The sequence below is a fragment of the Pseudomonas sp. UBA6753 genome, assembly GCF_002453565.1.
GTDB lineage: Bacteria > Pseudomonadota > Gammaproteobacteria > Pseudomonadales > Pseudomonadaceae > Aquipseudomonas > Aquipseudomonas putida_Z.
The window spans coordinates 1-97,789 of record NZ_DKHD01000058.1 but is presented as its reverse complement, the minus strand read 5'-3'; the positions used below and the strand labels follow the sequence as shown (position 1 = coordinate 97,789).

Genomic DNA, 97,789 nt, shown 5'->3' with positions numbered 1-97,789 from the left:
CTTTGCGGCCCTATCGCCGGCAAGCCAGCTCCCACAGGTACAGCGTTGCTCTCGAGGTGTCGCTGTACCTGTGGGAGCGGCCTTGTGTCGCGAAAGGGCCGCAAAGCGGCCCCCGGGACTCTTACTCCGCCAGTTCGACCAGCACCGTCCCTTCGCTGACCATATCCCCTTCCTGGCAGAACAACGCCTTCACTGTGCCGCCATGCGGCGCGCGAATGCTGTGCTCCATCTTCATGGCCTCGAGCACTACCAGCGCCGTACCTGCTTCCACCACCTGCCCAGGCTCCACCAGCACCCGCACGATGCTGCCGTTCATGGGCGCGCCCAGGCCGCCCTGGTGGCTGTGGCTGGCCTCGGCCTCGGCAATCGGGTCGAAGGCTTCGATGGCATGCATCTCGCCATCCCACTGCAAGTACAACGTGCCACCGCGGCGGATCGCCAGATGCTGGCGTCGCACACCCGCCTGGTCATGCACCAACTGCTCGCCCACCAGTTGCCAGGTAGACGCAGCGCTGCGCTCCAAGGCAACTGCCTGGTCCTGCCCGCCACTCGCCAGGTGCAGGCTGCTGCGCGCCGGCAGGCCCAGGCGCAAGCCGTTGCGTTCGGCCCACGGTGAACTGCGGTCGTCCTCCCGCTGATGTGCGGCCTGGCCCTGCAACCAGGCCTCGGCCGCGGCTTCCCAGAAGCCTGTCGGCAGCGCTTGAGGCGCGGGCAGCAGAACCTCCTGGTGACGCGGAATGAAGCCAGTATCCAACTCCGCTGCAGCAAACGCCGGGTGGGCGAGAATGCGCCGCAGGAAGGCGATGTTGGTCTTCAACCCGCCAATGGCAAACTCGTCGAGCATGGCCAGCAAGCGCAGGCGCGCCTGCTCGCGGTCTTCGCCCCAGGCGATCAGCTTGCCCAGCATCGGGTCGTAGAACGGCGACACCACATCACCTTCGCTGACCCCGCTGTCCACCCGTCGCCCTTCGCCGGCTGCCGACTCGCGGTACAGCGCCAGCTTGCCGGTCGCGGGCAGGAATTCGTTGGCCGGGTCCTCGGCATACAGGCGCACTTCGATGGCATGGCCGATCAGCGGCACCTGTTCCTGGGTGATCGGCAGGGCCTCGCCGCAGGCCACGCGAATCTGCCAGGCCACCAGGTCGAGCCCGGTAATTGCCTCGGTGACCGGGTGCTCCACCTGCAGGCGGGTGTTCATCTCCATGAAGAAGAACTCGCCACGGGCATCGAGCAGAAACTCCACGGTGCCGGCGCCCACGTAGCCGATGGCCTGGGCCGCGCGTACCGCCGCTTCACCCATGGCCCGGCGCAATTCGGCCGACAGGCCTGGCGCAGGGGCTTCTTCCACCACCTTCTGGTGACGGCGCTGGATCGAACAGTCACGCTCGTTGAGGTACAGGCAGTTGCCGTGCTGGTCGGCGAATACCTGGATTTCCACATGGCGCGGCTTGAGCACGTACTTTTCCACCAGCATGCGCGCATCGCCGAACGACGACTGCGCCTCACGCTGGGCCGAGGCCAGGGCGTCGGCCAGCTGGCTTTCTTCTTCGACCACTTTCATGCCCTTGCCACCGCCGCCGGCGCTGGCCTTGAGCAGCACCGGGTAGCCGATGCGTTCGGCGGCGGCACGGAAGGTGTCCAGGTCCTGGGCTTCGCCGTGGTAGCCCGGCACCAGTGGCACGCCAGCGGCTTCCATCAGTGCCTTGGCCGCCGACTTGCTGCCCATGGCGTCGATGGCGCTGGCCGGTGGGCCGAGGAAGATCAACCCGGCCTCTTCGATGGCACGGGCGAACCCTGCATTCTCGGACAGGAAGCCATAGCCCGGGTGGATGGCCTGGGCGCCGCTGGCCTTGGCTGCGGCCAGCAGCTTGTCGATCAGCAGGTAGCTTTCGGCAGCCTTGGTGCCGCCGAGGTCGACGCGGATATCGGCTTCGCGGCTGTGCCGGGCATCACGGTCGGTGGCGCTGTGCACGGCCACGGTAGTCAGGCCCATGGCCTTGGCGGTGCGCATCACCCGGCAGGCGATTTCGCCGCGGTTGGCGACCAGCAGGGTGGTCAAAGCGGGGCGGCTCATGGGCGCGGCTCCTTCTTGTCGTCGGTTTGCCAGGCGGGGCGGCGTTTTTCCAGGAAGGCGCGCAGGCCCTCCTGGCCTTCGGCGCTGACGCGGATGCGGGCGATGGTGTTTTCGCAGTAGCGGCGCAGGGCCGGGCTGAGTTCGCCGTCGTCCACCTCACGCAGCAGGTCCTTGGTCGCGCGTAGCGCTTGCGGGCTGTTTTGCAGCAGGTTGCTCACCCAGGCTTCGACCTGGGCGTCCAGTTCGCTGGCCGGGTAGACCTCGGCCAGCAGGCCCAGCTCGCGGGCCCGCACGCCGCTGAAACGCTCGGCGGTGAGGGCATAGCGGCGCGCGGCACGCTCGCCGATGGCCTTGACCACGAACGGGCTGATCACTGCCGGGGCCAGGCCGATGCGCACTTCCGACAGGCACAGCTGAGCGTCTTCGGCACCGATGGCCATGTCGCAGCAACTGATCAGGCCCAGCGCGCCGCCAAAGGCCGCGCCTTGCACCACGGCCAGGGTCGGCGCCTTGAGGCGGTGCAGAGCGTACATAAGCTCGCCCAGCTCGCGGGCATCATCCAGGTTGGTGTTGAAGTCCAGCTGCGCCGACTGCTGCATCCAGGCCAGATCGGCGCCGGCGCTGAAGTGCCGGCCGCGGCCGCGCAGCAGCACGAAGCGCAGGCTGGTGTCCTCGGCCAACTGGTCGAGGGCGACGATCAGCTCGCGGATCATCAAGGCGTTGAAGGCGTTGTTCTTGTCCTCGCGGCTCAGCCACAGGGTGGCGAAGCCGCGCGGGTCGCGGATCACTTCGAGGGTGCTGAAATCGCTCATGGGTCACATCCGGAAAATGCCGAAGCGGCTCTGTTCGATCGGTGCGTTCAGCGCGGCGGACAACGCCAGGCCGAGCACGTCGCGGGTCTGTGCCGGGTCGATGACACCGTCGTCCCACAGGCGGGCGCTGGAGTAGTAGGGGTGGCCCTGGTGCTCGTACTGGTCGAGGATCGGCTGCTTCAGCCGGGCTTCGTCTTCGGCGCTGAACGGGTGGCCACTGCGCTCGCTCTGTTCGCGCTTGACCTGGGCCAGCACGCCGGCGGCCTGTTCGGCCCCCATCACGCCAATCCGCGCGTTGGGCCACATCCACAGGAAGCGCGGGTCGTAGGCACGGCCGCACATGCCGTAGTTGCCGGCGCCAAAGCTGCCGCCAATGATCACCGTGAACTTCGGCACCTGGGCGCAGGCCACGGCAGTGACCAGCTTGGCGCCGTGCTTGGCGATGCCGCCTTCTTCGTACTTTTTGCCCACCATGAAGCCGGTGATGTTCTGCAGGAACAGCAGCGGGATGCCGCGCTGGCAGGCCAGTTCGATGAAGTGCGCGCCTTTTTGTGCGGCCTCGGCGAACAGGATGCCGTTGTTGGCGAGGATCGCCACCGGGTAGCCGTGCAGGTGGGCGAAGCCGCACACCAGGGTGGTACCGAACAGCGCCTTGAACTCGTCGAACACCGAGCCGTCGACCAGGCGCGCGATCACCTCGCGCACGTCGAACGGTTGCTTGGCATCGGCCGGCACCACGCCATACAGCTCATCGGCGGCATACAGCGGTGCCACCGGAGCCAGGCGCTGCAGCTTGCCCAGCTTGTGCCAGTTGAGGTTGGCCACGCTGCGTCGGGCCAGGGCCAGGGCGTGTTCGTCGTTGTCGGCATAGTGGTCGGCCACGCCGCTGGTGCGGCAGTGCACATCGGCGCCGCCGAGGTCTTCGGCGCTCACCACTTCACCGGTGGCGGCCTTTACCAAGGGGGGGCCGGCGAGGAAGATGGTCGCCTGCTGGCGCACCATGATCGCTTCGTCGGCCATCGCGGGCACGTACGCACCGCCGGCGGTGCACGAGCCCATCACCACGGCAATCTGCGGAATGCCCAGTGCGCTCATGTTGGCCTGGTTGAAGAAGATCCGTCCGAAGTGTTCGCGGTCGGGGAACACTTCGTCCTGGCGTGGCAGGTTGGCGCCGCCGGAGTCCACCAGGTAGATGCACGGCAGGCGGTTCTGCATGGCGATGGTCTGCGCACGCAGGTGTTTCTTCACCGTCAGCGGGTAGTAGGAACCGCCTTTGACCGTGGCGTCGTTGGCCACGATCATGCATTCCACGCCTTCGACGCGGCCGATGCCGGCGATCACGCCCGCAGCGGGTACGTCTTCGCCATATACCTCATGGGCAGCCAGCTGGCCGATTTCGAGGAACGGCGAGCCCGGGTCCAGCAGGCGGTCGATACGCTCGCGCGGCAGCAGCTTGCCACGCGAAGTGTGCCGCTCCTGGGCCTTGGGCCCACCGCCCTGGGCCACCTGGGCGAGCAGGCCGCGCAGGGCCTGGACCTGTTCGAGCATGGCCGCGCTGTTGCCGGCGAACTCCGCCGAACGCGGGTTGATCTGGGTGTGCAAGGTAGCCATGTGCGCCCGTCCCCTTGTGCTCAGCGGGTTTCGTTGAACAGTTCGCGGCCGATCAGCATCCGGCGGATTTCGCTGGTGCCGGCACCGATCTCGTACAGCTTGGCGTCGCGCAGCAGGCGGCCTGCCGGGAATTCGTTGATATAGCCATTGCCGCCGAGAATCTGGATCGCCTCCAGGGCCATTTGCGTGGCGCGCTCGGCGGTGTACAGGATCACCCCGGCGGCGTCCTTGCGGGTGGTCTCGCCACGGTCGCAGGCCTGGGCCACGGCATACAGGTAGGCGCGGCTGGCGTTGAGCTGGGTGTACATGTCGGCGATCTTGCCCTGGATCAGCTGGAACTCGCCGATGCTCTGGCCGAACTGCTTGCGGTCGTGAATGTAGGGCACCACCAGGTCCATGCAGCTTTGCATGATGCCGGTCGGGCCGCCGGACAGCACCACGCGCTCGTAGTCCAGGCCGCTCATCAGCACGCGCACGCCACCGTTGAGCTGGCCGAGGATGTTTTCTTCCGGCACTTCGACGCCGTCGAAGAACAGCTCGCAGGTGTTGGAACCACGCATGCCCAGCTTGTCGAACTTGTTGCTGCGGCTGAAGCCTTTCCAGTCACGCTCGACGATGAACGCGGTGATGCCGTGCGCGCCCTTGTCCAGGTCGGTCTTGGCATAGATCACGTAGGTGTTGGCGTCCGGGCCGTTGGTGATCCAGGTCTTGCTGCCGTTGAGCACGTAGTGGTCGCCGCGCTTTTCCGCGCGCAGCTTCATCGACACCACGTCGGAACCGGCGTTGGGCTCGCTCATGGCCAGGGCGCCGATGTGCTCGCCGCTGATCAGCTTGGGCAGGTACTTGAGCTTCTGCTCGTGGCTGCCGTTGCGGTTGATCTGGTTGACGCAGAGATTGGAGTGGGCACCGTAGGACAGGGCCACCGAGGCCGAGCCACGGCTGATTTCTTCCATCGACACCACGTGGGCCAGGTAGCCCAGGCCGGCGCCGCCGTATTCTTCCGGCACGGTGATGCCCAGCAGGCCCATGTCGCCGAACTTGCGCCACATGTCGGCCGGGAACAGGTTGTCGTGGTCGATTTGCGCGGCGCGCGGGGCCAGTTCGGCGGCGACGAAGGTGCGCACCTGGTCGCGGAGCATGTCGATGGTTTCGCCCAGGGCGAAGTTCAGGGTGGGGTAATGCATGCTGGGGGCACCTTCTTGTTCTTGAAATATGGGAAACACCTGGCTCAAGCATTTGGCGCCGGACCCTGTGGGAGCGGGCTTGCCCGCGAATGCGTCAGCAGGACCACCGTCATTGCCTGAGTGATCGCATTCGCGGGCACGCCCGCTCCCACAGGGTTCGGCGTCATGCCTGAGGGATGGTGTCGTTCATCACCTTTACGTTAACGTAAACCTGCATGCGCTCACTGTCAATCGACTCATCACCTTTACGTAAACGTAAATCTGCGCCAGAGTATTCCCGCTTGCTTCAGTCGTGCCCAGAACAACCACAAGAAGGGACACCCATGAGTCAACCAAGCTATACCCGCGGTCGCCAGAACCAAGCCTTGCTGACCCAGACCATCGGCCAGGCCTTTGACGCCACCGTGGCCCGTTGTGCCGACAGCGAGGCCCTGGTGTCGCGCCATCAGGGCCTGCGCTACAGCTGGCGGCAGTTGGCCGAGCAGGTCGAGGTGCATGCTCGTGCCCTGATGGCCCTGGGCGTGAACACCGGCGATCGGGTCGGCATCTGGTCGCCCAACTGCGCCCAGTGGTGCATCCTGCAGCTGGCCAGCGCCAAGGTTGGCGCGATTCTGGTCAACATCAACCCGGCCTACCGCGTGGGCGAGCTGGAATACGTGCTGCGCCAGTCCGGTTGCCGCTGGCTGGTGTGTGCCGATGCCTTCAAGACGTCCGACTACCACGCCATGGTTCAGGAACTGGCGCCGGAGCTGGCCAGCGCCACCCCCGGTGAAATGGCCAGTGAACGCCTGCCCGACCTGCGTGGTGTGGTCAGCCTGGCCGCCAACCCGCCGGCAGGCTTCCTGCCTTGGCAAGCGCTGGCCGAGCGGGCAGGGCAGACCTCCGTCGAGGCTTACGCGAAGCGCCAGCAAAGCCTGCAGTTCGACCAGCCGGTGAACATCCAGTACACCTCCGGCACCACCGGCGCACCGAAGGGCGCCACGCTCAGCCACTACAACATCCTCAACAACGGCTTCATGGTCGGCGAAAGCCTGGGCCTGACCGCACGTGACCGCATGGTGATCCCGGTGCCGCTTTACCACTGCTTCGGCATGGTCATGGCCAACCTCGGTTGCATCACCCACGGCAGCACCATGATCTACCCCAACGACGCCTTCGACGCCGAGCTCACCCTGCGCGCCGTGGCCGAAGAGCGCGCGAGCATTCTCTATGGCGTGCCAACCATGTTCATCGCCATGCTCGACCACCCCGCGCGCGCGCAAATGGACCTGTCGACCCTGCGCAGCGGCATCATGGCCGGCGCCACCTGCCCGATCGAGGTAATGCGCCGGGTCATCGATCAGATGCACATGGCCGAAGTGCAGATTGCCTACGGCATGACCGAAACCAGCCCGGTGTCGCTGCAGACCGGCCCGGACGACGACCTGGAGCTGCGCGTGACCACCGTCGGCCGCACCCAGCCGCAGCTGGAGAACAAGCTGGTGGACGCAGACGGCTGTATCGTCCCGCGCGGCGAGATCGGCGAGCTGTGCACCCGCGGCTACAGCGTGATGCTCGGCTACTGGGACAACCCCCAGGCCACGGCAGATGCCATCGACCCGGCCGGCTGGATGCATTCGGGCGACCTGGCGGTGATGGATGAGCACGGCTACGTGCGCATTGTCGGGCGCAACAAGGACATGATCATTCGCGGCGGCGAGAACATCTACCCGCGTGAACTGGAAGAGTTCTTCTACACCCACCCGGCGGTGGCTGATGCGCAGGTGATCGGCATCCCGTGCAGCCGTTATGGCGAGGAAATCGTCGCCTGGATCAAGCTGCACCCGGGGCACAGTGCCACGGTCGAGGAACTGCAGGGCTGGTGCAAGGCGCGCATTGCACACTTCAAGGTGCCGCGGCATATCCGCTTTGTCGACGAGTACCCGATGACGGTGACCGGCAAGGTGCAGAAGTTCCGCATGCGGGAGATCAGTGTGGCGGAGATCTCGGCGGTTACTGCTGGTTGATGCATTGGCTGTTCCGGCCCTTTCGCGGGCACGCCCGCTCCCACAGGTACTTCACTGCCCTCGGGCTCTGTGGAATACCTGTGGGAGCGGGCGCGCCCGCGAAGAGGCCGGCCCTGCCAGCACAAGATCCTGGTCTCCCACAGGTACTTCACTGCCCTCGGGCTCTGTGGAATACCTGTGGGAGCGGGCGTGCCCGCGAAGAGGCCGGCCCCGCCAGCACAAGATCCTGGTCTACCCTTAAGCCTTCACCGGTGGCTCCTGGCTCGGCGGGTCGCCCACTGTCGGCGGCACGGTCGGCTTGATCGGCAGCTCGTCCGGGTCTTCCTCCGGCACGGGCGGCGGCAGGCTCGGGTCGTCGATGTTGGGATCGGGAGTCTCCGGTGGAATGGGAATGTTCATGGCCTGACCTCGCTTGGGTAATTGAAGAGGTGCTGCAGGCTTCGACCCCTGGCAGCTGCCGTTCGCTCAATTTTTTTGAACCCCACGCCTGTGCCCGGCTCTGAACCCTTACCGCCACCAGCCTGAGGGAGCAAGGTCCGATGTCACGAAACGAGCCCTTCGAAAGCGTGCCCATGGCCAACGATCACCCGGACCAGGCCATCAGCCTGTCCCAGGCGCTGCTGGCGCCGCGCATCGTGATCGAAGACACCCAACCCGTGCTCGAAGCCGGCACCTTCGCCGCCAAGGCCATCAGCGGCCAACCGGTGGCGGTCAGCAGCAAGGTCTACAGCGATGGCCACGACCGCCTGGCCGTGATGCTCAACTGGCGCCAGGCCCACAGCCGGCGCTGGCATTGCATACCCATGCACTCGCCGGGCAACGACCTGTGGCTGGCCGAGTTCACCCCCACCGAACTGGGCCCGCACCTGTTCAGCATCGAGGCCTGGATCGACCCGTTCGCCACCTATTGCCACGACCTGGAGAAGAAGTACCACGCCGGTGTCGAGGTTCGGCTGGAGCTGGAGGAAGGCCGATTGATGCTGGGCAAGGGCATCGAGCTGTGCAACGGTGCCCTGCGCGAGGAGCTCCAGGCCTTGCAGCAGCGCCTGCCCACACTGAATGCCGACGATCAGGTGGCGCTGTTTCTCGACCCCGCCACCGCCCGCCTGATGAGCGATGCCGAGCACCGCAGCTACCTGGTCCGCAGCCGTGAGTTCCCCGTCGATGTCGACCGCCCGGCCGCGCAGTTCGCCAGCTGGTACGAGCTGTTCCCGCGCTCGATCACCGACAGCCCCGAGCGCCACGGCACCTTCAACGATGTGCACGAGCGCCTGCCGATGATCCGCGACATGGGCTTCGACGTGCTGTACTTCCCGCCCATCCACCCCATCGGCATGCAGCACCGCAAGGGCCGCAACAACGCCCTCACGGCAGAGCCCGGCGACCCGGGCAGCCCGTATGCCATCGGCAGCGCGGAAGGCGGCCACGAGGCAATTCACCCACAACTGGGCAGCCGTGACGACTTCCGTCGTCTGGTAGCCGCAGCGGCCGAGCATGGCCTGGAAATCGCCCTCGACTTCGCCATCCAGTGCTCCCAGGACCACCCCTGGCTCAAGGAGCACCCCGGCTGGTTCAGCTGGCGACCGGACGGCACCATCCGCTATGCCGAGAACCCACCGAAGAAGTACCAGGACATCGTCAACGTCGATTTCTATGCGCCCGAGGCCGTGCCCTCGTTGTGGCTGGCCCTGCGCGACGTGGTGCTCGGCTGGGTCGAGGAGGGGGTGAAAACCTTCCGCGTCGACAACCCGCACACCAAGCCACTGCCGTTCTGGCAATGGCTGATCGCCAATGTGCGCAGCCAGCACCCCGAGGTCATCTTCCTCGCCGAAGCCTTCACCAAGCCGGCGATGATGGCCCGCCTGGGCAAGGTCGGGTACGCGCAGAGCTATACCTACTTCACCTGGCGCAACCACAAACAGGAACTGCGCGAGTACTTCGAGCAGCTCAACCAGCCGCCATGGAGCCAGTGCTACCGGCCCAACTTCTTCGTCAACACGCCCGACATCAACCCGTACTTCCTGCACACCTCCGGCCGTGCCGGCTTCCTCATCCGCGCGGCGCTGGCCACCATGGGTTCGGGGCTGTGGGGCATGTACTCGGGCTTCGAACTGTGCGAAGGCACACCGCTGCCGGGCAAGGAGGAATACCTGGATTCGGAGAAGTACGAAATCCGCCCACGCGATTTCAGCCAGCCCGGCAACATCATTGCCGAGATCGCCCAGCTCAACCGTATCCGCCGGCAAAACCGCGCCTTGCAGACCCACCTGGGCGTGGCGTTCTTCAACTGCTGGAACGACAACATCCTGTACTTCGCCAAGCGCACGCCCGAGCGCGACAACTACATCCTGGTGGCAATCAGCCTCGACCCGCACAACGCCCAGGAGGCGCATTTCGAGCTGCCGCTGTGGGAGCTGGGGCTGGATGACAACGCCGAAACCCATGGTGAAGACCTGATGAATGGCCACCGCTGGTCGTGGTACGGCAAGACCCAATGGATGCGCATCGAACCCTGGCATCTGCCGTTCGGTATCTGGCGCATCGAAAAGGCCCGTTAGTCAGGTACACGCCATCCCCTGTGGGAGCGGGTTTACCCGCGAAGCAGGCGCCGCGGAGCATGGCACCGGCTTCGCCGGTGTTCGCGGGCACGCCCGCTCCCACAGGGGTCGTGTCAAGTCAGTTGCTTGTGCATTGGGGCCAGAGCAACCAGGAATTGAAAGGAGTCGCACATGGCCAAGCGTTCCCGCCCGGCAGCCTTCATCGACGACCCGCTGTGGTACAAGGACGCCGTCATCTACCAGCTGCACATCAAGTCGTTCTTCGATTCGAACAACGACGGCATCGGCGATTTCGCCGGCCTGATCAGCAAGCTCGACTACATTGCCGAGCTGGGCGTCAACACCCTGTGGCTGCTGCCGTTCTATCCCTCGCCACGCCGCGACGACGGCTACGACATCGCCGAATACAAGGCCGTGCACCCCGACTACGGCAACCTGGCCGATGCCCGCCGCTTCATCGCCGAGGCGCACAAACGCGGCCTGCGGGTGATCACCGAGCTGGTCATCAACCACACCAGCGACCAGCATCCCTGGTTCCAGCGCGCCCGCCATGCCAAGCGCGGCAGCAAGGCACGGGACTTCTACGTGTGGTCGGATGACGACCAGAAGTACGACGGCACGCGCATCATTTTCCTCGACACCGAGAAGTCCAACTGGACCTGGGACCCGGTCGCCGGCCAGTACTTCTGGCACCGCTTCTATTCGCACCAGCCCGACCTCAACTTCGACAACCCGCAAGTGCTCAAGGCTGTGATCGGGGTGATGCGCTTCTGGCTGGACCTGGGTGTCGATGGCCTGCGCCTGGACGCCATCCCCTACCTGATCGAGCGCGACGGCACCAACAACGAGAACCTTGCCGAAACCCACGACGTGCTCAAGGCGATCCGCGCCGAAATCGACGCCAACTACCCCGACCGCATGCTGCTGGCCGAGGCCAACCAATGGCCCGAGGACACCCGCCCGTACTTTGGCGAAGGCGAGGGCGACGAATGCCACATGGCCTTCCACTTTCCGTTGATGCCGCGCATGTACATGGCCCTGGCCATGGAAGACCGCTTCCCGATCACCGACATCCTGCGCCAGACCCCGGAAATCCCCGCCAACTGCCAATGGGCGATCTTCCTGCGCAACCACGATGAGCTGACCCTGGAAATGGTCACCGACCGCGAGCGCGACTACCTGTGGAACTACTACGCCGAAGACCGCCGCGCCCGTATCAACCTGGGCATCCGCCGCCGCCTGGCGCCGTTGCTGCAGCGTGACCGGCGGCGCATCGAACTGCTCACCAGCCTGCTGCTGTCGATGCCCGGCACGCCCACCCTGTACTACGGCGACGAACTGGGCATGGGCGACAACATCTACCTGGGCGACCGCGATGGTGTGCGCACGCCCATGCAATGGTCGCCGGACCGCAACGGTGGTTTCTCCCGCGCCGACCCGCAGCGCCTGGTGCTGCCGCCGATCATGGACCCGCTGTACGGCTACCAGACCGTCAACGTCGAAGCCCAGGCCAACGACCCGCACTCGCTGCTGAACTGGACCCGGCGCATGCTGGCGGTGCGCAAGCAGCAGAAGGCCTTCGGCCGCGGCAGCCTGCGCACCCTCACGCCGAACAACCGGCGCATCCTTGCCTACTTGCGCGAGTACACCGACGCCGATGGCAACACCGAAGTCATCCTGTGCGTGGCCAATGTTTCCCGCGCCGCCCAGGCGGCTGAACTGGAATTGTCACAATACGCCGACAAAGTACCGGTGGAGATGCTCGGCGGCAGCGCCTTCCCGCCAATCGGGCAACTGCCGTTCCTGCTGACCTTGCCACCCTACGCCTTCTACTGGTTCCTGCTGGCCAGCCACGATCGCATGCCCAGCTGGCACATCCAGGCCACCGAGGGGTTACCCGAATTGACCACACTGGTATTGCGCAAACGCCTGGAAGAACTGCTGGAGGCCCCCTCCAGCGATACCCTGCAAAGCGCCATCCTGCCGCAGTACCTGCCCAAGCGGCGCTGGTTCGCCGGCAAGGAAGGGCCGATCGACCAGGTGCGCCTGTGCTACGGCGTGCGTTTCGGCACGTCGACCACACCGGTGCTGCTTAGTGAAATCGAAGTGCTCAGCGACGGTGTGGCCAACCGCTATCAACTGCCGTTCGGCCTGCTGCCCGAAGAGCAGATCAACAGCGCACTGCCGCAACAGCTGGCCCTGTCACGGGTGCGCCGTGCCCATCAGGTTGGCCTGATCACCGATGCCTTCGTCCTCGAGCCATTCATCCGCGCGGTGCTGCGTGCCTGTGAGGGCGGCATGCATCTGCCTTGTGGCAACGGCGAGGGCGAGCTGCGCTTCGAAAGCACGCAGCAGTTGGCGGGCCTGGCGTTGAACGATGAAAGCAGCGTGCGCTACCTCAGCGCCGAGCAGTCCAACAGCTCGGTGGTGATCGGCGACCAGGTGGTGCTCAAGCTGATCCGCCGGGTCAACCCGGGTGTGCACCCAGAGCTGGAAATGAGTGCCTACCTGACCGCCGCAGGCTTTGCCAACATTTCGCCGCTGCTGGCCTGGGTCAGCCGGGTGGATGAGCAGGGGGCGCCACACCTGCTGATGATCGCCCAAGGCTACCTGAGCAACCAGGGCGACGCCTGGGCCTGGACCCAGAACACCCTGGAGCGGGCCATCCGCGACCAGATGGAGCCTTCCAGCCTCGACGCCGATGCGCACACCGATGCACTGGCCGAACTCACCGGTTTTGCCGCCTTGCTCGGCCAGCGCCTGGGCGAGATGCACCTGCTGCTGGCCGCACCAACCAATGACGAGGCCTTCCAGCCGCGCCCGAGCGATGCCGACGACAGCGAACGCTGGAGTGCACAGATCAGTGCCGAACTCACCCATGCCCTCGACCTGCTGGCCCAGCACCGCGACAGCCTCGACAGCGAAAGCCAGGCGCTGGTCGACGACTTGCAGCAACAGCGCGACGGCCTGGCCCAGCACATCGCCAACCTGACCCGCCAGGCCCAGGGCGGCCTGCTGATGCGCGTGCACGGCGACCTGCACCTGGGCCAGGTGCTGGTGGTGCAGGGCGACGCCTACCTCATCGATTTCGAAGGTGAACCGGCCCGGCCGCTGCAAGAGCGTCGGGCAAAACACAGCCCGTACAAAGATGTCAGCGGCGTGCTGCGATCCTTCGACTATGCTGCTGCCATGATCTTGCGCAGCGCGTCTGCGGTCGACCTTTCCGACCCGGCGCGCCAAGCCCGGCAACGGGTTGCCAGGCAGTACCTGCACCAATCGCGGCATGCCTTTGTCGAAGCCTATGGCCTGGCCACCGCGGCCATGCCTCACGCCTGGCAACAGGCCGAGGGCGAGCGCGCCGCACTGGAGCTGTTCTGCCTGGAAAAAGCTGCCTACGAAATCACATACGAAGCCGAGAACCGTCCGAGCTGGCTGGCCGTGCCTTTGCATGGCCTGCATGGACTGATCAGTACCTGGGGAGAGTCATAGATGAATGCAACCACGCGTGAAAACGGCGGCCTTCGGCAACGGGACCTCGACGCCCTGGCCCGCGCCGAGCACGCCGATCCATTTGCGGTACTCGGCCCCCATGGCGACGGCGCGGGCGGGCAGGTGGTCCGCGCCTTCCTGCCCACTGCCCTGAATGTGCGCATCCTGGCCCGGCATGACGGGCGCGTCCTCGCCGAAATGGAGCAGGGCAGCCTGCCGGGGCTGTTCACCGCGCACCTCGATGAGGCACACCCGTACCTGCTGCAGATCGGCTGGGCCGGTGGCGAGCAGATTACCGAAGACCCCTACAGCTTCGGCCCGCAACTGGGCGACATGGACCTGTACCTGTTTGCCGAAGGCAACCACCGCGACCTGTCCGGGCGCTTCGGCGCCCAGCCTATCCAGGTCGATGGTGTCGACGGCGTGTGTTTCTCGGTGTGGGCGCCGAACGCGCGGCGGGTGTCGGTGGTGGGTGACTTCAACAACTGGGATGGCCGCCGCCACCCCATGCGCCTGCGCCACAGCGCCGGGGTGTGGGAGCTGTTCGTGCCGCGCCTGGGCGTGGGCGAAACCTACAAGTTCGAGGTGCTGGGCAAGGACGGCATACTGCCCCTGAAGGCCGACCCGCTGGCGCGTGCCACCGAACTGCCGCCAAGCACCGCCTCCAAGGTAGCGGGGGCGCTCAGCCACGACTGGCAAGACCACGACTGGATGGCGCAACGCGCGCAGCGCCATGCCTACAGCGCGCCGCTGTCGATCTACGAGCTGCACCCGGGGTCGTGGCGCTGCGAGCTGGACGAGGCGGGCGAGGTGGGGCGCTATTACAACTGGCGCGAGCTGGCCGAGCGCCTGGTGCCGTACGTTCAGGAGCTGGGCTTTACCCATATCGAACTACTGCCGATCATGGAGCACCCGTTCGGCGGCTCATGGGGCTACCAGCCGCTGTCGCTGTTCGCGCCCACCTCGCGCTACGGCAGCGCCGAGGACTTCGCCGCCTTCATTGACGCCTGCCACCAGGGCGGCATTGGCGTGCTGCTCGACTGGGTGCCAGCGCATTTCCCCACCGATGAACACGGCCTGGCGCGTTTCGACGGCACCGCCCTGTACGAATACGACAACCCCCTGGAGGGCTACCACCAGGACTGGAACACGCTGATCTACAACCTTGGCCGCAACGAAGTGCGCGGCTTCATGATGGCCTCGGCGCTGCACTGGCTGAAGCACTTCCACATCGATGGCCTGCGTGTCGATGCAGTGGCCTCGATGCTGTACCGCGACTATTCGCGCAAGGCCGGCGAATGGGTGCCCAACCGCCACGGCGGGCGCGAGAACCTGGAGGCCATCGACTTCATCCGCCACCTCAACGGCGTGGCGGCCCATGAGGCCCCGGGCGCGCTGATCATCGCCGAGGAGTCCACCGCCTGGCCCGGCGTCAGCCAGCCGACCCAACAGGGCGGCCTGGGCTTTGCCTACAAGTGGAACATGGGCTGGATGCACGACACCTTGCATTACATCCAGAACGACCCGGTGCACCGCACCTATCACCACAATGAGATGAGCTTCGGGCTGATCTATGCCTATTCCGAGCACTTCATCCTGCCCATCTCCCACGACGAAGTGGTGCACGGCAAGCATTCGCTGATCGACAAGATGCCCGGCGACCGCTGGCAGAAGTTCGCCAACCTGCGTGCCTACCTCACCTTCATGTGGGCGCATCCGGGCAAGAAGCTGCTGTTCATGGGCTGCGAATTCGGCCAGTGGCGCGAGTGGGACCACGATGGCGAGCTGGACTGGTACCTGCTGCAGTACCCTGAGCACCAGGGCGTACAGCGCCTGGTCGGCGACCTCAACCGCCTGTACCGCGAGGTGCCGGCGTTGCATGAGCAGGATTGCCAGCCACAGGGGTTCCAGTGGCTGATTGGTGACGATGCGCAGAACAGCGTGTATGCCTGGCTGCGCTGGAGCAGCAGTGGCGAGCCGGTGCTGGTGGTGGCCAACTTCACCCCGGTGCCGCGCGAGGGGTATCGCATTGGCGTGCCGTTCGGCGAACGCTGGCAGGAGCTGTTGAACAGTGACGCAGAGCTGTATGCCGGCTCCAATGTCGGCAACCTGGGGGTGGTGGAGAGTGACCAGATAGCCAGCCATGGGCAGCCGCAGTCGCTGGCCCTGAACCTGCCGCCGCTGGGTGTGCTGGTGTTGAAACCGGCCTGAGGTTGTGGCGTCGCCCGGCAGGAGCAACAGCCTCCTGCCGGATGCGATGGCGCTGGGGTTCACTCACGCAGTTTGGTTGTGAATCGTTCCTTGAAAGACCGTCCTTTGTATTCCATCCGCACCTCGAAGGTTTCTCGGCCATCGGACATGTGGTGGTCTTCAAGGTGATCATTCTCGAACTTGCCATCACCACCGACATGCGCCACTCCTGGCCACGAACCACCGGCAGCGAACACCTCGATATTGGCGCCTGGCGGGGTAGCTTGCCCGCTCAGACGGATCTTGCCGTTCGCTTGTCGCTGCGCGACAAGCTCCGTCACCGTTGGGTATTCGACCACCTGGAACGTCTTGAGGGTATCGGGCTTGCCTTCGATCCGGGCCTTGAGCAGATGCTCGCCGTCCTCCAGATACTCAGCTGTCAAATGGTCGTTGACGAACTGCAGGTGCTGGTCGACCGTGGCAATCAAGGGGAGGTTTCCGGGCCGGTCCAGAACCTGAATATGTTTCCCTTGCGGGCTGGCGTGGCCATCGACGAACAACAGGTCGTGCGGCAGGTCGTGCGATGGTAGCCAGAAACCCCAGAGGTCCAGGAGCTTGTCGTCATTGTTGCCGCCAAAGACAGGTATGGTGGCGAGATCCCTGCCGGGCTTTGGCAGGTTGAGCGCAGCAATGGCTGCAAGAGTGCCGGCGTCCGGGCGCAGGCCCCACCTCTTGAAATAGTCCGTCAGGTCGTACCCTGACGCTTTGCTCGCTTCGACCTGGAACAGTTTCTTCCGGCCAGCTTCGGTTCCGGGGTCGGCTTGCGCACGGACGCTCTGTTCGAGTCGGTGGTAGAACTGGTCACCCAGGCCGTCGATATTGCGCAGTTGCTCGAACATGACGAGCATGACTGCGTTTTCAGTCTTGCTGCGGTTATCGAAATCGCGGTCTGCGTCAGGCGCCGCCAGGTGCACAAGCGCCTTGTCCCAATGGCCAGGGCCCGGTTGTTCAGGCGACGTCCAGCCATTGTTGCGTAAAGCGGCCAAGGTATACACGTTGACCGTGACCTCACCGAGGCTGGGCCCATTCCATGTCCAGATCGGTGATTGGCGTAGATGGCCTAGTTCATGCCAGATTCCCCAACTGCTTCTGACAGTCGCCGGGGTGAACATTCCCGAATCGGGAAAGGGCAGCATGGCCCGATAGTCGCTGGCGGAAGGATTGATCCCCGAACGCGACTCAACGACCATGGGTCTTAGTGGGCTGGGTCTGTTGCGAGGATGCACGCTATCCAGCCCAGAGATAGCATCCTGGCCTTTTCTGATACCTTGCTCATAGATATCCAGCAGCACTTGCCCGTCCGGGTTGGCCTGCCTGGCACTTTGCAGCGAACCCACGACCAGAACGTGCTGGCTCGACAGCAAGGCATAGGGGATGGCCGAGTTGGCAAGCATGAACTGCCAGTCAGCTTGCTGGGTCGAGTTGGCGATGAAATAGGGTATCGGTTGCGCTGCCGCGCCAAGCCTGACCTGGATGTCTGGAGCCTTCTGGTCGATCGAATCGGTAACGTGGCGCACCCAAATCAACCCGCCGCGCACCGAAAACACGGTATTGGCCCCTTCCTTCAACGTAAAGCGCGACGGCATGGGTTCATTTTGCTCGGTCTTCCACGGATGGACCAGTGATGCGGTGCCGACCATCAACTCGGTTTTCGCGTTGCCTGTCGTTCCGTTTACATCGATGGTCAGGTCAGTGAGGGGCGTCACGTAAAACCCTGTGGGCTGCCAGTCCGCCCAGAGCATGTTCTGTTTCAGACGGTTATGCTCGGAGGTGTCCGTGGGCAGCGCCGAAACAGTAAAGTTGCGGGGTTGCGGATACCTTTCGGGCATTGTCTGGGTGTAAGAAGGATTACGCGGCAATACCGCCGGTGACCACAGGGCAGTCCGCGCAGCTGTCGGGGTGCAGGTTGCTAGCACGACCTTGCTGCCCTGATAGTCCAGGCAACGCTCCTCGCTGCTGTAACTGTTCTGCAAACGTACGTGCCCGGCAGCGCCATCCCTGAGGAGCCACAGTGATTCAGCCCTGGAGACATCACACGGCCCCATTCGGGCTTGCCAACCCACATTGATCAGGCACTGCTCGGCACCTTCGGCAGTCTTCTGGCCATTGACCAGCAAGATGGCTTCATCATGCTGGCGCGTAGACCAGCTGGCGGATAAGTCGCCGTTCGTGCAATTGCCCATTTCAAGTTCAGTCCCGTCACGTGTCGAGCGCAGGCAGTTGGCGGGGTTACCCTCATCTGCCAGGTACTTGTTCTTGATGAAAGGCGCATCGTGCGGTGTCGCTTTGGCGTAGGCGTGGGTAGCGCAAAACGGCAGACATAGCACTGCCATGCCTGCCGCAAGCAATGACATTAGAGCTGCTCGGTTTCGGCAAGTGCCGCCGATGGCTGATACGATGGACATACCTGTTTCCCTGTCATGGACATGGCCTGCCACCGTTCACGTTCGAGCGGCCTGTGCAAGCCTTGCTCATGATCTTGCGTGTTGCTGCAAAACCGGCACAACTGACAGAATTAACAGGTAGTCATCGTTCAAGCGGGCAGCCTGCTGCGCTCGACTGCGCCGCCTACCACCGCATCCGCACCCCAAGGCTGCCAATCAACCCGTTCAGATCATTGTCGTCGACGTCACTGCTGTAATCGGCACTGACAAACAGCGCTACCGAGGGCGTCACCCGCGCCACCAGCCCCAACCCCAGTTCCACCGTGGTCGAGTAGCGCGAGCTGGAGATCTTGTCGACCTGGTCCAGCTTCACCTCATCGGCATTGCTGAAGTCATACCACACGTTGGTCCGCACATAGGGTTCGATCGGCATGCCGCGTACTTCATAACGCCCGGACAGCCTGGCGCCGACCCGGCCGCTCCAGCTCGGCTGGCTGTCGAAGGCCTGCAAGGTCTCTTCCTGCGCCCGGCTGCCGGGGAAGAACTGCTGGTTGATCAACTGCGCCTGCGGTTCGATCACCCAGCCGCCACCCAGGCCGATGGGGATGCCGCCTTCCAGCGAGAAGGTCATCGCGTGGCCGCTGTCGTCCAGTCGCTGGCCGTTCTCGCCACGGCCATTGACGTCGATGCGCGAACCCATGGCCACGGCATCCAGGTGCCAGCCCTGTTCATGGGTCATGCTCCAGTAAACCCCCAGGCTTTCACCGCTGAGGTTCACGGCGTTGCGTTGCTTGTCGCCCAACAGCCGGCGCATGCCGTTGAAGCTGGTCTGCAGGTTGTTTTGCCCCACGAAGATCCCCGCGCGGTGCACATTGCCCGCTGCTGTTTCACGCACGAACAGGTCCGGGCCGATCGTCAGTTGCTGGCTGGGTGCCTCCAGCTGGTCCGGGGGCTGCGCGCCACCGCGCGTGGTGGTGGGGAAGAACTGCGCCCACTGGCTGGCGACCAGGTCCGGTGCAGCCTGCCCATGGCGCTCGCTCATCTTTTGCGAGAACGCATTCAAGGTACCGATACTCAAGCCACTGGCGCTGACCGGGTCGAGCGACAGCTGTGGTACTGCCGGTTGCTGCAGGAAACCGGGCGAGGCCGGGTCGTCCTGCAGTTCATACGCGATAGTTTCCACCGGGGTTGCCAGAAGCAGCGACGTGGAAACCGCGTAGAAAATGCTGTCGAAGCGCAAGAGGTTCGAGGTGCTTTTCATGGCGGATCTCCTTTGTTTTTGTGTTACAGCCCTAGGACCTGGCCTGTTGTCACGAGCTGTACGGCAAAAACAGTGGGCGACCCAAACCAGCACGCCAGGCTTTCGCCAGCGCGCACGAAGGCGCGAGCTAGAGGCCCGGCGCGAGATCTTTACTGCTTGATATGTTCAGCTAAGGAGAGGCCGCCGCTTGCGTCAAGAAAGTGTGAAGGAAGTGTTCAGGATCCGTGGTTTTGTTCAACGTGTTGAATCCTTTGATAAATCTGCGATGTATAGCGGGGTTCGCTATTTGTCGTGGCGTGGCTATGAAGAATGATTGCTAAGCCTGACTTCGACCGACAACGGCAGGTGGTCCGACAGGTGCGACCAAGGTTTGTGCCCCAGAATCCGAGGTCCATGGCTTTCGGCGTTGCGCAGGTAGACACGGTCAAGGCGCAACAGCGGCAGCCGCGCAGGATAGGTGCGGGCCAGATGCCCATGGTGGCGCTCGAAGGCCTCGTGCAGGTCACGCTGCAGGCCCAGGGTGCGGTTGCCGTGGGATTTCCAGTCGTTGAAATCGCCGGCGATGATCACCGGGGCCTCGACGGGCAAGGACTCGAGCAGCTTGCGCAGCAGTTGCAATTGTTTCTGGCGATGGCTTTCCAGTAACGACAGGTGCACGCAGATGGCATGCACCTGATGCTGGCCGGGCACGTCGAGGATGCAGTGCAGCAGGCCACGTCGTTCGGGGCCGGTGATCGACACGTCGAGGTTGCGATGTTCGATGATCGGGTATTTGGACAGCAGCGCGTTGCCGTGGTGGCCGTCGGGGTAGACCGCGTTGCGGCCGTAGGCGAAGTCGCTCCACATGCTGTCGGCGAGGAACTCGTACTGAGAAGTCTGCGGCCAGCCGGGGTAGCGCGCGGCGTGGCGGTCGTGGCTGCCGAGCACTTCCTGGAGGAAGACGATGTCGGCCTGGGTGCTGCGCACCGCCTCGCGCAGTTCCGGCAGGATGAAGCGCCGGTTGAAGGCGGTGAAGCCCTTGTGGGTATTCACCGTCAGCACCTGCAGCCGCTTCACGGCCGGGGCCTGGTTGACACTGGCGAAACCTTTACTGCCGGCTTCGGGGTTCACGGTTACTCCTCAATGGCGGGTGCATGGGTGTTGTATGTCCCGGCCCTATCGCCGGCAAGCCGGCTCCCACACTTAACGCACAGGCCCGTCGGCCAGCGGATTACCTGTGGGAGCTGGCTTGCCGGCGATGAGGCCAGTACAGGCAACCGATACACAATGGGACCGACGATGGTCCCCCGGGGTTCACTCCTCATCGCGCTGCAACACCATCAGCAGCAACGATCGCCCCTTCACCTCAAAGGTGCTGTCGAACTGCAGATGCTGCCCCTTGCGCAGCTCTGGCCGGTCGGTATCGACCAGGCAGCTCCAGTAATCCCCCTCGGGCACGGTCGGCAACTCGAACGGAACGATGTCATGGTGGGCATTGACGATCAGCAACACGGTGGCCTCGGCGCCTGGCCTGGCAATGCCGCTGACCTGGGCACGGCCATCGATCAGCATGCCCAGGCAACGCCCGTGCGGGTCTTCCCATTGCTCCACGCTCATCTCGTTGCCATCCGGTGCCAGCCAGGTCACGTCCTTGACGCCGATCGCCTCATTGTAGTCGCCCACCAGAAAGCGCGAGCGGCGCAGTACCGGGTAGGCCAGGCGCAGGCGGGTCAGGCGCTTGACGAAAGCCAGCAGCTCTTTGCCCTCCTGGTCCAGGTCCCAGTTCACCCAGCCGATCTCGCTGTCCTGGCAATAGGCATTGTTGTTGCCGTGCTGGGTGCGGCTGAACTCGTCACCAGCGACGATCATCGGCGTGCCCTGGGCCAGCAGCAGGGTTGCGAAATAGTTGCGCATCTGGCGCATGCGCAGGGCATTCACGGCCGGGTCGTCGGTTGGCCCCTCGACACCGCAGTTCCACGACAGGTTGTTATCGGTGCCGTCCTGGTTGTTCTCGTCGTTGTCTTCGTTGTGCTTGTGGTTGTACGACACCAGGTCGCGCAAGGTGAAACCGTCGTGGGCGGTGACGAAGTTGACCGAGGCATAGGGGCGCCGGCCACGGTTGTTGAACATGTCCCCCGACGCGGTCATGCGCGAGGCAAAGTCGGCCAGTTGGCCTTCGTCGCCTTTCCAGAAGGCGCGCACGGTGTCGCGGAAGCGGTCGTTCCACTCTGCCCAGCCCGGGGCGAAGTTGCCCACCTGGTAGCCGCCCGGGCCGCAGTCCCAGGGCTCGGCAATCAGCTTCACCTGGCTCAGCATCGGGTCCTGGCGGCAGGCGACGAGGAAACCGTGGCGTTCGCTGTAGCCGTCGTGGTAGCGGCCAAGGATGGTTGCCAGGTCGAAGCGGAAGCCGTCCACGTGCATTTCACCGGCCCAGTAGCGCAGCGAGTCGGTGACCAGCTGCAGCACGCAAGGGTGGCTCAGGTCCAGGGTGTTGCCGGTGCCGGAATCGTTGATGTAGTAACGCTTGTCGTCCGGCATCAGGCGGTAGTAGGAGGCGTTGTCGATACCGCGCATCGACAGCGTCGGGCCGCGCTCGTTGCCTTCGGCGGTGTGGTTGTAGACCACGTCGAGGATCACCTCCAGCCCGGCGTCGTGCAGGTGCGCGACCATTTCCTTGAATTCGGCGATCTTGCCGCTGGCCAGGTAGCGCGGGTGGGGGGCGAAGAAGGCGATGCTGTTGTAGCCCCAGTAGTTGTTCAGGCCCTTGTCCAGCAGGTGCTGGTCATTGACGAAGGCGTGAATCGGCAGCAGCTCGATGCTGGAAACGCCCAGCTCCTTGATGTGCTTGAGCAACTCGTCATTGGCCAGGCCGGCGAAGGTGCCGCGCAGTTCTTCCGGCACCGCCGGGTGGCGCATGCTGATGCCACGGGTGTGGGCCTCGTAGATGATCGTGCGCTCCCAGGGGATCAGCACGCGCTGGTCGCGGCCCCAGGTGAAGGCAGGGTCGATCACCTTGCACTTGGGCACGAACGGCGCGCTGTCGCGCTCGTCGAACGACAGGTCGCCGTCGGGGTGGCCGATGGTGTAGCCGAACAGTGCTTCGGACCATTGCAGGCTGCCGACCAGTTGCTTGGCATACGGGTCGATCAGCAGTTTGTTGGGGTTGAAGCGGTGGCCGTTCTCCGGCTCGTACGGGCCGTGCACGCGGTAGCCGTAGACCAGCCCTGGGTGCGCGTCGGGCAGGTAGCCGTGGTAGATCTCGTCGGTGTATTCGGGTAGCTCGATGCGTTCGATTTCGTGCTCGCCGGTGGAGTCGAACAGGCACAGCTCGACCTTGGTGGCGTTGGCCGAGAACAGGGCAAAGTTGACCCCAAGGCCATCCCAGGTGGCGCCGAGGGGGAAGGGCAGGCCTTCGCGGATACGCGACGGGGCGACGGAGCGGGTTTTCTTCGGGGTGCGGGGGCTCATGGCGGTCCTCTAGTGGCCGTGGTGGAGGGAGCTATGCAGTCCTGCACCGGCCTCTTCGCGGGCTTGCCCGCTCCCACAGGTACGGGGCCAGACTCAGGCCTGGGTGGGAGCGGGCAAGCCCGCGAAGAGGCCGGTACAGGCTCAACCGGCAGCCGGCTTTTTCACCGCCCGGGGTTTCTTCACAGCCACGGCCTTCTCAACCGGTTCAGCGGCTACCTTAGGCTTGGCCGGCGCCCGCTTGCGCGGCGCCGCCTTGGGTGCCAGCGCCTCGGCTTCGGCCAGCTTGCGCGCCATGTCCCAATGGCGTTCTTCCTGGCCGGCGGGCTTACCCTCAGATTCCCAGATCTGGTAGGCAAATTCGCGGATACGCTTTTCATCAACACTCATCATGACGCTCCTGATGCTCAAGATTGTTGTATCAGCAGGTTGACCGGAAACTCCGCCAGCACGGCGCTCAACATCAGCTCCTTGGAAGAGCTGACCGCAGCACTGGGGAAAAGTCCCGTCGAGTTGGCAGGCGACAAGGCAAACGGCAGGCTTACCCGGGTGTCGTCCCAGTTCTGTGCCGGGATCAGGGGTGTCGGTGCACCTGCCAGCAGGGTACTGGCCAGGCGTGGCGCGATGATGACGGCCCGTTCGCCTTCGCCAAGGCGGGCGAACGCCACCACCTTGTCGGCATGCCGGCCATGCACGGTCAGCGGCAGGTAGGCGCCACGGCGGAACAGCTCGGCATGGGCCTGGCGGCAGTCCAGCACCCGGGCGATCAGCGCCTGCTTGAGGCGGCCGTCGCGCCAGTGTTCCAGCAGCTCGGCTACCGGCGTTGCATCGTCCAGGGTGCGACGCCGGCAAGCGTAGTCCACGGCGCGGCGGTTATCCGGGTCGACCAGGCTGAAATCCCAGTATTCGTTGCCCTGGTACAGGTCCGGCACGCCCGGCGTGGTCATGCGCAGCAGGGCCTGGACCAGGCCGTTGAGGGCACCGGGGCAGGCCAGCAGATGGGCGGCATCGGCCAGCGATTTGCGCAGCTGCTGGTTCTCGCCGTCCAGCAGCAGGCCGTCGATGTAGCCGGCACAGGCGTTTTCATATGCTTCGTTCGGCGCGCTCCAGCTGCTGCGCAGCTTTGCCTCGCGCAGGGCCTTCTGCTGCCACTGGCGGATGCGTTCGGCGTACTGTTGCAGGGCGTTGTCATCGTGCAGGTCGAGGTCCAGCGGCCAACTGCCAAGCAAGGTCTGCAACAGCATCAGCTCGTCGCCGGGGCTGGGCGCCGGGCCGTCATCCAGTTGCGTGCGCAACGGCGTGGCCAGCTCGCGCCAGTGTTCCATGCGGCTGGCCAGCCACGGGCCGCGCTCGCTGAGCACGGCCAGGCGCGCACGGGTGTCTTCGCCGCGCTTGTGGTCATGGGTGGCGCTGGCCAGCAGGTTGTCGGGGAAGTCACGCAGGCGCCGCTGGGCCTCGTTGTGGAAGTGCTCGAGCGGGGCGCTGAAACGCTCGGCATCGAAGCCCACATCGTTGCGCGACAGCAGCCGCGCGCTGCGGTAGAACGCGGTGTCTTCCACGGCCTTGGCGGCACTGGGCGCGGTCAGTTGCTGAAAGCGCACGCAGGCGTGGCGCAGCTGCTTGCGTGCCCGGCCTGCTGGCAGGCTGCGCCAGGCTTGCCCGCCCAACCATTGTTGCAGGTGCTCAAGAAGCGGCCAGTCGGCTTCGCCCAGGTCCTGCCGGGCATTGGCCAGGGCCTGCTGGAAAAACCCTTCGTCTTCTGCCGGGCGCCCGCAGGCACTGAAGTAGGTGCGGTACACCGGGTAATGCGCCACCAGTGCCTGCAAGGCACGGCGGATCGCGCCCAGGGTCAGGTCGCGGGTCATCAGGTCGTTGCGCGCCACCTGCAACAGCGCCTGGGCCACCGACTCGCAGTCGCCGGCCAGGCTGGCATTGAGAACCAGGTGGCGGGCCTGACGCACTTCTTCGGGGAAGTCGGGGCGTTCGCTCACACTGGCCCACAGCTCGGTCAGGGCTGCTTCGCCCGCCGGGTCGTGCTGCAGCAGCGAAACCTGGTTCATGAATTCATAGCCGGTAGTGCCGTCGGTAAGCCAGTCGCGGTGCAGGTGCTCGTTGGCGCCGAGGATCTTCTCCACGTAGATCGGGAAATGCTCCAGGGCAGCGTTCAACGGCCGCCGTGCCAGCAGGCCATCGACCCGCCGGCGCAGCTTGCGGCAGTAACCGCGCGGGTCGGCCAGGCCGTCGATATGGTCGATGCGCAGGCCGTCCACCAGGCCGCGCTCGATCAGTTCGAACAGCTTGGCGTGGGTGGCCTCGAACACCACCGCGCGTTCCACCCGCAGGCCGCCCAGCTCGTTGATGTCGAAGAAGCGCCGCCAGTTGATGTCGTCGGCGGCGGTACGCCAGCTGGCCAGGCGGTAGGTCTGGCGCTCCAGCAGCAGGTGCAGGCGCTTGAAGCCATTCTCGCTACGGCTGTCGAAAGCCACCAGGGCCGATTCGAGGTCGGCGCCTTCACCTGCCAGGCGCGCCAGTTCGGCTTGCAGGGGCAGGGCGTCGGCCAGCGGCGTGGCCGATGCGTTCAACGCGGTGAAGCGTTCGGCCAAGGCCTTGAGCGCCGGCTCCGGGCTGAGGGCGAGAATCCAGCCATAGTCGACCGGGCAGATCGGGAAGCGGTGTTGGTAGTGGGCGACCTGCAGCAGCCCATGGTGCTTGTCGAACTCAAGCGGTATCTCGCCATTTTTCAGCGCCACGCCATAGTCGCTGGCGAGGAACGGCAACAGCAGCTGACCGGCCAGCAGCGGGTCGCTGGAGTGCCACTGGATGTCGAAGAATTCTGCATAGGGGCTGCGCCGGCCCCAGGCCAGCAGGCTCTGCCACCAGGGGTTGTCGGCACCGCCCACGGCCATGTGGTTGGACACCGTGTCGAGGATCAGCCCCATGCCGTGCTGGCGCAGGGCGGCGACCAGCCGTTCCAGCGCCGCTTCGCCGCCCAGCTCGGGGTTGACGCAGGTCGGGTCGACCACGTCGTAGCCGTGGCGCGACCCGGCGCGGGCCTTGAGGATGGGCGAGGCATACAGGTGGCTGATACCCAACTGGGCGAAGTACGGCACCAGCGGCACGGCGTGATCGAGAGTGAAATCACTGTGAAACTGCAGGCGCAGGGTCGAGGTCAGCGCTTTCATCGGTCACGCTCCCAGGCCTGTTCGCGAGCCTGGGCCAGGAGCTCCAGGCGCCGCGCGGCGTCTTCGTCGTCGAGCAGTTCACGTACCGGCCGGGCGAAGCGCCGGCGCCAGTTGGGGTGGCCGGCGGTGGTACCGGGCAGGTTGGGTTGCTCGTCGCAGCCCAGCAGGTCTTCCAGCGGCACCAGTACCAGCGGTGCGCGGGTGTGGCCAACGTAGCGAATGGCGGCGTCGATCAGCGCGTCGTTGTTCGGCAGCGTGCCGTAGTTGGCCTCCAGGGTGCGGCGCAGGCCATCGTGCTCCTTCTGCCGCTCGTGGCGCCAGTGCAGTTCGGTGGCAGCATCGATCAGTTGCAGGCGGTGGCTCCAGTCGATGTCGCGGTTTTCCAGCCAGCCGGCCAGCGGCGCCAGGTCGTGGGTGCCGGTGGTGGCCAGGGCGTTGTCCGGCCAGTCGAGAATCGGCTTGAAATGGCCGGGCTGGGTCTGCTCGAAGGGCAGCACACGCATGCCCAGCACGGCCTTGGCCGCCAGTTGCTCGCGCAGGCCGTCCGGCACGGTGCCCAGGTCTTCGCCGAGGATGATTGCCTGGTGGCGCACCGACTCCAGCGCCAGCAGGCGCAGCAGGTCGTCCAGCGGGTAGTTGAGGTAGGCGCCTTCGCTGGGCTTGGCCCCCTGCGGGATCAGCCACAGCCGGCGCAGGCCCATGACATGGTCGATGCGCAGGCCGCCGGCGTGGGCGAGGTTGGCCCGCAGCATTTCGATGAAAGCGCGGTAGCCGTTGCGCTTGAGGCCTTCGGGCGAGAAGGCGCAGATGCCCCAGTCCTGGCCAGCACGGTTGAGGATGTCGGGCGGTGCACCCACCTTCAGGCCTGCCAGCAGCTCGTCCTGGCGGCTCCAGGCCTGGCTGCCGGCACCGTCGGCGCCCACCGCCAGGTCAGCGATCAGCCCGACCGCCATGCCGTTGCCGCGCGCTGCTTCCTGGGCGCGTTGCAGGCCCCGTTCGGTCAGCCATTGGCAAAAGGCATGGAACTCGACCTTGGCCGGGTAGGCATTGGCGAAGGCCTCCACTTCCGGGTGGTACGGGTCGTGCCAGGCCTTGGGCCAGTGGCGCCAGTCGGCGCCCAGGCCATGCTCCACGGCCTGGGCCTGCAGCACCTCGAAGCGGCAATGGTGCTCCAGGGCCTGGCCACCGGCTTCGCGGAAGCTGTCGAAATCCTTGCGCAGCGGGTGGTCGCCCTGGCTGAAGCCCTGGTACAGGGCTTCGAGCAGGCGCAGGCGGGCGCTGGCGGCACGCGGCCAGTCAACCAGCGGGCCTTGCTCCAGGTCTTCCAGCTGTTGCTCCAGGCCGCAGGCTTCGATGGCCACGCGCACCTCCCGCTCGCCCAGCAGCGCGGCAGGGCTGGCGTAAAGGGTGTTGAGCAACAGGCGGCTGGAGGGCGAGTAGGGGCTGTAGTGCGTCTGGTCGATGGCCGACAGGGCGTGGATCGGGCTGATGGCCAAGGCATCGGCACCGCGCTCGGCGGCCGCGCGGGCCAGTTGTTCCAGGGCCAGGCAGTCGCCGTAGCCGCCATCGCCGGGGCGGCGCAAGCTGTACAGCTGCACCGCCAGGCCCCAGCAGCGCGGTGGCGGCTGCTGCACGCGGTCTTCAAGGCTGTGGCAGCGTGGCGGGGCCACGGCCACGGTGAAGCGGCGGCTGTCGATTTCCACCTGGTGGTAGCCGATGGGCAGCGCACCGGGCAGGCGGGCCTGGTCGTCAAGGCTGAGGGTGAGGGCGCTGTGGTCCTCCAGGGTGCAATGCGCGACGCTGGCGGCGCTGAAGTAGCGCGCCAGTGCCAGCGGCTGGCCGAGGTCGGCGGTCAGCAGCGGCGGCAGGTGCTCGCTGTCTTCGGCAGCGTCCACGGCGCGCAGGCTGGCGGCAATGGCGGCGTCATCGCTGGCCGGGTGGCCAAGGCCTTCAAGGATGTTGCGCAGTACCTCGTCGCTGACACGCTGGGGCCGGGCATTGGCGTCGATCCAGTCGCGGCTCAGCCCGACGCGGGTCGCCAGGCGGTGCAGGGCGGTTTCGCTCATGGGCGCTCCAGGGCAGGGGGAAGCAGGCTGACCACGCAGCTGTAGGCGGCCAGGTGGGTATCGGGGTGCCGGGTGTCGCTGCTGTCGAACAGGCGGTTGGCCGGCGCGGGCAACTCGACCTCCTGCGGGGTGGCGGCCAGGTTCAGGTCGATGCGCAGGGTGGTGCCGTTGCCCAGGCACCAGCGTGCGGTCAGGGCCTTGTCGCCGTGTACTTCGGCGCCCAGCGCGCGGCTGCCGGGCAGGTGCGGGATCACATGGAGGCGGCGCAGTTCGAGCAGGTGCTGGTACAGGCCGTGCCAGCCGGCGATCACTTCCTTGCCTTGCGGGCGGGAGGCCTCGAAGGTCTGTTCGGCATTGGGGTCGGGGATGCGCTGGCGCTGCTCGGGGTCGGCGAAGGCGGCGAAATGGGCGAACTCGCCGCGCCGGCCTTCGCGCACGGCGTCGGCCAGCTGGTCATGGAAATCGGTGAAGAACAGGAACGGCCGGCAGCTGCCATCGTCATCGCCCATGAACAGCAGCGGGATCATCGGTGCCAGCAGCAACAGCCCGGTGGCCGCCCGTAGCGCCTGCGGTGGGCACAGGCGGGTCAGGCGCTCGCCCAGGGCACGGTTGCCGACCTGGTCATGGTTCTGCAGAAACAGCACGAAGGCGCTGGGCGGCAGGTGCGCGCTGGGCTCGCCGCGGGGCGTGCCATGGCGGTTGGCCTGGCCCTGGAACACGAAACCTTCGGCAAGGCAGCGGGCCAGCTGGTCGATGGGGCGCTGCTGGTAGTCGGCGTAGTAGCCTTCGGTTTCACCGGTCAGCAGCACATGCAGGGCATTGTGGCCGTCGTCGTTCCACTGGGCGTCGAAGCCTTGCTCCAGCAGGAAGGCCTGGTTGTGCTCGTTCTCCAGTACCAGCCATACGTGGCGGCCGGGTTCCACCGCAGCACGCACCCTTTGCGCCAGCTCGACCAGGAAGTCGGGCTGGTCGATGGCGTGCACGGCATCCAGGCGCAGGCCATCAAAGCGGTAGTCGCACAACCACATCAGGGCGTTCTGGATGAAGTACTCGCGCACCTGCGGGCGACGGAAGTCGATGGCTGCGCCCCAGGGGGTCTGCCGGTCTTCGCGGAAGAACGGGCTGGCGTACTGGTGCAGGTAATTGCCGTCGGGGCCGAAATGGTTGTACACCACATCGACCAGCACCATCAGCCCGTGGCCATGTGCCTGGTCGACCAGCGCACACAGCTGCTCGGGGCTGCCATAGGTGTTTTGCGGCGCATAGGGCAGCACGCCGTCGTAACCCCAGTTGCGCTCGCCAGGGAACTGCCCCAGCGGCATCAGCTCGACGGCGCTGATGCCCAGCTCGGCCAGGCGCGGCAGTTGCCGGGCGACCCCGACGTAGCCGTCGAGCAGGCCGACATGCAGCTCCTGGATGACCGCTTCGTGCCAAGGCCGGCCTTGCCAGGGGCGCTGCCAGGCATAGCTGGCCACATCCACCACCTGGCTCGGCCCCTGCACGCCATCGGGCTGGTAGCGCGAGGCCGGGTCGGCCACCTGCAGTGCACCATCGATACGGTAGTGGTAACGGTCACCGGCCTGGCACGGGGCCACACCGGTGAACCAGCCATCATCGTCGGGCAACAGCTCGATGGCCGGCTGCTGCTCCAGTTCCACGCTCACGCTGCGCGCATCCGGGGCCCAGAGGGCGAAGCGCGCCGACGTGGCGTCCAGCAGGTGTGCGCCATGTCTGTGCATCTTCGATTCCCCGTTCAGTAGTGGCTGTGCTGTGCCTGCTTGACCAGGTCTTCGTACAGGCGTGCGTAGGGTTCCACGGCCTGGCACCAGTTGAACGGTTGGGTCATCGACAGGCAGCGCATGGCGTTCAGCAGGTCCTTCTTGCCGTATACATAGAAGGCGCGGCTGAGTGCCTGGCGATAGCTCTCGACGGTGGACTCGTTGAACAGGAAACCGGTGACGCCGCACTCGATGGTGTCGGCCAGGCCGCCAGTGTTGCGCGCTACCGGCAGCGAGCCGAAGCGCTGCGCGTACATCTGGCTGAGGCCGCATGGCTCGTAGCGTGACGGCATCAGCAGGAAGTCGCTGCCGGCGAACATGCGCCGGGCATCGGTCTCGTTGAAGCCAATGCGTACGCCGATACGGCCCGGGTGGCGTAGCGCCAGTTCGCGCATGGCCTGCTCTTCTTCCGGCTCGCCACGGCCGATGATCGCGATCTGCCCGCCTTGCTCGACGATGTAGTCGGCCACACCCAGGGTCAGGTCCAGGCCTTTCTGGTAGACCAGGCGCGAAACCACGGCGAACAGCGGGCCTTCGGAGGGCTGCAGTTTGAACAGCTCGCGCACTTCCTGGGCATTGCGCGCCTTGCCTTCCCAGTCGTTGATGCTGAAGTTGTGCTGCAGGTGCTTGTCGGTGGCCGAGTCCCAGCTTTCGTCAATGCCGTTGGGAATGCCCCCGAGCAGGCCTTGTTGGGCCTTGCTGGCGAGGAAGCCGTCCAGGCCGCAGCCGAATTCCGGGGTGGTGATTTCCCGGGCATAGGTGGCGCTGACCGTGGTGATGTGGCTGGCGTAGGCCAGGCCGGCCTTGAGGAACGACAGCTTGCCGTAGAACTCCATGCCTTCCTGCTGCATGGCGTGCTCGGGGATTGCCAGTTCCGGGCTGCAACCGCGGCTGTACACGCCCTGGTAGGCCAGGTTGTGGATGGTGAACAGGGTTGGCGTACTCAGCCCGCGCCAGTGCATGTAGGCCGGAGCCAGGCCGGCGGGCCAGTCGTGGGCGTGCACCACTTCGGGCTTCCAGTGGATCCTGCCTTCGCCGGCGGCGATTTCGGCGGCGGCCAGGCCCAGGCGGGCGAAGCGGATGTGGTTGTCGGGCCAGTCGCGGCCGTTGTTGGCGCCATAGGGGGTGCCGTCGCGCTGGTACAGCTCGGGGCAGATCAGCACATAGATGACCAGGCCGTCGGCCATGTCCATGCGCCCGATCTTGCACGGCGGCAGGGCGGCGTGGCCACCCAGTTCACCGACGATGTGGATGGGGTTGTCGCTTTCCATCACCTGGCGGTAGCCGGGGATCAGCACCCGCACATCGTGCAGGTGCGCCAGGGCACGGGGCAGGGCTGCAGACACATCGCCCAAGCCACCGGTTTTCACCAGGTCGGCGATTTCCGAGGTCACGAACAAAATCTTGCGCTTGTTGCGGTTGTGCTGGCGCTGGGCGCCGGGTGCCTTGCCTGTCGTGGCGAAGTCCGGGGTGAGCGGTTCGCGGTTGTCCGGGTTGAATGAATCTACGTGAGGCTCGACAGCGGCACTGATCATACTTCTCTCCGTCCCTATGCTTGGCCGGGTGCTGGCACCCGTGGCGATGTTTCGTGTTGGTTCTCTCTGATTCTGGATTCTGCGTAGTGCGTTCCATGCCCCAGGGTCGTGCGCGCAGGCACGGCGCGATCGGCATTCCGGCCGAAGGCGATTGGGCTGGTGGGGTGTGTGGGCCGAGGCTGGGAAGTCCCTTTGCGTTTGGCCTACTTAGTTCCTGACCTGCCCGCGTTCCGGAAAGTTCGACTTTTTTTCGTCACTCTTCCGTTGAGCAAATGGCGGGCCGAAACCCGAGTGTAGGAGAGAAAGAGATAAAAATGTGACCCGCTGGTCACTATTGTTACGCCGCGGAGTAGACGCAAACGTTGGCGGTTGTGACCGGATGTGAATGCAGGGGCTGGAGCGGTGGATGGGGGGCAGACGGCATGCCCCATTTTCTGCCAGTCATGCACCTTTTTGGTTCGCTTGAGGGGTGCCAAGTTCATCGCCCTCCAACAGAATGGTGCATTTCGGAATCCAAGTGATTTCAGGGTGAATGAAAGGGGCTGTTTCGCGAACTTTTCAGTAACTATATTTATTATTTTCCTGGCTTGAATTTCTGGTGTTTCAGTGAGCGGACTTGCGCGCGAAAAAGCTTGTAAGTTTATGCTTTAGGAAATTTCCTACGAAATCGTCAATGCATGAAACCCATCGTTCCTGTCATGGCGGGGCGGTACGGTTTAAGTTGCTCTTCAGTCACTGCCTCATCCTCACTGTCGTCATCGGTCAAGTCCGCCAATGCCACGGATCTAGCCGGCTTGAACGTTGGCGACGGGCAATTTTCATTCGACGTACTCATCTTGAAGAAAGCCAGGATGTGGTTGTTTTTTCGCCGGTAAACATGATGGCGGGTAGAGCAACTCATGAAACAGTCGGACTTTCGTTTCGGATTTCAGGCGCTCGCCGGGCGCACGGAGTTCGAAGTGGTTTCATTCAAGCTGGAAGAAGCTATCAGCCAGCCATTTGTGCTGAGCCTTGAACTTGTCAGCTACGACAGTGATGTCGACTTCGGCCAGGTGCTCGACAAGCCTGCGCTATTCACCCTTTATTGCGCAGACCGGCCACTGCGTCATGTGCATGGCTTGGTCAGTGCCTTCAGCCAAGGTGAAACCGGCTTCTGTCGCACGCGCTACCACGCTGTGGTCGAGCCGCAACTGGCCCGTGCCCGCTTGCGTTCGAACTGGCGCATCTTCCAGCAGAAAACCGTGCCGCAGATTCTTGAACTGATGTTCAAGCGTCAGGGCATTGCCCGGTTTGAGCTCAATAGCAGCGCCGATCACCAGGTGCGTGAGTTTTGTGTCCAGGCGGGGGAAACCGACCTTGACTTCATCCATCGCCTTGCCGCTGAAGAGGGCTTCGTCTACCGCTTTGCACACTGCGCCAGGCACCACACGCTGATCGTTACCGATCGCCTGCTATCGCTTGGGTTGCTCAGCCGGGGCACGCTAAAGCCCGTAGATGATGAGGCGCTTTGGCTGGATGAAGATGATCTCGGCCCCGACAAGGTGCTGTACCACGCCAGTAGCGGTGGCGACCAGGCTCGTGCTTGCCTGCGGCGTTTGCGCTACTGCGAGCAGGTGCGTACTGCGCAGCAGGTGCAGCGCGACTACACCTTCACCAACCCGGCCTATCGCCAGGAGCACAAGGCTCAGGCCAGCGGAATCACGCACCAGTCGCTGGACTACGAGTTTTTTGATTACCCGGGCCGCTACAAGCGCGATGCGGTCGGCAAGCCCTTCACTGAGACGCGGCTAACGGCCCTGCGCCATGACGCCCGCCTGGCCGAAGTACAAGGCGATGACGTGCGCCTGCAGCCAGGCCTGAGCTTCACCCTCGTCGGCCACCCGCGCGAAGACCTCAATGTGCACTGGCGCATGATCAGCCTGTGCCACGAAGGTACGCAGTTCACCAGCCTGCAGGAAGAAGCCGCCGGCGCCGAACAAGGTACCCGCTATGTGAACGATGCGCTGCTGGTGCAAGGCATGGCCGAATGGCGCCCGGCCCCCTTGGCCAAGCCGCGCATCGATGGCCCGCACATGGCCACCGTGGTCGGGCCGCCGGGCGAAGAGATTTTTTGCGACCAGTGGGGGCGGGTCAAGGTCAGCTTCCCCTGGGACCGTGAAAGCAGCAACAACGAATTCAGTTCCTGCTGGGTGCGGGTGTCGCAAGGCTGGGCCGGTGGCAGTTGGGGTTCAATGGCCATTCCGCGTATTGGCCAGGATGTGATTGTTCACTACGTCAATGGCGACCCTGACCAGCCGATGATCACCGGGCGCACCTACTGCGGTGACCAGCTGCCGCCTTACGACCTGCCCGAACACAAGACCCGCATGACCATCAAGAGCCAGACCCATAAAGGCGATGGCTTCAATGAGTTGCGCTTCGAGGACGAACTGGGGCACCAGGAAGTATTCATTCATGCCGAGCGCGACCAGAAAACGTCGTGAAACACAACGAAACCACGCTCATCGGCAATGACCGTAGCGAGCGCGTCGAGCATGACGAAGTGGTGCACATAGGTGGCAACCGCAGTGTCAAGGTCGGCGCCAGCAAGAGCGAAACGGTCGCCCTTGGCAAGGTCGAAAGCATAGGCCTGGGCAAGTCGTTGGCCGTTGGCGGGGCGTTGAGCGTGATGGTTGGCCTCGAGGCCAGCGAGCAGGTCGCGCAGGACAAGCGTGTGCAGGTCGGCGGGCAACTGCGGGTCGATGCCAATGACGATGTGTCGATCACCAGCCATCACGGCCATGTGCACATCGATAGCCGAACGTCGCTGACCCTGAGTTGCGGCGGGGCGTTCATCAAGCTGGGTGATGGCCGCATCGAAATCGGTTGCCCCGAGCCACTGCTTTTGCATGCCATCGCCCAGGTAAAGGCGCCTGCACGTTACGGCGAGCCGCCTGCACCGTCGCAGGAGGAAATCGAGTTTCGCCTGGTGCATGCCGACGGTACGCCGATTGCGGGCACGGCCTACGTAGCGACGTTGTCCGATGGCACCCAGCGCCAGGGTATGGTCGACCAGAACGGCTATGCCCGCCTGGCTGGCGTTACCCCCGGTTGTAGCGCCCAGGTGCGCTACGAGGTTGGCCAAGGTTCGCTGCAGCTGACGACCGCAACCGAGCCGGATGCTGCCCTGCAGGCATTGCTTGCCGGCTGTACCTCGGCAGGTGGCCAGCCATGAACTCTGCTGCTGACTGGCTGGATGAAGCGGTGGAAAGGGTGGCAGGTGGCTTTGGCTGGCTGCGTGACCTGGTGCTGGGCGAGTTTGCCGAGGAACGGCCACTGAGCGTGGTCATTGCCGACATGCTGCTGTCGTTGGTGCCTGGGGTGGTGATCGTGCTTAGTGCCCGTGACCTGGCCGCAGTGTGCCTGCGCCTGGGTAAGCGCTACACGGCGAATGGCAGCCAGGCAACGGCGCAGCCGCCACAGTGGCAGGAGTGGGTGCTGCTGGTCGCCTGCCTGATTACCTTGATCGCGCCGATCATCGGTGCCGTGGTGGGGGCGGTGGGTACGCCCGTGGGCTCGGTGGCAGGTGCATTGGTCAGCCAGGAAGCGGCAGCGTTTCTGCGAGGTTTGTGCCTGCTACTTATCCGTGAAAGCCAGATCATCTTGCGGACCGTGGTTGCGTTTCTTGGCAAGTTCACCCGCGGCAGCGTGGAGTTCTGGCTGCGCCAGGTCAGGTTCACGAGCTATGAAAAGGATTTGCTGGCCTATCTGAACCAGTTCTTGACCAAGGTCATGGCTGCAACGGCAAAGCTTCGCAGCTACCTGGGCAACTGGCCCTTCAACCAGGCGGCCTCGCACCTGTTGGTGCGGCTGCAGGCCATGGAAGCGCAGTTCTACGCGGTGCAGGTGCATGCAGTGCGGGAAATCCCACAGGCGCTGATGCAACTCGACGCCAGGTTGGCCAAGGTGCTGGAACAGGCCAGCGATCTGCCCGCGCAGGTTGCGCAGGCCGGGGTGCATGCGCCTAAGCCGGTGCCCATGGCGATGAGTGGTGGGCGGGTGACTTCTGGCATTGGCATGCGTCCGCGTTACCTCGAGCGCCCCGAGGGTGCGCTCGGCCCGCCAGTGCCCACCTCTGCGGCTGCCGCCACGCATGGCGCCAATGTGCACGTGTTCGATCATTCGACGGCGACCCGGGCGCAGAAGGGCATTTATGGGGAGGTGGTCAGTGATCAGTACATGCTCGGCAAAGGCCATGAGAACCTGCTGTCGGCCGCTCGTGGGCCTCGCAGCCTGCAAATGAAACCCACCGGGCGCGGGCTGGATGGCGTCTATCGTAATGCCCATCCACCGCCGCCGTTCATCATTACCGAGACCAAGTATCGAACGGGGGGCGCGTTTTCGCCGGGTAGTTTGCCGGTTACAAAGGGGAGTAAGGGGTTTCCGAGTGCCAGGCAGATGAGTGATGCGTGGATTGTCCCCAGATTACAAAGCGTGTTGGGACGTAAGGAGGGAGATGCGATTCGAGAAGCGGGGTACGAGCGGTGGCTAATAGTAGTAAACGAAAACGGGGTCGTATCGAGTGTGACTAAGCTCGATGGGAATGCAAGTGCCATTGTTGATACTGTTCGCTAGAGGGATGTCATGGCGCATTTTGATCTGGTTAAAAGAGAGCCGCTTCTTCAAGAGAAGTTTTATCTTGACGATGTGTCGTATTTGAAAGAGAAGTACTTTGAGCGGAGTGCTGAGGAATTTTTGGCTAGGTCTTGGCCAGACTACGTTAATGTGGAGGGATTAAGTTGGGGGTGGTGCTTTCAGTCACTTGAGCTATTGATTGAATTGTATTCAGGGGGGGAGCCAATAGAGTCCCTCCGGCCCTATGCTGAACACGTGTTTTCCCAGTTTCAACGTCACAAGCAAGCTTATCCGAGTTTCAGCTTGAAACTGTGGGAGCCGGATGCCTATCAGTACACACTCTGGCTTCTATCGTTTGCAGTGCTGTTCAACAAGCCCGGGCGCATCAGGCAAATCGCAGGTTTTTTGAGTGAAGACCCAGATGACGGTGAGGACATCCTGTTGCGGCAACTGTTTTCCCGTGTGGGGGTGACGATTCCCGGGAGTACGTTGATTCATGAGCGCCCCTATCATGAATTGCTCAATGCCGTAACTACCGAGAAGGATGAGCAGCAACAGGCAGTGCGTAGTTACCTGAAGCAGTGGTATCGCGGCATGCGCAACTGTTATTGGCATGACCGGCACAAGGCACGAAGCGATGCGGGTTTCTTTGGCTATTGGGCCTTTGAGGCAGGATTGGTCACTGTGTTGTGGGGCGTCGACGATACGCCCTATAGAGATCTTCCTTTCTACCCGAAGGATTTGGTAGACGATGCTCGCAAGCGTCAAGTTATCAAAAGCTTCCCTGAACAACTGCAAAGCGCGCCGTATTCGGATGCGCTTGCCAGGTCGGGCGAAATTTGCCCGCGCACGGGCGTGTGGGTATGTGATGAATGGGCGGTGGGGCCTCAGACATTCATGCAAGGCGTAGAGATGCCGAGCGAAAATGGGCGCTCGCTGGTTTGGCGCTTGGTGAAAGGCTTATAGCGTGCGGGAGGGCCAATGGGCCAGTTCGACAGCATCAAGCGCGACCCGTGGATGGTCGAGCAGCATTACCTGGCTTCGACCCGTGAAAAAGAGCAGGAATTCGCCGACCCTGACGCCCAGGCATTGCTGAGCGGGCCAGCCGAGCACAGGCACCACTACCGTGGCCTTAGCCGTGACTGGGCCCACATGGCACTGGAGCTGGCAGTGCAGCGGTATTCCGGTGGCGAGCCGATGGAACTGGTAGAGGCCTATGCAGACTATGCGTTCGCCCAGTTCGCCCGGCATTTTTCGGCGTACCCGGCATCCAGCGAGCAGTTGCGCCCTTGGGTATCGGATGAATACCGGCTTGCCTTGTGGCTGCTGTCGCTGGCGGTGCTGTGCGGTTACCCCGAGCGTGTCGACCAGGTACTGGGCTGGCTGAACCAGGACGACGAGCGCAGCCCCGACCTGCTGCTGCATCGCCTGTTCCAGCGGCTGGGCAAGGCCTACCCTGGCACCTCATTGCTTCACCCCGAACCTTATGGCGCCTTGCTGGAGAGCCTCGACCTGAAAGGGCCCGCGCAGCATGACGCGCTCATGCACTATCTCGGGCAGTGGTACGCCAATGCGCACGTTTGCTACTGGCACGAGCGCCACACCCGGGCACAGAGTGACCACTTGGGTTACTGGGCCTTCGAGGCCGCACTGGTGGCGTTTTTATGGTCTGTGCAGGGTGATGGCCTGAAAAGCGCTCCTCACTTTTACCCGCAGGCGCTCATCGAAAGGGCGCATTACCGACGCCTGGGCAAGCAGTTCCGCGACCCGGAAACCGCCAGGCGCGAGGATGCCCCAGGCTGGCCTTCCGGCACGCCTTGCCCATGGCCCGGGTACTACGTCTGCGTCGAGCGCATGGTGGGCGAGCAGGTGTTCATGCACCAGGCACCTTTCCCTGAGATCGATGGCCAGGTCGTGCACTGGCGGCTGTCGAGAACGTTCTGATTGGCGCTGCCGGCATGCGTGCCTGGCGCCTCACATGATTCGGGAGTGGCAACAATGCCCGCCATCGTTCTGCTGGGTCACCCTCACCACTGCCCATTGTGCGGCCCGACCAGCATCAGCAGCGGCTCCAGTCTGTTCTTCGTCAACGGCAGGGCAGCCGCCAGGGTTGGCGACAGGCTCGGGTGTGGGGCGGTGATTACCAGCGGCTCGGCACTGATGATGGATGGTGGGCAGCCGCTTGCCAGGGTCGGCGATGCCACCAGTCATGGCGGTACCCTGGAAAATGGCGATAATAGCTGGCTGCTCGATTGAGCGATGTGGGAGCAGTTCAGCTCCCACAGGGACGGGGCAACTTCAGAGGCTGACGGCCTTGCCGTCTGTGCGTGCTTGCGCCAGCAGCAGGTTCAATTGGGCGACCTGCTGGCGCAGCTGGTCACGTTCGTCCTTCAGTTTACGCAGCTCATCACGGCGCACGGAGACATAGAGGGTCTGGGTTGGGGTTGCAGGCATCAAGGTACCCATGAGCACACCTCGCGGTTTTGGCTGGTGACAAGTTAAAGCGTAGACGCTTCAGGCGGGCGCATTTTGAATTCTTTCGCAGGTCTTGGGAACTTTTTTGTTTATCGTTGTCTCGCCGTTCGTCGCTGAACCCTCGATCGGTTCGCTGGACTAATCTGAAAAGCTGGATTGTGTTGTCATTTATTTCGAAAGGGGAGCATCGGCTCATGCAACTGGGAATCATCGGGCTGGGCCGCATGGGCGGCAATATCGCAAGGCGCCTGATGCGCGCCGGCCACCGTACGGTGGTGCATGACCGTAACCGCGAGGCCATCGACGGCCTGGAAGGCGAGGGCGCCCAAGGCGCGCACGACCTCGGTGCGCTGGTACAGAAGCTGAAAGCACCGCGTGCGGTGTGGGTCATGCTGCCCGCCGGCGAGCCCACCGAGCAGACCATTGCTCAACTGGCCGAGCTGCTGGAGCCGGGCGATGCGATCATCGACGGCGGCAACACCTTCTACAAGGATGATGTGCGCCGCGCCGCCGAGCTGGCCAAGCGCGGGCTGCATTACCTGGACGTCGGCACCTCGGGCGGCGTGTGGGGCCTGGACCGTGGCTACTGCATGATGATCGGTGGCGAAAAGGACGTGTTCGAGCGCCTGGAGCCTCTGTTCAAGGCGCTGGCCCCGGGCGTGGGTGACATCCCGCGTACCCATGGCCGCAGCGGCGAGCACCAGCGTGCCGAACACGGCTACATCCACGCCGGCCCACCCGGTGCCGGGCACTACGTGAAAATGGTGCACAACGGCATCGAATACGGCCTGATGCAGGCCTATGCCGAAGGTTTCGACCTGCTGCGCAGCAAGGGCGGCAACGAACTGCCGGAAGACCAGCGTTTCGACCTGAACGTGGCCGAAATCGCCGAAGTGTGGCGGCGTGGCAGCGTGGTCACCTCGTGGCTGCTCGACCTCACCGCCGATGCGCTGGTGGCCGACCCGCAGCTGTCGCAGTTCAGTGGCTCGGTGTCCGACAGTGGCGAGGGCCGCTGGACCATCGACGCCGCCGTCGAGCAGGCGGTGCCGGTACCGGTGCTGTCCAGCGCGCTGTTCGCCCGCTTTCGCTCGCGCCAGCAGCAAGGCACCTATGGTGACAAGATTCTCTCGGCCATGCGCCTGGGCTTCGGTGGCCACGTCGAGAAAAAAGCCGAATGACCAAACAGAGCATTCCGGCTGCTCCGCCATGCACCCTGTTCCTGTTCGGCGCCAATGGCGACCTGGTCAAGCGCCTGCTGATGCCGGCGCTTTACAACCTCAGCCGTGACGGTCTGCTGGACCGTAACTTGCGTATCGTCGGTGTCGACCACAACCCGGCCACTGCCGAGGAATTCGCCGAGCGCCTGCATGCGTTCATGGTCGAGCGTGACAAAGGTGGCGAGGGCACGGCCAAGTGCCTGGATGAGAAGCTCTGGGCACGCCTGGCCAAGCGCCTGGATTACCAGACCGGCGATTTCCTCGACCCGGCCACCTACCAGGCCCTCGCCAAGCGCATCGACACAACCCGCCACGGCAACGCCATCTTCTACCTGGCGACCTCGCCGCGCTTCTTCCCCGAAGTGGCGCAGCGCCTGGGGCAGGCCGGGCTGCTCGACGAATCGGCCGGCGGCTTTCGCCGCGTCGTGGTGGAAAAGCCCTTCGGCACCGACCTGGCCAGCGCCGAGGCGCTCAACGCCTGCCTGCTGAAGGTGATGGGCGAGCGGCAGATCTACCGCATCGACCATTACCTGGGCAAAGAGACGGTGCAGAACATCCTGGTCAGCCGGTTCTCCAACGGCTTGTTCGAATCGTTCTGGAACAACCACTACATCGACCATGTGCAGATCACCGCCGCGGAAACCGTCGGCGTCGAGACCCGTGGTGCGTTCTATGACAGCACCGGGGCGTTGCGCGACATGGTGCCCAACCACCTGTTCCAGTTGCTGGCGATGGTGGCCATGGAACCCCCGGCCGCGTTCGCCGCCGATGCCGTGCGCAGCGAAAAGGCCAAGGTGGTCGGCGCCATCCGCCCATGGTCGGCGAAGATGGCCCTGAAAAACTCCGTGCGTGGCCAGTACAGTGCCGGCAAACAGGGGCGCAAGCAGTTGCCTGGCTACCGCCACGAGGCCAACGTCGCGGTGGATAGCCAGACCGAGACCTATGTGGCGCTGAAGGTGATGATCGACAACTGGCGCTGGGCCGGCGTGCCGTTCTACCTGCGCACTGGCAAGCGCATGAGCGTGCGTGATACCGAAATCGCCATCTGCTTCAAGCCGGCGCCTTATGCGCAGTTCCGCGAGTCGGAGCTGGAGCGGCCCAAGCCCAATTACCTGAAGATCCAGATCCAGCCCAACGAAGGCATGTGGTTCGACCTGCAGGCCAAGCGCCCCGGGCCGGAGCTGGTGATGGAGAACGTCGAGCTGGGCTTTGCCTACAAGGACTTCTTCAAGATGACCCCGGCGACCGGCTACGAGACGCTGATCTACGACTGCCTGACCGGTGACCAGACCCTGTTCCAGCGGGCTGACAACATCGAGAACGGCTGGCGCGCGGTACAGCCGTTCCTCGATGCCTGGGCCCAGGGCGGCGAGGTGCATGAGTACCCGGCCGGTGAAGACGGGCCCGAGGCCGGCAATGAATTGCTGGTGCGGGACAAGCGCGAGTGGCATCGGTTGGGGTGAGTTTTTTGTAGAGCCTGTGCCGGCCCTTTCGCGGGCACGCCCGCTCCCACAGGTATTGCACCGCCTTCACGGGCTGTGGTGCACCTGTGGGAGCGGGCATGCCCGCGAAGAGGCCGTCACAGGCAAACACACAAAGGAGCCCCAATGCCTGCCCACATCGAAGACTATGCCCTGCTGGGCAACTGCCGCAGCGCCGCCCTGGTCAGCCGCGATGGCTCGCTCGACTGGCTGTGCCTGCCACGCTTCGACGCCCCCGCGGTATTCGCCGCACTGCTGGGCAACGAGGAAAACGGCCGCTGGCGCCTGGCCCCCTGCGACCCGGTCGAACACAGCAGCCGCCAATACCTGGACGACACCCTGGTGCTGGAAACCACCTGGGTCACCGCCACCGGCCGCGCCCGCGTGCTCGACTTCATGCCGCTGGGCGAGGTTAACGCGCTGGTGCGCATCGTCGAGGGCCTCGCTGGCGAAACCAACTTCGAAATGGACCTGATCATGCGCTTCGACTACGGCCGCAGCGTGCCCTGGGTGGAACGGCTCGACCCGCTGACCCTCAGCGCCGTCGCCGGCCCCGACCGGCTGATCCTGTGCAGCACCGTCCCCCCGCATGCCCGCGACCAGCACACCGTCGCGCGCTTTCGCGTTGGTGCGGGTGAACGCCAGGTGTTCAGCCTGCGCCACCAGCCCTCGCACCTGCCGGTGCAGCCCGGCTGTGATAGCGATGAAGCGCTGACGCAGACCATCGACCAATGGCAGGCCTTCGCCGCCCGCTGCCCACAGGTGGGCCCATACTCCGCCCTGGTGCGCCGCTCGCTGCTGACCCTCAAGGCCATGACCTACGCGCCCACCGGCGGCATCGTTGCCGCCGTCACCACCTCACTGCCCGAGCGCATCGGCCACGAGCGCAACTGGGACTACCGCTTCTGTTGGCTGCGCGACGCGACCATGACCCTGCTGGCCTTCATGAACCTCGGCTACTTCGACGAAGCCCAGGCCTGGCGCGAGTGGCTATTGCGCTCGGTGGCCGGCAACCCCGAGCAGATGCAGATCATGTATGGCCTGGCCGGTGAGCGCGACCTGCAGGAATACACCTTGCCGTGGCTGGCCGGTTACGAGCACTCGCAACCGGTGCGGGTGGGCAATGCAGCGTCAGCGCAGATGCAGCTGGACATCTACGGCGAACTCGCCGATGCCATGACCCAGGCAATCAAGGGCGGCTTGCCCCGCCACCCGCGCAGCGCCGCCATCGCCCGCTCGATCCTGCCTTACGTAGAGCGCATCTGGCGCCAGCCGGACGAGGGCATCTGGGAGGTGCGTGGCGGCCGGCGGCAGTTCGTGCACTCCAAGGTCATGGCCTGGGTGGCCTTCGACCGTGCCGCTGGGCTGGCCGACACCACCGAGGAAGGCCGCGAGCGCGGCCAGCATTACCGCCAGGTGGCTGACGAGATTCGTCGTGAAGTGTGCGCGCAGGGCCTGGACCCCAGCGGCCGCTTTTTCGTCCAGGCCTATGGCTCGACCGAGATGGACGCCAGTTTGTTGCACATTGCCCTGACCGGCTTCCTGCCGGCGGATGACCCACGCTTCTTGCGCACGCTCGAACAGGTCGAACAGCGCCTGCTGAAAAACGGCCTGCTGCTGCGCTATGACAGTGACCGCTGCAGCGACGGCCTGACGCCCGGGGAGGGCACCTTCCTGGTGTGTTCCTTCTGGCTGGCCGACGTGTATGTATTGCTGGGCCGCCAGGCACAAGCGCAGGCACTGTACGAACGCCTGACCGGCCTGTGCAACGACCTTGGCCTGCTGGCCGAACAGTATGACCCGGCGGGCCAGCGCATGCTTGGCAACTTCCCCCAGGCGTTCAGCCATATCGGCATCATCAACACCGCACTGAACCTGCACCGCGCACAGTGCCCGGTGCGTGATCGGGCGAGTTGCGGATAGAGCCGCATCCTTCGGTAATTAATGTGTGACGCATTGCGTCACACATGATACTTTGCTTCGTGTGATGCATGGGGTCACACTTGGCTCGTCTCCCAAATGGACACGGCGAGCTACCCATGATCATCAGTTTTCGACACAAGGGACTGCGAATTTTTCATGAAACGGGCAACACCCGAGGGATCCAGGTCTCTCACGCAAAGCGCTTGAAGCGGCAACTCCAGTTTCTTGATTGCGCCATGTCTGCGCAAGATTTGAGCGTTCCAAGCTGGCAGTTGCATCCGCTCAAAGGGGAGTTATCGGACTTCTGGTCAGTCAGTGTCTCTGGTAACTGGCGGCTGATCTTTCGCTTCGTGGGTTCGGATGTCGAACTGGTCGATTACCTTGATTACCACTGAATAGGAGAGCTGAGCATGCCTTTGCACAATCCGCCACATCCAGGCGAAACCTTGCGTGAAGATGTTCTGCCCGCGTTAGGTCTGACGGTGAAAGCCTTCGCATCGCATCTTGGGTTCTCTCGAGAAGCGCTTTCGCGGGTATTGCATGGTCGCGCGGCGATGTCTCCAGACTTGGCAATACGCCTGGAGATGGCTGGAATCAGCACCGCCCGGTTGTGGTTGGCCATTCAGGCTGATTACGATATCTGGCAGGCGCGTCACCGACAGCAACCTGTGATTACCCGGTTGTTTCAGGCCGCCTGATGTAAAAGTGTGAAACGACCGGGGTAGACTAGGGCAAACCCCTTCGGCACGGAGCACACATGGGCATTTGCGGTACTGATCGGCAGATCGACAACATCGAGTTCAATTTCATCTACCCAGACGGTTATGAGCTGGCGGTGTGGACGGCGCAAGCCTGATGGCCAACCACAAGATCGAAATCCGCCGGCGCAATATCGAGAAGATTCTGCAGGCGGCGGAAAAGGTGTTCGCCGAGAAGGGCTACGGCGCCACCTCGATGGGTGATATCGCTGAGCAGGCCGAGTTGCCGCGTTCCAACCTGCATTATTACTTCAGCACCAAGGACGACCTGTTCCGCGCGGTGCTGCAGGACCTGCTGGATGTGTGGAAGCAGGACGCGCTGTGCTTCGAGAACTTCGACGACCCGCGCGTGGTGCTGACCAGTTACATCCGGGCGAAGATGGGCCACTCGCGCTCGCGGCCGCTGGGCTCGAAGATCTGGGCCGAAGAGATGCTGCATGGGGCGCCAGTGCTGGGGGTGAACCTGGATGAAAGCCTGGTGCCCTGGGCCAAGTTGAAGGAAGCCAAGATCCGCCGCTGGGTGGAGGAGGGGCGCATCCTGCCGGTGGAGCCGTCGGCGCTTTTGTACATGATCTGGGCCTCGACCCAGCACTATGCCGACTTTGGTTACCAGGTGACGTTACTCAATGGCGGGGAGGCGTTGTCGGACATGGCCTTTGAAAATGCCGTGCAGACGGTGACCAGCGTGATCTTGCGGGGGATCGGGCTGGAGCCTTGAGGCCGGTGTACGTGGAGCGATTGGGGCCGCTTTGCGGCCCTTCGCGGGCACGCCCGCTCCCACAGGTGTTTCGCTGCCCTCCCAAACGGCGCGATCCCTGTAGGAGCGGGCGTGCCCGCGAAGGGCTGCAAGGCAGCCCCAATTGCCTCAACTGGCCTCGCGGTAGGGATTACGCGGGTCCTGCGTCCAGTTCAGGTACGGCTTGCCGGTATCCTGAGCCACCATCTCGATGCAGTTCTCCACCGGACAGGTGATCTGGCACAGATTGCAGCCCACGCATTCCTCCTCAATCACGCTGTAGGCATGCGTGCCATCTGCATTCAGCGTACTGGCAATCGCCTGGTGCGAAGTATCCTCGCAGGCAATGTGGCAGCGCCCGCAGCCAATGCATGCTTGCTGGTCGATGTGCGCCACCGACTTGTAGTTCATGTCCAGGTACTTCCAGTCGGTGGTATGCCCCACCGCCTGGCCGCGGAACGCCTCGATGTTGCGGTGCCCGTGCTGGTCCATCCAACGCGCCAGGCCGTCCTTCATGTCCTCGACGATGCGGAAGCCGTGCAGCATCGCCGCCGTGCACACTTGCACGGCGCCACTGCCCAGGGCCATGAACTCGGCTGCGTCACGCCAGCTGCCGATTCCGCCAATGCCGCAGATCGGCAAGCCGCGCGTTTGCGGGTCGCGGGCGATTTCCGCCACCATGTTCAGGGCAATCGGTTTCACCGCCGAACCGCAGTAGCCGCCATGGGTGCTCTGGTCGCCAACGATGGGGTGGGCGACCATGCGGTCGAGGTCGACGCTGGTGATCGAGTTGATGGTATTGATCAGCGACACTGCATCGGCCCCACCACGGTGCGCGGCGCGCGCCGACTGGCGGATGTCGGTGATGTTCGGCGTGAGTTTGACGATCACCGGCAGCGAGCAGTACGTCTTGCACCAGCGGGTGACCATTTCCACGTACTCCGGCACCTGGCCAACCGCCGCACCCATGCCGCGCTCCGGCATGCCGTGCGGGCAGCCGAAGTTCAGTTCGATGCCATCGGCCCCGGTGGCTTCCACCAGCGGCAGGATGAACTTCCACGAGTCTTCCACGCACGGCACCATCAGCGACACGATCAGCGCGCGGTCGGGCCAGTCCTTCTTCACCTGGGTGATTTCGCGCAGGTTGATGTCCAGCGAGCGGTCGGTGATCAGCTCGATGTTGTTGATGCCTTGCACCTGGCGGTTGGGGCCGTAATGCGCCGAGTAGCGCGACGACACGTTGACTGCCGCCGGGTCTTCGCCCAGGGTTTTCCACACTACGCCACCCCAGCCGGCCTCGAAGGCGCGGACCACGTTGTAGGCCTTGTCGGTTGGCGGTGCGGAGGCCAGCCAGAAGGGGTTGGGTGCCTTGATGCCGGCAAATTCGATGGACAGGTCGGCCATTTACGCAGCCTCCACGTTGAGCATGAGTTGGGCATGGATGGCTTCGGCGGCCAGCTTGCCGTGTTGCACCGCCTGGACGGTAAGGTCCTGGCCCAGGGCGGTGCAGTCGCCGCCGGCATATACGCCAGGCAGGCTAGTTTGCATCCTTTCGTCGACGCGGATGCGCTCGCCTTCGCGAGCCAGTTGCGCGGCTACCGGGTCGCCGAGGCTGGCGTCGTCGAAGCGTTGGCCGATGGCCTTGAAGATGGCATCGGCGGCCAGTTCGAAGGTTTCGCCGGTGTCGCGCAGGCGGCCGTCTGCCAGCTCGGTGCGGGCAAAGCGCATGCCGCGCACCTGGCCGCTGTCGTTCAGCAGCACGGCATCGGGGCGGGCCCAGGTATGCAGGCGCACCTGGTTGGCCTTGGCGATGTCCTGCTCGTGGCCGGTGGCACCCATGTCGGCATGGCCACGGCGGTACACCAGGTTGACGTCACGGGCACCCAGGCGGCTCATCTGCACGGCCATGTCGATGGCGGTGTTGCCGGCGCCGATCACCAGGCAGCGGTCGGCCAGGGGCAGCTGGCTCAGGTCGTCGGCCTGGCGCAGTTCGCGGATGTATGCGGTGGCGGCGAGCAGGCCGGGGGCCTCTTCATCCGGAAGGCCGAGCTGGCGCACGGCATTCAGGCCGAGGCCGAGGAACACTGCGTCGTACTGATCGCGCAGTTCGCCCAGGCCGAGGTTGCTGCCCAGGCGCTGGCCATGGCGGATCTCGATGCCGCCGATGCCGAGCAGGAATTCCACTTCACGCTGGGCGTAGTCGTCCACCAGCTTGTAGCGGGCGATGCCGTACTCGTTGAGGCCACCGGCCTTGTCGCTGGCCTCGAACACCACCACATCATGCCCGTGCATGGCCAGGCGGTGGGCGCACGACAGCCCGGCGGGGCCGGCACCCACTACGGCGATGCGCTTGCCAGTGGCCGGCGAACGCTGGAACGGGTGCTCGGTGAACTGGGCGTTGTCCAGGGCATAGCGCTGCAGCTGGCCGATCAGCACCGGTGCACATTCCTGCGCGTTGTTGCGCACGCACGCTTGCTGGCAAAGGATTTCGGTGGGGCAGACGCGGGCGCAACTGCCGCCGAGGATGTTGGCCGAGAGGATGCGCTCGGCGGCGCCTTGTAGGTTTTCGTCGCTGATGCGGTGGATGAACGACGGGATGTCGATGTCGCTGGGGCAAGCGTTGACGCAGGGGGCGTCATAGCAATACAGACAGCGTGCGCTTTCGACGGCGGCCTGGCGGGCGGTGAGGGGTGGGGCCAGGTCGCTGAAGCGCTCGGCCAGCTGGTCGGCGCCGGCCCGTGGGCGCGGCAAGTGGTTCAGGGCATCGATCACGGTTGTAGCCTCTCTTTTTATATGGGGCTTGGAATGGGGGCGCGGTGCGCCCCAATCGCCGGCAAGCCAGCTCCCACAGGTACAGTGTTGTCCGTGAGAGCAATGCCATCCCTGCAAGAGCTGGTGCCATCAGGAGGCCCATGCCCTTGAGAGCTGGTTCCATCAGGAGAGCCATGCCCTTGAGAGCAGCACTATTCCTGTGGGAGCTGGCTTGCCGGCGATGGGCTGCGCAGCAGCCCCAATGGCTTCAGCGCTGCACGGGCGTCGGCCGCTGCACTTCGGCCCTGCGCCCCAGCACCTCGTACACCGACGGATACGCCGGCCGTTCCACATACCGGCCCGCGCCTTTTTTCGCACGCAGGTCGCCATCGGCCCAGAGCACCTTGCCCTGGCTGATGGTGTGGCTGGGGATGCCGCGCACGGTACGGCCTTCGAAGATGTTGAAGTCCACCTTCTGGTGGTGGGTCCTGGCCGAAATGGTGCGCGTGCCTTGCGGGTCCCACAGCACCAGGTCGGCGTCGGCACCAACGCGAATGGCACCTTTGCGCGGGAACAGGTTGAAGATTTTCGCGGTGTTGGTGGAGGTCAGCGCGACGAACTCATGCATCGACAGGCGCCCGCTGTTCACCCCGGCATCCCACAGCACCGCCATGCGGTCCTCGATGCCGGCAGTGCCGTTGGGGATACGGCTGAAGTCGTCGCGGCCCATGGCTTTCTGCTCGGCGCAGAAGCAGCAATGGTCGGTGGCGGTGGTGTGCAGGTTGCCCGACTGCAGCCCGCGCCACAGCGCCTCCTGGTGTTCACGCGGGCGGAACGGTGGGCTCATCACGTAGCCTGCGGCGGTGGCCCAGTCCGGGTCGCGGTAGACGCTGTCATCCAGCAGTAGATGGCCTGGCAGCACTTCGCCGTACACCGGCTGGCCCTTGCCCCTGGCATAGGCGATTTCGTCCAGCGCTTCGCGGCTGGAAACATGCACCAGGTACAGTGGCGTGCCCAGGGTCTCGGCAATGCGGATGGCGCGGCTGGCCGCCTCGCCCTCGACCTGGGACGGGCGTGACAGCGGGTGGGCTTCCGGCCCGGTCAGGCCCTGGGCCAGCAGTTTTTTCTGCAGGTGGTACACCAGTTCGCCGTTCTCGGCATGCACGGTGGGCACCGCACCCAGTTGCAGGCAGCGTTCGAAGCTGGCCACCAGGGTGTCGTCGGCGGCCATGATCGCATTCTTGTAGGCCATGAAGTGCTTGAAGCTGTTCACCCCATGTTTGGCCACCAGTTCGCCCATTTCTTCGGCCACCTGCTCGCTCCACCAGGTGATGGCGACATGGAAGCCGTAGTCGCTGGCGCTTTTCTGCGCCCAGCCGCGCCAGGTGTGGAAGGCATCCAGCAACGACTGCTGCGGGTTGGGGATGACGAAGTCGATGATCGAGGTGGTGCCACCGGCCAGGCCCGCGGCGGTGCCGCTGAAGAAGTCCTCGCTGGCCACGGTGCCCATGAACGGCAGCTGCATGTGGGTATGCGGGTCGATGCCGCCGGGCATCAGGTACTGGCCGCTGCCGTCGAGGATCTCGCAGTCGGTGGGCGGTTCGAGGTTTTGCCCGATGGCGCGGATCAGGCCATCGGCACACAGGACATCGGCGGGGTAACTCTCTTCGTGGGTGACCACGGTGGCGCCACGGATCAACAGGGACATGCCGTTTTCCTCGCAGGCTGACCGGTCTGGGCCGGTTCTTGGAATTGTCTGGGTGCAGGGCGTGCAGGGCGGTTAATCCTGTCAGACCTGACAAGATTGGAGGCTAGATGCAGATACGGCATTCAGCAAGAAAATTTTCCCATTAATTTTGTGGTTTTTAACTCATTGAAATTAAGGAAATTATTTATTTTGCAGTGCTGACTACGGGGCTTTTTGAAACTTTGACTGACTTGACAAGATGAAAATCTGGTCGAGATTTTCAAGCACATAAAGCGTGTGTACTCCGGCCATCGCATCAACCCGATGGGCAAACAACTACAAGAAAATCTGGAGAAGGCCCCATGCAGCAGAGCAGATCGGAAGTGGTCGAGCAGGATGGCCTGTTCGAGCTGTCCGAGGGCAGCGATGTCCTCGACAGCCCGCGCTACAACCACGACATCGCCCCGACCAAGGTGCACCAGCGCACCTGGAACAAATGGCATATCACCGCCCTGTGGGTGGGCATGTCCATCTGCGTGCCCACCTACACCCTCGGCGGCGTGCTCACCGCCTACTTCGGCCTCAGCGTGGGCGAGGCCCTGCTGGCGATTTTGCTGGCCAACCTGATCGTGCTGATCCCGCTCACCCTCAACGCCTTCCCTGGCACCAAGTACGGCATTCCGTTCCCGGTGCTGCTGCGTTCGTCGTTCGGCATCCTTGGCTCCAACGTGCCATGCCTGATCCGGGCAGTGGTCGCCTGTGGCTGGTTCGGCATCCAGACCATGTTCGGCGGCCTGGCCATCCACCTGTTCCTCGGCTCGGTGTTCGACGGCTGGAAAGCTTTGGGCGGCACCGGCGAGGTGATCGGCTTCATGATCTTCTGGTGCCTGAACCTGTGGGTGGTGCTGCGCGGCGCCGAGTCGATCAAGTGGCTCGAAACGCTTTCGGCACCGCTGCTGGTGGCGGTCGGCGTCGGCCTGCTGTTCTGGGCCTTGCCGCACATGTCGATGACCGAACTGCTGGCCCAGCCGCCCAAGCGCCCGGAAGGGGCGAACATGCTCGGCTACTTCTGCGCCGGGCTTACCGCCATGGTCGGTTTCTGGGCCACGCTGTCGCTGAACATCCCCGACTTCAGCCGCTACGCCCGCAGTCAGAAGGACCAGATTCTCGGGCAGATCTTCGGCTTGCCGCTGACCATGTTCCTGTTCGCCGCGCTGGGCGTTGTGCTCACCGCTGCTTCGGCATCGCTGGTTGGCGAGACCGTGTCCGACCCGGTCAGCCTGATCGGCAAGATCCACAGCCCGTTCTGGGTGGCCCTGGCCATGGCGTTGATCGTGATCGCCACGCTGTCGACCAACACCGCAGCGAACATCGTGTCGCCGACCAACGATTTCCAGAACATCGCCCCACGCCTGATCGGGCGCAGCCGCGCGGTGTGGCTGACCGGCTTCATCGGCCTGGCGCTGATGGGCCATGAGCTGCTGAAGAAGCTGGGCTGGATCGTCTCCGACCTGAGCCTGGAGAGCGTGTACTCCAACTGGCTGCTGGGCTATTCCAGCCTGCTGGGGCCGATCGCCGGGATCATGGTGGTGGACTACTTCCTGATCCGTCGGCAGAAGCTGGACCTGGCCGGGTTGTACCGCGACGACGTGTACCCGGCGTGGAACTGGGCCGGTTTTGCCGCCTTTGCGTTGCCGGTCGCGCTGACCGTGATGGCCATTGGCAACAGCAGTTTCAGCTGGTTCTACGACTACGGCTGGTTCACCGGTTCGCTGCTGGGCGGGGCGCTGTATTACCTCTTCGCCGGCGTGGTCGCGCGCAGCCCGGCGCGGGTGGCCAAGCCCTTACCGTGAGACCGCGTTGGCTCCTTCGCGGGCTCGCCCGCTCCCACAGGTACTGCACGGTTTTCCAGACCTGTGGTGATCCTGTGGGAGCGGGCATGCCCGCGAAGAGGCCGGCACAGACAACAAAAAGCCTGAAGGAGAAACCCGTGACCCCAGTCAAAGAGATCCTGAAGACCACCGCCCACCACATCGACAGCACCCGCCTGTGGCAGTCCCTGATGGACCTGGCCCGCCTCGGTGCCACCGCCAAGGGCGGCGTGTGCCGCCTGGCCCTGACCGACCTCGACCGCCAGGCCCGCGACCTGTTCGTGCAGTGGAGCGAGGCCGCCGGATGCACGGTCAGCGTCGACGCTGTCGGCAACATCTTCGCCCGTCGCCCGGGGCGTAACCCCAAGCTGCCCCCGGTGATGACCGGCAGCCATATCGACACCCAGCCCACCGGTGGCAAGTTCGACGGCTGCTTCGGGGTGATGGCTGGGCTGGAGGTGCTCCGCACCCTCAACGACCTGGGCATCGAAACCGAAGCACCGCTGGAAGTGGTGGTGTGGACCAACGAGGAAGGTTCGCGCTTTGCGCCGTGCATGATGGGTTCCGGGGTGTTCGCCGGCAAGTTCACCCTGGAGGAAACCCTGGCCAAGCGCGACGCCCAGGGTGTCAGCGTTGGCGAGGCGTTGAACGCCATCGGCTACGCCGGCCCGCGCGCCGTATCAGGCCACCCGGTGGGGGCCTATTTCGAAGCGCATATCGAGCAGGGCCCGATCCTCGAAGATCAGGCCAAGACCATCGGCGTGGTGCTGGGCGCGCTAGGTCAGAAGTGGTTCGATCTGACCCTGCGCGGTGTCGAGGCCCATGCCGGCCCTACGCCCATGCACCTGCGCAAGGACGCCCTGGTCGGCGCGGCGGCGGTGGTGGAGGCAGTCAACCGCACCGCCCTCGGCCACCAGCCCCATGCCTGTGGCACGGTGGGTTGCCTGCAGGCCTACCCGGGCTCGCGCAACGTGATCCCGGGCGAAGTGCGCATGACCCTGGATTTCCGTCATCTGGAGGGTGAGCAGCTGAATGCGATGATTGCCGATGTGCGCGCGGTGATCGAGGCGACCTGTGCCAGGCATGGCCTGAGCCACGAACTGGTACCCACAGCCGATTTCCCGGCGTTGTACTTCGACCAAGGGTGTGTCGATGCCGTGCGCGAATCGGCGCAGGCGCTGGGCCTGCCGCATATGGATATCGTCAGCGGCGCGGGGCACGACGCGATCTTCCTGGCCGAACTGGGGCCGGCGGGGATGATTTTCGTGCCGTGCGAGAACGGTATCAGCCATAACGAGATCGAGAACGCCACGCCCGAGGACCTGGCCGCGGGCTGCGCGGTGTTGCTGCGCGCGATGCTGGCGGCGTCGGAGGCGATTGCCAGTGGGCGATTGGCGGCCTGAGCAGAGATAGAAGGCGCCTGCGCCGGCCCTATCGCCGGCAAGCCAGCTCCCACAGGTACTGCATATGCCCCAAAGGCCAGTTCCCATAGGTACTGCATATTCCCCACAGGTACTGCGTATGCCTCTGGGTCAGTTCCCACAGGATGCACTGGCCCTGAGGCATGTGCAGTACCTGTGGGAGCTGGCTTGCCGGCGATTAGGCCGGAACAGGCAATGAGAGGCTCGCCAGAAACGCCGCAATCTGCCGTTCACCTCGCAAATGCACCACCGGCACCTGCGGCCCTGTGGCCTGGCGGCTCGCCTCTATCCCCGGCCGATACCCCCGGTCGAACGTCCATACGAATTTCAAAAAGGTCAGAAACGCCCGGTCCAGCCGCTCGGTACATCCTGCCGGCAGGTCCGGTCGGGGCTTGTTCAGCACGCTGCGCAGGATCACCCGCTTGAGGCAGGTCAGTCTCGGCGTATCCAGCCAGATGACCAGGTCGGCCCGCGGCAGACGCAGGTCGAACGTGCGGCGGGCATAATTGCCCTCGCATACCCAAGCCTCCCCAGCCACCGCATCGCGCACGCGGGTACGGAAGGTCTCGGCATCCGGCTCGACCCAGCCGGTCTCCCAGAACAACGTATCGAGGTGCACCACCGGCACGCCCAAGCATGCGCCTATCTGCCGGGCCAGGGTCGATTTGCCACTGCCGGCGTTGCCCAGAATCACGATGCGTTGCATGGCCAAGTCCTTTTGGAAAACCGGCCATGCTAAATCATCCGGCCGGTTCGAGACAGCCATCGCGCCCGATGTGATAGCGCTGCAGGTCCTGCGCCAGGGTCAGCTGCCCGCTGTAGTGGGCGAGGGCTTCGTCGCGCACGTTGTCGATGCTCGGGCTGCGCCGTGGGTCGTTCTGGTAGCGGGCGCTGAAATGCGTCAGCACCAGGTTGCGCACGCCCGCAGTTTCGGCAAAGCGCGCCACCGCAGCCGCGGTGCTGTGGCCGAAGGTTACCCCCGTGCGCTCGACCACCGCCTGGGTGAACGTGGCCTCGTGCACCAGCACGTCCGCGCCCTTGGCGACGTCGGCCAACAGCTCGGGGTTGTCGTTGTCGCCGCACACGATCACCCGCCGTGGCGGGCGCGAAGGGCGCAAGTAATCACAGCCGTGCAGCCGCTGCCCGCCATGCTGCACCGTCAAGCCCTTGGCCAGCTCGCCCCACAGCGGGCCGCGGGGGATGCCGTCGGCTTCCAGGCGCGGTATGTCCAGGCGCGGTTCGGGGTTGAGCTCGGTGAACACGAAGCCGACGCTCGGCACCCGGTGCGAAAGCTGCACGCTGGTCACCTGCAGGGCGTCACTGCTCCATTCCACCAGCTCTTCCACGGCCAGCAGGCGCAGTTCGAACGGCAGGAAGGTATCGCTGGCCACCAGCCCCTGGCGCACCCAGTCGTGCAGGGCGGCGGGCAGGACAAGGTCCAGTGGCTGGGTGCGCCCGCTCATGCCGGCGCTGGCCAGCAGGCCCGGCAGGCCGAAGCAATGGTCGCCGTGCACGTGGGTGATGAAGATGGCCCGCAAGTCGCGGATCGACAGCGGCGTATGCAGCAGCCGGTGCTGGGTGCCTTCGCCACAGTCGACCAGGTACCAGTGGCTGCCACTGGCTTCGATCACTGCGGTGGCGCTGACGTTGCGTGCCTTGGTCGGCACGCCGGCGGAGGTGCCCAGGAACAGCAAATCCATGGTCTGGCTCCTTGTTTCAGTCCAGCAGTGACGTCAGCACCAGCGGGCGGATGGGTGTCGGACGGATAAGGGGTGCAGGTAGCGGCGTGGTACTCAACGGGCTCGTTCCTTCGAGGTAGTAAGGGCGCACACCTTAGCCGGATTGCCGCATGTCGTCGATGGCCCGCCAGGTGTTGCCTACTCGGCCTGCCGCCAGATCAGCTTGCTGGTGTCATAGCCTTGCTCCCGGGCGATCGTCAGCAGTTGTTCGCGCAGCTGGTCGGTGACCGCGGGCGTGCGCGAAAGCAGCCACAGGTATTCGCGGTTCGGGTGGCCGACCAAGGCTACGCGGTAGTCCTGGTCGTGGTACAGCACCCAGTACTCGCCCTTGGTCAGGCCGGGCGCGAGGCGGCTGAACCAGTTGTCGAAGCGCACCCAGAGTTTGTCGGTGCTGCCCGGTTGCTGGGCTTCGGCGATGCCCTTGGCCTGGTTCCACTGGCCGTCCTTTTCCTGGCAGCGGTTGGTCACGTCGAGGCGGCCGTCCTCTCGCAGGCCATAGTGCGCTTCGGACTGCACGCAGTTGCGCTGGAAGAACATCGGCAGCCGCGCGAGTTCGTACCAGGTGCCCTGGTAACGTTGCAGGTCGACCTGCTGGGTGCGCGGCGGCGCCGGGTGATCGTTGCCGGCGCAGCCGAGCAAGGCCAAGGTTATGCAGGAAAGCAGCAACGTGGTGCGTAGCGCCATGGTGAACCTCCTTGATACGGACGGGGCTTACTTGGGTTTCGATGCGAACGAGAGGCAAAAGTTGTACAGGATTATGCCTTTCAGAACGAACCGGTCTGCACTTCGCCTGCACGCACGTAACGGGCGATGACCACGCCCTCCTCGGCGTAGGGCACGATCCAGCCGCCGTTGGTGAAGCCGCCGCTGGTGCCTTCCTGCGGGCCACCGGGGTGGCTGGGGGCATGGGATAGTCGAATGGCTGGCGGCAGAATCGACAGGGCCTTGTGCTGTGTCTGCACTGGCCCTATCGCCGGCAAGCCAGCTCCCACAGGTACACCACAGTCCTTGAGTTCAGCGTAAAACCTGTGGGAGCTGGCTTGCCGGCGATAGGGCCGGTACAAGCTACATCACAGCCAGTAGGTCACCGCCCACCACCCCAGCCCACCCATCACTACGGTATAGGGCAAGGCCATCCACACCATTCGCCCATACGACAGCCGGATCAGCGGCGCAATCGCTGAAGTCAGCAGGAACAGGAACGCCGCCTGCCCATTCGGCGTCGCCACGCTCGGCAGGTTGGTGCCGGTGTTGATCGCCACCGCCAGCGTTTCGAAATGCTCGCGGCTCATGCTGCCATTGAGGAACGCCTGCTTCACCTCGGTGATGTAGATGGTGGCAACGAACACGTTGTCGCTGATCGCCGACAGCACGCCGTTGGCCAGGTACAGCATGCCCGGTTGCTGCTCGGCCGGCAGCGCCAGCACCCAGGCAATCAACGGGCTGAACAGTTGCTGCTGATGAATCACCGCCACCACGGCGAAGAACACCACCAGCAATGCAGTGAACGGCATGGCGTCCTGGAAGGCACGGCCCAGGCGGTGTTCGTCGGTAATGCCGGTGAATGCCGTGATCAGCACGATCACCATCAGGCCGATCAGGCCGACCTCGGCAACGTGCAACCCCAGGCAGACGATCAGGATCAGTGCGGCGAACCCTTGCACCCACAGCGCGATGCGCTGGGCAGTGGTGCGTGCTGCATCGTCCTCGGCGGCGTAGGCGGCCAGTACCTGACGCACCGGCTCGGGCATCAACGTGCCGTAGCCGAACAGGCGCAGCTTCTCCAGCAGCACGCAGGTCAGCAGGCCGGCGCCCAGCACCGGCAGCGACACCGGTGCCACTTTCAGGAAGAAATCGGCGAAGTGCCAGCCCATCTCATGGCCGATCAGCAGGTTCTGCGGCTCGCCCACCAGCGTGCACACGCCGCCCAGGGCGGTACCCACCGCGCCATGCATCAGCAGGCTGCGCAGGAAGGCGCGGAACTGGTCGAGGTCTTCACGGTGCAACTGTGCGACCTGCTGGTCGCTGTCCAGCGCACTGTCTTCGCGCGGGTTGGCCCCGGAGGCGACGCGGTGGTACACCGCATAGAAACCGACCGCGGCGCTGATGATCACGGCGGTCACGGTCAGCGCATCGAGAAACGCCGAGAGGAATGCCGACAGCACGCAGAACAGCAACGCCAGGATCGCCTTCGAACGCACCCCCAGCAGGATGCGCGAAAACAGGAACAGCAGCAGTTCCTTCATGAAGTGGATGCCCGCGACCATGAACATCAGCAGCAGGATAACCGGGAAGTTGTGCTGCAGCTCTTCGTACAGGGCTTGGGGGGTGGTCATCTGCAACAGCAGGGCTTCGACCAGCAGCAGGCCGCCAGGCATCAGCGGGTAGCACTTCAGGGCCATGCCCAGGGTGAAGATGAATTCGAGCACCAGTGCCCAGCCGGCAGCGACCGGGCCGACGGTCACCAGCAGCAGCGGGTTGAGCACCAGGAACAGGCAGATGACTGCCTTGTACCAAAGCGGCGACTGGCCCAGAAAGCTGTGGGCGAGGGCGCCGGTCAGTGAGCGCGACATGAATTTGTATCCTTATGATTCGGCGATGGCGCACGGTGCCGGATCAGCGCGTCTTAGGCAAGGCGTACAGTCCCGTTTTTGGCACAAGTGCGGTCATCGGGGTGGGTTACCATCCGTGCCATGAACCCTTCACCCGCAGGAGTGCCGCCCGTGACCGAGTACAGCGCATTCAAGGTCGAACTGACCAACAGCATCGCCCACGTTCAGATCAACCGCCCGGACAAGCGCAATGCGATGAACGCTGCCTTCTGGGAGGAGATCATCGACATCTTCCAGTGGGTCGACGACACCGACGCGGTGCGGGCGGTGGTGATCAGCGGTGCCGGCAAGCATTTTTCCGCTGGTATCGACCTGATGATGCTGGCTTCGCTGGCAGGGCAGATGGGCAAGGACGTGGGCCGTAACGCACGCTTCCTGCGCAGCACCATCCTGCGCCTGCAGGCGTCGTTCAATGCCGTGGACAAATGCCGCAAGCCGGTACTGGCCGCGGTGCAGGGTTACTGCATTGGCGGCGCCATCGATCTGATCTCGGCCTGCGACATGCGCTACTGCAGCAGCGACGCGCAGTTCTCGATCAAGGAAATCGACATGGGCATGGCCGCCGATGTCGGCACACTGCAACGTTTGCCTCGTATCATCGGTGACGGCATGATGCGTGAGCTGGCTTTCACCGGGCGCAATGTCGAGGCCGAAGAGGCGCTGCGCATCGGCCTGGTCAACCGGGTCTATGATGATCAGGCCGCGCTGATGGACGGGGTCTTTGCCATCGCCGGCGAGATTGCCGCAAAATCGCCGATCGCCGTGGCCGGCACCAAGGAAATGCTCAGCTACATGCGTGACCATCGCGTCGACGATGGCCTGGAGTACATCGCCACCTGGAACGCCGCGATGCTGCAGTCCGAAGACCTGCGCGTGGCGGTGGCGGCACACATGAGCAAACAGAAACCGACGTTCGCCGACTGATCAGGCCGGGGGACGCGCAGTAAGGGAACCCCCGACATGTCAGCACGCTGGACTACCGCAGTAATCGACCCGCAGATCACCGGGGGGCTGGCCGTGGCCCGCAGCCCGGAAGGGTTCCTGGTGGACGACAACGGCGCGCTGTTCCCTCGCGACTGGCTCAAGCGCCAGGACCTCGATGTGCTGTGCGAGCACGGCATCGGCCACTTCGACGGCCAGCCGGTGTTCCTGCTGGAGCTGCGCAGCGCCACCGACGTGCCCGGCTGCGCCTGGCGCGGCCTGCGCGCGTTCATGCTCGAGGGTGACTTCGACACCTACAAAGTGCTGGGCTATGCCGCGCAGATCGGCACCTGGGCCCGCGAGCACCGTTTTTGCGGCAGCTGCGGCCAGGCAATGACGCAGATCCGCTGGGAACGGGCAATGTACTGCCAGCCTTGCGACCTGCGCAGCTACCCGCGTATTTCGCCAAGCATGATCGTGCTGGTGACCCGTGGCGACGAAATCCTGCTGGCGCGTTCGCCACGCTTCGTCACCGGGGTGTACAGCACCCTGGCAGGCTTTGCCGAGCCGGGCGAGTCGGCCGAGGACTGCCTGGTGCGCGAAGTGCGTGAAGAGGTGGCGGTGGATGTAAGGAACATCCAGTACGTCGGCAGCCAGTGCTGGCCGTTCCCGCATTCGATGATGCTGGGCTTCCATGCCGAGTATGCCGGCGGCGATATCGTCATGCAGCCGGACGAGATCGAGGATGCCAAGTGGTTCAGCGTCCACGACCTGCCGCCGCTGCCGGCCGGGCGGTCGATTGCCCGGTACCTGATCGACCTTTATGTAGCCAGACGCTTAGGCCTGCCCGAACCAGTGCTGCCACGCTAGGCGCACGGTTAATGCCAGCACCACGGTGATGAACACCGGGCGGATGAACTTGCTGCCGCCACTGATCGCCGTGCATGCGCCGAAGAAGGCGCCAACCATCACCGACAGGCCCATGCACAGGCCGACGATGTAGTCCACCTGCCCGGAAATGATGAATACCGTCAGCGCTGCGATGTTGCTGACGAAGTTCATGCTGCGCGCCACGCCGCTGGCACGGACCAGGTCGATGGGGTAGAGCAGCAGGGTGCTGACCGTCCAGAACGCCCCGGTACCCGGGCCGGCCACGCCGTCATAGAAGCCCAGGGTGAAGCCTTGCGGTACTTGCCACTTTTTCCTGATCGGCGCATCGGCATCCAGCGGCGCCTTGGGCGTGCCGCCGAACAGCAGGTAGACGCCACAGGCGAAGACGATCACGGGCAGCATCTTGTTCAGCCATTCGGCAGGCATGTAGTGGGCGATCACTGCACCGAGCAAAGCACCGACCAAGGTGGCGAACAATGCCGGGCGCCATTGCGCCGGGTGGAACAGCTTGCGCCTGTAGTAGGTGAAGCCGGCGGTGGCCGAGCCGAAGGTAGAGCTGAGCTTGTTGGTGCCCAGTACCAGGTGTGGCGGCATGCCGGCGGTGAGTAGCGCCGGGGTGGTGAGCAGGCCGCCACCGCCGGCGATGGCATCGATGAAGCCGGCGACGAAGGCGACCAGGGCCAGGATCAGCAGGGTGAGGGGTTCTACGGTGAGTTCGAAGGGCATGGGGTTTTGGCAGGCAGGGAGGCAGGGGGCGGCAAAGGGCCGCACTAGAAGGGTGACATGGTAATCCTGGGGGAGGTGTGTTGCCAGTGCCGGCCCTTTCGCGGGCATGCCCGCTCCCACAGGTTACCTGCACATTTCGATACCTGTGCAGTACCTGTGGGAGCGGGCGCGCCCGCGAAAGGGGCGGTACAGGCCATCACATCAGCTACGGATAAACGCCAGCAAATCCGCATTGATCACATCGGCATGGGTGGTCGGCATGCCATGCGGGTAGCCTTTGTAGGTCTTGAGTGTGCCGTTAGGCAGTAGCTTCGCCGACAGCACCCCGGAATTTTCATACGGCACGATCTGGTCATCGTCGCCGTGCATCACCAGCACCGGCTGGGTGATGCCCTTCAGGTCTTCGGTGAAGTCGGTCTGGGAAAACGCCACGATGCCATCGTAATGGGCCTTGGCACTGCCAATCATGCCTTGGCGCCACCAGTTGCCGATGATGCCTTCGCTGGCTTCTGCACCGGGGCGGTTGTAGCCGTAGAACGGCCCGGCCGGTACATCCCGGTAGAACTGCGCACGGTTGCTGGCGACCTGGGCCTGGAAACCGTCGAACACCGATTTGGGCAGGCCACCGGGATTAGCGGGCGTCTGCACCATCAGTGGCGGTACGGCGGCGATCAGCACGGCCTTGGCCACCTTGTCTTCTGGGTGCCGGGCCATGTAGCGCACCACTTCACCGCCACCGGTCGAGTGGCCGACATGCACGGCGCCCTGGATGCCCAGGTGAGCGACGACCGCCGCCACATCGTCGGCGTAGTGGTCCATGTCGTGGCCGTCCCATACCTGGCTGGAGCGGCCATGGCCGCGACGGTCGTGGGCGACCACGCGGTAACCATGGGCGAGGAAGAACAGCAACTGGGCATCCCAGTCGTCGGCGCTGAGCGGCCAGCCGTGGTGGAAGTGAATGACCGGCGCGTCACGCGGGCCCCAGTCCTTGTAGAAGATCTGTACGCCATCCTTCGTGGTTACATAGCTCATGGTCGGGTCTCCTGTGTGCAGGAAGCGAAGGGAGCTATTGAGAATAGGAGGGATTTGGCTTGGCACTGGAGATTATGGGTGCGGATTTGCACGGTCCCCTGTGGGAGCGGGCGTGCCCGCGAACACCGGCGAAGCCGGTGCCATCCATCGCGACGCTTGTTTCGCGGGCATGCCCGCTCCCACAGGGGAGTTGTGTCAACTAATCAGACGCGGTCGCGCATCCGGTACCAGGCCTTGGCTGCAGCTTCCAGCGGTGCTGCCAGCATGTCTCCGCCGGGGAAGCGGCCGTTGTCGATGCCTTGGTACAGCGTCAGCAGGTCGTCGTCGCCAAGAATGGCATCGCTGACCGCCCGCGCCGCCGCCAGTGTAGGCAGCACGCCATGGCCAGAGAAACCCTGCAGCCAGTAGCGCTGGCCCTCGCGACCGACATCCGGGGTGCGCTGGATGCTGCAGTCGATATGGCCGCCCCAGGCGTAGTCGATGGCCACCCCGGCCAGCTGCGGGAATACCCGCTCCAGGTAGGGGCGGGTAGCGCTGGCGACATCTTTGGGAATACCACCCAGGTAGGTGCAGCCGCCGCCGAACAGCAGGCGATGGTCCGGGGTGAGGCGGAAATAGTCGGGCACGAACTGGTTGTCGATCACGCAACTGTTGCGCGGCAGTAGCGATTGGGCGAAGTCGGCATCCAGCGGTGCGGTGGCTACCTGATAGGAGCCAACCGGCAACAGGCGGCGCGACAGGTTGCGGTCGAGGCGGTCGATGTAGGCGTTGCAGGCCAGCACCAGCACCTGGCAGCGTACTTCGCCGCGGTCGGTACGGGCCACATAGCCATCGCCGGCTTTCTGGTAGTCGAGCACCTGGCTCTGTTCGTAGATCCGCCCGCCAGCCGCCTCGATGGTGCTGGCCAGGCCCTGGGCCAGCTTCAGCGGGTTGAGGTGGGCGCCTTTGGCGTCGTATAGCGCGGCCTGGTAGCGCGGGCTGTCGATCCATTGCGGCAGCTCGTCGCGGCCGATCAGGCGCAGGGCGTCGTAGCCCCATTTGTGTTCGGCCTCATGCAGGGCTTCTTCCAGCATCTTCACCCGGCGCGGCAGCACGGCGGTCCACAGGCTGCCCAGCCGGTAGTCGATGTCGAAGCCATGGCGCTCGGGCAGTTCGCGCATTTCATCGGCGGCCCAGCACATGCTGGCCCATAAGCGTTGGGTGCGTTCGACGCCCAAGGCCTTTTCCAGCGGCGGCATGTCGCACGACCAGCCGAGCAGTGCCTGGCCGCCGTTGCGGCCGGACGCGGCCCAGGCCACGCGGCTGGCTTCCAGCAGCGTTACGCGCTTGCCGGCCTGGGTCAGGCATAAGGCGGTATGCAGGCCGCTGAAGCCGGCGCCAATGATCAGGACTTCGGTGTCGTGGCTGCCTTGCAGGGGAGGGTGCAGGGGAATGCTGGCGGGGTAGGTCTGGGCGTAGTAGCTGGCGACGTGCTGGGCGGATTGTTTGAACATGCAGGGGTCTCATGAAATTTGTTTTGATTATTTTCATGAAAATTTAGCATGAAAAATTCATGGTGCCAGTATGTTGGTCGGGTTTATGGTGTGCCTGGGTTTTTGTGTTGCCGGTACCGGCCTCTTCGCGGGCACGCCCGCTCCCACAGGGACCTCACAGTTTTCAAACCTGTGCCTGGCAAGTGAAGGCCTGTAGGAGCGGGCGTGCCCGCGAAGAGGCCGGACCTAATAGTGCAAAAACTTCAGGTTGCCGCCTTTCTCCGAGGCTGCCGCGGCTTGCTGGCAGCCTTGCTTCCCGCCGCTTTACTCTTCCCACTCCCCCGACGCTTCTTCTTCCACGGCGGCGCAGCCCCGGCTGCCGGCCCGCTGATGGTCATGCGCATGCCGCTGCACCGTTCGACCAGCTTGCCCATCCATGCCGACTGCCGGGCGACGAACTCCTCCAGCGTCATCTCGCCACTCTGCACCATGTCCAGCGCTTGCTCCCAGATAGCCGTGGTGCCTGGGTCGGCGATGGCGCGTGGCACGGCGTCGATCAGGCTGAAGGCCGCAGGGGTGGCGGACAGCGCTTTGCCGTTCTTCACCAGGTAGCCGCGGTCAAGCAGGCCCTGGATGATGCTGGCGCGGGTGGCTTCGGTGCCGATACCGGTGGTTTCCTTCAGCTTCTGCTTCAACCGCGGGTCGTCCACCAGCTTGGCCACGTTCTTCATTGCCTTGATCAGGTCGCCTTCGGTAAACGGCTTGGGCGGCTGGGTCCACAGGTCTTTCAGTTGCAGGCCCTGCACTGTGCAGTCCTGGCCTTCGCGCAGCGCCGGCAGCACCTGGGCCGGTGGTGCCTCGCGGCCCTTGGCCGGGGTCAGCGCCTCGGGCAGCGCACGGCGCCAGCCCGGTTCGACGATCTGCTTGCCTACGGCACGCAGGGCATGGCCGGCGCAGTCGAAGTCGGCCTGGGTGCGGTCGTACTCGTGGTTGGGCAGGAACTGCGCCAGGTAGCGGGCGCGGATCAGGGTGTACACCGCCTTGTGCTTGGCTGGCAGGCGCGACGGGTCGCTGGCGGCGGCGGTGGGGATGATGCCGTGGTGGGCGCTGACCTTGGCGTCGTTCCACGCGCGTGAGCGGCGTTGCGGCTCCAGGTAGGGCTGCAGCGGCGCCAGGCTGGCATCGGCCCGTTGCAGGGCAGCGAGGATGGCTGGCGCTTCGGCGTGCTGGCTTTGCGGCAGGTAGCCGCAGTCGCTGCGCGGGTAGGTGATCAGCTTGTGGGTTTCGTACAGGGCCTGGGCGATGTCGAGGGTTTCCTGGGCGCCGAGGCCGAACTTTTTCGAGCACAGCTCCTGCAGGGTGCCAAGGTCGAAGGGCAGGGGTGCCGCCTCACGCACGCGCTCGGTGGTCACCTTCACGGCCCGGGCAGTACCCGCATTGCCGATGTCGGCGGCAGCCTGCTGCGCCAGGGCCTGGTTCAGGCAGCGGCCCTGGTCGTCGCAGGCGTCCTCGGGGGCGCGCCACTGGGCGTTGAAGCCAAAGCCTGCGTGTTCGAGCTGCACGTCGATGGCCCAGAACGGTACCGGCACGAAGTCGGCGATGCTGCGGTCGCGGTCGACCACCAGGCGCAAGGTGGGCGTTTGCACCCGGCCCACCGGCAGCACGCCCTGATAGCCCGACTGGCGGCCCAGCAGGGTGAACAGCCGGCTCATGTTCATGCCGATCAGCCAGTCTGCGCGCGAACGGCCCAGCGCCGAGTGGTACAGGTTGAAGGTTTCGTGGCCCGGCAGCAGCCGCGCCAGGGCCTTGCGAATGGACGCGTCATCCAGTGCCGACAGCCACAGGCGCTGCACCGGGCCGCGGTAGCGGCAATGCTCGACCAGTTCGCGGGCGATCATTTCGCCTTCGCGGTCGGCGTCGGTGGCGATCACCAGTTCGCGCGCTTCGCCGAGCAGGCGCTTGACCGCCTTGAACTGGCTGGCGGTCTTGGGCTTGACCAGCATCTTCCACTTTTCCGGGATGATCGGCAGATCGGCCAGGTTCCAGCGCTTGTAGCGTTCGTCGTAGCTGTCGGGCGGGGCGGTTTCCAGCAGGTGGCCGATGCACCAGGTCACGCAGACGTCGGTGCCTTGCCAGCAGCCATCGCCCTTGCGGTTGGCGCCGAGCACTTTGGCGATGTCTTTTGCCTGGGAGGGTTTTTCGCAGAGGAACAGGCGCATGGCCGGGGACGCTTCATCGGGGGTGATGGGCGATAGGATGCGCAAGAGAGGGCGCGGAGGCAAGTTTTATCTGGATGGATGTACAGGTTTTTGTCAGGGAAGATGTATTTTGCTGTGCCGGCCTCTTCGCGGGCTTGCCCGCTCCCACAGGTACTGCACAGCATTCAATATCTGTGGGGTCCTTGTGGGAGCGGGCAAGCCCGCGAAGAGGCCGGTACAGGGATCAGGCGCGCGAGTCGCGCACCATGTCCACGTGCGGGATGCCGGCTTCGAGGAACTCTTCGCTGACTACGCGAAAGCCCAGCCGCTCGTAGAACGGCGTGGCGTGCACCTGGGCGCTGAGCATCTGCTGCTTCAGGTCGCGGTTCTGTGCTTCGACAATCACCGCGTTCATCAGCGCGTCACCCACCTTCAGCCCGCGCCAGTCCTTCAGTACCGAGACCCGGCCGATGGTGCCGTCAGGCAGCAGGCGCGCGGTGCCGATCGGGTAGTCGCCTTCCAGGGCCAGGAAGTGCGCGGCGGTCGGGTCATCCGAGTCCCACTCCAGCTCCGGCGGCACGTGCTGTTCGGCAATGAACACCGCTTCGCGGATGCGGCGGATGTCGGCGTTGTCCTTGTGCCAGTCGGCGAGGCGCACACGAATCTTATTCATTGGCGAATCCCAGGCTTCCTTGTTTGACCAGCTGCTGTACCAGCATAAGGCCATCTTCATCCTGCAGCCATTCGCCCAGGTTGTCGATGTGCAGGGCGTCGGCCGCGCAAACCAGCTTCAGCAGCTCGCGCAGTTTGCCCGGCAGCGGGCAGCTGCGGCCGCTGGCGAACAGCAGCAGGTCTTCTTCGAACTCCGACCAGGCCAGGCGGGCGCTCGGGTTGCGGATCAGGATGGCGCCTTGTTCCAGGGCATCGATCAGCTCTTCCTCGGACAGCTCTTCACCGACGATCTGCTCGGGGTAGCGTGGCTCGGTCATGAACTGGCCGAACCAGGTCAGCAGCAGGTCTTTGTCGCCCATGTGCTTGTCGAGCAGCGCCTTGAGGCGGTCGAGGGCGTCGTGCTGGATCTGGTGCGGGTCGCTGACCGGCTGGGCATCGGCGTCGCTGTAGCGTTCTTCGTCGGGCAGGAACTGGCCGAGGAAATCGGTGAAGTGGGTCAGCACTTCAGCGGCGCTTGGCGCGCGGAAGCCTACCGAATAGGTCAGGCAGTCGTCCACGGCCACGCCGTAGTGGGCCAGGCGTGGTGGCAGGTAAAGCATGTCGCCCGGCTCCAGGGTCCACTCATCGCTCTGCTCGAAGTCGGCGAGGATGCGCAGGTCGGCGTGCTCCAGCAGCGAGCTGTCGCTGCTGCACATCTGGCCGATTTTCCAGTTGCGCTGGCCGTGGCCCTGCAGCAGGAACACGTCGTAGTTGTCGAAGTGCGGGCCGACGCTGCCACCGGGGGCGGCGAAGCTGATCATCACGTCATCGATGCGCCAGCTGGGCAGGAAGCGGAAGTTTTCCAGCAGTTCGGCTACTTCCGGGACGAACTGGTCCACGGCCTGCACCAGCAGGGTCCAGTCCTTTTCCGGCAGCTCGGCAAAGGTATCTTCGGTGAACGGGCCGCGGCGCAGCTCCCACGGGTGCGCGCCGTGCTCGAGTACGATACGCGACTCTACTTCCTCTTCCAGGGCCAGGCCGGCCAGCTCGTCGGGGTCGATCGGGCTGATGAAGTCCGGGAAGGCCTGGCGCACCAGCAGCGGCTTCTTCTGCCAGTAGTCGCGCATGAATTCGCGGGCCGAGATGCCGCCCAGCAGCTGCAGTGGAGTATCAGGATTCATGTTCAACCTATTGAAAAAATGTAATTTTCGTTCGGGAATAAAAACGCCCGGCCAGGCCGGGCGTTGAACGCGACGGTCAGCTTAGATGCGTTTGGCCTGTGCTGCCGCGTTGCCGATGTAAGTAGCAGGGGTCAGCTGCTTGAGCTCGGCCTTGGCTTCGGCTGGCATGTCCAGGCCGTCGATGAAGGTCAGCAGCGCTTCCGGGGTGATGCCCTTGCCACGGGTCAGCTCTTTGAGCTTCTCGTAGGGGTTTTCGATGTTGAAGCGGCGCATCACGGTCTGGATCGGCTCGGCCAGCACTTCCCAGCAGGCGTCCAGGTCGGCGGCGATGCGGGCTTCGTTGACTTCCAGCTTGCCGATGCCTTTCAGGCTGGCTTCGTAGGCGATGACGCTGTGGGCAAAGCCCACGCCCAGGTTGCGCAGCACGGTGGAGTCGGTCAGGTCACGCTGCCAGCGCGAGATCGGCAGCTTGCTGGCCAGGTGCTGGAACAGCGCGTTGGCGATACCCAGGTTGCCTTCGGAGTTTTCGAAGTCGATCGGGTTGACCTTGTGCGGCATGGTCGACGAGCCGATTTCACCGGCAACGGTCTTCTGCTTGAAGTAGCCCAGCGAAATGTAGCCCCACACATCGCGATCGAAGTCGATCAGGATGGTGTTGAAGCGGGCAATGGCGTCGAACAGCTCGGCGATGTAGTCGTGCGGCTCGATCTGGGTGGTGTACGGGTTGAACTGCAGGCCCAGCTCGTCTTCGATGAAGGCGCGGGCGTTCTGCTCCCAGTCGATCTGCGAGTAGGCCGACAGGTGGGCGTTGTAGTTGCCCACGGCACCGTTGATCTTGCCCAGCAGCGGTACGGCGGCAACCTGGGCGATCTGGCGCTCCAGGCGGTACACGACGTTGGCCAGTTCCTTGCCCAGGGTGGTCGGCGAAGCCGGCTGGCCGTGGGTGCGCGACAGCATCGGCACGTCGGCGTGGGCGTGGGCCAGGGCGCGGATGGCGTCGGCGATCTGGCGCATCAGCGGCAGCAGCACTTCGTCACGGCCGGCGCGCAGCATCAGGGCGTGGGACAGGTTGTTGATGTCCTCGCTGGTGCAGGCGAAGTGGATGAACTCGCTGACCTTGGCCAGCTCAGGCAGCTTGGCGGCCTGCTCCTTGAGGAGGTATTCGATCGCCTTGACGTCGTGGTTGGTGGTGCGCTCGATTTCCTTGACGCGTTCGGCGTGCTCGAGCTTGAAGTCGGTGGCCAGGCTGTCCAGCAGGGCGTTGGCTTCGGCGGAGAACGCCGGCACTTCGCCGATCTGCGGGTGGGCGGCCAGGCGCTGCAGCCAGCGCACTTCGACCAGGGCGCGGAAACGGATCAGGCCGAATTCGCTGAAAATGGGGCGCAAGGCCTGGGTTTTGCCGGCATAACGGCCGTCTACAGGGGAAACCGCAGTGAGCGAAGAAAGCTGCATGGGGTGTTCTCGGACAGTCAGGCTTTTGGAAGGGCGCATATCATACATGAAAAATGCGCTCAGGTCGGGTGGCTGACCAAAGGTCGGGCCATAAATCAGCTGTGCATTGTGCATTGCCTGTTCTGGCCCTATCGCCGGCAAGCCAGCTCCCACAGGTACTGCACCGGTCTTGAGCACAGTGCGTATCCTGTGGGAGCTGGCTTGCCGGCGATGAGGCCGGAACTGTCAGCCCCTGTCAGGAGGGGCTGCGCATCATGTCGTACAGTTCGTTCAACAGCTTGCGCCGGCTGAATACCAGCTGCCAGCGGTGCCCGCCCAGCTGGCGCCACAGGCGTGCGGCGCGGATGCCGGCCAGCAGCAGGGCGCGGATCTTCGAGGCGTTGCTGGCCTGCTGCAGGAAGCGCATGTCGCCATGTACCTGGATGCGCTGGCGCAAAGTGCTCAGGGTGTCCTGGTACAAGGCTCCACTGGAAGCGATGACGTTTTCATGAACCAGGCCGAAATGCTCGGCCTGGGACTGGATTTGCGGCAGGCGGTTGCCGATGGTGTCGAGCAGGTCGCCGCGCTTGTTCAACTGGCGCTCCAGGCCCAGCATCGACAGGGCGTAGCGCAGCGGCTCGCGCTGCAGGCTGCTGGGGTCGCGCTCCAGCGCGCCGACCAGCGCGCGATAGCCGTCGCGCAGGTTCAGGTCGTCACCGCCGAACACCTCCAGGGTGTCCTTGGGGTCGCGGACCAGCAGGCTGCCGAGCATGCAGCCGATGTTGGCCTCGCTGGCCTGGCCGGTGCGGGCGATGCGGTCGACCAGTACGGCGGCCTGGAACACACCGCCCAACGCAATCAGCTGCTCCTGCAGGTTGCTCATGCGCGCGGGCTCCACGGCTCGGCGGCTTCGATCACGCCGCCGCCCAGGCACACTTCGCCGTCGTAGAACACCACCGACTGGCCCGGGGTAACGGCACGTTGCGGTTCGTCGAACACCGCACGGTAACCGCTTTCGGTCAGTTCCAGGGTGCACTGCTGGTCGCTCTGGCGGTAGCGCACCTTGGCGGTGAGCTGGCGCGGGCTGCCGAGGTCGACCGGGTTGACCCAGAAAATTTCCGAAGCGAGCAGGGCGCGGGAGAACAACCACGGGTGTTCATTGCCCTGGCCGACCACCAGCACGTTGCGGGTCAGGTCCTTGTGCAGCACGTACCACGGCTCGTCACCGGCGTCCTTCAGGCCGCCAATGCCCAGGCCCTGGCGCTGGCCGATGGTGTGGTACATCAGGCCGTGGTGGCGGCCGATCACTTCACCGTCGGTGGTCTCGATGTTGCCCGGCTGGGCCGGCAGGTATTGCTTGAGGAAGTCGCTGAAGCGGCGCTCGCCGATGAAGCAGATGCCGGTGGAGTCCTTCTTCTTGGCGGTGGCCAGGCCGTGCTTTTCGGCAATGGCGCGTACTTCGGGCTTTTCCAGCTCGCCAACCGGGAACAGGGTGCGGGCGATTTCCTTGCCGCCAACGGCGTGCAGGAAGTAGCTCTGGTCCTTGTTCGGGTCCAGGCCCTTGAGCAGTTCGGTGAGCTCGCCGGTGTCGCGACGGCGCACGTAGTGGCCGGTGGCGATCAGGTCGGCACCCAGCGACAGGGCGTAGTCAAGGAACGCCTTGAACTTGATTTCGCGGTTGCAGAGGATGTCCGGGTTGGGCGTGCGGCCGGCCTTGTACTCTTCGAGGAAGTGCTCGAACACGTTGTCCCAGTATTCGGCGGCGAAGTTGGCGGTGTGCAACTTGATGCCGATGCGGTCGCACACGGCCTGGGCGTCGGCCAGGTCTTCACGGGCGGTGCAGTATTCGGTGCCGTCGTCTTCTTCCCAGTTCTTCATGAACAGCCCTTCCACCTGATAGCCCTGCTCCATGAGCAGAAGGGCGGAGACGGAAGAGTCCACGCCGCCGGACATGCCGACGATAACGCGGGTCTTGGCGGGGTCTTTGTGTGCTGGGCTGGTCATGGTTACCGGTGTGTATCAAGGGGGAAAAACGCCGATTCTATCAAACCTGCGGCGGCGCGTCAGTCGCGCAGCAGGTCGAGGCTGTGCAAGGGGCCTTTCAGGTAGTCGTCGAGGCAGCGTGGTACCAGCTCGCTGCGCCAGCGGGCGGGGTCGGCCAGCAGTTCGTCGCGGGTCAGCCACACGGCGCGGACGATGTCGCTGTCCAGTGCCAGGTCGGCGTGATGGCGCACGGGGCGGGCGGCGAAGCAGATGCGCTGGTAGGTCACGCCGTTGCTTGGGGCGGTGTACAGGTAGATGCCGACCACGCCGGTGAGCTCGACTTCCCAGGCGGTTTCTTCGAGGGTTTCGCGCAGGGCGGCCTGGGGCAGGGTCTCGCTGGGTTCGAGGTGGCCGGCGGGCTGGTTGAAGACGTGCTGGTTGGCTTTGAACTCTTCGACGAAGAGGAACTTGCCTTCGTGTTCGACGATGGTGGCGACGGTGATGTGGGGTTGCCAGGTCATTGCTGTGTCCTTGTCGATTGAGGGGGCCGCTTTGCGGCCCTTCGCGGGCACGCCCGCTCCCACAAGTGGTGCGCCAGCCTGACTGAAAGCACTTTTCCTGTGGGAGCGGGCGTGCCCGCGAAGGGCTGCAAAGCAGCCCCGGGGGCCAGAAAGCACAAACCCCGGTGCGTGGCCGGGGTTTGTGCTGTTACTTCAAGCGAACCTTACAGGGCGGCAATGGCGCTGTTCAGGGTCTGGCTTGGGCGCATCACCTTGGCGGTCAGCTCGGCATCCGGGGCGTAGTAGCCACCGATGTCGGCCGGCTTGCCCTGGACGGCGTTGAGCTCGGCGACGATGGTCTCCTCGTTCTCGGTCAGGGTCTTGGCCAGTGGTGCGAAGCGTGCCTGCAGGGCAGCGTCGTCGTTCTGCGCAGCCAGGGCCTGGGCCCAGTACAGGGTCAGGTAGAAGTGGCTGCCGCGGTTGTCGATACCACCGACTTTGCGCGAAGGCGACTTGTTGGTGTCGAGGAACTTGCCGGTGGCCTGGTCCAGGGTGTTGGCCAGCACTTTGGCGCGCGGGTTGTCGTAGGTGTTGCCCAGGTGCTCCAGGGAAGCGGCCAGGGCCAGGAATTCACCCAGCGAGTCCCAACGCAGGAAGTTCTCTTCCACCAGCTGCTGCACGTGCTTCGGTGCCGAACCGCCGGCGCCGGTTTCGAACAGGCCGCCACCGCTCATCAGCGGCACGATCGACAGCATCTTGGCGCTGGTGCCCAGTTCCATGATCGGGAACAGGTCGGTCAGGTAGTCACGCAGCACGTTGCCGGTCACCGAGATGGTGTCCTTGCCTTCGCGGATGCGGGCCAGGGAGAACTTGATGGCGTCGACCGGTGCCAGGATGCGGATGTCCAGGCCGGAGGTGTCGTGATCCTTCAGGTACTTCTGCACCTTCTCGATCATCACGCCGTCGTGGGCGCGGGCCGGGTCCAGCCAGAACACTGCTGGGGTGTTGCTCAGGCGGGCGCGGTTGACGGCCAGCTTGACCCAGTCCTGGATCGGCGCGTCCTTGACCTGGCACATGCGGAAGATGTCGCCGGCTTCGACGTTCTGCTCGAGAACGACCTGGCCTTTGCTGTCGACCACGCGCACGACGCCGTCGGCCTTGATCTGGAAGGTCTTGTCGTGGGAGCCGTACTCTTCGGCCTTCTGTGCCATCAGGCCGACGTTCGGTACGCTGCCCATGGTGGTCGGGTCGAAGGCGCCGTTGGCCTTGCAGTCTTCGATGGTGGCCTGGTAGATGCCGGCGTAGCAGCGGTCCGGGATGATCGCCTTGGCATCCTGCAGTTCGCCGGCGGCGTTCCACATCTTGCCCGAGTCACGGATCATGGCCGGCATCGAGGCGTCGACGATGACGTCGCTCGGCACGTGCAGGTTGGTGATGCCTTTGTCGGAGTTGACCATGGCCAGGGCCGGACGCTGGGCGTACAGGGCCTGGATGTCGGCTTCGATCTCGGCCTGCTTCTCGGCTGGCAGGTCCTTGATGCGGGCGTACAGGTCGCCGATGCCGTTGTTGGCGTTGAAGCCTACTTCAGCCAGGGCGGCGGCGTGCTTGGCCAGCACGTCGTTGTAGAACTCTTCGACGATGACGCCGAACATGATCGGGTCGGAGACCTTCATCATGGTGGCTTTCAGGTGTACCGACAGCAGCACGCCGGAAGCCTTGGCATCGGCGATCTGCTCGGCGATGAAGGCTTTCAGGGCCTTGCGGCTCATGGTGGCGCAGTCGATGACTTCGGCAGCTTTTACCGCAGTCTTTTCTTTCAGTACGGTGGTGTTGCCGTCTTTGCCGACCAGCTCGATGCGCAGGCTGTCGTCAGCCTCGATCAGTGCGGCTTTCTCGCTGCCGTAGAAGTCGCCCTGGGTCATGTGGGCAACGTGCGACTTGGAGTCGGCAGCCCAGGCGCCCATCTTGTGCGGGTGCTTGCGGGCGTAGTTCTTGACCGACAGCGGCGCGCGGCGATCGGAGTTGCCTTCGCGCAGGACCGGGTTCACGGCGGAACCTTTGATGCGGTCGTAGCGGGCGCGGGATTCTTTCTCTTCCGCGGTGGCCGGCTCGTCGGCGTAGTCAGGGATGTTGAAGCCCTTGCCCTGCAGTTCCTTGATCGCGGCTTTCAGCTGCGGTACCGAGGCGCTGATGTTCGGCAGCTTGATGATGTTGGCTTCAGGGGTGGTAGCCAGCTGGCCCAGTTCCGCCAGGTGATCGCCTACTTGCTTCTCTGCGCCCAGTTGCTCCGGGAAGGCGGCGAGGATGCGGCCAGCCAGGGAGATGTCGCGGGTTTCGACGGCGATGTCAGCCGAAGCGGTGAAGGCTTCGATGATCGGCAGCAGCGAGTAAGTGGCGAGGGCGGGGGCTTCGTCGGTGAAGGTATAGATGATCTTGGAACGGGTGGGCATGCGGGTTAACTCTCTGTGTGCTGAGCGTGCTCGAGTCTCGTGGTGCGCAGGGTAGGCGCATCGCCCTGGCAACGCCATGAGCGGAAAGTCGAGAGGCTGCGAGCGGTGATGGTGGATGCATCAGTCGAGCGTCAAGTGCTGGGCTGCGGTAACAGTCCAGGCTTCGTGGCCAGGCTTTGTGTCCATTCATGGCCAAGGGCGGTCCGCATTTTTCCAAGGGATCGCCCCGATGACCCTTCGGTCGCGGCGGAGTATACCAAACCATTCGGGCTAATCAGCAAGGCCAAGTGATATCGGCCCATTTATAAGACCAAAGACTAAGCGGCAATGTGGCGAAATGCCGCAGCATCGGCGGTGCATCCTTCGCGGGCGCGTCGGGTCGCCGCACCGCCGCTCCCACAGCTTGCAGGTCGGCAGATGTGGTTTAGGCTCAGTGGATCGCATGATGTCCAATCACACCCGACAGCGGAGTAGTGCAAGCATGGGATACCAGAAAATCAAGGTTCCGACCGACGGCGCGAAGATCACCGTCAATGCAGACCATTCGCTCAACGTTCCTGACAACCCGATTATTCCTTATATCGAGGGCGACGGGATTGGCGTCGATGTCTCGCCGGTAATGATAAAAGTGGTCGACGCCGCCGTGCAGAAGGCCTACGGCGGCAAACGCAAGATCGCCTGGATGGAGGTGTACGCCGGCGAAAAAGCCACCCAGGTGTACGACCAGGACACCTGGCTGCCCCAGGAAACCCTCGATGCCGTACGTGATTACGTGGTGTCGATCAAGGGGCCGCTGACCACCCCGGTGGGCGGCGGTATCCGTTCGCTCAACGTGGCCTTGCGTCAGCAACTGGACCTGTACGTGTGCCTGCGCCCGGTGCTGTGGTTCCAGGGCGTGCCCAGCCCGGTGAAAAAACCCGGCGATGTGGACATGGTGATCTTCCGCGAGAACTCCGAGGACATCTATGCCGGCATCGAGTGGAAGGCCGGTTCGCCCGAGGCGAACAAGGTGATCAAGTTCCTCAAGGAGGAAATGGGCGTTACCAAGATCCGCTTCGACCAGGACTGTGGCATTGGCGTCAAGCCGGTGTCGAAGGAAGGCACCAAGCGCCTGGTGCGCAAGGCGCTGCAGTACGTGGTGGACAACGACCGCGAGTCGCTGACCCTGGTGCACAAGGGCAACATCATGAAGTTCACCGAGGGTGCCTTCAAGGACTGGGGCTATGAAGTGGCGCGCGACGAGTTCGGGGCCGAGCTGCTCGATGGTGGCCCATGGATGAAGTTCAAGAACCCCAAGAGCGGCCGTGAGGTCATCGTCAAGGACGCCATCGCCGACGCCATGCTGCAGCAGATCCTGCTGCGCCCGGCCGAGTACGACGTGATCGCCACCCTCAACCTCAACGGTGACTACCTGTCCGATGCCCTGGCGGCGGAAGTGGGCGGTATCGGCATTGCGCCGGGTGCCAACCTGTCCGACACCGTGGCCATGTTCGAGGCCACCCACGGCACCGCGCCCAAGTATGCCGGGCAGGACAAGGTCAACCCGGGTTCGGTGATCCTGTCGGCGGAGATGATGCTGCGGCACATGGGCTGGACCGAGGCGGCGGACCTGATCATCAAGGGTACCAATGGCGCGATTGCTGCCAAGACCGTGACCTATGACTTCGAACGCCTGATGGACGGCGCCAGGCTGGTGAGCAGTTCAGGCTTTGGCGATGAAATGATCAAGCATATGTAAGGCAACGGAAAACCGGCCGCTTCCAGTCAGGAGGCGGCCGGTTTTTTCGTGTACCGGCAGGCGGCGCGGCAGTTCAGGCGTCGGCAGTGCTGCTGGTGTGCGGAGCCCTGGCGGCCGCGGCGGCAGTGGCGCTGCTGATATTCACCGCGTGCAGGCCTTTGGGGCCCTGGACGATGTCGAAGCTCACGGCCTGGCCGGCCTTGAGCGTCTTGTACCCGTCCATCTGGATGGCTGAATAATGAGCGAACAAGTCGTCGGTCTTGCCCTCTTCATTGATGAATCCGTAGCCCTTGGCATTGTTGAACCACTTGACTTTACCGCTTGCCATCCCTATGTCCCTCTGCAAAGGACTCCATCACTGGAGTATCATCCACTTCATCCGCATACGAACCATGCGAAAAATCTGGTTGACTGCGCGGATCTTTATCGACCACGGTGGGTTCTTATTGGTTGTAACACCGTTTTGCCGATAGTCAAGGTCGCCCGGCGCCTGCGCTGGCCGTGCCCTTCGCAGTCAACCCACAACCTTAACCTGTCGCTCATGATGAAATTCTTTCCATGCATGCACCTAGTGAGATTCGACTAACATTCAATCAGGATCGCCCGCAATCGAATGAGGACGACGGCTCGGGTCTTGCAGTTCAGGAAGCCAAGCCGATCCTGCAGGCGCCACCGATGTACAAGGTGGTTTTGTTCAACGATGACTACACGCCGATGGATTTCGTCGTCGAAGTGCTCGAGACGTTCTTCAATCTGAACCGCGAGCTGGCGACCAAGATCATGCTGACCGTCCATACCGAAGGGCGGGCAGTGTGCGGATTGTTTACCCGTGACATCGCCGAAACAAAGGCTATGCAGGTCAACCAATACGCCAGGGAAAGCCAGCATCCGCTACTCTGTGAAATCGAGAAGGACGGTTAATCGCCGACCACTTGGGTATGAGGTGAAGCTATGTTAAACCGCGAGCTCGAAGTCACCCTCAATCTTGCCTTCAAGGAGGCTCGTTCGAAGCGTCATGAGTTCATGACCGTCGAACATCTGCTGCTGGCACTCCTTGACAATGAGGCTGCCGCGACCGTTCTGCGCGCCTGTGGCGCCAATCTCGACAAACTCAAGCACGACCTGCAAGAGTTCATCGATTCCACCACACCCCTGATCCCGGTCAACGATGAAGATCGCGAAACCCAGCCGACCCTGGGCTTCCAGCGTGTACTGCAGCGTGCCGTGTTCCACGTGCAAAGCTCCGGCAAGCGTGAAGTCACTGGCGCCAACGTGCTGGTGGCGATCTTCAGCGAACAGGAAAGCCAGGCCGTGTTCCTGCTCAAGCAGCAGAGCGTGGCCCGCATCGACGTGGTCAACTACATCGCCCATGGCATCTCCAAGGTGCCGGGCCATGGTCCGCATTCCGAAAACGACCAGGAAATGCAGGATGAAGAGGGCGGCGATACCGCCTCTTCGAGCAACCCGCTGGATGCCTATGCCAGCAACCTGAACGAACTGGCCCGTGCCGGCCGTATCGACCCGCTGGTAGGCCGCGAGCAGGAAGTTGAGCGCGTGGCGCAAATCCTTGCCCGTCGGCGCAAGAACAACCCGTTGCTGGTGGGTGAGGCAGGCGTGGGCAAGACCGCCATCGCCGAAGGCTTGGCCAAGCGCATCGTCGATGGCCAAGTGCCCGACCTGCTGGCGCAGAGCGTGGTGTATTCCCTCGATCTCGGCGCACTGCTGGCGGGTACCAAATACCGTGGCGATTTCGAGAAGCGCTTCAAGGCGCTGCTCGGCGAGCTGCGCAAGCGCCCGCAGGCGATCCTGTTCATCGACGAAATCCACACCATCATTGGTGCCGGTGCGGCGTCGGGCGGGGTGATGGATGCGTCCAACCTGCTCAAGCCGCTGCTGTCGTCCGGTGAGATCCGTTGCATCGGTTCGACCACCTTCCAGGAATTCCGCGGCATTTTCGAGAAGGACCGTGCCCTGGCGCGGCGCTTCCAGAAGGTCGATGTCAGCGAGCCGTCGGTCGAAGACACCGTGGGCATCCTGCGTGGCCTGAAAGGCCGCTTCGAAAGCCACCACAACATCGAGTACAGCGACGAAGCCTTGCGCGCCGCCGCTGAACTGGCCTCGCGCTACATCAATGACCGGCACATGCCGGACAAGGCCATCGACGTGATCGACGAAGCCGGTGCCTACCAGCGCCTGCAGCCGGAGGCCAACCGCGTCAAGCGCATCGACGTGCCGCAGGTCGAAGACATCGTCGCCAAGATCGCGCGGATTCCGCCGAAGCACGTCACCAGTTCCGACAAGGAACTGCTGCGCAACCTCGAGCGTGACCTGAAGTTGACCGTATTTGGTCAGGACCAGGCGATCGATTCGCTGGCCACCGCCATCAAGCTGTCCCGCGCCGGCCTCAAGTCGCCGGACAAGCCTGTCGGTTCGTTCCTGTTCGCCGGCCCGACCGGCGTCGGCAAGACCGAAGCAGCACGGCAGCTGGCCAAGGCGCTGGGCGTGGAGCTGGTGCGCTTCGACATGTCCGAGTACATGGAGCGCCACACCGTGTCGCGCCTGATCGGTGCGCCTCCTGGCTATGTTGGCTTCGACCAGGGTGGTTTGCTGACCGAGGCGATCACCAAGCAACCGCACTGCGTATTGCTGCTCGACGAAATCGAGAAGGCCCACCCGGAAGTCTTCAACCTGCTGCTGCAGGTGATGGACCACGGCACCCTGACCGACAACAACGGGCGCAAGGCCGACTTCCGCAACGTGATCCTGATCATGACCACCAACGCTGGCGCAGAAACCGCCGCGCGGGCCTCGATCGGCTTTACTCATCAGGACCATGCGTCCGATGCCATGGAAGTCATCCGCAAGAGCTTCACGCCGGAGTTCCGCAACCGCCTGGACACCATCATCCAGTTCGGCCGCCTGAGCCACGAGACGATCAAGAGCATCGTCGACAAGTTCCTTATCGAACTGCAGGCGCAGCTGGAAGACAAGCGAGTGTTGCTGGAAGTCAGCGATGATGCACGCGGCTGGCTGGCGGCCTCGGGCTACGATGTGCAGATGGGGGCGCGGCCGATGGCGCGGCTGATCCAGGACAAGATCAAGCGGCCGCTGGCCGAGGAGATCCTGTTTGGCGAACTGGCCGAGCATGGTGGCGTGGTGCACGTTGACCTGCGCGATGGCGAGCTGGTGTTCGACTTCGAGACCACGGCTGAGGTTGCTTGATAGATGGGGCCGCTTTGCGGCCTTTCGCGGGCACGCCCGCTCCCACAGGGGATAGCTATTACCTGTGGGGGCGGGCGTGCCCGCGAAGGGCTGCAAAGCAGCCCCTGCAATCCTGAAGGCACAAAAAAGCCCGGCACATGGCCGGGCTTTTTCATGGCTTGAGCTTAGCGCGCACGGTAGGTGATGCGGCCCTTGCTCAGGTCGTAGGGCGTCAGTTCGACGCGGACCTTGTCGCCAGTGAGAATACGGATGTAGTTCTTGCGCATCTTTCCGGAGATGTGCGCGGTTACGACGTGCCCGTTTTCCAACTCCACGCGGAACATGGTGTTGGGCAGGGTGTCGACGACAGTACCTTCCATTTCGAAGCTGTCTTCTTTCGACATGCAGTAGAGCCCTCGGATCCAGTGTTGGCCCGACGCATAACCGCACCGGGCAAAAAAGTGGCGTGGATTATGCCCGAAAACTGTGTGTCAAGCCAATGCCTTTCAGTTGAGGGTGACCCAGCGCTGATTTATCAACAGTTCGATAGGCCGATACTGCGTCTTGTAGTTCATTTTCTTGCAGTTCTTGATCCAGTAACCCAGGTAAACCGCCTCCAGGTCCTGGCGCAGGGCTTCGGTGATCTGCCAGAGGATGGCGAAGCGGCCCAGGCTGCGGCGTTCTTCGTCCGGCTCGTAGAAGGTGTACACCGCTGACAGGCCGTTGGGCAGCAGGTCGCATACCGCTACCGCCATCAGGCGGCCTTCCAGGCGGAACTCGTAGAACCAGCAGAACGGCAGGTCGCGCACCAGGAAGGTGGAGAACTGGTCGCGGCTGGGCGGGTACATGTCACCGTCGGCGTGGCGCGTTTCGATATAGCGCCGGTACAGCTCGAAGTACTCTTCCTTGAACGCCGGGCGTGCGGCGGTCACGGTCAGGTCGGCGTTGCGCTTGAGGATGCGCCGTTGCTGGCGGTTGGGGATGAAGCGTGCCGCCGGGATGCGTGCCGGCACGCAGGCATTGCAGTTCTGGCAATGCGGGCGGTACAGGTGGTCGCCACTGCGGCGGAAGCCCATTTCCGACAAATCGGCGTACACGTGCACGTCCATCGGCTGGCTGGGGTCGAGGAACAGTGTGGTTGCCTGTTCGTCGGGCAGGTAGCTGCAGGAGTGGGGCTGAGTGGCATAGAACTTCAACCGCGCCAACTCTGTCATGATCAACCCCCTCGGTGAGACTTTGCTTTAAGTGTAAGCCAGCTATGGGAACTCGCCTAGGGAAGCCATGTGGCGCTGTTGGGCTGGTCGAGGTGGCGTGCCAGGTAGCCGGCGAACTCGGCGCGGCTGATGGCGTGGGCGCCCAGGCTGTGCAGGTGGTTGGTCGGCATCTGGCAGTCGATGAGGACGAAGCCGGCCTGGCGCAGGTGGTTGACCAGGGTCACGAAGCCGACCTTGGAGGCGTTGTCGGCGCGGCTGAACATCGATTCGCCGAAGAACAGCTGGCCCATGGCCAGGCCGTACAGGCCGCCGACCAGCTCGCCATCCTGGCGCACCTCCACCGAATGGGCGATACCGCGCCGGTGAAGCTCGCAGTAGGCGGCGCGCATGGTGTCGGTGATCCAGGTACCGTCGGCGTAGTCGCGTGGCGCGGCGCAGGCGGCGATCACCGCCGGGAAGTCGGTGTCGAAGCTGACCTGGTAACGACCCTGGCGCATCAGCTTGGCCAGCGAGCGCGACACGTGCAGCTGGTCCGGGAGCAGCACCGTGCGCGGGTCGGGCGACCACCAGAGGATCGGCTGGCCGTCCTGGTACCACGGGAAGCAGCCATGGCGATAGGCCTGCACCAGGCGCTCGGGGCTCAGGTCGCCGCCGGCAGCGAGCAGGCCGTTGGGGTCGTGCAGGGCCTTTTCCAGTGGCGGGAAGGTCAGCGAGTCGCGGGTCAGCCAGGTGAGCATGGTCTATCGTGCGGTGGGGGAGGGGAGAGGGCAGCATGGCGCGGGTGAAAAGCAGGGTCAATCTCTTTGGCTTCTTCGCGGGCGCGCCCGCTCCCGCAGGCCATGTGCAGGCTCTGAAGCCTGCGGGGGTACCTGGGGGAGCGGGCAAGCCCGCGAAGAGGCCGGCACAGGCGATGAAAATAGGCAATTTCCTACACATTCATGAGACAGCAGGCACCATCCGCTACATTTGCTGTCACACCTGTGCAAAAACACAGCATAAGCCTTTGTCACAAAAGAAAATGCATGCTCAAATTGCAGCTATATGAAAGTCGCCCCCGGCCATACCCCCATCTGGCGTGCCGCCATGGCGGCTGGCGGGCAGTAATGTTAAAAGTAGTGGTTCATTGGCCGCACCGTCGGCTGATCACTATTGGACGCGCAGCACGCGCAGGAATAGACGCGTTTTGAAGAAATCCACCGCAACTCCAGCTCCCTTGCCCGTCCCCCTGTGGCGGCAGCAGCTGCATTATCGCCTCAAGGAAGGTGCGTTGATCGCTGTCGGCGCCCTGTGCCTGTACCTGTGGATGGCGCTGCTGACCTACGATACGTCGGACCCGGGCTTCAGCCACACCAGCAACGTCGACCAGGTGCAGAACGCCGCCGGGCGTGCCGGTGCCTACTTCGCCGACATCCTGTTCATGGTGCTGGGGTACTTCGCCTACATCTTCCCGCTGCTGCTGGCGATAAAGACCTGGCAGATCTTCCGCGAACGCCACCAGCCCTGGGACTGGAGCGGCTGGCTGTTCTCCTGGCGGCTGATCGGCCTGGTGTTCCTGGTGCTGTCTGGTGCGGCGCTGGCGCATATCCATTTCCACCCGCCTGCGAGCATGCCGTTCTCCGCCGGTGGTGCGCTGGGCGAGAGCCTGGGCGACCTGGCGCGCAACCTGCTGAACGTGCAGGGCAGCACGCTGATGTTCATTGCCCTGTTCCTGTTCGGCTTGACCGTGTTCACCGACCTGTCGTGGTTCAAGGTGATGGACCTGACCGGCAAGATCACCCTCGACCTGTTCGAGCTGGTGCAGGGCGCCGCCAACCGTTGGTGGGAAGCACGCAACGAACGCAAGCGCCTGGAGGCGCAGCTGCGCGAGGATGAACCGGTGGTCAAGGCCGCGCCGATGGCCGCCGACAAGCGCGAACCGGCCAAGCCGGCGCTGCGCGAGCGCATCTTCAAGCGTGAAGAAGCACCTGCCCAGTCGGTCGAACCACGTGAGCCAACCCTGTCGCGCGAGCCTGTGGTGCCACGCGAGTCGCCGGCACCTCGTGAGCCGGTAATCTCCCGCGAACCACCTGCCGCGGCCCCGATGATCGTGCCGCCGACACCCGCCAGGGCGCCGGAGCCGAGCAAGCGGGTGATGAAGGAGAAGCAGGCGCCGCTGTTCGTCGACAGCGCGGTGGAAGGTACCTTGCCGTCGATCTCAATCCTCGACCCGGCCGAACAGAAGAAGATCGAGTACTCGCCGGAATCCCTGGCCGGTGTCGGCCAGCTGCTGGAAATCAAACTCAAGGAATTCGGCGTGGAAGTGGCGGTGGACTCGATCCACCCTGGCCCGGTGATTACCCGTTACGAAATCCAGCCGGCCGCCGGCGTGAAGGTCAGCCGTATCGCCAACCTGGCCAAGGACCTGGCGCGTTCGCTGGCAGTGACCAGTGTGCGTGTGGTCGAGGTCATCCCCGGCAAGACCACCGTGGGTATCGAGATCCCCAACGAGAACCGGCAGATGGTGCGTTTCTCCGAAGTGCTGGCCACGCCGCAGTACGACGAGCAGAAATCGCCGGTCACCCTGGCCCTGGGCCACGGCATCGGCGGCAAGCCGGTGATCACCGACCTGGCCAAGATGCCGCACCTGCTGGTGGCCGGTACTACCGGTTCCGGTAAGTCGGTGGGTGTGAACGCGATGATCCTGTCGATCCTGTTCAAGTCCAGCCCGGAAGACGCGCGGCTGATCATGATCGACCCGAAAATGCTCGAACTGTCGATCTACGAGGGCATCCCGCACCTGCTGTGCCCGGTGGTCACCGACATGAAGGACGCCGCCAACGCCCTGCGCTGGAGCGTGGCCGAGATGGAGCGGCGCTACAAGCTGATGGCGGCCATGGGCGTGCGTAACCTGGCCGGCTTCAACCGCAAGATCAAGGACGCCCAGGAAGCCGGCGAAATCATCCATGACCCGCTGTACCGCCGCGAGAGCATGGACGATGAGCCGCCTGCGCTGAAAACCCTGCCGACCATCGTGGTGGTGGTCGACGAATTCGCCGACATGATGATGATCGTCGGCAAGAAGGTCGAAGAGCTGATCGCCCGTATCGCCCAGAAGGCACGTGCGGCCGGTATCCACCTGATCCTCGCTACCCAGCGCCCATCGGTGGACGTGATTACCGGCCTGATCAAGGCCAACATCCCGACCCGCATGGCGTTCCAGGTGTCGAGCAAGATCGACTCGCGGACCATCATCGACCAGGGTGGTGCCGAGCAGCTGCTGGGCCACGGTGACATGCTGTACATGCCGCCGGGCACCAGCCTGCCGATTCGTGTGCACGGCGCGTTCGTCTCCGACGACGAGGTGCACCGCGTGGTGGAAGCGTGGAAGCTGCGCGGCGCCCCGGACTACAACGACGACATCCTCAACGGCGTCGAGGAGGCCGGCAGTGGCTTCGAAGGCGGCGGCGGTGGTGGCGATGGCGAAGATTCGGAAAGCGACGCCCTGTATGATGAGGCCGTGCAGTTCGTGCTGGAAAGCCGCCGCGCGTCCATCTCGGCCGTGCAGCGCAAACTGAAGATCGGCTACAACCGCGCCGCCCGCATGATCGAAGCCATGGAAATGGCCGGCGTGGTCACCCCCATGAACAGCAACGGCTCGCGGGAAGTGATAGCCCCGGGCGGCCCGCGCGACTGACGAACACCTTGCCGGGCGCCAACGGTGGCGCCCGGCCTTTTCAATGCTCGATGAGGACTCCCATGCGCGCGATTCGCATGCTGTTGGTTTCTGCCCTGGCCGCGGCTTCTGTGTCGGCCACCGTATCGGCTTTTGCCGGTGAGCAAGACGTACAACGCCTGACCCAATTGCTGGAAAAGTCGCAGACCATCGAGGCCAACTTTTCCCAACTGACCCTGGACGCCGGCGGCACCAGCCTGCAGGAAACCTCCGGCAAGATGACCGTCAAGCGCCCGGGCCTGTTCTACTGGCACACCGATGCGCCGCAGGAGCAGGTGGTGGTATCCGACGGCAAGAACGTCACCCTGTGGGACCCGGACCTGGAGCAGGCGACCATCAAGAAGCTTGACCAGCGCCTGAACCAGACCCCGGCGCTGCTGCTGTCCGGTGACGTGTCGAAGATCAGCCAGAGCTTCGACATCAGCTCGAAGGAGCAGGGCGAAGTGATGGACTTCACCCTCAAGCCGAAGACCAAGGACACCCTGTTCGACTCGCTGCGCGTGTCGTTCCGCAAGGGCCTGATCAACGACATGCAGCTGATCGACAGCGTCGGCCAGCGCACCAACATCCTGTTCAATGGCGTGAAAGCCAACCAGGCGGTGCCGGACAGCAAGTTCAAGTTCGACATCCCCAAAGGCGCGGACGTCATCAAGGAGTAACCAGAACTCGCCATGGACCTGTTTCGAAGCGAACCCGTCGCCCAGCCCCTGGCCGCTCGCCTGCGCCCGTCCAACCTGGACGAGTACGTCGGCCAGGAGCACCTGCTGGCGCGCGGCAAACCGCTGCGCGAGGCGCTGGAGCAGGGTGCGCTGCACTCGATGATCTTCTGGGGGCCGCCAGGGGTGGGCAAGACCACTCTCGCGCGGCTGCTGGCGCAGTTCTGCGACGCGCACTTCGAAACGGTGTCGGCGGTACTGGCCGGGGTGAAGGAAATTCGCCAGGCGGTCGAGGTGGCCAAGCAGCAGGCTGGCCAGTACGGCCGCCGTACCATCCTGTTCGTCGACGAAGTGCACCGCTTCAACAAGTCGCAGCAGGATGCCTTCCTGCCCTATGTGGAAGACGGCACCCTGCTGTTCATTGGCGCCACCACCGAAAACCCGTCGTTCGAGCTGAACAACGCATTGCTGTCGCGGGCGCGGGTGTATGTGCTCAAGAGCCTGGACGAGGCGGCGCTGCGCAAGCTGGTCAACCGCGCGCTGACTGAAGAACGCGGCCTGGGCAAGCGCAACCTGCGGGTTGGTGACGACGCCTTCAAGATGCTGATGGCCGCCGCCGATGGTGATGGCCGGCGCATGCTCAACTTCCTGGAAAACGCCTCGGACCTGGCTGAAGACGGCAGCGAGATCGACGTCGAGATGCTGCAGAGCCTGCTCGGCGACAGCCGCCGCCGCTTCGACAAGGGGGGCGAGGCGTTCTACGACCAGATTTCCGCGCTGCACAAGTCGGTGCGCGGCTCCAACCCCGATGGCGCCCTGTACTGGTTCGCGCGCATGCTCGACGGCGGCTGCGACCCGCTGTACATCGCCCGCCGCGTGGTGCGCATGGCCAGCGAGGACATCGGCAACGCCGACCCGCGGGCGCTCAGCCTGTGCCTGGCGGCCTGGGATGTGCAAGAGCGCCTGGGCAGCCCCGAGGGCGAACTGGCGGTGGCCCAGGCCATCACCTACCTCGCCTGCGCACCGAAGAGCAACGCGGTATACATGGGCTTCAAGACCGCCCTGCGCGAGGCTGCCGAGCACGGTTCGCTGGAAGTGCCGCTGCACCTGCGCAACGCCCCGACCAAGCTGATGAAGCAACTGGGCTATGGCGACGAGTACCGCTATGCCCACGATGAACCCGACGCCTATGCCGCGGGCGAAGACTACTTCCCCGAGGAGCTCGAGCCGCGCCAGTACTACCAGCCGGTGCCCCGTGGCCTGGAACTGAAGATTGGCGAGAAGCTGCGCCACCTGGCCGACCTTGACCGCAACAGCCCCCGCCGCCGGAGAAAACCGTGATTGCACTGATTGCCGCCGTCAGCGCTGGCGGTATTGCCGGTACCTTGTTGCGCTTTGCTACCACCAACTGGGTGGCTGCCCACTGGCCACGGCACTTCTATCTCGGTACGCTGGCGGTCAACCTGGTTGGCTGCCTGCTGATCGGCCTGCTCTATGGCCTGTTCCTGCACAAGCCGATCGTGCCGGTCGAGCTGCGCGCCGGGCTGATCGTCGGCTTCCTTGGTGGCCTGACGACTTTTTCCTCCTTTTCGCTGGATACCGTACGCCTGCTGGAAAGCGGGCAAGTGCCGCTGGCTCTGGGCTATACCGGTATCAGCGTGGTGGGCGGGCTGCTCGCGACCTGGGCCGGCCTGTCCCTGACCCGATTCTGAACCAACACCTACACATAACGAGAGAACGATATGCTCGATTCCAAACTGTTACGCGGCCAACTTCAGGAAGTGGCGGATCGCCTGGCCTCCCGTGGCTTCAGCCTGGATGTCGCGCGCATCGAATCACTGGAAGAGCGCCGCAAGGCTGTGCAGACCCGCACCGAGCAGCTGCAGGCCGAGCGTAACGCCCGTTCCAAGTCCATCGGCCAGGCCAAGGCCAAGGGCGAAGACATTGCGCCGCTGATGGCCGACGTCGAGCGCATGGCCAACGAACTGGCTGCCGGCAAGACCGAGCTGGACGGCATTCAGGCCGAACTGGATGGCATCCTGCTGACCATTCCCAACCTGCCGGACGCCAGCGTACCGGTCGGTGCCAGCGAAGACGACAACGTCGAAGTGCGCCGTTGGGGCACGCCGAAGGCTTTCGACTTCGAAATCAAGGACCACGTCGCCCTTGGCGAAGTCAGCGGTGGCCTGGACTTCGAAGCCGCCGCCAAGCTGTCTGGCGCACGCTTTGCCGTGTTGCGCGGCCCGATCGCCCGCCTGCACCGCGCCCTGGCGCAGTTCATGATCAACCTGCACACCGGCGAGCACGGCTACGAGGAGCACTACACCCCGTACCTGGTCCAGGCCCCGGCCCTGCAGGGCACCGGCCAGCTGCCGAAGTTCGAGGAAGACCTGTTCAAGATCAGCCGCGAAGGCGAGGCCGACTTCTACCTGATCCCGACCGCCGAAGTGTCGCTGACCAACCTGGTGGCCGGTGAAATCCTCGACGCCAAGCAGCTGCCACTGAAACTGGTTGCCCACACCCCGTGCTTCCGCAGCGAAGCCGGTGCTTCCGGCCGTGACACCCGCGGCATGATCCGCCAGCACCAGTTCGACAAGGTCGAGATGGTGCAGGTGGTCGAGCCGTCCAAGTCGATGGAAGCCCTGGAAGGCCTGACTGCCAACGCCGAGCGCGTGCTGCAGCTGCTGGAGCTGCCGTACCGCGTGCTGGCCCTGTGCACCGGCGACATGGGCTTTGGTGCGGTGAAGACCTACGACCTGGAAGTGTGGGTGCCAAGCCAGGACAAGTACCGCGAAATCAGCTCGTGCTCCAACTGCGGTGACTTCCAGGCGCGCCGCATGCAGGCCCGCTGGCGCAACCCGGAAACCGGCAAGCCAGAGCTGGTGCACACCCTCAACGGCTCCGGCCTGGCCGTAGGCCGTACCCTGGTTGCCGTGCTGGAAAACTACCAGCAGGCCGACGGTTCGATCCGTGTGCCGGAAGTGCTGAAGCCTTACATGGGCGGTGTCGAGGTTATCCGCTAAATGGATTACCTGCCGCTGTTCCACAAGCTGCAGGGCGGCCGCGTGCTGGTCGTTGGCGGCGGTGAGATCGCCTTGCGCAAGGCGCGCCTGCTGGCCGATGCCGGCGCCGCGCTGCGCGTGGTGGCACCGGATGTCGACGGCCAGCTGGCCGCGCTGGCCCGGGAAGGTGGCGGCGAGGTGCTGGTGCGCGGCTATCAGGCAGCCGACCTGGTCGGTTGCCGGCTGGTGATCGCGGCCACCGACGACCCCGGGCTCAATGCCCAGGTGTCGGCGGATGCGCAGGCCCTCAGCCTGCCGGTCAACGTGGTGGATGCGCCGGCCCTGTGCACGGTGATCTTCCCGGCGATCGTCGACCGTTCGCCGTTGGTGGTTGCGGTGTCCAGTGGCGGTGATGCTCCGGTGCTGGCGCGTTTGATTCGCGCCAAGCTGGAGGCCTGGATCCCGTCCGCCTATGGCGAGCTGGCCGGCTTGGCCGCGCGCTTCCGCGACAAGGTCAAGGCCTTGTACCCGGATGTCAACCAGCGCCGTGGCTTCTGGGAAACCGTGTTTCAGGGGCCGATTGCCGAGCGCCAGCTGGCCGGGCAGGGCGCCGAGGCCGAGCGCCTGTTGCAGGCGATGGTCGACGGTGCGCCGGTGCAGCAGGGCGGTGAGGTGTACCTGGTGGGGGCGGGCCCGGGCGATCCGGACTTGCTGACCTTCCGTGCCTTGCGCCTGATGCAGCAGGCCGACGTGGTGCTGTACGACCGCCTGGTGGCACCGGCGATCATCGAGATGTGCCGCCGCGATGCCGAGCGTATCTACGTGGGCAAGCGTCGCGCCGACCATGCCGTGCCTCAGGACCAGATCAACCGCCTGCTGGTCGACCTGGCCCGGCAGGGCAAGCGTGTGCTGCGCCTGAAGGGCGGCGACCCGTTCATCTTCGGCCGGGGCGGCGAAGAGATCGAAGAATTGGCCGAGCATGGCATCCCGTTCCAGGTGGTGCCGGGCATTACCGCGGCCAGTGGGTGTTCCGCCTATGGTGGAATTCCGCTGACTCACCGCGACTATGCCCAGTCGGTACGTTTCGTGACCGGGCACCTGAAGGATGGCACCAGCAACCTGCCTTGGCATGACCTGGTGGCGCCGGCACAGACCTTGGTGTTCTACATGGGCTTGGTGGGCTTGCCGACCATCTGCGCCGAGCTGATTCGCCATGGCCGTGCGGCCAGTACCCCGGCGGCGCTGGTGCAGCAGGGGACTACGCGTAATCAGCGGGTGTTCACCGGCACCTTGGCGGACTTGCCGGACCTGGTGGCCCAGCATGAAGTGCATGCGCCGACCCTGGTGATTGTCGGGGAAGTGGTGCAGTTGCGTGACAAGCTGGCCTGGTTCGAAGGTTCGCAGAACAGTTGAAATCGTTGGGGCTGCAGAGCAGCCCCTGCAATCTCAAGCCTGCCAAATCCCCTTGCCTGCCAACCGCTCCCGATCATGCGGCAGGTTGAAGTCTTGCAGCGGCCCCTTGGGCACGATCCCGTTCGGGTTGATGGTCTTGTGGCTCATGTAGTAGTGCTTCTGGATATGCTCCATGTCCACTGTGCCCGCCACCCCCGGCCACTGGTACAGCTCACGCAGCCAGTTCGACAGGTTGTGATAATCGCTCAGGCGGCGCAGGTTGCACTTGAAATGCCCGTGGTACACCGCATCGAAGCGCACAAGGGTGGTGAACAGGCGCACATCGGCCTCGGTCAGGTATTCCCCGGCCAGGTAGCGGTTGCGGCTCAGCAAGTCTTCCAGGTAGTCAAGTTCGTTGAACACTTCGTCAAACGCAGCCTCGTAGGCTTCCTGCGTAGTGGCGAAGCCTGCGCGATACACGCCGTTGTTCACCGCCGGGTAGATGCGCTCGTTCAGCGCCTCGATGGTCGGGCGCAGCGGCTCTGGGTACAGGTCCAGTGTATTGCCGGTCAGTTCGTTGAACGCGCTGTTGAAGATGCGGATGATCTCCGACGACTCGTTGTTGACGATGCGTTTCTCTTTCTTGTCCCACAGCACCGGTACAGTCACGCGGCCAGTGTAGTGCGGGTCATCTTGGGTGTAGCGCTGGTGCAGGTACTGCAGCGCGTCGAGGTGGTCACCGCTGGAGCCTTGCTGCTGGTCGAAAGTCCAGCCATGGTCCTGCATCAGCCAGCTGACCACCGACACATCGATCAACGGCTCCAGGCCCTTGAGGGCACGGAAGATCAGGGTGCGGTGTGCCCATGGGCAGGCCAGCGAGACGTACAGGTGGTAACGGCCAGCTTCGGGAGCGGGCAGCTGATTGCGGCGTTGGGCGTTTTCGCGTTTGAACGTGCCGTCCTTGCCGTTTTCATACCACTGGTCATGCCAGCGGCCATCGATCAAAAGGCCCATGGTGAGCTCCTCGGAACAAAGTTGTTTGTCGTTGGAGCCCAGTCTAGGGGAAAACGTTCGAATAACTAGCGCAAAGACTGCACTCTTACTATCTAGTTATTCGATTGGTTGCGTGCGCCCCAGTAACCACATGCCGTGGCGAAAGCCTGCTCGCGGTCCTGGCCCAGGCCGCGCAGGGCCAGGGCGATGGTCGCGACCACAGCCATTTCACCGTAGCTGTCCTCGGCCTCGCCGCGCCAGACCGCCAGCAATTGCTCGGGCTGCAGGCTTGGCGGCTTCACGTGGCGGCGTTCGCTCAGCGCTGGCCATTCCTCGTCCCAGGCTTCGCCGGCAGTGGTGCCGTACAGATGGCTGATGACATCGGGGTTAACCTCGATCTCGCCGCCATCGCCCTTGATTACCAAGGCATGGTCGCCCAGCAGGCGGCTGGCCTCGCGGTGCACCGCCTGGTAACCGGGGTGGAAGATGCTCTGCAGGCCACAACGCGCAGCCAGCGGGTTGAGCACCCGGGCCAGCGAATGGATGGGCGAACGCAGGCCCAGGGTGTTGCGCAGGTCGATCATGCGCTGCAACTGCGGCGCCCAGTCCTGCAGCGGGAAGAAGGCCAGGCGCTGCTGGTCCAGGGCCCGGCTGACCGCAGCCCAGTCACGGCATAGCGGGATTTCCAGCAAGGACAGCAGTTGCTCGGTGTACATGCGCCCGGCAGTGTGTGCACCGCCACCGTGCATCAGGATGCGCACGCCATTGTTGGCCAGGCATTTGGCAGCCAGCAGGTACCAGGGCAGGTGGCGCTTCTTGCCGGCGTAGGTGGGCCAGTCAAGGTCAACGGCGATGCGCGGCGCCTGCAGGTGGGCGCGCAGGGCCTCGGTGAAGCCGGCCAGTTCTTCGGCGCTTTCTTCCTTGTGCCGCAGCAGCATGAGAAAGGCACCGAGCTGGGCATCTTCGACCTTGCCTTCCAGCAGCAGGGTCATGGCCGTGCGGGCCTCTTCACGGGTCAGGCCACGCGCGCCGCGCTTGCCTTTGCCAAGAATGCGCACGAACTCGGCGAACGGGTGTTCGGTAGGGGTTTCCAAGGTAAGCGGGCGAGGTTCTGTCATATGCAGTTGGTCGGCTTGGGCAGGCCCGCCAGCTTGGCGGCCAGTTTGGCGGGAGTGCCGTTGAACAGGCGGTTGAGGTGCGGGCTGTTGCCCTTGTCCGGGCCCAGTTTGAGGGCCGTGTACTTGATCAGCGGGCGCGTGGCCGGGGACAGCTGGTATTCCTGATAGAACTGGCGCAGCAGTTCGAGGATTTCCCAGTGGTCCGCCGTCAACGGGATGCCCTCGCGCGCGGCCAAAGCCTCGGCGGCGGCATGCGACCAGTCTTGCAGGTCGACCAGGAAGCCGTCCTTGTCCAGGGCGATCGCCTGATCGCCAACGTTGAGGGTATTCATAGCCAGCTGTTGACCTTGTCGTAATGCAGCGACAATTCGACGAACCCGGCGTAGTCCACGGCCTTGGCCAGCTCGTTGCCGACCGCGCGGGCCTGCACGTCTTCTTCCAGGGCGAACAGGCGCTGGGCCAGGCCGGCGGCTTGCAGCTGTTGGTGCGGTTCGCTGCCGCTGCGCAGGGCATATACAGCATCGCCGCACAGCAGCAGGGCGTCGTCGGTGCCGAGCAGGCGCAGGCAGCTGGCCAGGCGCTCGTCGCCAAACGGGGAGTGGGCAATTACATGCAGGGTCGTCATCAGAGCGTTACCACCTGGTCGAAACGGGCGATCAGTGCGGTCAGGGCCGCGTCGTCCAGCACTTGCACCGGCAGTGTCAGAGTGTCGGCTACCAGGCCGCGGCGAGTGAGGCTGTGGCTGCAGGCGAACAGTTCCTCGACGCCGAACATTGGCAGCGCCTGCAAGTTGGCGGCCAGGTTCTTCTGTTGCACGGCGGTGGGCTGCTGGTCCGCAGCGAGCTGGAACACGCCGTCATCGAGGAACAGCATGCCCAGTGGCAGATCGAACGCGCCGCCAGCCAGGGCGATGTCCAGTGCTTCACGGGCCGATGGGCCGTTCCAGGGCGCCTGGCGGCTGATGATCAACAAGGATTTGGCCATTTCAGTCGCCTCCGAAGCAGACAAGCCGATCGGCAACTTGCGCCGCCTCATGCAGCTGGCCAAGCCCCGACAGCTCCCAAGGCTTGGGCAGGTTCACGGCCGGGCGCTGGTAGCGGTTGGCCTCGGCCTCGTCGAGCACGCCACGGCGCAGGGCGGCGGCGATGCACACCACTGCGTCCAGCTGGTGGGCTGCAATGAACTCGCGCCATTGGCTGGCAACATCCAGCTCGTCCTGGGGGGCGACCACGTTGGCCGAGGCACTGTGAACCCCGTCCTGATAGAAGAACAGCCGGGCAATCTCATGCCCGCCGGCCAGCACCGCCTCGGCGTAGCGCAGGGCGCGCCGCGAGGAGGGCGCATGGGCCGGGGAGAACACCGCGATAGCGAATTTCATGGATAACTCATGCAAAAGGAATGGTGCCATGATAAAGCAAAAAAGCCCGCGCCCGCTTGTACATGGCGGGGCGGGCTTTTTGTCTTGAACCAATCTGAAGGCCGGCGCTATCCCTGTAGGGGCAACGGCCTTGTGTTGTCTGTACTGGCCTCATCGCTGGCAAGCCAGGCTCCTACAGGGACTGCGCATGGCTTCAGATCAATGCGGTCGAGGTGGGAGCTGGCTTGCCTGCGATGGGCTGCGCAGCAGCCCCATGGCCCTGACAGAAGGACTCCAGGCTCAAGCCTGTTCCTTGCTCTCCGGCAAGAACCAGTTCAACACCAGGGCACAGATACCCCCGGTAGCCACGCCCGACTCCAGCACATTGCGAATCGCCGCCGGCATGTGCGCCAGGAACTCCGGCACCTGCGCCACACCCAGGCCCAGGGCCAGGGATACAGCGATGATCAGCAGGGCACGACGGTCCAGGCGGGTGCTGGCCAGGATATTGATCCCCGAGGCCGCAACCGCCCCGAACATGACCATGGCCGCACCACCCAGCACCGGCTCCGGCACCGCCTGAATCACCCCGGCAACGCTCGGGAACAGCCCCAGCAGCACCAGCATCACGGCAATCCACATACCGATATGGCGGCTGGCGATCCCGGTCAGCTGAATCACGCCATTGTTCTGGGCAAAGATCGAGCTTGGGAAGGTGTTGAACAAACCGGCCAGCAGCGAGTTGGCCCCGTTCACCAGCACACCGCCCTTGATCCGCTGCATCCACACCGGCCCTTCGACCGGCTGGCGCGACACCTTGCTGGTGGCGGTGACATCACCGATGGCTTCCAGCGAAGTTACCAGGTAGATCACCAGCATCGGGATGAACAGTGCCCAGGAGAAGCCCAGGCCGAAGTGCAGCGGCGTCGGCACCTGGAACAGCGCGGCTTCGTGCATGCCGGTGAAATCCAGGCGGCCCAGGTAACCGGCCAGCGCATAGCCGACCGCCAGGGCGATAACGATGGCGCAGCTGCGCATCCACACCACCGGAATGCGGTTGAGGATGACGATGATCGCCAGCACCACGCCCGACAGCAGCAGGTTCTCGCCATTGGCGAAGGTGCCATTGGCCATGGCGCCGAAGCCACCACCCATGCTGATCAGGCCGACCTTGATCAGAGTCAGGCCGATCATCAGCACCACGATGCCGGTTACCAGCGGGGTGATCAGGCGTTTGACGAAGGGCAGGATGCGCGACACGCCCATCTCGACGAACGAGCCGGCGATTACCACACCAAAGATGGCCGCCATCACGCCTTCTACCGGCGTACCTTGCTTGACCATCAGCGCCCCGCCGGCAATCAGCGGGCCGACGAAGTTGAAGCTGGTGCCCTGGACGATCAGCAGCCCGGCACCGAACGGCCCGAAGCGTTTGCACTGGACGAAGGTGGCGATACCCGAGATGACCAGCGACATGGAGACGATCAGGTTGGTATCACGTGCGGAAACCCCCAGCGCCTGGCAAATCAGCAGGCCAGGGGTGACGATCGGCACGATGATCGCCAACAGATGCTGCAGTGCTGCCAGCAGGCCGATCAACAGCCGTGGCTTGTCCTCAAGACCAAGCACCAGTTCATTGGCAGGCGCCGCCGCGCCTGGGCTGTGTTCGTGTGAGCTCATTGCGAAAAGCTGCCCCGGAAGAAAAAAGGAGCGCATTCTACGGGGTGATGGCGAATTGGGGTAGAGAAAAGCACGATGGCGGCATGATCGACGACCATTTGCCTGATTATCTGACCTTATGGTCAGTTATTGTGCGCTTTTCCCAGGAGTCGAACCTGTGGGAGCGGGCGTGCCCGCGAAGAATGCGACTCGGTGTATGGCACCGGCTTCGCCGGTGTTCGCGGGCTCGCCCGCTCCCACAAGGCTCTACCTGAATCGATGAGTTGAGTGCCCACAAAAAAGCCCGCCGAAGCGGGCTTTCTCTTGCAGCAATCAATCAGTCATCACGACCCATGATGCCAAACAGCTGCAACAGGCTGACAAACAGGTTGTAGATCGACACATACAGGCTGATGGTCGCCATGATGTAGTTACGCTCGCCACCGTGAATGATCGCGCTGGTCTGGAACAGGATGCAGACCGACGAGAACAGCACGAAGCCAGCGCTGATCGCTAGTTGCAGGCCGCTGATCTGGAAGAAGAAGCTGGCCACTACAGCACCCAGCAGGACAAAGAAGCCCGCAGTGATGAAGCCGCTGAGGAAGCTCATGTCCTTGCGGGTAATCAGCACATAAGCCGACAGACCACCGAACACCAATGCAGTCATGGCAAATGCCGAGCTGACCACCTCGGCGCCACCGGCCATGCCCAGGTAGCGGTTGAGGATAGGGCCGAGGATAAAGCCCATGAAGCCGGTGAGGGCGAAGGTGGACACCAGGCCCCAGGCCGAATCACGCAGTTTGTTGGTAAGGAAGAACAGCCCGTAGAAGCCGATCAGCACTACGAACACGTTCGGGTAGCCGACGCGCATCTGCTGGGCCACGAAGGCCATGACACCGCTGAAGGCGAGGGTGAGCGCCAGCAGACTGTACGTGTTGCGCAGGACCTTGCTGATCTCCTGCTGCTCGACCTGCTGGCCGTGGTGTACGGCGTAATCCTGTTCGCGCATGGCGACACTCCTTGGTAAACCTGTGGTTTTCAGACGTTCAGATGCTAGGAGTCTATCAGAGCTCCCGCAACCCGCGACACAGAGAGTTTGACAGCTTGTTTCATTACGGTATTATGGCGGCCGCAAAACGAGCTGGAAGCGTGGCCGAGTGGTTTAAGGCAACGGTCTTGAAAACCGTCGATGGGCAACTATCCTAGAGTTCGAATCTCTACGCTTCCGCCATATTTTTCATCAAAGCCCCTGAAAATGGGGCTTTTTTGTGGGTGGCTGCTTTTCTACCCATGTTTGTACCCACTCCAGAGAGGCTGCCATTGGCGTGGTTTTAGGCTTGAACTCGAGTTGAGTGCCCTGACCAGCGTGGGTTGGGGCTGTACAATTTTGCAAACTTGTCAAATGCGGACGAAACCATGAGCACCATGAACACCTGTCTGCCAGTTGCCCTCAAGTCCTTAGTCGATGATCAGATTAGCCAGCGAAGCTACGGCACCAGTAGCGAATATGTGCGGGAACTGATTCGCAAGTACCAGGATCGGCATCATCTACGTAGCTTGCTATTGGCTGGGGCTGAATCGGCCCAGGCTGCTCCTGTGGATGGTGATTATTTCGAATCTCTGCGCGCGAAGGTTCGTAAGGCTCGAGGATGAAGGTCAAGCCCGTCATTCCACGAACTCTTGCCAACAAGACGTAGAAGACGCTATCAGCTATTACCTTGGCGAGCAGGCCGAGCTGGCTGTACTCGGTTTTATCGATGCCTTGGAAAGGACTTATATCCACATCAGTCGGCATCCGGCCCTGGGTTCAGCTCGGGACGCTCATGGGTTGGATCTGCCGGGATTGCTCTATTGGCCACTGAAGCGCTATCCCTACTTGGTGTTCTATGTCGAACGCGATGACCATGTCGATGTTCAGCGCATTTTACACGGTATGCGGGATATTCCTGAATGGTTGGTTGAAAGCGCTTCCCATTAGTGGCAGTAGAGGTTGTGCTTGGATGGTGGATATCTTCTGCTTGCGCTCAATTGGTTTCGATAAGCAGTCTGTCGGTCGCTTAGGGAAGAGCATCTGCTCTGATTTGGTTGAGCCTTATCGAGGTGTCTATCCGGCCGTGCTTGGTTGTAAAAATGCGAAGCGCGTCTTCAATTCGTGTCTCTAGCATGTTTCATCGGCGTGTAACTGGAGCGCCTGAGATTGGAAGGTCAATTACGAATGCTCCCGTTCGGTTGTTATGGTATCTCTGAAGGCGATGTAGGTTAGCGCGTTGTTGAGCTCCTTCATTCTGGGCTCAACGAGTTGTTTGATGTCATCGTCGCTGGCTGCAGGTGGCTTATCTTCAGGCCACATGAGTTCCCAGCGAGCAAGAAGCTCTAGACATCGTTTCAGGTGTTTCAGCGTCTCATCCCGCTGAGCCGTTAGGAAGGCAGCGCGCTGCTGACCATTTTTACGTTCCAGGGCGACTGCGGTCTTGAGCTGCTTTTCATAATTCTTTTGGATTTCGACGGCCTCGCCCTCTTGGGTGATGAGCCTAGCGACCAACGCCGCCTCGCTAACTTTGTGTCGCCTGGCGAGAGAGGTCAGTTTGCTGATTGTCTCCTTGCTAAGGGTGAGCGTCAGAGGCTTCCTGCCATTGCTATCCGAGCGATAGCGGCGTTGCCGTATGGTCCCTTGCAGTCTGAAAACAACGTCCGGCCGTTCCCTCTGGAGTTTCCTGATCACAGAAACCACGCTCTCGTACGTGTCAAGGCGTGTGAACGGATTGGGCGCTAACGACTTTATGTGATCGGGCTCAAGCGCTTGCACGAGATAGTCGGCAGCCCAATGCCACTCACCACCTTGCTTGCGTAGCCACCTCAAAGGTTTTTCAGGTTCTGACATTCCATCCTCCCAGCGGGAAATCGGGCCTGTACCGAAGCCTCGCGCTTAGCTGGAATATATAGCGTTACTGTAACGTTATCAAACGTCACATGCCACGCTTTGGCTTTGCTGGTGCTGCGAGGGTGATCGTTGCGTATTTCGTTTCGTCTCCTAGATATAGGGTATATTTACGGTGAAAAAATAAGGTGTTTCTCGATGCTTCCCAGAATTCTCGACGCAAGGCTGAGGTTTGTTAACTCTGATTCGAAGTTCTTCCTGATTGCTTTCTGGAGTTGCTACGGTGCTGCCACCCCCCGAAGCTGCTCGGTGAAGCAACTCGCCGAAGACCTGAAGCTTCCGGGGCACACTGTGTCCAAGGTGTTGGCTCATCTGGTTGAAGCCAGGGTGCTGACGGTATCCGCACGGCCTGAAGGAAAGGGGAGACCCAAATGCATCTTCGAGGTGAGTGAAGCCACTCAATCTCTGCTACGGGAAATTGAGGAGAGGCATTTGGGGCATCCGGAGTTGCTTGAGCGGCTTTTGAGTGGCGAGCGCATCAGGGCAACTTGGGCAGGTTGGAAGGAAGGCCTCGACCCGACGTCAACCTCCAATCATGGTACGCGGGAAGGGAGGCAAGTGGCGCCTGTGCGGTTGGGGCAACTCAGTTTGGCGAATCGTTTGCTACTCATGATCTTGATCAGCCACGCAGATCCGTTCGGGGTTGTCAGGGGACTGAGCAGTCGAGAGCTCTGCTCACGGGCTGGGATGGAGGGCAACTGCTTGAAGCAACGCTTGCGAAGACTGATCGAGCTGGGCTTCATTCGTAGGCATATCCCTGGGATTGCGAGTTCCGTCTTTGCCAGGAAGCTCACCAGCATCTATCTGCTCAATTTGAACCACCTGCAGCTATCTCCGGTGCGTGATGTGGTATCCACCGCTGTGCATCAGGCACTTGATGACCCAAATCGAGACTGTAATCACGTGACGGCTGTTTGGCGGGATCGGGAATCCTTTTTGAACCAGCGTGAATACCACATCCCTCAGAGCGTGGTGCGCCTTTTCAGGAAGGCGCCCAAGCACACCTTTGATCAGCTTGAGTTCTTTATCTGTGACTGCGCATCAGGCTTCCTCTCACGCCACTGGGCTGGTGCTGACCCGGCTGCGTGGAGAAAGGTGCGTGATGTTGATTTAGCGGTGAAGAAGCAGATCGCTGATTTCTTTCGGCAGCCAATGGTTGATCCGAAGAATGGGGCCACCTTGGATCACGACGAGCTTATCGACTTTTTCGAGCGACTGGTATTTCAAGTCGCAAACGAGTACGCCAAGCGCTTTTCAGAGTTAGCTGCCGTTTCCTTTGATGAAGTCGATTTCATGCTGCTGCCGGGCCATGTGTCGATAGGTCACGAGCACGTCGCTATGTTGTTTAAAGGGCCGCCGGATCGTGACCAGGAACATTGGCTGGTCACTAGAGCGTACGACGATCCGGAAGTCACGAGAATGGCTAGAGAGGCGGATATAGAATTGGACGTTCGTCAAAATGCGGGGCTGCTTACACCGCCTTGAGCGGTTGGTGAGGCCGCGTTTTTATATACCGACCTTGCCCATCCTCTGAACGAATACGAGGAGCCCGTTCATGAGGATCATCCGCCTGAAAGAAGTCATCGACTCGACCGGCTTGGCCCGGTCGACCATCTACAAATACATCGGGGAGGGCACTTTCCCGAGGCCGGTCCCGCTGGGGGAGCGTCGTGTCGCCTGGGTCGAAAGTGAAGTCCATGACTGGATCCTGGCAAGAATTGAGGAGCGCGATTCAACCGAGGACTCGCTAAGTCGACATAGCCGCCTGGGAGGCGTCGGTTAACCATCAATCATAATTGCCATGGCTGGCTGAGGCTGGTCATGGCAATTATGCGAGGTGAGGCGATAGGCCTCAGAAGCCACTGTCATTCGATGGGCCCTAATGCTGCACCTCATTGATATCTATCGGGAGGGTAGGAGGTCAGTATCTAGCTGTGCCAAGCCCGACGAGAGATGGTTTATTTCCGGAATGACTCTGGATGGAAATTTACCGGCGTGGCCGGAGAAAAGCACTCCTCGACCACGGCATAGCCGGGAGCATCATGTGCGGTGTGGGTAATATGCTTTTACTGGTTATTTCTGACCCGGCACTTTAGAGCGAAGCGCTTCCTACCGGTAGAGTTCTGCCTGATGCATGTAGCAGCTAGGGCGAGAGCACGGTAAAAAAATACATAACAACAAACAGGTTATGAACCAAGCCAGGAATCATAACCATGTCCAGTCTTCTCAATAACTCTAAACGTCAACTGCTTCGTCATCCCGACAATGCAAATCTCAGACTGTATTACGACGACACCTTTGAAGGTTTTCCCCTGATGGTCGAGAAGGGGCCCTTCATTCGAGAGTACTTGTCCTGCCTCCGGCACACCATCGACCTCACGCTAGATCAATATCCAAGGGTGGTAGCGTTCAGAGTAGATCTTCACCTTCCCCTAGGGAAACTCCGAACAAGTT

At 63.7% G+C, this 97,789-nt stretch carries 78 protein-coding genes, 1 tRNA gene and 3 pseudogenes; 35 read left to right on the top strand and 47 right to left on the bottom strand.

Going from position 1 to position 97,789, the window contains the following annotated elements:
* Window positions 1–121 precede the first annotated feature (121 nt).
* Genes B2790_RS22650 through B2790_RS22635 form a run of 4 tightly spaced genes read right to left on the bottom strand, consistent with a single transcriptional unit; the run spans window position 122 to window position 5,681 of the window.
* Window positions 122–2,074, bottom strand: coding sequence for an acetyl/propionyl/methylcrotonyl-CoA carboxylase subunit alpha (locus B2790_RS22650; protein WP_274120748.1), 1,953 nt, complete (start codon window positions 2,072–2,074; stop codon window positions 122–124).
* On the bottom strand, window positions 2,071–2,886 hold the full coding sequence (locus tag B2790_RS22645) for a gamma-carboxygeranoyl-CoA hydratase (RefSeq protein ID WP_189121252.1): 816 nt from the start codon (window positions 2,884–2,886) through the stop codon (window positions 2,071–2,073). Before B2790_RS22645 ends, B2790_RS22650 begins: the two co-directional genes overlap by 4 nt.
* A 3-nt stretch (window positions 2,887–2,889) precedes the next feature.
* Window positions 2,890–4,497 carry a carboxyl transferase domain-containing protein gene (locus B2790_RS22640; protein WP_286919822.1) on the bottom strand — a complete coding sequence of 536 codons (1,608 nt, stop codon included), beginning with the start codon at window positions 4,495–4,497 and terminating at the stop codon, window positions 2,890–2,892.
* Window positions 4,498–4,517: 20 nt separating this feature from the next.
* Window positions 4,518–5,681, bottom strand: coding sequence for an isovaleryl-CoA dehydrogenase (locus B2790_RS22635; protein WP_025339821.1), 1,164 nt, complete (start codon window positions 5,679–5,681; stop codon window positions 4,518–4,520).
* Between the two features lie 323 nt (window positions 5,682–6,004).
* Between B2790_RS22635 and B2790_RS22630 the strand changes: the two genes are divergently transcribed.
* Window positions 6,005–7,687: an AMP-binding protein gene (locus B2790_RS22630; protein ID WP_286919821.1), complete on the top strand. Its 1,683-nt coding sequence runs from the start codon at window positions 6,005–6,007 to the stop codon at window positions 7,685–7,687.
* A gap of 237 nt (window positions 7,688–7,924) precedes the next feature.
* Here B2790_RS22630 and B2790_RS22625 read toward each other — a convergent pair whose 3' ends face one another.
* The gene (locus tag B2790_RS22625; protein WP_003251307.1) at window positions 7,925–8,086 is read right to left on the bottom strand and encodes a hypothetical protein; all 162 of its coding nucleotides are present in this window, start codon (window positions 8,084–8,086) and stop codon (window positions 7,925–7,927) included.
* 140 nt (window positions 8,087–8,226) lie between these two features.
* Between B2790_RS22625 and B2790_RS22620 the strand changes: the two genes are divergently transcribed.
* The 3 genes from B2790_RS22620 to glgB all read left to right on the top strand — a co-directional run bounded on the left by B2790_RS22620 (window position 8,227) and on the right by glgB (window position 15,945).
* Window positions 8,227–10,245: an alpha-1,4-glucan--maltose-1-phosphate maltosyltransferase gene (locus tag B2790_RS22620; RefSeq protein WP_286919820.1), complete on the top strand. Its 2,019-nt coding sequence runs from the start codon at window positions 8,227–8,229 to the stop codon at window positions 10,243–10,245.
* Window positions 10,246–10,416: 171 nt separating this feature from the next.
* Window positions 10,417–13,734: a maltose alpha-D-glucosyltransferase gene (gene treS, locus B2790_RS22615; RefSeq protein ID WP_274078700.1), complete on the top strand. Its 3,318-nt coding sequence runs from the start codon at window positions 10,417–10,419 to the stop codon at window positions 13,732–13,734.
* Window positions 13,735–15,945, top strand: a complete 2,211-nt coding sequence (gene glgB, locus B2790_RS22610) for a 1,4-alpha-glucan branching protein GlgB (RefSeq protein WP_286919819.1) — start codon at window positions 13,735–13,737, stop codon at window positions 15,943–15,945.
* Window positions 15,946–16,004: 59 nt separating this feature from the next.
* Here glgB and B2790_RS22605 read toward each other — a convergent pair whose 3' ends face one another.
* The 9 genes from B2790_RS22605 to glgA all read right to left on the bottom strand — a co-directional run bounded on the left by B2790_RS22605 (window position 16,005) and on the right by glgA (window position 31,634).
* Window positions 16,005–18,389, bottom strand: a complete 2,385-nt coding sequence (locus B2790_RS22605) for a M60 family metallopeptidase (RefSeq protein WP_286919817.1) — start codon at window positions 18,387–18,389, stop codon at window positions 16,005–16,007.
* A gap of 163 nt (window positions 18,390–18,552) precedes the next feature.
* A complete protein-coding gene (locus B2790_RS22600; protein ID WP_085692357.1) occupies window positions 18,553–19,629 on the bottom strand; it encodes an autotransporter domain-containing protein in 1,077 nt (358 codons plus the stop codon).
* A 300-nt stretch (window positions 19,630–19,929) separates the two neighbouring features.
* Entirely contained in the window at window positions 19,930–20,739 is an 810-nt protein-coding gene (locus B2790_RS22595; RefSeq protein WP_286919816.1) for an endonuclease/exonuclease/phosphatase family protein, read from the bottom strand.
* A 183-nt stretch (window positions 20,740–20,922) separates the two neighbouring features.
* Complete coding sequence (glgX, locus tag B2790_RS22590) at window positions 20,923–23,076, bottom strand: glycogen debranching protein GlgX (protein ID WP_025339814.1); 2,154 nt, start codon at window positions 23,074–23,076, stop codon at window positions 20,923–20,925.
* A 141-nt stretch (window positions 23,077–23,217) separates the two neighbouring features.
* Window positions 23,218–23,466 carry a DUF2934 domain-containing protein gene (locus B2790_RS22585; protein ID WP_025339813.1) on the bottom strand — a complete coding sequence of 83 codons (249 nt, stop codon included), beginning with the start codon at window positions 23,464–23,466 and terminating at the stop codon, window positions 23,218–23,220.
* 14 nt (window positions 23,467–23,480) lie between these two features.
* Window positions 23,481–26,255 (bottom strand): malto-oligosyltrehalose synthase, encoded by a 2,775-nt coding sequence (locus B2790_RS22580; protein WP_286919815.1) that lies wholly within the window; start codon window positions 26,253–26,255, stop codon window positions 23,481–23,483.
* A complete protein-coding gene (gene malQ, locus B2790_RS22575; RefSeq protein WP_286919813.1) occupies window positions 26,252–28,321 on the bottom strand; it encodes a 4-alpha-glucanotransferase in 2,070 nt (689 codons plus the stop codon). Before malQ ends, B2790_RS22580 begins: the two co-directional genes overlap by 4 nt.
* Window positions 28,318–30,060, bottom strand: coding sequence for a malto-oligosyltrehalose trehalohydrolase (gene treZ / locus B2790_RS22570; RefSeq protein ID WP_286919812.1), 1,743 nt, complete (start codon window positions 30,058–30,060; stop codon window positions 28,318–28,320). The genes malQ and treZ overlap by 4 nt, the downstream gene beginning before the upstream one ends.
* Window positions 30,061–30,074: 14 nt before the next feature.
* Window positions 30,075–31,634, bottom strand: coding sequence for a glycogen synthase GlgA (glgA, locus tag B2790_RS22565; RefSeq protein ID WP_075045668.1), 1,560 nt, complete (start codon window positions 31,632–31,634; stop codon window positions 30,075–30,077).
* A gap of 899 nt (window positions 31,635–32,533) precedes the next feature.
* On the opposite strand from glgA, the pseudogene B2790_RS22560 reads away from it, so the two are divergent.
* The 5 genes and pseudogenes from B2790_RS22560 (at window position 32,534) to B2790_RS22540 (ending at window position 38,504) form a co-directional block, all read left to right on the top strand.
* Window positions 32,534–34,848, top strand: a pseudogene (locus B2790_RS22560) (type VI secretion system Vgr family protein).
* On the top strand, window positions 34,845–36,248 hold the full coding sequence (locus tag B2790_RS22555; protein ID WP_286919811.1) for a hypothetical protein: 1,404 nt from the start codon (window positions 34,845–34,847) through the stop codon (window positions 36,246–36,248). Before B2790_RS22560 ends, B2790_RS22555 begins: the two are co-directional and overlap by 4 nt.
* Before the next feature lie 9 nt (window positions 36,249–36,257).
* The gene (locus B2790_RS22550) at window positions 36,258–37,214 is read left to right on the top strand and encodes a PoNi-like cognate immunity protein (RefSeq protein WP_286919810.1); all 957 of its coding nucleotides are present in this window, start codon (window positions 36,258–36,260) and stop codon (window positions 37,212–37,214) included.
* A 15-nt stretch (window positions 37,215–37,229) separates the two neighbouring features.
* Complete coding sequence (locus B2790_RS22545) at window positions 37,230–38,192, top strand: PoNi-like cognate immunity protein (RefSeq protein ID WP_286919809.1); 963 nt, start codon at window positions 37,230–37,232, stop codon at window positions 38,190–38,192.
* Between the two features lie 54 nt (window positions 38,193–38,246).
* Window positions 38,247–38,504: a PAAR domain-containing protein gene (locus B2790_RS22540; RefSeq protein WP_286919807.1), complete on the top strand. Its 258-nt coding sequence runs from the start codon at window positions 38,247–38,249 to the stop codon at window positions 38,502–38,504.
* 42 nt (window positions 38,505–38,546) lie between these two features.
* On the opposite strand, the gene B2790_RS22535 is transcribed toward B2790_RS22540, so the two are convergent.
* Window positions 38,547–38,714, bottom strand: coding sequence for a DUF6026 family protein (locus B2790_RS22535; protein WP_013973320.1), 168 nt, complete (start codon window positions 38,712–38,714; stop codon window positions 38,547–38,549).
* 152 nt (window positions 38,715–38,866) lie between these two features.
* On the opposite strand from B2790_RS22535, the gene gnd reads away from it, so the two are divergent.
* The 6 genes from gnd to B2790_RS22505 all read left to right on the top strand — a co-directional run bounded on the left by gnd (window position 38,867) and on the right by B2790_RS22505 (window position 44,820).
* Window positions 38,867–39,901 (top strand): phosphogluconate dehydrogenase (NAD(+)-dependent, decarboxylating), encoded by a 1,035-nt coding sequence (gene gnd, locus B2790_RS22530; protein WP_265183363.1) that lies wholly within the window; start codon window positions 38,867–38,869, stop codon window positions 39,899–39,901.
* Window positions 39,898–41,403 carry a glucose-6-phosphate dehydrogenase gene (zwf, locus tag B2790_RS22525; RefSeq protein WP_286919805.1) on the top strand — a complete coding sequence of 502 codons (1,506 nt, stop codon included), beginning with the start codon at window positions 39,898–39,900 and terminating at the stop codon, window positions 41,401–41,403. The genes gnd and zwf overlap by 4 nt, the downstream gene beginning before the upstream one ends.
* A gap of 144 nt (window positions 41,404–41,547) precedes the next feature.
* Entirely contained in the window at window positions 41,548–43,344 is a 1,797-nt protein-coding gene (locus tag B2790_RS22520; RefSeq protein ID WP_286919804.1) for a glycoside hydrolase family 15 protein, read from the top strand.
* A gap of 116 nt (window positions 43,345–43,460) precedes the next feature.
* Window positions 43,461–43,739 carry a type II toxin-antitoxin system RelE/ParE family toxin gene (locus B2790_RS22515; protein WP_286919803.1) on the top strand — a complete coding sequence of 93 codons (279 nt, stop codon included), beginning with the start codon at window positions 43,461–43,463 and terminating at the stop codon, window positions 43,737–43,739.
* Window positions 43,740–43,754: 15 nt separating this feature from the next.
* Window positions 43,755–44,042: a HigA family addiction module antitoxin gene (locus B2790_RS22510; RefSeq protein WP_025339798.1), complete on the top strand. Its 288-nt coding sequence runs from the start codon at window positions 43,755–43,757 to the stop codon at window positions 44,040–44,042.
* Window positions 44,043–44,199: 157 nt separating this feature from the next.
* On the top strand, window positions 44,200–44,820 hold the full coding sequence (locus B2790_RS22505; protein ID WP_015270992.1) for a TetR/AcrR family transcriptional regulator: 621 nt from the start codon (window positions 44,200–44,202) through the stop codon (window positions 44,818–44,820).
* 147 nt (window positions 44,821–44,967) lie between these two features.
* Here the strand turns inward: B2790_RS22505 and preA are convergent, their stop codons facing one another.
* The 3 genes from preA to hydA form a co-directional block, all read right to left on the bottom strand.
* Window positions 44,968–46,242 (bottom strand): NAD-dependent dihydropyrimidine dehydrogenase subunit PreA, encoded by a 1,275-nt coding sequence (preA, locus tag B2790_RS22500; RefSeq protein WP_013973314.1) that lies wholly within the window; start codon window positions 46,240–46,242, stop codon window positions 44,968–44,970.
* Window positions 46,243–47,610, bottom strand: a complete 1,368-nt coding sequence (locus B2790_RS22495) for an NAD(P)-dependent oxidoreductase (protein WP_286919802.1) — start codon at window positions 47,608–47,610, stop codon at window positions 46,243–46,245.
* 247 nt (window positions 47,611–47,857) lie between these two features.
* Complete coding sequence (hydA, locus tag B2790_RS22490; RefSeq protein WP_286919801.1) at window positions 47,858–49,297, bottom strand: dihydropyrimidinase; 1,440 nt, start codon at window positions 49,295–49,297, stop codon at window positions 47,858–47,860.
* A 341-nt stretch (window positions 49,298–49,638) separates the two neighbouring features.
* Between hydA and B2790_RS22485 the strand changes: the two genes are divergently transcribed.
* Both B2790_RS22485 and B2790_RS22480 read left to right on the top strand, forming a co-directional pair.
* On the top strand, window positions 49,639–51,129 hold the full coding sequence (locus tag B2790_RS22485; RefSeq protein WP_025339793.1) for an NCS1 family nucleobase:cation symporter-1: 1,491 nt from the start codon (window positions 49,639–49,641) through the stop codon (window positions 51,127–51,129).
* Between the two features lie 137 nt (window positions 51,130–51,266).
* On the top strand, window positions 51,267–52,550 hold the full coding sequence (locus tag B2790_RS22480) for a Zn-dependent hydrolase (protein WP_286919800.1): 1,284 nt from the start codon (window positions 51,267–51,269) through the stop codon (window positions 52,548–52,550).
* Between the two features lie 196 nt (window positions 52,551–52,746).
* Here the strand turns inward: B2790_RS22480 and B2790_RS22475 are convergent, their stop codons facing one another.
* The 5 genes from B2790_RS22475 to nhaB all read right to left on the bottom strand — a co-directional run bounded on the left by B2790_RS22475 (window position 52,747) and on the right by nhaB (window position 56,880).
* A complete protein-coding gene (locus B2790_RS22475) occupies window positions 52,747–53,274 on the bottom strand; it encodes an AAA family ATPase (RefSeq protein ID WP_286919799.1) in 528 nt (175 codons plus the stop codon).
* A 34-nt stretch (window positions 53,275–53,308) separates the two neighbouring features.
* Entirely contained in the window at window positions 53,309–54,268 is a 960-nt protein-coding gene (locus B2790_RS22470) for a ribonuclease Z (RefSeq protein ID WP_286919798.1), read from the bottom strand.
* A gap of 177 nt (window positions 54,269–54,445) precedes the next feature.
* Window positions 54,446–54,991 carry a lipocalin family protein gene (locus tag B2790_RS22465; protein ID WP_286919797.1) on the bottom strand — a complete coding sequence of 182 codons (546 nt, stop codon included), beginning with the start codon at window positions 54,989–54,991 and terminating at the stop codon, window positions 54,446–54,448.
* Window positions 54,992–55,071: 80 nt separating this feature from the next.
* Window positions 55,072–55,269, bottom strand: a complete 198-nt coding sequence (locus tag B2790_RS25125) for a hypothetical protein (RefSeq protein WP_286919796.1) — start codon at window positions 55,267–55,269, stop codon at window positions 55,072–55,074.
* Window positions 55,270–55,377: 108 nt separating this feature from the next.
* The gene (gene nhaB, locus B2790_RS22455) at window positions 55,378–56,880 is read right to left on the bottom strand and encodes a sodium/proton antiporter NhaB (protein WP_286919795.1); all 1,503 of its coding nucleotides are present in this window, start codon (window positions 56,878–56,880) and stop codon (window positions 55,378–55,380) included.
* 150 nt (window positions 56,881–57,030) lie between these two features.
* Between nhaB and B2790_RS22450 the strand changes: the two genes are divergently transcribed.
* Window positions 57,031–57,843 carry a crotonase/enoyl-CoA hydratase family protein gene (locus B2790_RS22450; protein ID WP_286919794.1) on the top strand — a complete coding sequence of 271 codons (813 nt, stop codon included), beginning with the start codon at window positions 57,031–57,033 and terminating at the stop codon, window positions 57,841–57,843.
* A 36-nt stretch (window positions 57,844–57,879) separates the two neighbouring features.
* Entirely contained in the window at window positions 57,880–58,710 is an 831-nt protein-coding gene (nudC, locus tag B2790_RS22445) for an NAD(+) diphosphatase (RefSeq protein WP_286919793.1), read from the top strand.
* Here the strand turns inward: nudC and B2790_RS22440 are convergent.
* The 11 genes from B2790_RS22440 to B2790_RS22390 all read right to left on the bottom strand — a co-directional run bounded on the left by B2790_RS22440 (window position 58,678) and on the right by B2790_RS22390 (window position 72,355).
* The gene (locus tag B2790_RS22440; RefSeq protein WP_286919792.1) at window positions 58,678–59,457 is read right to left on the bottom strand and encodes a TSUP family transporter; all 780 of its coding nucleotides are present in this window, start codon (window positions 59,455–59,457) and stop codon (window positions 58,678–58,680) included. The genes nudC and B2790_RS22440 overlap by 33 nt on opposite strands.
* A gap of 201 nt (window positions 59,458–59,658) precedes the next feature.
* Entirely contained in the window at window positions 59,659–60,489 is an 831-nt protein-coding gene (locus B2790_RS22435; RefSeq protein WP_075045649.1) for an alpha/beta fold hydrolase, read from the bottom strand.
* Between the two features lie 203 nt (window positions 60,490–60,692).
* On the bottom strand, window positions 60,693–61,982 hold the full coding sequence (locus B2790_RS22430) for an NAD(P)/FAD-dependent oxidoreductase (protein WP_286919791.1): 1,290 nt from the start codon (window positions 61,980–61,982) through the stop codon (window positions 60,693–60,695).
* Between the two features lie 242 nt (window positions 61,983–62,224).
* A complete protein-coding gene (locus B2790_RS22425) occupies window positions 62,225–64,180 on the bottom strand; it encodes a DNA topoisomerase III (RefSeq protein WP_286919790.1) in 1,956 nt (651 codons plus the stop codon).
* 223 nt (window positions 64,181–64,403) lie between these two features.
* Window positions 64,404–64,832, bottom strand: a complete 429-nt coding sequence (locus B2790_RS22420) for a GNAT family N-acetyltransferase (RefSeq protein ID WP_003258855.1) — start codon at window positions 64,830–64,832, stop codon at window positions 64,404–64,406.
* Window positions 64,825–65,991, bottom strand: coding sequence for a cupin domain-containing protein (locus B2790_RS22415; RefSeq protein WP_013973298.1), 1,167 nt, complete (start codon window positions 65,989–65,991; stop codon window positions 64,825–64,827). Before B2790_RS22415 ends, B2790_RS22420 begins: the two co-directional genes overlap by 8 nt.
* Before the next feature lie 81 nt (window positions 65,992–66,072).
* Window positions 66,073–67,443: an adenylosuccinate lyase gene (purB, locus tag B2790_RS22410; protein WP_013973297.1), complete on the bottom strand. Its 1,371-nt coding sequence runs from the start codon at window positions 67,441–67,443 to the stop codon at window positions 66,073–66,075.
* Between the two features lie 235 nt (window positions 67,444–67,678).
* On the bottom strand, window positions 67,679–68,305 hold the full coding sequence (hflD, locus tag B2790_RS22405; protein WP_015270973.1) for a high frequency lysogenization protein HflD: 627 nt from the start codon (window positions 68,303–68,305) through the stop codon (window positions 67,679–67,681).
* Window positions 68,302–69,426, bottom strand: a complete 1,125-nt coding sequence (mnmA, locus tag B2790_RS22400) for a tRNA 2-thiouridine(34) synthase MnmA (RefSeq protein ID WP_286919789.1) — start codon at window positions 69,424–69,426, stop codon at window positions 68,302–68,304. Before mnmA ends, hflD begins: the two co-directional genes overlap by 4 nt.
* A gap of 59 nt (window positions 69,427–69,485) precedes the next feature.
* Window positions 69,486–69,926 (bottom strand): NUDIX hydrolase, encoded by a 441-nt coding sequence (locus B2790_RS22395; RefSeq protein WP_286919788.1) that lies wholly within the window; start codon window positions 69,924–69,926, stop codon window positions 69,486–69,488.
* A 203-nt stretch (window positions 69,927–70,129) separates the two neighbouring features.
* Window positions 70,130–72,355, bottom strand: a complete 2,226-nt coding sequence (locus B2790_RS22390; protein ID WP_085664675.1) for an NADP-dependent isocitrate dehydrogenase — start codon at window positions 72,353–72,355, stop codon at window positions 70,130–70,132.
* 481 nt (window positions 72,356–72,836) lie between these two features.
* Between B2790_RS22390 and icd the strand changes: the two genes are divergently transcribed.
* The gene (gene icd, locus B2790_RS22385) at window positions 72,837–74,093 is read left to right on the top strand and encodes an NADP-dependent isocitrate dehydrogenase (protein ID WP_025339776.1); all 1,257 of its coding nucleotides are present in this window, start codon (window positions 72,837–72,839) and stop codon (window positions 74,091–74,093) included.
* A gap of 73 nt (window positions 74,094–74,166) precedes the next feature.
* On the opposite strand, the gene cspD is transcribed toward icd, so the two are convergent.
* Entirely contained in the window at window positions 74,167–74,421 is a 255-nt protein-coding gene (cspD, locus tag B2790_RS22380) for a cold shock domain-containing protein CspD (RefSeq protein ID WP_025339775.1), read from the bottom strand.
* Window positions 74,422–74,651: 230 nt separating this feature from the next.
* Here cspD and clpS point away from each other — a divergent pair, with 230 nt between their 5' ends.
* Both clpS and clpA read left to right on the top strand, forming a co-directional pair.
* Window positions 74,652–75,014, top strand: coding sequence for an ATP-dependent Clp protease adapter ClpS (gene clpS, locus B2790_RS22375; protein WP_013973290.1), 363 nt, complete (start codon window positions 74,652–74,654; stop codon window positions 75,012–75,014).
* Between the two features lie 30 nt (window positions 75,015–75,044).
* A complete protein-coding gene (gene clpA / locus B2790_RS22370; RefSeq protein WP_025339774.1) occupies window positions 75,045–77,315 on the top strand; it encodes an ATP-dependent Clp protease ATP-binding subunit ClpA in 2,271 nt (756 codons plus the stop codon).
* Between the two features lie 164 nt (window positions 77,316–77,479).
* Here the strand turns inward: clpA and infA are convergent, their stop codons facing one another.
* The 3 genes from infA to aat all read right to left on the bottom strand — a co-directional run bounded on the left by infA (window position 77,480) and on the right by aat (window position 79,245).
* The gene (gene infA, locus B2790_RS22365; protein ID WP_002553999.1) at window positions 77,480–77,698 is read right to left on the bottom strand and encodes a translation initiation factor IF-1; all 219 of its coding nucleotides are present in this window, start codon (window positions 77,696–77,698) and stop codon (window positions 77,480–77,482) included.
* A 102-nt stretch (window positions 77,699–77,800) separates the two neighbouring features.
* The gene (locus B2790_RS22360) at window positions 77,801–78,508 is read right to left on the bottom strand and encodes an arginyltransferase (RefSeq protein WP_013973288.1); all 708 of its coding nucleotides are present in this window, start codon (window positions 78,506–78,508) and stop codon (window positions 77,801–77,803) included.
* A gap of 56 nt (window positions 78,509–78,564) precedes the next feature.
* The gene (gene aat / locus B2790_RS22355; RefSeq protein ID WP_075045644.1) at window positions 78,565–79,245 is read right to left on the bottom strand and encodes a leucyl/phenylalanyl-tRNA--protein transferase; all 681 of its coding nucleotides are present in this window, start codon (window positions 79,243–79,245) and stop codon (window positions 78,565–78,567) included.
* A 35-nt stretch (window positions 79,246–79,280) separates the two neighbouring features.
* Here aat and B2790_RS22350 point away from each other — a divergent pair, with 35 nt between their 5' ends.
* The 7 genes from B2790_RS22350 to cysG all read left to right on the top strand — a co-directional run bounded on the left by B2790_RS22350 (window position 79,281) and on the right by cysG (window position 87,291).
* Window positions 79,281–79,553, top strand: coding sequence for a hypothetical protein (locus B2790_RS22350; protein WP_128637283.1), 273 nt, complete (start codon window positions 79,281–79,283; stop codon window positions 79,551–79,553).
* Between the two features lie 78 nt (window positions 79,554–79,631).
* Window positions 79,632–82,181, top strand: a complete 2,550-nt coding sequence (locus B2790_RS22345; RefSeq protein ID WP_414708603.1) for a DNA translocase FtsK — start codon at window positions 79,632–79,634, stop codon at window positions 82,179–82,181.
* Window positions 82,182–82,243: 62 nt separating this feature from the next.
* Window positions 82,244–82,879 carry an outer membrane lipoprotein chaperone LolA gene (lolA, locus tag B2790_RS22340; protein ID WP_003258873.1) on the top strand — a complete coding sequence of 212 codons (636 nt, stop codon included), beginning with the start codon at window positions 82,244–82,246 and terminating at the stop codon, window positions 82,877–82,879.
* 12 nt (window positions 82,880–82,891) lie between these two features.
* A complete protein-coding gene (locus B2790_RS22335) occupies window positions 82,892–84,217 on the top strand; it encodes a replication-associated recombination protein A (protein ID WP_286919786.1) in 1,326 nt (441 codons plus the stop codon).
* A complete protein-coding gene (crcB, locus tag B2790_RS22330) occupies window positions 84,214–84,588 on the top strand; it encodes a fluoride efflux transporter CrcB (RefSeq protein ID WP_025339771.1) in 375 nt (124 codons plus the stop codon). The genes B2790_RS22335 and crcB overlap by 4 nt, the downstream gene beginning before the upstream one ends.
* Window positions 84,589–84,618: 30 nt before the next feature.
* Entirely contained in the window at window positions 84,619–85,899 is a 1,281-nt protein-coding gene (gene serS / locus B2790_RS22325) for a serine--tRNA ligase (RefSeq protein ID WP_025339770.1), read from the top strand.
* Window positions 85,900–87,291, top strand: coding sequence for a siroheme synthase CysG (gene cysG, locus B2790_RS22320; RefSeq protein WP_013973282.1), 1,392 nt, complete (start codon window positions 85,900–85,902; stop codon window positions 87,289–87,291).
* Window positions 87,292–87,324: 33 nt separating this feature from the next.
* On the opposite strand, the gene B2790_RS22315 is transcribed toward cysG, so the two are convergent.
* The 8 genes from B2790_RS22315 to B2790_RS22280 form a co-directional block, all read right to left on the bottom strand.
* A complete protein-coding gene (locus B2790_RS22315; protein WP_013973281.1) occupies window positions 87,325–88,284 on the bottom strand; it encodes a glutathione S-transferase family protein in 960 nt (319 codons plus the stop codon).
* Between the two features lie 92 nt (window positions 88,285–88,376).
* Window positions 88,377–89,381 (bottom strand): glycosyl transferase family protein, encoded by a 1,005-nt coding sequence (locus tag B2790_RS22310; protein WP_286919785.1) that lies wholly within the window; start codon window positions 89,379–89,381, stop codon window positions 88,377–88,379.
* On the bottom strand, window positions 89,378–89,713 hold the full coding sequence (locus tag B2790_RS22305) for a TusE/DsrC/DsvC family sulfur relay protein (protein ID WP_025339766.1): 336 nt from the start codon (window positions 89,711–89,713) through the stop codon (window positions 89,378–89,380). The genes B2790_RS22310 and B2790_RS22305 overlap by 4 nt, the downstream gene beginning before the upstream one ends.
* The gene (gene tusB / locus B2790_RS22300) at window positions 89,710–90,006 is read right to left on the bottom strand and encodes a sulfurtransferase complex subunit TusB (RefSeq protein WP_085614914.1); all 297 of its coding nucleotides are present in this window, start codon (window positions 90,004–90,006) and stop codon (window positions 89,710–89,712) included. The genes B2790_RS22305 and tusB overlap by 4 nt, the downstream gene beginning before the upstream one ends.
* Window positions 90,006–90,365, bottom strand: coding sequence for a sulfurtransferase complex subunit TusC (tusC, locus tag B2790_RS22295; RefSeq protein ID WP_286919784.1), 360 nt, complete (start codon window positions 90,363–90,365; stop codon window positions 90,006–90,008). Before tusC ends, tusB begins: the two co-directional genes overlap by 1 nt.
* A 1-nt stretch (window position 90,366) precedes the next feature.
* Window positions 90,367–90,759, bottom strand: coding sequence for a sulfurtransferase complex subunit TusD (gene tusD, locus B2790_RS22290; protein ID WP_061551162.1), 393 nt, complete (start codon window positions 90,757–90,759; stop codon window positions 90,367–90,369).
* Between the two features lie 279 nt (window positions 90,760–91,038).
* A complete protein-coding gene (locus B2790_RS22285; protein ID WP_013973275.1) occupies window positions 91,039–92,418 on the bottom strand; it encodes a nucleobase:cation symporter-2 family protein in 1,380 nt (459 codons plus the stop codon).
* 316 nt (window positions 92,419–92,734) lie between these two features.
* Window positions 92,735–93,406: a Bax inhibitor-1/YccA family protein gene (locus B2790_RS22280; RefSeq protein WP_003251184.1), complete on the bottom strand. Its 672-nt coding sequence runs from the start codon at window positions 93,404–93,406 to the stop codon at window positions 92,735–92,737.
* 134 nt (window positions 93,407–93,540) lie between these two features.
* Between B2790_RS22280 and B2790_RS22275 the strand changes: the two genes are divergently transcribed.
* The 3 genes and pseudogenes from B2790_RS22275 (at window position 93,541) to B2790_RS22265 (ending at window position 94,375) form a co-directional block, all read left to right on the top strand.
* A tRNA-Ser gene (locus tag B2790_RS22275) sits at window positions 93,541–93,628 on the top strand.
* Between the two features lie 185 nt (window positions 93,629–93,813).
* Window positions 93,814–94,050, top strand: a complete 237-nt coding sequence (locus B2790_RS22270; protein ID WP_080889256.1) for a ribbon-helix-helix domain-containing protein — start codon at window positions 93,814–93,816, stop codon at window positions 94,048–94,050.
* Window positions 94,047–94,375, top strand: a pseudogene (locus tag B2790_RS22265) (type II toxin-antitoxin system RelE/ParE family toxin). Before B2790_RS22270 ends, B2790_RS22265 begins: the two are co-directional and overlap by 4 nt.
* 231 nt (window positions 94,376–94,606) lie before the next feature.
* Here the strand turns inward: B2790_RS22265 and B2790_RS22260 are convergent.
* On the bottom strand, window positions 94,607–95,278 hold the full coding sequence (locus B2790_RS22260) for a hypothetical protein (RefSeq protein ID WP_096010196.1): 672 nt from the start codon (window positions 95,276–95,278) through the stop codon (window positions 94,607–94,609).
* A gap of 195 nt (window positions 95,279–95,473) precedes the next feature.
* Here B2790_RS22260 and B2790_RS22255 point away from each other — a divergent pair, with 195 nt between their 5' ends.
* From B2790_RS22255 to B2790_RS22245, 3 genes and pseudogenes are all read left to right on the top strand, one after another.
* Window positions 95,474–96,820, top strand: a complete 1,347-nt coding sequence (locus tag B2790_RS22255) for a hypothetical protein (protein ID WP_286919783.1) — start codon at window positions 95,474–95,476, stop codon at window positions 96,818–96,820.
* Between the two features lie 70 nt (window positions 96,821–96,890).
* A complete protein-coding gene (locus B2790_RS22250) occupies window positions 96,891–97,118 on the top strand; it encodes a helix-turn-helix transcriptional regulator (RefSeq protein WP_041505788.1) in 228 nt (75 codons plus the stop codon).
* A gap of 430 nt (window positions 97,119–97,548) precedes the next feature.
* Window positions 97,549–97,789, top strand: a pseudogene (locus tag B2790_RS22245) (inovirus Gp2 family protein); the annotation flags it as partial.

Bases quoted from the DNA above. Each gene is read 5' to 3' on its own strand.
- B2790_RS22650 (WP_274120748.1), bottom strand. From the start codon at position 2,074: ATGAGCCGCCCCGCTTTGACCACCCTGCTGGTCGCCAACCGCGGCGAA.
- B2790_RS22645 (WP_189121252.1), bottom strand. From the start codon at position 2,886: ATGAGCGATTTCAGCACCCTCGAAGTGATCCGCGACCCGCGCGGCTTC.
- B2790_RS22640 (WP_286919822.1), bottom strand. From the start codon at position 4,497: ATGGCTACCTTGCACACCCAGATCAACCCGCGTTCGGCGGAGTTCGCC.
- B2790_RS22635 (WP_025339821.1), bottom strand. From the start codon at position 5,681: ATGCATTACCCCACCCTGAACTTCGCCCTGGGCGAAACCATCGACATG.
- B2790_RS22630 (WP_286919821.1), top strand. From the start codon at position 6,005: ATGAGTCAACCAAGCTATACCCGCGGTCGCCAGAACCAAGCCTTGCTG.
- B2790_RS22625 (WP_003251307.1), bottom strand. From the start codon at position 8,086: ATGAACATTCCCATTCCACCGGAGACTCCCGATCCCAACATCGACGAC.
- B2790_RS22620 (WP_286919820.1), top strand. From the start codon at position 8,227: ATGTCACGAAACGAGCCCTTCGAAAGCGTGCCCATGGCCAACGATCAC.
- treS (WP_274078700.1), top strand. From the start codon at position 10,417: ATGGCCAAGCGTTCCCGCCCGGCAGCCTTCATCGACGACCCGCTGTGG.
- glgB (WP_286919819.1), top strand. From the start codon at position 13,735: ATGAATGCAACCACGCGTGAAAACGGCGGCCTTCGGCAACGGGACCTC.
- B2790_RS22605 (WP_286919817.1), bottom strand. From the start codon at position 18,389: ATGTCCATCGTATCAGCCATCGGCGGCACTTGCCGAAACCGAGCAGCT.
- B2790_RS22600 (WP_085692357.1), bottom strand. From the start codon at position 19,629: ATGAAAAGCACCTCGAACCTCTTGCGCTTCGACAGCATTTTCTACGCG.
- glgX (WP_025339814.1), bottom strand. From the start codon at position 23,076: ATGAGCCCCCGCACCCCGAAGAAAACCCGCTCCGTCGCCCCGTCGCGT.
- B2790_RS22585 (WP_025339813.1), bottom strand. From the start codon at position 23,466: ATGATGAGTGTTGATGAAAAGCGTATCCGCGAATTTGCCTACCAGATC.
- B2790_RS22580 (WP_286919815.1), bottom strand. From the start codon at position 26,255: ATGAAAGCGCTGACCTCGACCCTGCGCCTGCAGTTTCACAGTGATTTC.
- malQ (WP_286919813.1), bottom strand. From the start codon at position 28,321: ATGAGCGAAACCGCCCTGCACCGCCTGGCGACCCGCGTCGGGCTGAGC.
- treZ (WP_286919812.1), bottom strand. From the start codon at position 30,060: ATGCACAGACATGGCGCACACCTGCTGGACGCCACGTCGGCGCGCTTC.
- glgA (WP_075045668.1), bottom strand. From the start codon at position 31,634: ATGATCAGTGCCGCTGTCGAGCCTCACGTAGATTCATTCAACCCGGAC.
- B2790_RS22555 (WP_286919811.1), top strand. From the start codon at position 34,845: ATGAACTCTGCTGCTGACTGGCTGGATGAAGCGGTGGAAAGGGTGGCA.
- B2790_RS22550 (WP_286919810.1), top strand. From the start codon at position 36,258: ATGGCGCATTTTGATCTGGTTAAAAGAGAGCCGCTTCTTCAAGAGAAG.
- B2790_RS22545 (WP_286919809.1), top strand. From the start codon at position 37,230: ATGGGCCAGTTCGACAGCATCAAGCGCGACCCGTGGATGGTCGAGCAG.
- B2790_RS22540 (WP_286919807.1), top strand. From the start codon at position 38,247: ATGCCCGCCATCGTTCTGCTGGGTCACCCTCACCACTGCCCATTGTGC.
- B2790_RS22535 (WP_013973320.1), bottom strand. From the start codon at position 38,714: ATGGGTACCTTGATGCCTGCAACCCCAACCCAGACCCTCTATGTCTCC.
- zwf (WP_286919805.1), top strand. From the start codon at position 39,898: ATGACCAAACAGAGCATTCCGGCTGCTCCGCCATGCACCCTGTTCCTG.
- B2790_RS22520 (WP_286919804.1), top strand. From the start codon at position 41,548: ATGCCTGCCCACATCGAAGACTATGCCCTGCTGGGCAACTGCCGCAGC.
- B2790_RS22515 (WP_286919803.1), top strand. From the start codon at position 43,461: ATGATCATCAGTTTTCGACACAAGGGACTGCGAATTTTTCATGAAACG.
- B2790_RS22510 (WP_025339798.1), top strand. From the start codon at position 43,755: ATGCCTTTGCACAATCCGCCACATCCAGGCGAAACCTTGCGTGAAGAT.
- B2790_RS22505 (WP_015270992.1), top strand. From the start codon at position 44,200: ATGGCCAACCACAAGATCGAAATCCGCCGGCGCAATATCGAGAAGATT.
- preA (WP_013973314.1), bottom strand. From the start codon at position 46,242: ATGGCCGACCTGTCCATCGAATTTGCCGGCATCAAGGCACCCAACCCC.
- hydA (WP_286919801.1), bottom strand. From the start codon at position 49,297: ATGTCCCTGTTGATCCGTGGCGCCACCGTGGTCACCCACGAAGAGAGT.
- B2790_RS22485 (WP_025339793.1), top strand. From the start codon at position 49,639: ATGCAGCAGAGCAGATCGGAAGTGGTCGAGCAGGATGGCCTGTTCGAG.
- B2790_RS22475 (WP_286919799.1), bottom strand. From the start codon at position 53,274: ATGCAACGCATCGTGATTCTGGGCAACGCCGGCAGTGGCAAATCGACC.
- B2790_RS22470 (WP_286919798.1), bottom strand. From the start codon at position 54,268: ATGGATTTGCTGTTCCTGGGCACCTCCGCCGGCGTGCCGACCAAGGCA.
- B2790_RS22465 (WP_286919797.1), bottom strand. From the start codon at position 54,991: ATGGCGCTACGCACCACGTTGCTGCTTTCCTGCATAACCTTGGCCTTG.
- nhaB (WP_286919795.1), bottom strand. From the start codon at position 56,880: ATGTCGCGCTCACTGACCGGCGCCCTCGCCCACAGCTTTCTGGGCCAG.
- nudC (WP_286919793.1), top strand. From the start codon at position 57,880: ATGTCAGCACGCTGGACTACCGCAGTAATCGACCCGCAGATCACCGGG.
- B2790_RS22440 (WP_286919792.1), bottom strand. From the start codon at position 59,457: ATGCCCTTCGAACTCACCGTAGAACCCCTCACCCTGCTGATCCTGGCC.
- B2790_RS22435 (WP_075045649.1), bottom strand. From the start codon at position 60,489: ATGAGCTATGTAACCACGAAGGATGGCGTACAGATCTTCTACAAGGAC.
- B2790_RS22430 (WP_286919791.1), bottom strand. From the start codon at position 61,982: ATGTTCAAACAATCCGCCCAGCACGTCGCCAGCTACTACGCCCAGACC.
- B2790_RS22425 (WP_286919790.1), bottom strand. From the start codon at position 64,180: ATGCGCCTGTTCCTCTGCGAAAAACCCTCCCAGGCAAAAGACATCGCC.
- B2790_RS22420 (WP_003258855.1), bottom strand. From the start codon at position 64,832: ATGAATAAGATTCGTGTGCGCCTCGCCGACTGGCACAAGGACAACGCC.
- B2790_RS22415 (WP_013973298.1), bottom strand. From the start codon at position 65,991: ATGAATCCTGATACTCCACTGCAGCTGCTGGGCGGCATCTCGGCCCGC.
- purB (WP_013973297.1), bottom strand. From the start codon at position 67,443: ATGCAGCTTTCTTCGCTCACTGCGGTTTCCCCTGTAGACGGCCGTTAT.
- hflD (WP_015270973.1), bottom strand. From the start codon at position 68,305: ATGAGCAACCTGCAGGAGCAGCTGATTGCGTTGGGCGGTGTGTTCCAG.
- mnmA (WP_286919789.1), bottom strand. From the start codon at position 69,426: ATGACCAGCCCAGCACACAAAGACCCCGCCAAGACCCGCGTTATCGTC.
- B2790_RS22395 (WP_286919788.1), bottom strand. From the start codon at position 69,926: ATGACCTGGCAACCCCACATCACCGTCGCCACCATCGTCGAACACGAA.
- B2790_RS22390 (WP_085664675.1), bottom strand. From the start codon at position 72,355: ATGCCCACCCGTTCCAAGATCATCTATACCTTCACCGACGAAGCCCCC.
- icd (WP_025339776.1), top strand. From the start codon at position 72,837: ATGGGATACCAGAAAATCAAGGTTCCGACCGACGGCGCGAAGATCACC.
- cspD (WP_025339775.1), bottom strand. From the start codon at position 74,421: ATGGCAAGCGGTAAAGTCAAGTGGTTCAACAATGCCAAGGGCTACGGA.
- clpS (WP_013973290.1), top strand. From the start codon at position 74,652: ATGCATGCACCTAGTGAGATTCGACTAACATTCAATCAGGATCGCCCG.
- clpA (WP_025339774.1), top strand. From the start codon at position 75,045: ATGTTAAACCGCGAGCTCGAAGTCACCCTCAATCTTGCCTTCAAGGAG.
- infA (WP_002553999.1), bottom strand. From the start codon at position 77,698: ATGTCGAAAGAAGACAGCTTCGAAATGGAAGGTACTGTCGTCGACACC.
- B2790_RS22360 (WP_013973288.1), bottom strand. From the start codon at position 78,508: ATGACAGAGTTGGCGCGGTTGAAGTTCTATGCCACTCAGCCCCACTCC.
- aat (WP_075045644.1), bottom strand. From the start codon at position 79,245: ATGCTCACCTGGCTGACCCGCGACTCGCTGACCTTCCCGCCACTGGAA.
- B2790_RS22350 (WP_128637283.1), top strand. From the start codon at position 79,281: ATGGCGCGGGTGAAAAGCAGGGTCAATCTCTTTGGCTTCTTCGCGGGC.
- lolA (WP_003258873.1), top strand. From the start codon at position 82,244: ATGCGCGCGATTCGCATGCTGTTGGTTTCTGCCCTGGCCGCGGCTTCT.
- B2790_RS22335 (WP_286919786.1), top strand. From the start codon at position 82,892: ATGGACCTGTTTCGAAGCGAACCCGTCGCCCAGCCCCTGGCCGCTCGC.
- serS (WP_025339770.1), top strand. From the start codon at position 84,619: ATGCTCGATTCCAAACTGTTACGCGGCCAACTTCAGGAAGTGGCGGAT.
- cysG (WP_013973282.1), top strand. From the start codon at position 85,900: ATGGATTACCTGCCGCTGTTCCACAAGCTGCAGGGCGGCCGCGTGCTG.
- B2790_RS22315 (WP_013973281.1), bottom strand. From the start codon at position 88,284: ATGGGCCTTTTGATCGATGGCCGCTGGCATGACCAGTGGTATGAAAAC.
- B2790_RS22310 (WP_286919785.1), bottom strand. From the start codon at position 89,381: ATGACAGAACCTCGCCCGCTTACCTTGGAAACCCCTACCGAACACCCG.
- B2790_RS22305 (WP_025339766.1), bottom strand. From the start codon at position 89,713: ATGAATACCCTCAACGTTGGCGATCAGGCGATCGCCCTGGACAAGGAC.
- tusB (WP_085614914.1), bottom strand. From the start codon at position 90,006: ATGACGACCCTGCATGTAATTGCCCACTCCCCGTTTGGCGACGAGCGC.
- tusC (WP_286919784.1), bottom strand. From the start codon at position 90,365: ATGGCCAAATCCTTGTTGATCATCAGCCGCCAGGCGCCCTGGAACGGC.
- tusD (WP_061551162.1), bottom strand. From the start codon at position 90,759: ATGAAATTCGCTATCGCGGTGTTCTCCCCGGCCCATGCGCCCTCCTCG.
- B2790_RS22285 (WP_013973275.1), bottom strand. From the start codon at position 92,418: ATGAGCTCACACGAACACAGCCCAGGCGCGGCGGCGCCTGCCAATGAA.
- B2790_RS22280 (WP_003251184.1), bottom strand. From the start codon at position 93,406: ATGCGCGAACAGGATTACGCCGTACACCACGGCCAGCAGGTCGAGCAG.
- B2790_RS22270 (WP_080889256.1), top strand. From the start codon at position 93,814: ATGAGCACCATGAACACCTGTCTGCCAGTTGCCCTCAAGTCCTTAGTC.
- B2790_RS22260 (WP_096010196.1), bottom strand. From the start codon at position 95,278: ATGTCAGAACCTGAAAAACCTTTGAGGTGGCTACGCAAGCAAGGTGGT.
- B2790_RS22255 (WP_286919783.1), top strand. From the start codon at position 95,474: ATGCTTCCCAGAATTCTCGACGCAAGGCTGAGGTTTGTTAACTCTGAT.
- B2790_RS22250 (WP_041505788.1), top strand. From the start codon at position 96,891: ATGAGGATCATCCGCCTGAAAGAAGTCATCGACTCGACCGGCTTGGCC.